The organism is Vreelandella salicampi (assembly GCF_013415105.1).
GTDB lineage: Bacteria > Pseudomonadota > Gammaproteobacteria > Pseudomonadales > Halomonadaceae > Vreelandella > Vreelandella salicampi.
Genome location: NZ_JACCDF010000016.1, coordinates 1 through 88,997, shown reverse-complemented (window position 1 = coordinate 88,997; position 88,997 = coordinate 1). Strand labels below are relative to the sequence as shown.

At 54.2% G+C, this 88,997-nt stretch carries 86 protein-coding genes and 2 pseudogenes; 57 read left to right on the top strand and 31 right to left on the bottom strand.

Annotation, left to right across the window (positions count from 1 at the left end):
- The first annotated feature begins 236 nt into the window (after positions 1 to 236).
- The 4 genes from HZS81_RS15895 to rho all read left to right on the top strand — a co-directional run bounded on the left by HZS81_RS15895 (position 237) and on the right by rho (position 4,996).
- A complete protein-coding gene (locus tag HZS81_RS15895; RefSeq protein WP_179931494.1) occupies positions 237 to 554 on the top strand; it encodes a hypothetical protein in 318 nt (105 codons plus the stop codon).
- Positions 555 to 641: 87 nt separating this feature from the next.
- Positions 642 to 1,676, top strand: a complete 1,035-nt coding sequence (locus HZS81_RS15890; RefSeq protein WP_179931493.1) for an RES family NAD+ phosphorylase — start codon at positions 642 to 644, stop codon at positions 1,674 to 1,676.
- A gap of 77 nt (positions 1,677 to 1,753) precedes the next feature.
- Positions 1,754 to 3,328, top strand: coding sequence for a transposase (locus HZS81_RS15885; RefSeq protein WP_179931492.1), 1,575 nt, complete (start codon positions 1,754 to 1,756; stop codon positions 3,326 to 3,328).
- 711 nt (positions 3,329 to 4,039) lie between these two features.
- Positions 4,040 to 4,996, top strand: a complete 957-nt coding sequence (rho, locus tag HZS81_RS15880) for a transcription termination factor Rho (RefSeq protein WP_179931500.1) — start codon at positions 4,040 to 4,042, stop codon at positions 4,994 to 4,996.
- A gap of 56 nt (positions 4,997 to 5,052) precedes the next feature.
- Here the strand turns inward: rho and HZS81_RS15875 are convergent, their stop codons facing one another.
- Positions 5,053 to 6,249: a DEAD/DEAH box helicase gene (locus tag HZS81_RS15875; protein ID WP_179931491.1), complete on the bottom strand. Its 1,197-nt coding sequence runs from the start codon at positions 6,247 to 6,249 to the stop codon at positions 5,053 to 5,055.
- A 220-nt stretch (positions 6,250 to 6,469) separates the two neighbouring features.
- Between HZS81_RS15875 and HZS81_RS15870 the strand changes: the two genes are divergently transcribed.
- Both HZS81_RS15870 and HZS81_RS15865 read left to right on the top strand, forming a co-directional pair.
- Positions 6,470 to 6,607: a hypothetical protein gene (locus HZS81_RS15870; protein ID WP_169331552.1), complete on the top strand. Its 138-nt coding sequence runs from the start codon at positions 6,470 to 6,472 to the stop codon at positions 6,605 to 6,607.
- A 107-nt stretch (positions 6,608 to 6,714) separates the two neighbouring features.
- Positions 6,715 to 7,122, top strand: a complete 408-nt coding sequence (locus tag HZS81_RS15865; protein ID WP_179931499.1) for a hypothetical protein — start codon at positions 6,715 to 6,717, stop codon at positions 7,120 to 7,122.
- Between the two features lie 23 nt (positions 7,123 to 7,145).
- Here HZS81_RS15865 and soxR read toward each other — a convergent pair whose 3' ends face one another.
- Entirely contained in the window at positions 7,146 to 7,628 is a 483-nt protein-coding gene (soxR, locus tag HZS81_RS15860) for a redox-sensitive transcriptional activator SoxR (protein WP_179931490.1), read from the bottom strand.
- Between the two features lie 104 nt (positions 7,629 to 7,732).
- On the opposite strand from soxR, the gene HZS81_RS15855 reads away from it, so the two are divergent.
- From HZS81_RS15855 to HZS81_RS15795, 13 genes and pseudogenes are all read left to right on the top strand, one after another.
- Positions 7,733 to 8,170 carry a VOC family protein gene (locus HZS81_RS15855; RefSeq protein ID WP_179931489.1) on the top strand — a complete coding sequence of 146 codons (438 nt, stop codon included), beginning with the start codon at positions 7,733 to 7,735 and terminating at the stop codon, positions 8,168 to 8,170.
- 61 nt (positions 8,171 to 8,231) lie between these two features.
- Positions 8,232 to 8,315 (top strand): annotated as a pseudogene (locus HZS81_RS15850) (cob(I)yrinic acid a,c-diamide adenosyltransferase); the annotation flags it as partial.
- A 256-nt stretch (positions 8,316 to 8,571) separates the two neighbouring features.
- The gene (locus HZS81_RS15845; RefSeq protein WP_179931488.1) at positions 8,572 to 8,694 is read left to right on the top strand and encodes a type II toxin-antitoxin system CcdA family antitoxin; all 123 of its coding nucleotides are present in this window, start codon (positions 8,572 to 8,574) and stop codon (positions 8,692 to 8,694) included.
- Positions 8,694 to 9,008 (top strand): CcdB family protein, encoded by a 315-nt coding sequence (locus HZS81_RS15840; protein WP_179931487.1) that lies wholly within the window; start codon positions 8,694 to 8,696, stop codon positions 9,006 to 9,008. Before HZS81_RS15845 ends, HZS81_RS15840 begins: the two co-directional genes overlap by 1 nt.
- 147 nt (positions 9,009 to 9,155) lie before the next feature.
- On the top strand, positions 9,156 to 10,187 hold the full coding sequence (locus HZS81_RS15835; protein WP_179931486.1) for an Acg family FMN-binding oxidoreductase: 1,032 nt from the start codon (positions 9,156 to 9,158) through the stop codon (positions 10,185 to 10,187).
- Positions 10,188 to 10,952: 765 nt separating this feature from the next.
- Positions 10,953 to 11,714: a DUF6470 family protein gene (locus tag HZS81_RS15830; protein ID WP_179931485.1), complete on the top strand. Its 762-nt coding sequence runs from the start codon at positions 10,953 to 10,955 to the stop codon at positions 11,712 to 11,714.
- 356 nt (positions 11,715 to 12,070) lie between these two features.
- Positions 12,071 to 12,673 (top strand): hypothetical protein, encoded by a 603-nt coding sequence (locus HZS81_RS15825; protein WP_179931484.1) that lies wholly within the window; start codon positions 12,071 to 12,073, stop codon positions 12,671 to 12,673.
- Entirely contained in the window at positions 12,670 to 13,098 is a 429-nt protein-coding gene (locus HZS81_RS15820) for a phage holin family protein (protein ID WP_179931483.1), read from the top strand. Before HZS81_RS15825 ends, HZS81_RS15820 begins: the two co-directional genes overlap by 4 nt.
- The gene (locus HZS81_RS15815; RefSeq protein ID WP_179931482.1) at positions 13,095 to 13,535 is read left to right on the top strand and encodes a DUF3618 domain-containing protein; all 441 of its coding nucleotides are present in this window, start codon (positions 13,095 to 13,097) and stop codon (positions 13,533 to 13,535) included. Before HZS81_RS15820 ends, HZS81_RS15815 begins: the two co-directional genes overlap by 4 nt.
- Positions 13,507 to 13,761 carry a hypothetical protein gene (locus HZS81_RS15810; RefSeq protein ID WP_179931481.1) on the top strand — a complete coding sequence of 85 codons (255 nt, stop codon included), beginning with the start codon at positions 13,507 to 13,509 and terminating at the stop codon, positions 13,759 to 13,761. The genes HZS81_RS15815 and HZS81_RS15810 overlap by 29 nt, the downstream gene beginning before the upstream one ends.
- Positions 13,762 to 14,224: 463 nt before the next feature.
- Complete coding sequence (locus HZS81_RS15805; RefSeq protein ID WP_179931480.1) at positions 14,225 to 14,668, top strand: tetratricopeptide repeat protein; 444 nt, start codon at positions 14,225 to 14,227, stop codon at positions 14,666 to 14,668.
- A complete protein-coding gene (locus tag HZS81_RS15800; RefSeq protein ID WP_179931479.1) occupies positions 14,658 to 15,143 on the top strand; it encodes a YehS family protein in 486 nt (161 codons plus the stop codon). Before HZS81_RS15805 ends, HZS81_RS15800 begins: the two co-directional genes overlap by 11 nt.
- 135 nt (positions 15,144 to 15,278) lie before the next feature.
- On the top strand, positions 15,279 to 15,704 hold the full coding sequence (locus HZS81_RS15795) for a lysozyme inhibitor LprI family protein (protein WP_179931478.1): 426 nt from the start codon (positions 15,279 to 15,281) through the stop codon (positions 15,702 to 15,704).
- 36 nt (positions 15,705 to 15,740) lie between these two features.
- Here HZS81_RS15795 and HZS81_RS15790 read toward each other — a convergent pair whose 3' ends face one another.
- Together HZS81_RS15790 and HZS81_RS15785 are read right to left on the bottom strand one after the other, a co-directional pair.
- Positions 15,741 to 16,343 (bottom strand): YqaA family protein, encoded by a 603-nt coding sequence (locus tag HZS81_RS15790; protein ID WP_179931477.1) that lies wholly within the window; start codon positions 16,341 to 16,343, stop codon positions 15,741 to 15,743.
- 12 nt (positions 16,344 to 16,355) lie between these two features.
- Positions 16,356 to 17,174 carry a DUF1206 domain-containing protein gene (locus tag HZS81_RS15785; protein ID WP_179931476.1) on the bottom strand — a complete coding sequence of 273 codons (819 nt, stop codon included), beginning with the start codon at positions 17,172 to 17,174 and terminating at the stop codon, positions 16,356 to 16,358.
- A 178-nt stretch (positions 17,175 to 17,352) separates the two neighbouring features.
- On the opposite strand from HZS81_RS15785, the gene HZS81_RS15780 reads away from it, so the two are divergent.
- On the top strand, positions 17,353 to 18,219 hold the full coding sequence (locus tag HZS81_RS15780) for an AraC family transcriptional regulator (RefSeq protein ID WP_179931475.1): 867 nt from the start codon (positions 17,353 to 17,355) through the stop codon (positions 18,217 to 18,219).
- Here the strand turns inward: HZS81_RS15780 and HZS81_RS15775 are convergent.
- Both HZS81_RS15775 and HZS81_RS15770 read right to left on the bottom strand, forming a co-directional pair.
- Positions 18,194 to 18,796, bottom strand: coding sequence for a LysE family translocator (locus tag HZS81_RS15775; protein ID WP_179931474.1), 603 nt, complete (start codon positions 18,794 to 18,796; stop codon positions 18,194 to 18,196). The genes HZS81_RS15780 and HZS81_RS15775 overlap by 26 nt on opposite strands.
- A 90-nt stretch (positions 18,797 to 18,886) precedes the next feature.
- Entirely contained in the window at positions 18,887 to 19,810 is a 924-nt protein-coding gene (locus tag HZS81_RS15770; protein ID WP_179931473.1) for a glutaminase, read from the bottom strand.
- Between the two features lie 189 nt (positions 19,811 to 19,999).
- Between HZS81_RS15770 and HZS81_RS15765 the strand changes: the two genes are divergently transcribed.
- Together HZS81_RS15765 and HZS81_RS15760 are read left to right on the top strand one after the other, a co-directional pair.
- Positions 20,000 to 20,857, top strand: a complete 858-nt coding sequence (locus HZS81_RS15765) for a bifunctional transcriptional activator/DNA repair enzyme AdaA (protein WP_179931472.1) — start codon at positions 20,000 to 20,002, stop codon at positions 20,855 to 20,857.
- 91 nt (positions 20,858 to 20,948) lie between these two features.
- Positions 20,949 to 22,397 carry a cobyric acid synthase gene (locus HZS81_RS15760; RefSeq protein ID WP_179931471.1) on the top strand — a complete coding sequence of 483 codons (1,449 nt, stop codon included), beginning with the start codon at positions 20,949 to 20,951 and terminating at the stop codon, positions 22,395 to 22,397.
- A gap of 34 nt (positions 22,398 to 22,431) precedes the next feature.
- On the opposite strand, the gene HZS81_RS15755 is transcribed toward HZS81_RS15760, so the two are convergent.
- On the bottom strand, positions 22,432 to 22,713 hold the full coding sequence (locus HZS81_RS15755; RefSeq protein ID WP_179931470.1) for a DUF503 domain-containing protein: 282 nt from the start codon (positions 22,711 to 22,713) through the stop codon (positions 22,432 to 22,434).
- 167 nt (positions 22,714 to 22,880) lie between these two features.
- On the opposite strand from HZS81_RS15755, the gene HZS81_RS15750 reads away from it, so the two are divergent.
- Positions 22,881 to 23,447: a hypothetical protein gene (locus HZS81_RS15750; protein WP_179931469.1), complete on the top strand. Its 567-nt coding sequence runs from the start codon at positions 22,881 to 22,883 to the stop codon at positions 23,445 to 23,447.
- Between the two features lie 117 nt (positions 23,448 to 23,564).
- Here HZS81_RS15750 and HZS81_RS15745 read toward each other — a convergent pair whose 3' ends face one another.
- On the bottom strand, positions 23,565 to 24,368 hold the full coding sequence (locus HZS81_RS15745; RefSeq protein ID WP_179931468.1) for a helix-turn-helix domain-containing protein: 804 nt from the start codon (positions 24,366 to 24,368) through the stop codon (positions 23,565 to 23,567).
- Positions 24,369 to 24,732: 364 nt separating this feature from the next.
- On the opposite strand from HZS81_RS15745, the gene HZS81_RS15740 reads away from it, so the two are divergent.
- Positions 24,733 to 26,196 carry an alanine/glycine:cation symporter family protein gene (locus tag HZS81_RS15740; protein WP_179931467.1) on the top strand — a complete coding sequence of 488 codons (1,464 nt, stop codon included), beginning with the start codon at positions 24,733 to 24,735 and terminating at the stop codon, positions 26,194 to 26,196.
- 39 nt (positions 26,197 to 26,235) lie between these two features.
- Entirely contained in the window at positions 26,236 to 27,270 is a 1,035-nt protein-coding gene (locus HZS81_RS15735; RefSeq protein WP_179931466.1) for a type I asparaginase, read from the top strand.
- A gap of 63 nt (positions 27,271 to 27,333) precedes the next feature.
- Here the strand turns inward: HZS81_RS15735 and HZS81_RS15730 are convergent, their stop codons facing one another.
- Genes HZS81_RS15730 through HZS81_RS15720 form a run of 3 tightly spaced genes read right to left on the bottom strand, consistent with a single transcriptional unit; the run spans position 27,334 to position 28,918 of the window.
- On the bottom strand, positions 27,334 to 27,669 hold the full coding sequence (locus HZS81_RS15730; protein WP_179931465.1) for an AzlD domain-containing protein: 336 nt from the start codon (positions 27,667 to 27,669) through the stop codon (positions 27,334 to 27,336).
- Positions 27,666 to 28,388, bottom strand: coding sequence for an AzlC family ABC transporter permease (locus HZS81_RS15725; RefSeq protein WP_179931464.1), 723 nt, complete (start codon positions 28,386 to 28,388; stop codon positions 27,666 to 27,668). The genes HZS81_RS15730 and HZS81_RS15725 overlap by 4 nt, the downstream gene beginning before the upstream one ends.
- The gene (locus HZS81_RS15720) at positions 28,385 to 28,918 is read right to left on the bottom strand and encodes a helix-turn-helix domain-containing protein (protein ID WP_179931463.1); all 534 of its coding nucleotides are present in this window, start codon (positions 28,916 to 28,918) and stop codon (positions 28,385 to 28,387) included. Before HZS81_RS15720 ends, HZS81_RS15725 begins: the two co-directional genes overlap by 4 nt.
- A 154-nt stretch (positions 28,919 to 29,072) precedes the next feature.
- Between HZS81_RS15720 and HZS81_RS15715 the strand changes: the two genes are divergently transcribed.
- Positions 29,073 to 30,377 (top strand): MFS transporter, encoded by a 1,305-nt coding sequence (locus tag HZS81_RS15715; protein WP_179931462.1) that lies wholly within the window; start codon positions 29,073 to 29,075, stop codon positions 30,375 to 30,377.
- Between the two features lie 74 nt (positions 30,378 to 30,451).
- Here the strand turns inward: HZS81_RS15715 and HZS81_RS15710 are convergent, their stop codons facing one another.
- From HZS81_RS15710 to HZS81_RS15700, 3 genes are all read right to left on the bottom strand, one after another.
- The gene (locus HZS81_RS15710) at positions 30,452 to 31,642 is read right to left on the bottom strand and encodes a vWA domain-containing protein (protein ID WP_179931461.1); all 1,191 of its coding nucleotides are present in this window, start codon (positions 31,640 to 31,642) and stop codon (positions 30,452 to 30,454) included.
- A 3-nt stretch (positions 31,643 to 31,645) separates the two neighbouring features.
- Positions 31,646 to 32,491, bottom strand: a complete 846-nt coding sequence (locus HZS81_RS15705; protein ID WP_179931460.1) for an AAA family ATPase — start codon at positions 32,489 to 32,491, stop codon at positions 31,646 to 31,648.
- A gap of 102 nt (positions 32,492 to 32,593) precedes the next feature.
- Positions 32,594 to 34,579 (bottom strand): sigma-54-dependent Fis family transcriptional regulator, encoded by a 1,986-nt coding sequence (locus HZS81_RS15700; protein ID WP_179931459.1) that lies wholly within the window; start codon positions 34,577 to 34,579, stop codon positions 32,594 to 32,596.
- 309 nt (positions 34,580 to 34,888) lie between these two features.
- On the opposite strand from HZS81_RS15700, the gene HZS81_RS15695 reads away from it, so the two are divergent.
- Together HZS81_RS15695 and HZS81_RS15690 are read left to right on the top strand one after the other, a co-directional pair.
- Positions 34,889 to 36,697, top strand: a complete 1,809-nt coding sequence (locus HZS81_RS15695) for an NAD(P)/FAD-dependent oxidoreductase (protein WP_179931458.1) — start codon at positions 34,889 to 34,891, stop codon at positions 36,695 to 36,697.
- A gap of 17 nt (positions 36,698 to 36,714) precedes the next feature.
- Positions 36,715 to 37,779: a 2,3-butanediol dehydrogenase gene (locus tag HZS81_RS15690; RefSeq protein ID WP_277815008.1), complete on the top strand. Its 1,065-nt coding sequence runs from the start codon at positions 36,715 to 36,717 to the stop codon at positions 37,777 to 37,779.
- 364 nt (positions 37,780 to 38,143) lie between these two features.
- Here HZS81_RS15690 and pepQ read toward each other — a convergent pair whose 3' ends face one another.
- The 8 genes from pepQ to HZS81_RS15650 form a co-directional block, all read right to left on the bottom strand.
- Positions 38,144 to 39,442, bottom strand: a complete 1,299-nt coding sequence (pepQ, locus tag HZS81_RS15685) for a Xaa-Pro dipeptidase (protein ID WP_179931457.1) — start codon at positions 39,440 to 39,442, stop codon at positions 38,144 to 38,146.
- Between the two features lie 33 nt (positions 39,443 to 39,475).
- Positions 39,476 to 40,387: a LysR family transcriptional regulator gene (locus HZS81_RS15680; RefSeq protein ID WP_179931456.1), complete on the bottom strand. Its 912-nt coding sequence runs from the start codon at positions 40,385 to 40,387 to the stop codon at positions 39,476 to 39,478.
- A 34-nt stretch (positions 40,388 to 40,421) separates the two neighbouring features.
- Positions 40,422 to 41,489, bottom strand: a complete 1,068-nt coding sequence (locus HZS81_RS15675) for an ABC transporter ATP-binding protein (RefSeq protein ID WP_241697531.1) — start codon at positions 41,487 to 41,489, stop codon at positions 40,422 to 40,424.
- A complete protein-coding gene (locus HZS81_RS15670) occupies positions 41,486 to 42,517 on the bottom strand; it encodes an ABC transporter ATP-binding protein (RefSeq protein ID WP_179931455.1) in 1,032 nt (343 codons plus the stop codon). Before HZS81_RS15670 ends, HZS81_RS15675 begins: the two co-directional genes overlap by 4 nt.
- Positions 42,518 to 42,524: 7 nt before the next feature.
- Positions 42,525 to 43,466 carry an ABC transporter permease gene (locus HZS81_RS15665; RefSeq protein WP_179931454.1) on the bottom strand — a complete coding sequence of 314 codons (942 nt, stop codon included), beginning with the start codon at positions 43,464 to 43,466 and terminating at the stop codon, positions 42,525 to 42,527.
- Entirely contained in the window at positions 43,463 to 44,509 is a 1,047-nt protein-coding gene (locus tag HZS81_RS15660; RefSeq protein ID WP_089706771.1) for an ABC transporter permease, read from the bottom strand. The genes HZS81_RS15665 and HZS81_RS15660 overlap by 4 nt, the downstream gene beginning before the upstream one ends.
- Before the next feature lie 98 nt (positions 44,510 to 44,607).
- Entirely contained in the window at positions 44,608 to 46,200 is a 1,593-nt protein-coding gene (locus HZS81_RS15655; protein ID WP_179931453.1) for an ABC transporter substrate-binding protein, read from the bottom strand.
- 208 nt (positions 46,201 to 46,408) lie between these two features.
- Complete coding sequence (locus HZS81_RS15650) at positions 46,409 to 46,801, bottom strand: glutaredoxin family protein (RefSeq protein WP_179931452.1); 393 nt, start codon at positions 46,799 to 46,801, stop codon at positions 46,409 to 46,411.
- A gap of 223 nt (positions 46,802 to 47,024) precedes the next feature.
- On the opposite strand from HZS81_RS15650, the gene mpl reads away from it, so the two are divergent.
- From mpl to HZS81_RS15635, 3 genes are read left to right on the top strand one after another with little or no spacing between them, the layout of a single operon-like run.
- Positions 47,025 to 48,404, top strand: coding sequence for a UDP-N-acetylmuramate:L-alanyl-gamma-D-glutamyl-meso-diaminopimelate ligase (gene mpl, locus HZS81_RS15645; protein WP_179931451.1), 1,380 nt, complete (start codon positions 47,025 to 47,027; stop codon positions 48,402 to 48,404).
- Positions 48,404 to 49,063 carry a flavin prenyltransferase UbiX gene (locus tag HZS81_RS15640; RefSeq protein WP_179931496.1) on the top strand — a complete coding sequence of 220 codons (660 nt, stop codon included), beginning with the start codon at positions 48,404 to 48,406 and terminating at the stop codon, positions 49,061 to 49,063. The genes mpl and HZS81_RS15640 overlap by 1 nt, the downstream gene beginning before the upstream one ends.
- A gap of 3 nt (positions 49,064 to 49,066) precedes the next feature.
- Positions 49,067 to 49,690 (top strand): LysE family translocator, encoded by a 624-nt coding sequence (locus tag HZS81_RS15635; protein WP_179931450.1) that lies wholly within the window; start codon positions 49,067 to 49,069, stop codon positions 49,688 to 49,690.
- 21 nt (positions 49,691 to 49,711) lie between these two features.
- On the opposite strand, the gene HZS81_RS15630 is transcribed toward HZS81_RS15635, so the two are convergent.
- The 3 genes from HZS81_RS15630 to HZS81_RS15620 are packed head-to-tail and all read right to left on the bottom strand — an operon-like array spanning position 49,712 to position 52,935.
- Complete coding sequence (locus HZS81_RS15630) at positions 49,712 to 51,109, bottom strand: bifunctional DedA family/phosphatase PAP2 family protein (protein WP_179931449.1); 1,398 nt, start codon at positions 51,107 to 51,109, stop codon at positions 49,712 to 49,714.
- A gap of 42 nt (positions 51,110 to 51,151) precedes the next feature.
- Positions 51,152 to 52,081, bottom strand: coding sequence for a GGDEF domain-containing protein (locus HZS81_RS15625; protein WP_179931448.1), 930 nt, complete (start codon positions 52,079 to 52,081; stop codon positions 51,152 to 51,154).
- Positions 52,078 to 52,935 carry a hypothetical protein gene (locus HZS81_RS15620; protein WP_179931447.1) on the bottom strand — a complete coding sequence of 286 codons (858 nt, stop codon included), beginning with the start codon at positions 52,933 to 52,935 and terminating at the stop codon, positions 52,078 to 52,080. Before HZS81_RS15620 ends, HZS81_RS15625 begins: the two co-directional genes overlap by 4 nt.
- 146 nt (positions 52,936 to 53,081) lie before the next feature.
- Between HZS81_RS15620 and HZS81_RS15615 the strand changes: the two genes are divergently transcribed.
- The 11 genes from HZS81_RS15615 to lipB all read left to right on the top strand — a co-directional run bounded on the left by HZS81_RS15615 (position 53,082) and on the right by lipB (position 63,470).
- Positions 53,082 to 54,383, top strand: a complete 1,302-nt coding sequence (locus tag HZS81_RS15615) for a glutamate-5-semialdehyde dehydrogenase (protein ID WP_179931446.1) — start codon at positions 53,082 to 53,084, stop codon at positions 54,381 to 54,383.
- Entirely contained in the window at positions 54,380 to 55,054 is a 675-nt protein-coding gene (gene nadD / locus HZS81_RS15610; protein WP_179931445.1) for a nicotinate-nucleotide adenylyltransferase, read from the top strand. Before HZS81_RS15615 ends, nadD begins: the two co-directional genes overlap by 4 nt.
- Before the next feature lie 100 nt (positions 55,055 to 55,154).
- The gene (gene rsfS, locus HZS81_RS15605) at positions 55,155 to 55,544 is read left to right on the top strand and encodes a ribosome silencing factor (protein WP_179931444.1); all 390 of its coding nucleotides are present in this window, start codon (positions 55,155 to 55,157) and stop codon (positions 55,542 to 55,544) included.
- Positions 55,541 to 56,008, top strand: a complete 468-nt coding sequence (rlmH, locus tag HZS81_RS15600; RefSeq protein ID WP_179931443.1) for a 23S rRNA (pseudouridine(1915)-N(3))-methyltransferase RlmH — start codon at positions 55,541 to 55,543, stop codon at positions 56,006 to 56,008. Before rsfS ends, rlmH begins: the two co-directional genes overlap by 4 nt.
- Before the next feature lie 59 nt (positions 56,009 to 56,067).
- Positions 56,068 to 57,975, top strand: coding sequence for a penicillin-binding protein 2 (gene mrdA / locus HZS81_RS15595; RefSeq protein WP_179931442.1), 1,908 nt, complete (start codon positions 56,068 to 56,070; stop codon positions 57,973 to 57,975).
- Between the two features lie 3 nt (positions 57,976 to 57,978).
- On the top strand, positions 57,979 to 59,139 hold the full coding sequence (gene rodA, locus HZS81_RS15590; RefSeq protein ID WP_179931441.1) for a rod shape-determining protein RodA: 1,161 nt from the start codon (positions 57,979 to 57,981) through the stop codon (positions 59,137 to 59,139).
- A gap of 13 nt (positions 59,140 to 59,152) precedes the next feature.
- A complete protein-coding gene (gene mltB / locus HZS81_RS15585) occupies positions 59,153 to 60,226 on the top strand; it encodes a lytic murein transglycosylase B (protein WP_179931440.1) in 1,074 nt (357 codons plus the stop codon).
- Complete coding sequence (locus tag HZS81_RS15580) at positions 60,223 to 61,161, top strand: septal ring lytic transglycosylase RlpA family protein (protein ID WP_179931439.1); 939 nt, start codon at positions 60,223 to 60,225, stop codon at positions 61,159 to 61,161. The genes mltB and HZS81_RS15580 overlap by 4 nt, the downstream gene beginning before the upstream one ends.
- Before the next feature lie 96 nt (positions 61,162 to 61,257).
- Positions 61,258 to 62,415, top strand: a complete 1,158-nt coding sequence (locus tag HZS81_RS15575) for a D-alanyl-D-alanine carboxypeptidase family protein (RefSeq protein ID WP_179931495.1) — start codon at positions 61,258 to 61,260, stop codon at positions 62,413 to 62,415.
- Between the two features lie 80 nt (positions 62,416 to 62,495).
- Positions 62,496 to 62,813: an HP0495 family protein gene (locus HZS81_RS15570; RefSeq protein WP_179931438.1), complete on the top strand. Its 318-nt coding sequence runs from the start codon at positions 62,496 to 62,498 to the stop codon at positions 62,811 to 62,813.
- A gap of 3 nt (positions 62,814 to 62,816) precedes the next feature.
- Entirely contained in the window at positions 62,817 to 63,470 is a 654-nt protein-coding gene (gene lipB, locus HZS81_RS15565; RefSeq protein WP_179931437.1) for a lipoyl(octanoyl) transferase LipB, read from the top strand.
- A gap of 8 nt (positions 63,471 to 63,478) precedes the next feature.
- On the opposite strand, the gene lipA is transcribed toward lipB, so the two are convergent.
- On the bottom strand, positions 63,479 to 64,534 hold the full coding sequence (lipA, locus tag HZS81_RS15560) for a lipoyl synthase (protein WP_179931436.1): 1,056 nt from the start codon (positions 64,532 to 64,534) through the stop codon (positions 63,479 to 63,481).
- A 233-nt stretch (positions 64,535 to 64,767) separates the two neighbouring features.
- Between lipA and HZS81_RS15555 the strand changes: the two genes are divergently transcribed.
- The 6 genes from HZS81_RS15555 (at position 64,768) to HZS81_RS15530 (ending at position 72,386) form a co-directional block, all read left to right on the top strand.
- Entirely contained in the window at positions 64,768 to 67,182 is a 2,415-nt protein-coding gene (locus HZS81_RS15555; RefSeq protein ID WP_179931435.1) for a DUF3141 domain-containing protein, read from the top strand.
- Positions 67,183 to 67,485: 303 nt separating this feature from the next.
- Positions 67,486 to 70,113 carry a type I DNA topoisomerase gene (gene topA / locus HZS81_RS15550; RefSeq protein ID WP_179931434.1) on the top strand — a complete coding sequence of 876 codons (2,628 nt, stop codon included), beginning with the start codon at positions 67,486 to 67,488 and terminating at the stop codon, positions 70,111 to 70,113.
- Entirely contained in the window at positions 70,110 to 70,571 is a 462-nt protein-coding gene (locus HZS81_RS15545) for a DUF6586 family protein (RefSeq protein ID WP_179931433.1), read from the top strand. The genes topA and HZS81_RS15545 overlap by 4 nt, the downstream gene beginning before the upstream one ends.
- A gap of 215 nt (positions 70,572 to 70,786) precedes the next feature.
- Positions 70,787 to 71,251, top strand: a complete 465-nt coding sequence (locus tag HZS81_RS15540; protein WP_179931432.1) for a 2-hydroxyacyl-CoA dehydratase — start codon at positions 70,787 to 70,789, stop codon at positions 71,249 to 71,251.
- Positions 71,252 to 71,275: 24 nt separating this feature from the next.
- Positions 71,276 to 71,914: a L,D-transpeptidase family protein gene (locus HZS81_RS15535; protein ID WP_179931431.1), complete on the top strand. Its 639-nt coding sequence runs from the start codon at positions 71,276 to 71,278 to the stop codon at positions 71,912 to 71,914.
- 208 nt (positions 71,915 to 72,122) lie between these two features.
- Entirely contained in the window at positions 72,123 to 72,386 is a 264-nt protein-coding gene (locus tag HZS81_RS15530) for an Lpp/OprI family alanine-zipper lipoprotein (protein ID WP_179931430.1), read from the top strand.
- A gap of 127 nt (positions 72,387 to 72,513) precedes the next feature.
- Here HZS81_RS15530 and HZS81_RS15525 read toward each other — a convergent pair whose 3' ends face one another.
- A complete protein-coding gene (locus HZS81_RS15525) occupies positions 72,514 to 73,653 on the bottom strand; it encodes a L,D-transpeptidase family protein (RefSeq protein WP_179931429.1) in 1,140 nt (379 codons plus the stop codon).
- The gene (mfd, locus tag HZS81_RS15520) at positions 73,650 to 77,099 is read right to left on the bottom strand and encodes a transcription-repair coupling factor (RefSeq protein ID WP_179931428.1); all 3,450 of its coding nucleotides are present in this window, start codon (positions 77,097 to 77,099) and stop codon (positions 73,650 to 73,652) included. Before mfd ends, HZS81_RS15525 begins: the two co-directional genes overlap by 4 nt.
- A 282-nt stretch (positions 77,100 to 77,381) precedes the next feature.
- On the opposite strand from mfd, the gene HZS81_RS15515 reads away from it, so the two are divergent.
- From HZS81_RS15515 to sthA, 9 genes are all read left to right on the top strand, one after another.
- Positions 77,382 to 78,845: a glyceraldehyde-3-phosphate dehydrogenase gene (locus tag HZS81_RS15515; RefSeq protein ID WP_179931427.1), complete on the top strand. Its 1,464-nt coding sequence runs from the start codon at positions 77,382 to 77,384 to the stop codon at positions 78,843 to 78,845.
- A gap of 263 nt (positions 78,846 to 79,108) precedes the next feature.
- A complete protein-coding gene (locus HZS81_RS15510) occupies positions 79,109 to 80,458 on the top strand; it encodes a Na(+)-translocating NADH-quinone reductase subunit A (RefSeq protein WP_179931426.1) in 1,350 nt (449 codons plus the stop codon).
- On the top strand, positions 80,458 to 81,684 hold the full coding sequence (locus HZS81_RS15505) for an NADH:ubiquinone reductase (Na(+)-transporting) subunit B (protein ID WP_179931425.1): 1,227 nt from the start codon (positions 80,458 to 80,460) through the stop codon (positions 81,682 to 81,684). The genes HZS81_RS15510 and HZS81_RS15505 overlap by 1 nt, the downstream gene beginning before the upstream one ends.
- Positions 81,684 to 82,502 carry a Na(+)-translocating NADH-quinone reductase subunit C gene (locus HZS81_RS15500; RefSeq protein WP_179931424.1) on the top strand — a complete coding sequence of 273 codons (819 nt, stop codon included), beginning with the start codon at positions 81,684 to 81,686 and terminating at the stop codon, positions 82,500 to 82,502. Before HZS81_RS15505 ends, HZS81_RS15500 begins: the two co-directional genes overlap by 1 nt.
- Before the next feature lie 2 nt (positions 82,503 to 82,504).
- Positions 82,505 to 83,173 (top strand): NADH:ubiquinone reductase (Na(+)-transporting) subunit D, encoded by a 669-nt coding sequence (locus tag HZS81_RS15495; RefSeq protein ID WP_179931423.1) that lies wholly within the window; start codon positions 82,505 to 82,507, stop codon positions 83,171 to 83,173.
- A gap of 1 nt (position 83,174) precedes the next feature.
- Positions 83,175 to 83,792, top strand: coding sequence for an NADH:ubiquinone reductase (Na(+)-transporting) subunit E (nqrE, locus tag HZS81_RS15490; RefSeq protein ID WP_179931422.1), 618 nt, complete (start codon positions 83,175 to 83,177; stop codon positions 83,790 to 83,792).
- Positions 83,793 to 83,861: 69 nt separating this feature from the next.
- Entirely contained in the window at positions 83,862 to 85,094 is a 1,233-nt protein-coding gene (gene nqrF, locus HZS81_RS15485) for an NADH:ubiquinone reductase (Na(+)-transporting) subunit F (protein ID WP_179931421.1), read from the top strand.
- A gap of 173 nt (positions 85,095 to 85,267) precedes the next feature.
- The gene (nqrM, locus tag HZS81_RS15480; protein WP_179931420.1) at positions 85,268 to 85,528 is read left to right on the top strand and encodes a (Na+)-NQR maturation NqrM; all 261 of its coding nucleotides are present in this window, start codon (positions 85,268 to 85,270) and stop codon (positions 85,526 to 85,528) included.
- A gap of 56 nt (positions 85,529 to 85,584) precedes the next feature.
- A complete protein-coding gene (gene sthA, locus HZS81_RS15475) occupies positions 85,585 to 86,985 on the top strand; it encodes a Si-specific NAD(P)(+) transhydrogenase (protein ID WP_179931419.1) in 1,401 nt (466 codons plus the stop codon).
- Here the strand turns inward: sthA and HZS81_RS15470 are convergent.
- From HZS81_RS15470 to HZS81_RS18110, 3 genes and pseudogenes are all read right to left on the bottom strand, one after another.
- Positions 86,974 to 88,113 (bottom strand): GGDEF domain-containing protein, encoded by a 1,140-nt coding sequence (locus HZS81_RS15470; protein WP_179931418.1) that lies wholly within the window; start codon positions 88,111 to 88,113, stop codon positions 86,974 to 86,976. The two genes, sthA and HZS81_RS15470, sit on opposite strands and share 12 nt — an antisense overlap.
- 59 nt (positions 88,114 to 88,172) lie before the next feature.
- Positions 88,173 to 88,760, bottom strand: a complete 588-nt coding sequence (locus tag HZS81_RS15465) for a hypothetical protein (protein WP_179931417.1) — start codon at positions 88,758 to 88,760, stop codon at positions 88,173 to 88,175.
- Between the two features lie 124 nt (positions 88,761 to 88,884).
- Positions 88,885 to 88,997, bottom strand: a pseudogene (locus HZS81_RS18110) (IS30 family transposase); the annotation flags it as partial.

The window sequence follows — 88,997 nt, the reverse complement described above, 5'->3', positions numbered from 1 at the left end:
CCAAGAGACCGATATACGGTGGGTAGCGACCCTGTCCGTCGAAAATGGCCGTCTAGGGGATCAAAAAATTCACAATAGCGGGGATAGGGAAAGTCTCGGCTTCAAGTTCACGGATTCAGGATTCTCTAAACAGTCGAGGTCATGAGATCGTATCATCGGAAACGCTATCGGATTTCAAGCGAACACTTGAGCTTCATGATTCATGTTTTGGGTTGGGTAAGTTTTGCGTTGTTATCTTGAAAGCATCGCAGTTTATCGAACGCTGCAAATCTGCAATAGAAAAGCTCAATTTCCACGGCAATCTTGGATTGGTTGACTATTTCAATGAACATGAGTTTCATGGAAACATGCCAGAGGGGGATAAGCTAGGCTACCAAAAACGGAGTTTGTTTTCTCATCAGCGCGAGTATAGGGTAAAGATTGATACCAATCGTCCTGAGCCAAGTCCGTATATCTTGGAAGTAGGTGACTTAAGCGATATCGCGGTAATAACCACGCCAAAAGAGTTCAACGCTCAGTTGGAATTGAAGCTACCGGATGGCAGCCATGCATAACAAAGCGCTGCTACGGAAAATTTACTCGCTGGCGCTCCTAAATTTCCGCAGAGTGCGGCGTTAGGTGCCCATAAGGCTGAGAGAATCATGCTAACTTCAGAAGAACGATCAGCTCTTGAAGAAGAAGACCTATATTGGTTTGAGGAGCTGTTCTATCGAGATCTAGAAAGTTGGTTTTCTAGCGACATCGCTTGCTGTGATAACTGTTATGATGAATTTCTAGAAAGTTGGCCGCACGCATACGCTGCGGATGATGCAGCTTTTCAACGAAGTGGAATTGATCTGAGCTGCTTTTATTCAGGCTCTAGGCTGCAGGAGGTATATACAGAGGAAGAGTTTTTCAGATTCCTTAGGCTTATCGAATGTCCACGTTGTGGAGAAGAGATAAAATACAACATCTGGCCCTACAACTTTCCTTTTGATGTGGTTGAGGGGTTTGAAGAATATCTCATTGAGATATCAAACTTATCCCAGAAAACACCATTTCTTATACTCAAGCATAGCTTTGCTAAAGAAATATACAGCACGCTAGAAAGCTTGTCTGAAAGTTCGGAGCCAATAGCTCTTTCAAATAGTTTGTATAGGGCTAGAGCATCTGCATCTATGAAATCATATGAGATATCAGAATTCGATTTTCCGCCAGACCAAGTGGTCTCAGAGGGTAGGTATAACCATGCTGGAATTCCAGTTTTATATTTAGGTAGTACTCCAGAAACTTGCTTTTATGAAATGCGAGAGGTTGCCTGTTATATTGCAGAGGTAAAAATTAACAAGGTCATAAAGGTTCTTGACTTGGTGGACTCGTATGATGCACACGAAGAGCATCACGATCTCTTGAATACATTGGTTTACTCAGCGCTAATGAGCGCTAAACAGGATGACACCGGGTGGTATAGACCAAAGTATGTTTTTTCTCGCTTCATTTCTGACTGTGCAAAATCTGTTGGATTCGATGCAATAAGATATCCATCTACTAGAGTAGGTAGTGAAAGTTATAATCTTGTGATACTTAGCCAAAGCTTTTCATTAAAGCATAGTTCGACTTTGGGAAAAATTTTTGAGTACGACTTGGGGACACCTAACAAGTCAGAGCATTCGGGCGTAGACGCCGCCGGTGTTTGAAGCGTTGAGGCTGTAGAAAAACCCTTTTCATGGCTCGGTTTGGTAGGATCGGGAAAAATAGACGAGGAGTGGTCAGCATGCCGCGCTTCAAGCCTTATAACCATGACCAGAACGCCATGGTGGTGATCAACTACCAAGATCAACTCCAACCCGGCACCTTCGAGCACACAGTGCATTATCTGATCGAGCATAAACTCGACTTGTCGGTTTTCCATCCTAAGTATCGCAACGACGCGACAGGTCGGTTGGCCTACGATCCGGCCATTCTGTTGAAGATCATCCTGTTTGCCTACTCTAAAGGCATCACCTCCAGTCGCGAGATGCAGTGGTGCTGCGAGACCAATATTATTTTCAAAGCCCTTTCCGGCGATACTGTGTCCTACTTCACCACGCTGGCGAGCTTCGTCAGCCGCCATGCCGATGAGATTGAAGCACTGTTTGAACAAGTGCTGCTGGTCTGCCACGAACAGGGCTTGCTGGGCAACGAACTCTTTGCCATTGACGGCTGTAAGATGTCCTCCGATGCCTCTAAGGAGTGGTCGGGTACGTTCAAAGAGTTGGGCGAGAAGCGGGAGAAACTGAGAGGCCTGATTCGGCATCACCTACTAGAGCACTACGCGCGTGATGAAGCCGAAATGGAAGCCGACTTGGATCGGGATATCCGCCGGGCCAAGACGATTCTCTTGTTAGATGCCGCCATGAACAAAGTGGATCGATTCCTAAAGACGCACAGCCCAAGGATGGGCCGGGGGAAGCGAATCAAGGAAGTGAAGAGTAACCTCACTGATAACGAAAGTGCCAAGATGACCACCAGTAAAGGCACGATTCAGGGCTATAACGGTGTGGCCAAGGTGGATAAGAAACATCAGATCATCATTGATGCTCAGGCCTTTGGCGAAGGCCAAGAACACCACACATTGCAGCCAGTATTGGAAACCGTTGAAGCGCGCTTTAAGAAGCTGGGGATGGCGGAGAACATCTACCAGAAAGGCACCGTCGTGACCGCGGATACCGGCTTCGCTAACGAAGCCAATATAAAATACCTGCACGAACGTCAGATCAATGGCTACATCCCCGATAACCAGTTCCGCAGTCGAGATCCGAAGTTCGCCGACCAGAAAGACAAATACGGCAAGCGCCACCAGAACCTACCGGACAAAGGCTGGCGAGAGACGACACCAGCCAGCGCGTTCCAGTTTGATCCTGTAAAGCTAACGTGTATCTACCCAACCGGCGAAAAATTGACCTATCGAGGGCAACGCGACACCGACAATGGCAAGATCCGGGTACACTTCGAAGGGCGTTTGCTGCAATGTCGGCATTGCCCAAAGAAATACCGATGCATGCAGAACCCGAGCTCTGCCGACCATCGCAACGGTGCTGGCCGCCAAGTGTCTTTTATTATTGAGAACAATCTCTTACCGAATTACACCGACTGGATGAAGCACCGCGTCGATAGTCCCAGGGGCAAAGAAATCTACAGTCATCGCATGTCAGTCGTGGAGCCCGTCTTCGGCAACATTGGCACAACGAAAAGGCTGAGCCGCTTCAGCCTGCGGTGCAAGAAGAAGGTGCAAGGTCAATGGAAGCTCTACTGTATGGTGCACAATATTGAGAAGTTAGCGAATTATGGTCATTTGGCCGCGTCATGAGGGTCTTGGAGCGGGGTATGTTGCTTTGTGAGCGCAAAACACCGTCTTCAACTAGCTTTATCTGGGCGCTCAAGTGGCTGAATGCCAATATTAGGATGACTCAGCAAGATGACTGGCTGAGCCAAAAATTAGGACGACAGGCGATAGACGCGGCTCGAAATCGGGTTTTTCTACAGCCTCGTTAGCACCTCAGTACCGAGGAAACTCAAATTGGTAAATCTAAGATTTGCCCAAAATGTAGTAATCCTATTCAGTTATATATAAGCTTCAAATTGGGAGCAATACTATTTATTCCGGCTGTAGTCAGCGCTCTTGTGCTTAATCCTCTTTTCTTAAATGCAGGATTGAGTGGTTCTTTAGCTATTGGATTAGTGTGCGGTTTAATGGTTCTTTTTTGCATGCGGCTTAAGGTGCCAAAGGTTAAAGAAAATGCATAACGAGTCAATGTTGCCGGATAGTTCCTCTGCCGCTTCGCAGCTCCAGAACTGCCGCAAATTTCAGAGTTAGCAGGGACTTACGATGCCATATGATCTGCCGAACTGCCAGAGCTGTCCTTACTTTGACCAGGTTTTTCTTCCGAGTGAAATTAGAACTCTCGTTCACAGCCACCAGTAGAGCTTGAAAGGCATCGTATCTGCAAGACCAGTATCTTTTTTAAAGCGCTCCAGCTATTCTATAAGTTCAGGTTATTCAAGGCGATCCAACAATATTATGACGAGAAAAACACTAGGCTTAAAGGTGAAAAGGCAGATAGATGCCAAGCCCGCCGACGAGGTTGAAGATCAATTCCCTAATGATCCAGAAAAACGTTTTTTAAATGGCGTCGCTATTCATCCTTCCCCACGCATTGTTTTAGAGCCTGGTTCTAAGCAGCGTACTGTGCGAGCGATGGATTTGATTACGCCCATTGGGATGGGGCAACGTGGGTTGATAGTGGCGCCGCCGGGCTCTGGCAAAACGACGATGTTAAAACATATCTGTCAGGCTGTGGCAGAAGCTCATCCTGACATAAAGCTGTATGCCTTGCTTATTGATGAGCGCCCTGAAGAAGTGACAGATTTTAAACGCAGTGTGTCGGCAGATGTACATGCATCGTCTTCAGACGAAACCTACACACACCATGTGCGTATGGCCGATAAGCTTCTTGAGACGGCGCGTAAGCAAGCAGGCGACGGTCATAATGTGATGATTGTGATCGATTCTCTTACCAGACTCTCGCGCGTTCATAATGCCGAGCAGCGAGGCAATGGTCGCACTATGTCGGGTGGGCTGGATTCTCGCGCGATGGAAATACCACGAAAACTGTTTGGCGCCGCGAGAAAGATCGAAAACGGCGGATCGCTCACTATTCTGGCCACCGTGCTGGTGGATACCGGAAGTCGAATGGATCAGGTGATTTTCGAGGAGTTCAAGGGCACGGGCAATATGGAGCTCGTGTTATCCCGGGAAGTGGCCAATCAACGGATTTTCCCGGCGATAGATATTGCCAAAAGCAGTACCCGGCGAGAAGAGCTGTTGATTGATGCAAAGGATATTGAAAAAGTAAGGACATTGCGCAGAGCCTTGACAACGCTTAAGCCAGTAGAAGGCGCGCAGAAGTTACTTGAGTTATTGGATAAATATCCCACTAATGCCGAGCTGTTAGATGCGTTTTTGCCAGATTCGTGAAATATCTACAATAAGGAAGCTCACCTTTTTCAAGAGGTGAGCTTCTTTGGTAAGTATTAACGATTACTTTGTTTTTTATAGTTTAAGTTTGATTCAGGTACTGCTTTTCGAACCGGAAAGCCTGCAACCTCTTTGCGCTCAATAATGCTTTTTAACCGTCTTTCAATGGCACAAAGATTTTTAAAGTCACTCATGTCGACTAAAGAGATGGCTTCCCCTGAGGCGCCCGCGCGGCCGGTTCGGCCAATGCGGTGGATGTACTCTTCTGGCTTAAAGGGTAAATCATAATTCACCACACGGCTCAGTTCGCCAATATCCAACCCCCGAGCGGCGACGCCGGTGGCCACCAGGTACTTCAGTTCGCCGGTTTTGAACTGAGCCAGAATCTTTTCGCGCATCGCTTGGCTTCTATCGCCATGAATGGAATCCGCTGTGATGCCGCGTTTTTCCAGTTGAGCAACAAGCTTGGCTGCATTGTGTTTTTTCTCGGTAAAAATAAGCGCCTGATCCCACTTTTGCTCGTTAATCAAGTGGCTCAACAAGGCGGATTTCGTGTCTTTATCGACGGTAATTAGCCATTGTTGGACATTAGCGGCGGCGCGGATGTTGGGAGAAATGGATATTTCAGCCGCAAGATCGGTCATCTTGCTATCTGAAAAATCGTAGGCGAGGGCGCGAACGTCGTCGGTCATGGTGGCCGAAAACAGTAGGTTCTGACGGTCTTCAGGTAGGCGCTCTATGATTTTATGGATATCGTCGACAAAACCCATGTCGACCATTCTGTCCGCTTCGTCCAATACCATGACTTTAAGTTCATCAAAGTGCAGTGCACGCTGATGTGCCAAATCAAGCAATCTGCCCGGCGTGGCGACCAGAATATCCACTCCTTTGATCAGGCGTTCTTTTTGAGCTTCGGTATCCACACCGCCATACATAGCCATAGAGGTTAAGTGTGTGTGTTTAGCGTATTGAGCCACATTGGCTTCGACCTGAACCGCTAGCTCACGGGTCGGCACGAGAATCAGCGCACGTATCCGCTTGCCACGTAACGTGCCCGCGTTACTGAATCGCTCTAGCAGAGGAAGAACAAAGGCAGCGGTTTTACCTGTGCCTGTTTGTGCGGTGGCGATTAAGTCGTTGCCCGAGAGAATGGCAGGAATCGCTTGTTCCTGGATGGGCGTTGGGGTGTTGTAACCTAGTTCGGTAATCGCTTGAACAAGATGAGTGGATAATCCTAGTTTTGCAAATGGCATAAGGCGCCCTGACAGATCGTCGTAAGGTGTGTCGAAAAATGAAAAATGATGCAGTATAGCGTAAAAGCAGCCGTTCGTTGCTCGAGTAGTGCAATTCGTTTCATAGTGCTGAATTGCGACTTCTGTGATGAAATTAAAGGCATTCATTAAATAAATGGTAAGTGATGCTTTATAGTACGCTGATCATGGTCAGATTTAGCTTTAAAATTGGAGAGATAACATGGGCGATATAGGATTCATTTTTGGAATTATGGGAATGTCGATGGGCATCTTGGGGTTTGTTTTTGGCATCATTTCATTTTCTAAAGTTGTTAAGCTAGAGAAGAAATTGGCGAAAGTGGAGTCTCAGGGTAATTGAAGTTAGGTCGTGAGTGAGCGAAATGAAAATGCAATTAAATTCACTCATTTAAGTCGCTGCACGCTTGTTCCTCGCACCGTTTATGGCAAACGTTAATCAATATGCAAATGAACCCCGTCATTCAAGAAGAAATATCCGGCTGTGGCATCGCATCATGCGCTGCTCTTGCGGGCATTACCTATGCGCAGGCGAAAGAGACAGCAAACGCCTTAGGTATCTATGCCGAAGACACAGCGCTTTGGTCAGACACCGAGTACGTCCGTAAACTCTTGCGTGCTCTGGGAATCACAGCTGCACCCACGGAGACACCATTCGATACCTGGGCGAGTCTTCCAGACAAGGCGCTGTTGGCGATCAAATGGCGCATGGAGCAGGGCAAACCTTTCTGGCATTGGGTGGTGTTTGTTAGAAGTGAGCAGGAGGCATTGGTGCTGGATTCCAAGAAAGCCTTGAAAACCAATGCCCGTCGCGACTTTGGGCGCATCAAGCCCAAGTGGTTCATTCGTGTAGATTAATGCTTGAGGGCTGCTAATAAGCGCTATGAGCTAGCGCTTGGTTCTTGCTGAGCTCTCGCTTTCTGCTCAGCCTGATCCAAAAGCACCGGCCCACTACCGATTTCTGCTAACTGGTCGTCCGGGTTATAGAGCGGGCAACTGGTCATGCTCAGGCAACCGCAGCCTATACAGCCAGCCAAGTTACTACGTAGCTTTTGCAGATAAGCAATCCTGCCATCCAGCATCTGCTGCCAGTTTTTTGAAAGCTGCTGCCAGTCTTCAACCGTCGGTGTGCGGTTATTGGGCAGTGATTCAAAAGCTTGTTTGATCTCCTCCAGGCTGACGCCGACTTTCTGCGCGGCTTTAATCACCGAAATCCGCCTTAGTACTTCCGGTTTATAGCGGCGCTGGTTGCCCGCATTGCGCCAGCTTTGGATCAGACCTTGTTGCTCGTAAAAGTGCAAAGTACTGACGTTAATGCCGCAGCGCTTTGCCACCTTGCCAACACTCCAAATTGCCTCTGCCATCTCACACTCCTGAATCTTTTTTGCCATTTTTCTCCAAAAACAGCTTTACCTCAAGTGAAGTTGAGGTTTTATTCTGCCATTTCACTTAACGCAAGGAGATACTTATGTACTTGGAACACGTGAATCTGGTCGTTGATGATATGGATGCCATGCTGGGCTTTTACCGTGCTGTATTCCCGCATTGGCGGGTACGCGATGAAGGCCATGGCGAGTGGTATGGCAAACCGCGTAAATGGGTGCACTTTGGTGACGACGAACATTACCTGGCGTTAAGCGATCACGGCGAAGGGCCGAACCGCGATTTGAAAGGCCACAGCGTTGGCTTGGCCCATTTTGCCTATGTGACCGATAACCTTGATGCCGTTGTTGCCAGGTTGAATAACGCGGGTTATGCCATTGCGAAACCAGGGGCTGTAGAGCCGTTTCGCAAAAATGTCTATTTTCTCGATCCGGCCGGGTTTGAAGTGGAGTTTGTCGAGTATCTGAGCGATATCCCGGCCGAGCGGAATTTAAACCGCGATGCGCAGGAGTCAGTAACGTAGAGAGGGGGGGCAATAAGGAGAACAGCCTGGCGTTGATGAGGTTCAAATAGAAATTATTTGCGCCGATATCGTCACCGAAATGAAAGCCGTCAAACACGCCTTCAAAGACCATGGCATCAAAGCCCAGAAGGGCATTGAGCTATAATGACAACTACCGATGCGTAGTTGAATGAGCGCAACGTAGTTGGGCTATCGCACCCATGGCCGTTGCTATGGCGCTTGTCGGAGCACAATTTGTTGCGCGATCAGCGGCTATCCTGCCACCGAAAATCATCGCCCACCAAATTCTGGTACCTTGCCCTATTTCGCCACGCTGACCAACTGCGTTAGCCGCCATACTGATGAGATTGAAGCGCCATTAGACAAGACCTAACGCTGCAGAGTTTTGATGTGCTGTAAATATGCACATATTATTGGTGCATAAACAGGAGAAGTTGCTTAAAGAAAATGCCAGAGCCCTGGCAAGCTCGAACGCATACGTTGAAGCTAACGGTTTGCCTCTCGCACGGCACCGTCAGTTCTGATGGCTCGTTTCGATATCTTCGAAAATGAGGGTGGGGCTGGCTATCTGTTGGATGTTCAGTCAGGCCTTCTCAGCGGCTTGAACACCCGAGTTGTCGTGCCACTGTTGCCCAAATCCTCTGCGCCGGCCCCTGCCCAGCGGCTGAATCCTGTATTTAGCATTGAGGGTCAGGAGCTAGTAATGGCCACTCAGTACATGGCAGCTGTACCCGAAGGTGAATTGCGTTCTGGCGTTGGTAGCCTTGCTGAGCAGCAAGATGAAATCTCTGCAGCGTTGGACATGCTGTTTTTGGGCTTTTGGTGTAAAAAATCATAATTCTCAGCGGCGTGCTACAGTTGCCAATGAGGCCAGTCTCAGCGACGCCTACTCCATTACGGTTTCGTCTCAATTCCAAAGCCGCGCGTGCTGGGCGGCTTCCGGCGACTAGAAAAGCTAATTGCGGTGGCTCGTAGAGGAGGCACAATGGCGTCGACTGATGATTACGATAAGGCAGCAAACGACATTCGTCGGCCTGGAACCTCGCAGGCAGACGGGGTGCTGGATACGCGAGAGCTGATTCGGCATGCCACACTCGCGGCCTCCAGTCATAACACCCAGCCTTGGAAATTTCGCATTCAGCAAGACTCGGTCACCATCCTGCCCGACTTCTCACGGCGTTGCCCGGTGGTCGACCCAGATGACAGCCACCTCTTCAAGAGCTTGGGCTGCGCCGCTGAAAATCTCGTTCATGCAGCGAAAGCGCAAAGCTTCTCGGCTGATGTCCGATTTGATCCCGACGAAGACGGGGTCGTTATTCTTCTGCACCGTGACGCCTCAGCTCATCCAACGGATCTTTATCGAGCCATTCCCCAACGCCAGTGCGTAAAGACGGCTTATGACGGCAAGTCACTTGAGGCGTGGGAGCTTGACGTGTTGGAGAAAGCGGGTGAACGGAAGGACGTCCGAGTAATTATGTTGTTGTCAGCGGCGCAGAAGGACGCGGTGATTGACTACGTTGCTCGAGGGAATATCGACCAACTGACTGACCGAGCTTTTCGAGATGAACTCGTTTCCTGGATTCGTTTTAATCCCAACGAAGCAATACGCACCGGCGATGGCCTGTCGGGGCGAGTCAGCGGTCAGCCAGCATTGCCGACCTGGTTGGCGAAATGGATCATCAAGCTGGTGCTCACCCCAAAAGGGCAAGCCGAGACCGATGCCACGAACATCAAAAGCTCAGCTGGCGTGGCGGTTTTCGTGTCACGGGAAGACGATAAGGCCGCGTGGGTTGAAGCCGGCCGCGCTTACGAGCGCTTCGCGTTGCAGGCGACCGCCCTTAATGTTCGAACCGCCTTTATCAATCAGCCTATCGAAGTGCGTTCGTTGCGATCAAACTTTGAACAGTGGCTGAACCTGAGCGGAGAAAATGCGCAGCTAATGGTGCGTTTTGGCCATGGCGGCACTGCGCCATTCAGCTTACGTCGCCCAATTGACGACGTTGTTCTGGAAGAATAACGCGCTACATTGGTGGGTACTGGCTATGCAAAGTGACGTCGAACACATCATTCCAGCGGAGGCACTGAGTGTGCGGAACACTCTAAACTGACCTTCCCAAGCATATTCAACCCAGCAACGGGCTTCGCAAAAATACCCAAGCCAGTGCGGCGATCTTCAGACCAATCGAAACCGCCAATGGCTTCTCACCCTACGACTGCTTGCAGCCTGTCTTCGAGACGCTACCCATGCTCAATGATGATGAGCTTAACCCGCTGCTGCTCTGGCAATGGAAAGAGACGTTACCGATCTAGTTGAAGCCTGCCTAGATAGGATTAGCGGATTGCTTACTCCTTCTTACACCATCGACGATTTTTGCCTCCCCCGAAACTAGTAATAACTTGGCGAGCGGGGCATAGCAGGTGCTGGTGTGCATTCCGTCATATCAGCTATTGCGAATTATTATTTATAAATAATTGAATTATAAGAAATCTTAAACGAATGTTCGATGAAACATGCCCCCATGTTCGCTAGTGCACAGAAAGCGTTTTACTCACTGACTAAGCTGAATAAGAGATCGGCAAGGGAAGTGCCAAAAGAACATTTTTTTGTGCTGCTTGGAGCACATCGTACGGCGTTCCGTTTTGGAGATGCATGATCGCCAGCCATAAACAGATATTTTCCTGAGGCTGCAAGTCGTCACTTTAACGCTATGTCAGCCCCGAACAGGAGCCCTCTAACATGAATATTGCAAACCAAAATAAACGAATTGAGAAGGAAAATCGAATGAAAAGGACAGCAATTGCCATCGCAGTTGGCGCTCTGAGCTTCGGCCTTACCCAGGGTCTTCATGCCCAGGACGAGGAGTCTCAGGCGAATGAACAGAAACAGACGAACCCGGAGGGCACCCAGGGAAACGAACAAGGCCAGGGAGCCAAGGTTCGCATCGAGGGGGAGCCCGCTGACGTTGATATCGAACAGGAGCCGGCTGAGATCCAAGTTGAGCAAAAGTCGCCGAATGTGACCGTCGAGCAACAGCCGCCGGAAGTGACCATTGAGCAGCCGGATCCCAACGTTACCGTCGAACAGGCAGAGCCTAACATCACGGTCGAAGAGCCGGGCGAGGTCGACGTTGAGATTGAGAGCGCTGAAAACGTCGATGCTGAAATGCGTGATACGGATGAACAGAATCAAGATGAGGCGTCACAAGACCAAGCCTCAAAGGGTAATGCCTTCATTGACAGGGAGGTCAGAGAGATCGAAGGCTATACCGTCTACAGTCAGGAAGACGATGAAGAGATTGGTGACATCGAGCGCGTTGTTCGAAACACCCAGAGCAATGATATCTACGTCGTGATTACTGAAGGTGGCTTCTTCGGATTCGGCGAAGACGAGATGGGTTACAAAGTGGATGATCTAGAGCTTCGCAACGATGATGAGCTTGTGGTTCGTTCGAGCGACGATGGAGAGTCCGGCGACTATGGCAGTGATCAGTTCGAAAATATAGATACTAACCAGACCCTTCGTGAGGCTATGCAGAGCAACTAAACATTGTCCCTATATGCGTGAGCCATGGCACGAATATCCATGGTATTTGCAGCGCGGCTTAGGCCGCGCTTTTTTTGCGCCAGGCATGGCGCACAGCGCCTGACAGGAAACTGCGCTCAAGGAGGTGGTGGGTCTGGTAGCGCACAGACTCCACTCCTGAAACTTGAAAAACTCAGGTTGCAAGCACGTTGATAGGAATTTGCGAGCCACGGATAACTCCATGAGCCATCGCGCGTTGCAACCTCTTACGAGTATCTCCGCGCTTGGCGTGCTTCTTGCGGCACCTTATGTACCGGTGCGAATCTGAAATGCATCAACAGCAAGCATTCGACTGACTGAATGCCGAGGAGTGTGTAATGACGCCATCCAACCTGGATCCCAATCGCCCCAACGCGGACAGTAAGCCTGACGACACCAGTAGCGGATCGCCGAAACAGCAAGCTGATGAAGCCGCTCGCGATGTGAAACGCGACGTGGGCGCCGAAGCGCGCGAGAAGGCAGAAGCTGGACAGCAACAGTTCGCGAATGAGGCAGATAATTTGTCAGAGGCCATCGATGCAGCCGCATCCAAGCTTGATGACAAAGACCGCGAAGGCCTAGCCCGCTATGCACGCGAGTTGAGCAGCAACCTCGCGACTGCCGCCCAACAGCTTGAAGACCGCAGCGTGGATGAGCTGGCCAGCGATGCCAAGCGTCTGGCCCGGGATAATCCTGCGCTGTACATGCTCGGCAGCATTGCCGTTGGCTTTGGCTTGTCGCGATTCTTCAAGGCAAGCACCGAGCATGACCATGAGGGAAACAACGCAAGCCCGACTGATACTGACCGGAAAGATGACAGTGTCCGAAATGACGATGTCTCTAGCGGCGAGCCTATCCAGCGCCGGGAACGGGTCGACATGACGAACACGTATACGAACTCGACTGCCCCGGGCAGCGATAACGTGGGAGAGACGCTATGAAACAGGAAAACGGAACTGCACCGTCGCCAGCGGCGAGCGATGAAAACGGTGCTGACTCGATTGCCGACCTGATTCGTAACCTCTCAACGGACTTATCAACGTTGTTCGGCAAAGAAATCGAGCTGGCGAAATCTGAAATCGGCGAATCTATCTCGGAGGCGAAAGCCGCCGTCGGTGCGATTGCGGCGGGCGCTGCTGTTGCCATGGCTGGGCTCGTTGTCCTGCTCATGAGCGCGGTGTACGGGCTCAGCAACGTATTAGCCCCATGGCTCTCAGCGCTGATCGTCGGCGTAGCAGCGCTGCTGGTCGGCTACCTGATGATCGGTTCGGCCAAGAAAAAAATGAGCGCGAACGCGATGGTGCCGGATCGCACGCTGGATTCCACGAAGAAAGACACAGAGACCGTCAAGAGGGCAGCACGATGAACAATACTACCGATACCCGCAGTGACGACGATCAAAATGACGAGACGAAAAGTCCGGAACAGCTGGAGCGCGAAGTCGACCAAGCACGCGCGCGCCTCGGCGAGAGCGCAAGCGAGCTGTCTGATCGGTTTTCGCCCGGCGAACTCATCGACCAGGCGCTTGGCATGGCCCGGGAGCATGGCGGAGAGTTTGGTCGCAACCTGGGCGCCCAAGTAAAAAACAACCCGATGCCGATGACTTACCAGCGTTGGCATCTCGTGGTTGATGATGTCGTCCGACAGCAATGGTGCGGCGCATGCTCAACAACCGCAGAATACCAGCACTGGCAAGGACGAGCACAAGCTCAAGGATGCCTTTGGCAATGCCACCGCGAAATCACAAGACAAGGCCGCCGCAGCGGGCGATCGCATGCACAGTGCAACCTCGCACGTGAATGAGTCGGCACAGAACGCTCGGGAAAGCCTGTCGCAGTTCTATCGAGACCAACCGCTGATTGCGGGGAGTCTCGGTATCGCCATCGGTGCCGCACTGGGTGCGCTGGTACCGCCGACTGAGATAGAGGACGACATGCTTGGCGAAAAGAGAGATCGCAGCGTCGAAGCTGCTAAGTCTAAAGCGGCAAGGAAATATAGCGAGCTTCGCGAGTCAGATGGGTCGGAATAAACCGCTCCCCGAATAGCGGCGTCGCTGCGAGCGCTGAACCTCATTCTAGGGTGAATGGCGTGCTTGCCAGAGTTCGCCGCTGTCCGAAGCTCTGTAGCGTATTTTTTGCTTGGCTCGCCGATGTGCAGCAGGATTACGCGTTTATACACCGTCGGCTTGAGCTGCTTGAAGGCTCTCTCTTCTTAAGGGCTCTCTCAACGAGAGCGTTTAGCATATTTCTCTGGCACTTCCTAAACGGATCCTTCCAAACACGTTGAGCCCAGCAAACCCACCCTGATAAGCAACACCAACACCTCGTTAACAAAAGCGTCAAAATGATCGCCCGTGGGGGTATGCCCAGAGGGTATAATAACGCGGCCATGGCGGTGCTACTGTGTTAAAAGCGGTTATTCTATGAGTGCTGCTTTTTAAACAGGTTTGTTTTTTTTGTTATTATTTTATGATAGGTGAAAGGTGGTTGTTCATGATTAACACCAAAATATATAAGGCGGTTTACGAATTAGCTGAAAAGCTAATGAAAGCCGCTGCGAAAGATGATAGAGAAACATTCGATGCGCTTTATGCCGAATTGAAGGCGATTTGCACGGATAATGAGAACACCGATAAAGATCACCCAGAACAGTGGGAAACCCTGGCGGACTTTACCGAAGAGTTAGATGAAGCGCTGGCTCTCTACGAAAAAGCTCTGGATAAAGCCATTGACATGGAATCGAAAGACCATATGGCATCTATTGGTTTTTCCATGGCGACGTTTCAAGTGGAACTGGGCCAAACGGACGATGCGATCAAAAGCCTTCAACAGGCAAAAGTTAGCGCCCAAGGCATTGAAGATAACGACCTGAAAGCAGAAATTGATGAGCTGCTCAAGAAACTAACTACCGGCCAGGAACCCCATTTTGACCAATAACGATATTTTTCGCCGTATCCGTTACACCTTTGATTTAAAAGATAACACCATCGTGGATATCTTCGCCCTGGCGGAGGTCAGCGTGACCCAGCCGCAGGTGACGGCCTGGCTGAAGAAGGATGACGATGACGCCTTTGTCACCATGAAGAACAAAGAACTGGCGGCGTTTTTGAACGGGTTTATCAGCTTCAAGCGTGGCAAGCGGGAAGGCCCCCAGCCGGCGCCGGAAACGCAGTTGAACAACAACATGGTGTTCCAGAAGCTGCGCATCGCGCTGAACATGAAAGCGGACGATATTTTGGACGTGTTTGAGCGGGTGGGGCTACCGTTGAGTCATCACGAACTCAGCGCCTTTTTCCGTAAGCCCAGCCATAAAAATTACCGAGAGTGTAAAGACCAAATATTGCGGAATTTTTTGCTCGGCCTTCAACGCCAATTACGACCTAGCCCCGATGATGTAGGTTCAGAATTCTGAATTCATAACATCGCACCACCATTTGGTCACGCCTCTTGTGGGCGCTCTTCCTGACGATGTCCAGCGCACCTGCTATGTTAAATAACATATTTTCTACAATATTATATTTCACGTCTATGCGCAGAGTTAGTGTTCATGAACTATGTTGCCGGTTTGTTTCTTGCCTTCAGCGCGCTGTCAGCGTATGCCTCGGATAGTGCACCCAACTGCGAAAATGCCATGACGACGGCGGATATCAATCAGTGTGCATTGATTGAGCTAGAAGCCGCCGAAGCGGAAATGCACCGCTATCTTGACGCGGCGCTAAACGATCATGAAACCGATGCGGCCCTGGTGGAGTCGATTCAGCAGGCGCAAGAAGCCTGGGAAGGCTACCGCCAAGCCCACTGTGATGCGGTGTATACGCAGTGGCGCGATGGCACCATACGGGGCGTTATGTCGTTGTCGTGTAAAACACAGCTTACCCAGGCGCGTACGCATACGATATGGGAAACCTTTTTAACCCCTATGGATGTAATGACTGGGGAACCCCCGTCGTTACTGCCAAAGCCAAATCGTTAAGTGTCATTTGTCTGTCCGCACGCTTTTCAGGCTTCCTTACATCACCCATCCAGCTAATGCCTGCATGCCCAAGGCGATTAGCAACACGACGACACCGCCTATCAGGCTGGTTAGCAGCGCGTGGCGCTTCCATAGCACAATGACGCGGTTGCCGAAGCGGTGTACCAGCCAAGCAAGACCGAAATAGCGAAGCCCTCGTGCCATGAGCGCCGCCAGGGCAAACATCAACACGGGATAGCCTGAAAGGCCAGCGGTGATCATCGCGATCTGGAAAGGAATCGGCAAAATTCCCAGCGTTAAAATGGCCACAAAACCGTACTGGTTAAAGAAGCGCTGAAAGGACGCGTAGGCATCCTGCATTCCCATCGAGTCGATAAACCAGGTGCCTATCGACTGGAAGAGCACCATCCCCACGCCGTAACCAATCAGTGAAGCCGCCAGGCAGCCAAGCGTAGTGGCGGCGGCCATGGCCCACAAACGCTGCCGATTAACTGCCATCAGTGGGATCAGTACCAGCTCAATGGGGATCGGCAGAATAATGGTTTCCAGAAAAGATAGACCGGCCAGCAGCCAAAGCATGTGCTGGGAGCCATTGATACGAACGAACCAAGCTTTGGTTTTCGCTGTCGAAAAAGCCATGAGGAGCGGCCGCTATGCGGACGGGTCGACGCGGCGATATACCGCTGCCAACAGGCTGTAAATGCCAAAGGCAAAAAGACCTATCGCGACAAATGCCAACAGCCACTTCCCGTAAATTTGGCTGCGAAGTGTGGTGAATACTTCATCAATGCCTCCCGCCTCGCTAGGGTCAAATTGGTAGGCCGCGATAATAAAAAAGCAGCCGACAATCACAAACACTAAACCCCGCACGGCTAAGCCAAAGCGACAAATCGGATAAGCCCATTGCTGGGTTTGCTTCGGCATTTCGAAGTGTTTGTCGAATTTGGCCTTGTAGCCTTTAAACGCGTGGGCAATACCGACACCAATCAATACTAAGCCCACCGCACCTACCAACCAACGCCCGAAAGGTTGCTGCATCAGCCAGCCTGCCACACCTTGCGAGCCGCCGCCTGAACCCCCTGAGGAGCCACCGAATTGGAAGATAAGGGTGGCAGCAAAAAAGGCCAGCAGCGTATGGGTCACGGCGCTCGCCAATAAGCCCGCGCGAATCGCTAATCCCCTGGCGCCGTGGCCGTGATGGTCGGCGTCTTTTATCGACTGAATGCAACGCCACATGGCGTAGCCCACCAACCCCACGGCCATGATCGCTAATAAAACTTTACCAAAAGGGGCGGTGAGCACGTGCTCTAAGGCACCACGGCTGCCCTCTGTTTGCCCCCCTTGGCCAAATGCTGCCAGCGCGGCCAACCCGCCAACTAATAAGTAAACCACGCCGCGTGCGGCGTAGCCCATGCGCGCAAATAGCGAGATGGCGTCTCGGTGGTTGGGGGTCTGGGATGATGTGGCCATGGTGTCCTCCTGACAAAAAATGGCGTTGCAAAATATCCGTATTCGGGCGGCTGCCTATATTGTGGAAGTGACGTGCTATTGTTTAGCGTAGGAGAAGTCAGCGGAGGTGCATAGTTATTGCCTGCTGGAACTGGCTTACTTTTATCTTCGTTTTCTATCTTATTGGCTCGAGTAACGCATGGCTGATTCCCGTTCACCTATCTTCTGGCGCGACACGCGTATGCCCCATGTGGAGCTGCGTAAGATTAGCGATGCACGGCAAGTCTGTTACGCGCCTCATAGCCACCCGCACTGGTCGCTTGGAGCCGTTACCGCAGGTAGAAGCACCTTTTGCTACCGCAATGCTACCTATCAGATTACCGCCGGGGATCTGGTCATGATGAACCCCCATTGGGTGCATGCATGCAACCCCATCGAGAACCAGCCCTGGGCGTACCTGATGCTCTACATCGATACCGCTTGGCTGAGCGACTTGCGCTATCAATTGGGCCTGCTAGATGATTCTTATTGGCAAGACATAGCCACCGCCGTCATTACCCAGCCAGCGCTTTATGCCGGGTACTGCGATATGGCCGCTTGTTTGCTGGATGAACAACGCGCTATTGGCGATAAGCAAACGGCATTAATCGCGTACCTGTCTAGCATGATGCAAACACTGGCCCAGGAATCCCCCGCGACATTGCCCCAAGCCCCCGGCGCGCTGGAACACGTCGCGGCCTATTTGCGTGCCAACTGTGCTGCCGATATATCGCTTGAGTGCTTATGCCAGCAGTCTGGCTATAGCGCTGGGCACCTGATTCGCGCCTTTAAACAGCACTTTGGGCTGACGCCCCATGCCTACCTGATTAACCAGCGTGTTCAGATGGGACAGAAAGCGCTTAAACAGGGGCAACCTATCGTTGAGGCGGCTCTAAACGCAGGCTTTAACGATCAACCTCACTTCCAACGCACCTTCAAGCGGCTGGTGGCGGCGACGCCAAATCAGTACCGCTATCCGCTTCTCAAACAACAACAGCCAGTCAAAACAGCAGAAACAGTGCGCTAGCGGCCAGACAAACAGCCAGAGTTCGGTTAATCGTTACCAAGATGATGGGACGTTGAACATAGCGTTTGAGAAAGGCGCCTGCGTATACCCAACTGGCCAGGGATAACCAACAAATAGGCAGGTAGAGAGCGGCGAATAGCCACAGTTGATAGGTCGCGTTGCCACTGGTGTAGGCGCCAATACCAGCGGCAGACGCCAGCCACGCTTTGGGGTTGAGCCACTGCATCATGGCGCCTGTCATAAACCCTGGCGCTTTGACGGCGCCTTGTGCCTGCAAGTGGCCGTCGTGCTGTAAAAGTTGATAGCTGAGATAGACTAAAAACATAATACCCGCCCAGCGTAAGAGTTCTTCCAGTATCGGCACTTGGCTCAGCAGTGAGTAAAGCCCTGCGCCAATGCCTAAAAACAGCGCCACAAACCCAAGCGTAGCCCCGGTGACAAAGGTAAGCCCTTTAGCGATGGGGTAGTGGGTGCCGCTATTCAGGCAAACCAGGTTGACCGGCCCCGGCGAAATAGACGCGGCCAGGGCAAAGGTGGACATGGGGAGCAGTAAAGGTAGCAGTGGTGACGCGCTCATGGTCATTCTCCTTGGTAGTACAAGGAGATTGCCGGAGCGCCTTCGGGTCGTATTGCATAAAATTGAGGTGGCTGCTTTAAACGCTCAGCCTTAATAATGCCCAAACACCGACCAGCCGGTGCGTTGGACAAACATTTCCAGCGCTTGGGTGCCTAGCAAACTGTTACCGTAGCTATCTAATCCCGGCGACCAAACCGCAATAGAGCCATAGCCCGGCGCGATAGCCAATATGCCGCCGCCCACGCCGCTTTTGCCAGGTAGTCCAACCCGAAAGGCGAACTCCCCGGAGGCGTCGTAGTGGCCGCACATCATCATTAGCGAGTTGATACGTCGTGCCCGCTGGGGCGCCACCACCCGGATACCGCTGGGTTTGTTGATGCCATCTGAGGCCAAGAAAAGCCCGGCATGAGCAAGCTGCTCGCAGCTCATCGCGATAGCGCATTGATGGAAGTAGGTGCCCAGCACTTTATCGACATCGTGGTCTAGACGACCGAAGGCCTTCATAAAATGCGCCAGTGAGGCGTTGCGATCAAGGTGAGCCATCTCTGACGCAGCCACGGCATGGTCGAAGTAAATGCTGTCATCATCGGCGATATAGCGCACAAAGCTGAGGATTTCGCCCAGCGTTTCTTTGGGTTCGTGCCCCATCATGATGGCATCGACCACCGCAATAGCTCCGGCATTGATAAACGGGTTACGCGGTTTGCCGCTTTCGTGCTCAAGCTGCACGATGGAGTTGAAGGGGTCGCCCGAGGGTTCACGGCCTACTTTTGACCAGAGTGAGTCGCCCATCTGCCCCAGCGCGATGGTCAGCGTAAATACTTTCGAGATACTCTGAATGGAGAAAGGCGTGGTCGCGCAGCCCGCCGAGTATACTTTGCCATCCACGGTGGCGAGCGAAATGGCAAACTGCTGTGGGTCAACATGGCCGAGCTCGGGGATGTAGTCGGCGACCTTACCCCGCCGTTCGGCGTTGGCCATGGTATCGGCGATGTCATTGATTAAGTCTTGCATGTGTTGATCGTTTACCATGGGTTAAGGCAATCCTCGCCCAAGCGGAAATGAGTGAAAATGTCGATGGAACGTAGAGTGTCTGATCGCCCGCCAGTGCGCAAGATTCGGGTCGGCACGCAGGCCTTGATCGCTTAGGCTGCCAGTATTAGCACATTGATAACCTGTAACCTGGCGGTGAGTGAGGCGAAAATGAACGATTATGCGCGTATCGAGAAAGCCATGGCCTATATGGTGGCCCATGCGGCGGAACAGCCCAATTTGGAAGCGGTGGCTGCTCACGTTCATTTAAGTGCCTTTCACTTCCAGCGGCTTTTTTGCCGTTATGCGGGGATTAGCCCCAAACGCTTTTTGCAAGCGCTCACGTTAGAGCGGGGCAAGCAATTAATGCAGTCATCCACCTCGCTGTTGGATATTGCCCACACGCTGGGGCTAAGCGGTGGCTCACGGCTTTACGATCACTTCGTGCAGTTAGAGGCGGTCACGCCCGGCGAGTATAAGCGCCAGGGTGAAGGAGTGGAGATCGCTTACGGTGTCCATGAGACACCTCTCGGGAGTCTGTTCGTCGCGATAACGCCCCGGGGTATATGCCGAATGGGGTTTGTCGATATGACAAATTCGCAAGCGTTATTGGCAAGGCTTGCTAAAGAGTGGCCGCGCAGCGCGTTTTACCATAGTCCTGATGCCACCCGTTATGCGGTGGAAAGGCTGTTTACTCAGCCCGAAGAGGGGGCTACCGCCGTGTCGCTGCACGTGACTGGCACTAACTTCCAGATTGCGGTTTGGCGAGCGCTGCTGACGATTCCAGAGGGCCAACTGGCTAGCTACAGCCATATCGCCCAAGCGTTGGGCACCCCTAAATCATCCCGTGCGGTAGGCAATGCGGTGGGCGCTAACCCGGTCGCGTTATGGATCCCCTGCCACCGGGTGATTCAACAGAGTGGTGCACTAGGCGGCTACCGCTGGGGCGTCGAGAAAAAACAGTTGGTGCAGGCATGGGAGCTGGCGCAAGTAGACCACTCTGTATTTGAGCTCGAGATAAACCCATAGCGCTATCCGTCAGTGACTTTCGCTGCTGTCTTGCACCCTTAAACACCTCCCGCTAAAGTCTCGCTCTTGTTCACCTGGGCGAGACCTCTTTATGGCCACATTGATGATTCAAGGCACCACCTCGGATGCGGGTAAGAGCACCGTGGTGGCTGCCCTTTGCCGCGTGCTGGCAAGGCGTGGAATATCGGTGGCGCCATTTAAACCCCAGAACATGGCGCTGAATAGCGCCGTGACCGAGGACGGCGGCGAAATTGGCCGCTCTACGGCGTTGCAAGCGCTGGCGTGCGGGCTTGAGCCTCACAGTGACATGAACCCGGTGCTGCTCAAGCCGGAAAGTGACCGGGGCGCCCAGGTGATTCTGCGCGGGAAAGTCCACGGCCATATGGGGGCGTTGGATTATCACGCCTACAAGGTCGAAGCCAAGAACTCTGTCATGGCCGCTTGGGAAGCGCTTTCGGCGCGTTTCGATGTGATCATCGCCGAAGGCGCGGGTAGTCCGGCGGAGATCAACCTGCGCGCCAATGACATCGCCAACATGGGCTTTGCCGAGGCTGCCGATTGCCCGGTATTGCTGGTGGGCGATATTGACCGCGGCGGCGTCTTCGCGCAGCTGGTAGGCACATTGGAATTGCTCTCGACATCCGAGCGCTCACGCACCCGGGGCTTTATTATCAATCGTTTCCGGGGCGATGTCGGCCTGCTGGAACCGGGGCTTGACTGGCTTACCCAGCGTACCGGCAAGCCTGTAGTGGGCACCTTGCCTTATCTGCAAGGCTTGCTGTTGGACGCCGAGGATAGCGTCGGTCTCAGCGGCTGCCAAAGTGAGGCGCCCAGGCTCAGGGTGGTGGTGCCGGCGTTACCGCGTATCAGCAACCACAACGATTTCGACCCCCTGCGGCTACATCCAGCGGTGGCGCTTACGTTCGTCGGGCCGAACCAAGCTATTCCCCCTGCAGATCTGATCATTCTGCCGGGCAGCAAAAGCACCCGAGATGATCTTGAATGGTTGCGTGCCCAGGGCTGGGATACCGCCATTCAGCGCCACTTGCGTTACGGTGGCAAACTACTGGGCATCTGCGGCGGGTTTCAAATGCTTGGGAGCGCCGTTCACGATCCGGATGGGCTGGAAGGCGATACTGGCTCGACCCCTGGTTTGGGGCTACTGGATTTCGATACCCGCATGGTCGCGGGTAAGCAGCTGCACAACGTTCATGGGCAGCTGGTGCCGGAAGGTATCCCCATCGACGGCTATGAAATTCACAACGGCATCAGTGAGGGGGCGGCGCTGGCGAATCCTTTGCTGAAGCTGGAAGGGCGCGCTGATGGCGCTATCAGCGCCGATGGCCAGATCATGGGCACCTACCTGCACGGCCTTTTCGACCAGGTTGATGCGTGTACGGCGTTGCTGAAACGTTGCGGCCTAGAAAATGATGGCAGCGCCGTGGATTACGTCACCCACCGATTGGCGGAACTGGATCGGTTGGCGGATGCGGTGGAGGCCCATCTGGATATGGCGTTTATCGAATCATTGCTGCGTTGATACCGGCTTTCTAGCCTGGGCTCTAACACTGCAGTTAGAGTATTTCCCGGGTTACATCGAGCATTCGACCTTCGACCGTTCGCTGGATCTTGTCTTCTATCTCGCTGCAAAGGGTTTCGACCTTTTGCGGTGACGTGGCGGCCACGATGAAGGTCCATTCGCTGGCGTCGAGCTTGTCATGGTCGGCGCTTTCGCAAACGGCAATGGCGGGGTTGCGCCCGAAACGTTCGTGCAGACCGCCGACCCGTTGTCGTTTTTCCTTGAGTGAGCGGCATCCCGGCAGCGAAATCTTCATGGTAAGGACGCTGATATGCATAGGCGTTGTGCCCCTTGTCGATGGTTGGCGTTGCTCAATTATCCAAGTCTAGGAAGGCAGTTTTTTCGTCCGAAAGCCGCTTAATGAATATGCTAGGCTTTGCCTTTTGGCAGAGCATACTCCTGTACCAGTGCGTATTGTCATGCCCGTTATGGAAGGATAGTGAAATGAAAGTGGTAACTGTCAAAGCCGTGGAGCAACGTGAGGCCTGTCTGGCGCGTTTGTGTGCCGAAGTCTATGGCCAGCAAGCGGGATTGACGCCATTGGTGATCTTCGCGGGCACAAGACGCGTACTGTTCGCCCAGGAGGCCGCACGCTTGCTGGCGATGGTGGATAATCAGGGCGCTCCCCAAGCGTTGGCGTTGCTGGTGCTGGATGAGGCGGGGGAGGGCATGACCGTGCGGCTTTCCTGTTCGTTGACCCATGATATCGAGCCGCGGCGGCGACTGATCGAGGAGCTTTCGCTCAAGGCACCGCTGCGAGTCGAGGTGGAAGACCCGGCCGATGAAGTTTTCTACCAATCCTGTGGCCTAACACGCTGGTTTGACGGCGCGGATAACCAACGAATTGGCCTCGGCGCGCGTCATCCCGCCAACGATATCAGTGAATTGACCGATACCTTGAGTATCGACGAATACGCCATCCTGCGCAGTTTCAAGCACGACCCCAAGCGTTTCGAGGAAGATAAACAACGTTTTGTCGAGGAATTGGCGGCGTTCCCTGAGACGCTTTAGGTGCCTACCTCGTTTATGTGAGTAAAACGTTGCCGCCCCATAAGCGTTATTTCCTGCTTTTAGGCTTGGTTTGCTCACCTTGTTCACGTTTAAACGCATTAGTGTTCGCAGCGCGTGCTAATGCCGAGCGCGGAAATGCTGTTCGCCGCCCGCCACGTCGTTTTGCACTGCGTCTAGCAAGGTCCTGTCGAGCGACGGATCGTCCAGCGCTATCAAACCACACTGCGCCAGCGCTTGGCGCAGGCTAACCTGCTCGTCCAGCCGCTGGTAAACCACTCGCACACAGCAGGGCATGCGCTCGCTGTTATCCGCTACGCCCATTTTTAGCCCGGTTAAGCGCGTGACTTGGCTTTGAAAGCTGGGAAATAGAATGGTCTGGGTAATTTCATGGCCATTGAGGGTTTCGTGATCGACCATAAACAGGCGATCCGCAAGCTTAACTGCGGTGCCGACGTAGCGGTTGTGGCACGTTCGTGTGTTGGCTGCGGTTTGCATACGCTCGGTGCGCTGGTACACCACACCGCCTTCTCTGGCTTCCAGGCACACTAAGGTGCGCATCAAGTATCCCGGGCGCGACATGGAGTGGTAAAGCTCGAAGTAGCGACCCAGGTAGCGCTCCATGCCTTCGCTGCCCCGTTGAATCAGTGCATTTGGCCAGGGGAGGGTGCTTGGTGACGTGTCGGTGTTGAGCTGACCGGTTTGCACCAGGGCGCGAAAATCGTGGTGAGGCAAAGCGATGTCTTCCGGCGTCACCCCAAAAAAGTGGCAAATGCGCTGAAGTGCAGCGTGACTAGGGTAGTAGCGCCCGCTTAAGTAGCGGTTGAACTGGGCGCGGTTGATTGACAGGCGCCGGCAAACTTCGGCAATGGACGGGTAGTAGCTGCACAGTAGGCGTAGGTTGGCCACAAATTCATCATGCATGGACGTGACTCAAAACTCTCAAACGGGTGGCGGTGGGCTAATGTGCCGCCTTGGGCCGGTTAGTGCAATGCTTACCAAGGCGAACTGGGGTGAAAAAGCCATATGTCGATCCGGAAAATTCACCGCGACAAGCAGGTTTTCAAAAACCAGGTAGAGCTGCCGGAAGGTACTTCAAGGGAAGTCCAGGTCTCTCACTAGGCGCATCATTTTTATAGGTGACGCAGTATGGTGCAGCAGATGGTGCAGCGAGTGCAACCAACTGCACCGCTGCGCCAAATTTATTCTTGTTTCAGGCTTGGTAAAACGTTCTCCGCAACACGCGAATTCAAACATAACGCTAATACAAAAACGCGGAGAGAATCACATGCTCGATATGCTCAATGACCTCCTCTGGGGCAAGGTCCTACTAGTGCTGTTGGTGGGGGTTGGTATCGGTTTTACCGTTGCGTCCCGCTTTGTGCAGTTTCGTTACTTCGGCCAAATGTTTCGTATCCTGGGTTCCGGCCAAGCCTTTAAGCGCAACAAACATGGTCATTTAAGCTCGTTTCAGGCGCTGGTGCTTTCAGTGGCCGGGCGCGTCGGTGGTGGCAACATCGCCGGCGTTGCCGTTGCGATTACGCTGGGTGGCCCAGGGGCGATTTTCTGGATGTGGCTAGTCGGTTTGATGGGCATGGCCACCAGCTTTTTGGAATGCACCCTGGCGCAGACGTATAAAGAGGCCGAAGGCGATGGCACTTATCGCGGAGGCCCTGCGTACTACATTGTTAAAGGGCTGGGTAAGCAGTGGCGCTGGCTGGCAGCGTTCTACTCGATACTGCTGCTGTTGACCTTCGGCTTTGCTTTTACCGCGCTGCAATCCTATGCAGTGGCAACCTCCTTCGGCGACGCTTTCGGCGTGCCGGTGCTGTATAGCGGTATTGCCCTGGCGATGCTTGTCGGGCTGATTATCTTCGGTGGTATTAAGCGCATCGCGCGTATCTCTGAGGTGTTGGTGCCCTTTATGGCGGTGAGCTATATCGCCATCGCGCTGCTGGTCATCGCCATGAATATTGGTGAGATCCCCTGGATTGTTGCCTTGATCGTGAAAAGTGCCTTCGGGCTTGAACCAGTCGTCGGTGGCGGTATTGGCGCGGCGATCATGATGGGCTTGAAGCGCGGCCTGTTCTCCAATGAAGCGGGCTTAGGCAGTGCGCCCAACGTGGCGGCGGTGGCCTATGTGCCGCACCCGGCCAACCAGGGCATCGTGCAGGCGTTTTCGGTATTCATCGATACGGTGATTATCTGTTCCGCTACCGCATTCGTCATTTTGCTTAGCGGTGCATACGATCCCTCCGTCGCTGGCGGCGTTGAAGGCATTGCGCTTACCCAGGCGGCGTTGGCCGATCACGTCGGCGAGTGGGGCCGCACTTTTGTTAGCCTGGCGCTGCTGCTGTTTGCCTTCAGCACCATTTTGTACAACTACTACTTGGGCGAGAACAGCTTGAACTTCTTTAGCCGCGATAACCAGAACCTGTTTAACGCCTTCCGTGTCGCCATTGTGCTGCTGGTTTGCTGGGGTGCGACGACTGATTTGGGCACCGTGTTCGGTTTTGCCGATGTCACCATGGGCCTTCTGGCAGTGGTCAACCTGATTGCGCTAATCATGCTGTTCAAATGCGGTCTACGCATTTTGAAAGACTTCGATGTGCAGCGTCGCCAGGGCATCAAACAGCCGATTTTTGATGCTAACCAGCATCCGGATCTCGACCTGGATCCTAAAGCCTGGGAACTCGACCCAGAAGAAGCGCAAGCGTTAAAAGAGCGCTTGCAAAACGCGCCTTCTAAGTAAATTTGCGCACGTATTATCGCATAAGAAAAAGGAACGCCCATGCCCCGCGTACTCATGCTCTACACAGGCGGCACCATCGGTATGCAGCCTTCGCCGCAAGGCTATGTACCCTGCGCGGGGCTGGACGAACGCTTAGCGGCGCATTTGGCACTGGGCGACCTTGAGCGGCTGCCAGCGTTTGATGTCATGGAAATGCAGCCGCTGATTGATAGCGCCGAGTTAATGCCCGAGGCCTGGAACCGCTTGGTGGCACAGCTAAAAAGCCACTGGCATCGCTACGATGCTTTTATCGTGCTCCACGGCACCGATACCATGGCGTATAGCGCTGCGGCGCTTTCGTTTATGCTCGGCGCGCTAGACAAGCCGGTGATCTTCACCGGCTCCCAAATTCCACTGGGTGAGCCCCGCAGCGACGCGCTGAGTAATGTGGTCAGCGCTCTGCAGTTGGCGGCGCATCCAGACACCCCTTGCGAAGTCAGCCTGGTATTTCATGACCGGCTGCTACGCGGCAACCGGGCGCGCAAAGTGCGTACCCAAGGTTTAGACGCGTTTGATTCTCCCAACTTCCCGTGGCTAGGGGAGCTTGGTATTGGCGTATCGCTTAACCAACAGGCAGCACTGCCAACCGGCACTCCCAGCTTTTCACCTATCGAGCTGGACCCTGATGCAGTGGCGGTTCTGCCGCTGCACCCCGGTATGTCGCTGCGACGTGCGAAGATGTTATTGGCCGATGAGACCCTAAAAGGGCTAGTGCTTTACAGTTACGGGGTGGGCAACCCGCCCAGCTTTGAAGGCGAGCTGCTAAGCGCTTTAACGGCGGCCAATGAACGCGGCGTTGCGCTTTTGAACGTGACACAGTGCGAACAAGGTGACGTTGTACAGGGAGCTTACGCCACCGGCGCGGCGCTAAATAAAGCAGGTGTCATCGCTGGAGGCGATATCTCCCCGGAAGCTGGCGTGGCGAAGTTGATCGTGCTGCTGGGCCAGGGCATTCAAGGCGTCGCGCTGCGACAAGCATTGACGAGCGCCTTGCGTGGTGAGTGTAGTGCGGGAGAGAGCGAGTTTAGTGCGTGAAAATACAGTCAGCACTCGCTAATAGTACGCAGGTCTTCTCCTTCAATCGCCTGCCGCAAAGCATTACCAAATGAGAGCCGCTACCTCCACCACCCCAAACACTGCGACCCCGGCCGCCACTGGCCAGCCCAGTGAGCGCACCCGCGACCACACCAGTAGCGTGACGGAAAGCCCAATGACGGTAGCGGTCCAGGAAACAGCGCTGGGGTTAACCGGCACAATCGACACCCCCAGCACGGCAGCAATCATCAGCGGGCCAAGAATGCTCAGCCATTGGGGCATATTGTTGAGTCCGGTATCGCTGTTTAAACGGCGCTGCATCCATAAAAACGGCACTACCCGCATCAGCAGCGTGCCCAAGGCAGACACGACAACGGCTAGCCAAAGTGCAGTGCTCATGATGTACGCCTCCTTGTTTCGAATTTGACTGTATAGAAGCACAGCGCGCCGCAGGCCGCCGCGAGGGGGATGGCTACGTTGCTCCAGCCGACCAGCGTTAAACACAGTGCTGCTAAAATGGTGCAGCCCATGGCGACTGCCCAGCGTTTGTTGGTAAAGCGCGGTGCCACCATGGTCATAAACAGCGCGGGTAGCGCGAAGGGCATAATCTCGCCCAATAGCGGCCAGCGGGCCGTTAACGTTTCCCCGGCGGTGGCGCCTACCGTGGTGCCAATTATCCAGGCGCCCCAGGCCAGCAGCGATGCACCCAAAAACCAACTAAACCGCTTTGCCTCGGGCAGTTGCGGCAGCCGGGTCAATGCCAGGGCAAATACCTGATCGGTGAGGCCGTGCATTAGCCAAGGCCAGTGGCGGCTGCGCGGCAATAACGCCGCCAGGTTAGGGCCATATACCACATGGCGCACGTTAATCAGCAATGTCATCGCCACCACCAGCCACAGCGGTGCACCGGTGGCGATCATGCCCACAAACAAAAACTGCGAAGCGCCAGCGTAAACTAACGCAGATATAGCCGTGGCTTCCCACGTGCTAAAACCAGCTTGGGTGGCCACTAAGCCAAACGACAGCGCCACCGGAATGTAGCCGCCCAATAGCGGGATGGCTTCACGCACGCCCTGTAGCGCGCTACGGCCCGGGGAGTGGCTAGTAAGTTCGCTCATGGTGTTTGGCCTTCTGCTCCGTAGGTGATGGTCATCATCAAAGTGGCATCTGCTGCATGGGTGCGGTAAAGATGCGCTTGGTCGGCGGCGAAGGTGATGGCCTCTCCCGGTGTCAGTACCGTGGTTGCCCCCTCTGGCCCCGCTTCCAGCCAGCCGCTAATCAGCGTTAGCGATTCACGCGTTCCCGGTGTATGGGCTTCGGCATGGCGAAGTGTATGAGGCGCGCAGCGCATCCAATAAGCATCTACCTGAGGGGTGTCTTTGCCTTGGTCGATCAAGCGCACCTGCACGCCATCTTCTTCGCCCAGCGGCACGCTGATCGGCTCGACTAGCGTGCCGAAAGGTACATTTAGCTGCACCGCCAACCGCCAGATGGTATCCAGGGTCGGGTTGCCGTTACCTTGTTCCAGGCGGCTTAAATTAGATTTAGCGATGCCAGCGGCATTAGCTAACTGCGACAACGACCAGCCCCGTTCAAGCCGAAGTGTTTGAAGGTGCTGGCCCAGCGTGTTGAGTGAGAGCTTATCCATGGGGCTTTCTGCCGTTCTCTATGCTGTTCTTTATATAGAACGTTCTATATAAAGAACGTTAGCCTGTCAATGATTGTCTTGAAAGCCGCCAATGGCACTCTTTATGCATCAACTTCTTGCATTCCCTTTGGGAAGACTGCTGCGAGGTAGCTCAATGCGTTCATTGGCGATGCTCAAACCGGTTAAATCGATCTTATGGAGCGTAGCACTGTTGCTGCTAGGCAATGGTTTGCTGAATACGCTGCTGACGTTGCGCGGCACGGGGGAGGGCTTCTCCAGCGCGGTGCTGGGGATGATTATGTCCGGCTACTTTGTCGGCTTTATCTGTGGTACCTGGGTGAGCGGGCGCCTAATTCGGCGTATGGGGCATATTCGTACCTTTGGCTTCTGCGCCTCTATTTGTGCCTCGGTGGCGCTGTTGCACCTGGTGTTTATCAACCCGTGGGTATGGCTGCCGTTGCGGGTGATCTACGGACTTTCGTTTATCACCTTGGTAACCGTGATAGAGAGCTGGCTGAATAGCCAAGCCGCCAGCCATGAGCGGGGGCGTATTTTTGCTGTCTATATGGTGGTCAATTTGGGCGCACTGGCCACGGCTCAGCAGCTACTGCGGCTATCCTCGCCGCAAGGCTTTTTACTCTTTGTGGTGATTGCCATTTTGATAAGCTGGGCGTTGTTACCCATCACCCTGACGCGGCGCGTTCAGCCAAAAATCCCCGAGCGGCCTAAAAGTAGCCTACGGGCGTTATTGGGCTTTGCGCCCCTGGCGGTGGCTTCCGCCGCGTTATCGGGGCTCGCGATGGGCGCGTTCTGGTCGATGACCCCGGTGTACGCCACGCAATTGGGGTTTGATATTGGCGGAGTTGGGCTGGTGATGAGCGTGGCGATTGTCGGTGGCGCGCTACTGCAGATACCCATCGGGCGCTTCTCCGATAAACACGACCGCCCCAGCGTGATGACTTGGGTGGTCTTTCTTGCGGCGTTGGTGGCAGCGGGCATGCCTTTTGCGCCCAGCCATGACGTGTTGTTGGGGCTGTATTTTATTTGGGGCGGTTTAGCGTTTTCGCTCTATCCGCTGGCGGTGGCGCAGTTGATCGACCAGCTGCACCCGGATGAAATTGTCTCCGGCTCGGCGGATATGCTGGTCATGCACGGCGCGGGTTGCGCCGTTGCGCCGATTGCGGCGGGGTCATTGATGACAGCGGTAGGTGGGCACGGTCTGCCGATTTATATTGCTTGCGTGTTTACCTTGCTGGGGGGTTATGCCATTTATCGTCGCCGCCGCGTAACGGCCTTGGTTACTCGTACCGCCCACTTTGAGCCGATGGTACAAAGTAGTGCAGAGGCATTGGAAATGATCTTCGATGATACCCAGCATGACCTATTCGATGACCCGAGCTTCTATGAAGAGGATGAGCGCCAGCGTTTGGCTGGACTTTTTAAACCCTCGAATAGTTAAAGCGGAAGCGCTGGGGAGTGGCCACTATGTGAACCCACTCCCCAAAGTGGGGGGGTGAAGACCTTCTCGATGATTTATTTTGCTAGCTCGCGCATGGCGGTTTCTAACCCCGCCAGGGTCATGGGATACATGCGGTCATCAATGATGTCGCGAATCAGCTGAGTCGAATAGGTGTACTCCCAGGCGCGCGGTGGCATGGGGTTAAGCCAGGCTAGGCGGGGGAATTTCTCAGTGACGCGCTTAAGCCATACGCCGCCCGGCTCGTCGTTAAAATGCTCGACGCTACCGCCTGGGTGAGTGATTTCATACGGTGACATAGCCGCATCACCCACGATCACTACCTGATAGTCATCGCCGTAAGTGTGAAGTATATCCATTGTTGGAATACGCTCTTCAAAGCGCCGGGCCTGGCTCTGAGCATTGCTGCGCCAAAGCCCTTCATAAATACAGTTATGGAAGTAGTAGGCTTCAAGGTGCTTGAACTCTGAGCGGGCCGCCGAAAAGAGCTCTTCACAGGTGCGGATGTGGTCGTCCATGGAGCCGCCAACATCGAGCAATAAAAGCACTTTCACTGCATTATGACGCTCTGGGCGCATCTGTACGTTTAGCAGGCCACCGTCGCGCGCCGTTTCGCGGATGGTGCTGTCGACATCGAACTCCTCTAACGCGCCCTGGCGGGCAAACTTACGTAGGCGACGCAGCGCCATTTTGATATTGCGCGTGCCGAGTTCTAGCGAGTCATCGTAGTCGCGAAAGCGCCGCTCGTCCCACACCTTGATGGCGCGGCGGTGGCGGGAGCCATCCTGGCCGATCCGAATACCTTCCGGGTTATAGCCGTAGGCGCCAAATGGGCTAGTGCCGCCGGTGCCGATCCACTTGTTGCCGCCCGCGTGGCGCTCTTTTTGCTCTTCCAGGCGTTTTTTGAACGTTTCGATGAGCTCTTCGAGCCCGCCCAGCGATTCGATCTTGGCTTTTTCCTCGTCTGTTAGCTGTTTCTCAAATTCTCGGCGCAGCCAGTCGTCGGGGATCAGCGCTTCAATGGCGGCGTCCATGTCTTCAAGCCCTTTAAACCAGGCGGCGAAGGCACGATCAAAACGGTCAAAGTAGCGTTCGTCTTTGACCATGACCGTGCGCGCCACTTGGTAGAACGCTTCCATATCGGCAAACACCACGCCGCGTTCAACTACCGCGTGAAGGTCCAATAACTCGCGCAACGATACGGGTACCCCCGCACGCTTAAGGGTGTCAAATAGGCCAATAAACATGGCTTAGCGGCCTTTCCTACGTAGCATAAACGCTAGGCGTTCCAGCAATTGAGTGTCCTGCTCGTTTTTGACCAGCGCACCGGCCATCGGTGGCAATGCCTTACCAGGGTCGCGGTCATAGAGTGCTTCTTCGGCCAGCTCATCGGCCATCAACAGTTTCAGCCAGTCGACCAGCTCAGAGGTGGAGGGCTTTTTCTTCAGGCCCGGCGCGGCGCGTAGGTCGAAAAAAACCTCCAACGCGTCGCTGACAAGCCTAGGGGCAATGTCTGGGAAATGTACGTCGACAATCGCCTGCATGGTCTCGCGGTCGGGAAATTCGATATAGTGGAAAAAGCAGCGGCGCAGAAACGCATCGGGCAGCTCTTTTTCATTGTTCGAGGTGATGACGATAATCGGGCGCTTCTCGGCGCGGACGGTTTCACCGGTCTCGTAGACGTGAAACTCCATGCGGTCGAGTTCTTGAAGTAGGTCATTGGGAAATTCGATATCCGCTTTGTCGATCTCGTCAATCAATAGCACAACGCGCTCATCGGCGCTAAAGGCCTCCCAGAGCTTTCCTGGTTTGATGTAGTTGGCGACGTTTTCCACGCCTTCAACACCCAGCTGGGAGTCGCGCAGGCGGCTGACGGCATCGTACTCGTATAAACCCTGAGCCGCCTTGGTGCTGGATTTGATATGCCATGTGATCAACTGGGTGCCGAGTGATTCGGCCATTTCCTCGGCCAAAAGGGTTTTACCGGTGCCGGGTTCGCCCTTGATCAGTAGCGGGCGCTCCAACGTGACAGCGGCATTGACGGCCTGCTTGAGCGCATCGGTTGCAATGTAGGAGGAGGTAGAGTCAAACGCCATTGGGTGCCTCGGCTTTTGGTAAAAATGATTTCAAACAAGTGTACGTGAGGGCTATCTCTAAGGCCAACCACTGGCTGCTACCTTTATCAACCGTCTCTTTTGTCACTCATGCCAATTTGGCGGAACAATGCCCTGGCGATGCATTTGCCGGTATACCGTTGGTCGTGAAACACCTAACTCGCGGGCGACGGCGCTTATATTCCAGTGATGTTGCTTTAGCAGGAGGATAAGTGAGCCTGAATGGGCCTCGCTCGTGTTGCCTTCAAGCTGAGCAGCCACGTTGTGGGTAATACGCTGGCTAAGGCATTGTTCTGGCAAGTCATGAACGGTTATTTCGTCGCTTTCCGAGGTGGCCATTGCAAAAGCCAGCGCATTTTTTAGCTGGCGGATATTGCCTGGCCAAGCATAGGCGAGCAGGGCGCTGATGGCATCGGCGCGCAGGCGGGGTGATAGGCTGGATGCTCGCTCCTGGATGATGTCGTCAAACACGCGGCGAATAACGTAAAGCTTATCGGCGCGTTCGCGTAGCGGGGGTAGGGGGAGCTGCGCGCCGTTTAGCCGGTAATAGAGATCTTCGCGGAATTCTCCTTGCTGGATCATCTCTTCGATATGGCGGTGTGTTGCCGTGATGACGCGAATATCAATCTTTACCGGCGTATTGGCACCTAGTGGCATCACTTCCCGTTCGGCCAGTACCCGCAGAAGCCGTGTTTGCAACGCCAATGGCATATCGCCGATTTCATCCAAAAATAGCGTACCACCGTCGGCTTGGGGAATAAGCCCGCGCATCCCTTTTGAGCGGCCGCCGGTAAATGCCCCAGGTTCGTAGCCAAACAATTCGCTTTCGATGAGTGACTCGGGAATGGCCGCACAGTTGACCGCGATAAACGGTTTGCTGGCGCGGTTACCGCTTTCATGCAGGGCACGGGCAACGACCTCTTTGCCCGTGCCGGTCTCACCGCTAATCAGCACGTTGACGTTCGCTTCATTACGCAACCGTTTGGCCAGTTTTTGCACTTTGCGCATGGCAGGGTCGTCGGCGCCAAGCCGGGCTAGGGGTTCAGGCAGTTCAGAACTAGGAGGCGATGCCTGTTGAGCCATGCGGGGGCGGCGGGGTTCCAGCAGGCTAATGAAGTGGATGGTATTGCTGGCGCGAGCGCGGAAGGCACGCAGTTGATCGTCAGTGCCGCTGTTGATGCTGAGTATATCGGCGATCTCACACTCGAATAGTTCACTCAGCATTGGAGCGTGATGAGCCGACCAGGGTGGCCAGCGGTGCTGGTGTTCGGCGATCAGCTCGCGGCCCACCGCATTGGCGGCAATCACTTGCCCGCTTTCTTCAATGGCGATGAGACCTCGCCCGTTGACATGCACAAATTCCCGCGAGGTATCGAGACGTACCATCAAGCAGTCGCGATAGCGCTGAAGAAAATAGGCATCTTCAATCATGCGCGCATAAAGCGTTACTAGCGATAGGCTAAAGTTTTGGCTTTCATGCTGGGTGGGCGACTGTAGTGCAGAGATGTCCAACACGGCCATGACATTACCTTCGGGGTCGGTAATGGGGGCGGCGGTACAGGTTAGCGAAATATGCGTGGCGTCGAAGTGTTCCTGGTGGTGGCAGATGATAGCTTGGCGATCATGTAGGCAGGTGCCCACGGCGCAAGTGCCTGCGAAGCGTTCGTCCCAGTCGGCGCCGAGATAGAGGCCCGCTTTGCGTAGTTGCTGGTCTTGGTTGGGGTCACCTCGAAACTCAACGGTAATGCCGCGGTGGTCGGTCACTAGTAGCACGTAGCCGAGTTGAGCAATCTGCCCATAGAGCTGGTCGACCCCGGCGCGCGCGACATGCAACAGCTCATCGACAGATTCTCGATGCTCGATAAGCGTTTGCTGGGGCACGACTCTCGCGGGGCGTGGCTTTGTGGGGTCTAACTGGTATTCGTTTAGGCAACGAAGCCAGGAACGACGAATGGGGGCTTGCGCTGGCAAACACGGGGCATCCAGCCCTTCGCCGAGCTGAAAAATATGCTCGATATGCCGACGCTGTTCGGATTGAAGCCGTGTAGTTAAGGGGGTTTGATGAAGCATAGCGTGACTCGCTGGGCGGTGTTGTTATTCTATAATCCAGGATTTTCCTTTCAGCCTATGCGCTTTCCCCTCAGAGTCAACGCGGCAAGCTTACGCCGTTAGTCGTGCGTTACACCTGTAACGCTTGAGTGTAAATAGCGTGACAGGTGTACGGTGCCTGCGTTGTCTTATTTCGCCTCCAACGCACCAATAATCCCCATACGTTTCAAATGCTTATTTCTTAATCTGATCCATTTGGCATGGCAGCTGCTTAGGCTTGAGAGCATCACAAGTCAATCCACAATAACAACCGCACATGGAGTTTCTGCTATGTCACAGACACAAACACCACAATCCGCTACAGCCACTGTTCAATCGTGGCTACATGACTTCGACACAGCACTGCAGGCACAAGATATTGAACGTGTGCTCACGTTGTTCGGTGACGAGTGCTACTGGCGCGACTTTCTTACCTTCACCTGGAATTTAAAAACCTGCGAAGGCAAAGATGAGATTCAGGCCATGCTGAATGCAACCCTGGCGAACACGTTGCCTTCAGGTTGGCAACTAGAAGGCGAAGCGACTCAGAACGGTGAAATTTGCGAGGCATGGCTTACTTTTCAAACAGCGGTGGCCAGCGGCAAAGGATATTTGCGCCTTAAAAAAGGTAAGTGCTGGACACTATTAACCACCATGCAAGAGTTGAACGACTACCCTGAGCAGTGTAATCACCATCGTCCTAAAGGGGCAGAGCACGGTGCCAACAAGCAGCGTGAAACATGGTTGGAATCTCGCGAGCACGAAGAAGCTGAGCTGGGTTACACCCGACAGCCTTACTGCGTGGTTATTGGTGGCGGCCAGGGCGGTATTGGCTTGGGCGCCCGGCTGAAGCAGATGGGGGTGCCGACGATTATTATCGAGCGCAACGAGCGCGCGGGGGATTCCTGGCGCAAGCGCTATAAGTCGCTCTGCTTGCACGATCCGGTTTGGTACGACCACCTGCCTTATATTCCCTTCCCGGAAAACTGGCCGGTGTTTACCCCAAAAGACAAACTGGGTGATTGGCTGGAGATGTACACAAAGGTGATGGAGCTCAATTATTGGAGTTCCACCGAGTGTCAGAATGCTAATTATGACGAGACCGCGGGTGAGTGGGTGGTTAACGTGAAGCGCAACGGTGAAGAGATCACGCTAAGGCCTAAGCAACTGGTGATGGCCACTGGGATGTCGGGTATGCCCAATATTCCAAGCTTCCCGGGGGCAGACAGCTTTGAAGGCGAGCAGCAGCACTCTAGCCAGCATCCTGGGCCAGATTCCTATAAAGGAAAAAAATGCGTCATTGTAGGGTCGAATAACTCGGCTCACGATATTGCCGCCGCGCTATGGGAGCACGACGCCGATGTGACCATGCTGCAGCGCTCGTCCACCCATATTGTGAAGTCTGATTCGCTCATGGAAGAGGTGCTTAGGCCGCTTTACTCGGAGGAGGCCTTAGAAAACGGTCTATCCCACGAAAAAGCTGACCTGATTTTTGCCTCGATCCCCTACAAGGTGCTGCCGGATTTTCAGCGCCCGGCCTTTGAGGCGATTAAGAAACGTGATGCGGAATTTTATCAGAAGCTTGAAGACGCGGGCTTTATGCTCGATTTCGGAGACGATGACTCCGGGCTGTTCTTGAAGTACCTGCGCCGGGGTTCGGGGTATTACATCGATGTGGGTGCCTGCGATTTAGTGGCCAATGGCGACATCAAGCTGCGCAGCGGTGTGGGGATTGAGCAGATTAATCCGAATTCCATCATGCTCACCGATGGCAGCGAGCTACCGGCGGATTTGATCGTCTATGCCACCGGCTATGGTTCGATGAACGGCTGGGCGGCGCGGCTTATCTCCCAAGAAGTGGCCGATAAAGTAGGCAAATGCTGGGGAATGGGCTCTGACACCACCAAAGACCCTGGCCCTTGGGAAGGCGAGCTGCGCAATATGTGGAAGCCCACCCAGCAAGAAGCATTGTGGTTCCACGGCGGCAACCTGCACCAGTCGCGCCACTACTCACGCTATTTAGCGCTGCAGTTAAAAGCACGCATGGAAGGGATCGATACCCCCGTGTATGGCCTGCAGCCGGTTCACCATACGTCTTAACAGGAAGGGCAACCAAAATGACTCAGTCAACAATGCAGGCAGCGGTGTGGTACGCGGCGAAAGATTTGCGTGTGGAGGAAGCCGCTGTGCCAGAAGTACGCGACTCTCACGAGGTCAAAGTGAAAGTCGTCGCGTGTGGTATTTGCGGCAGCGATTTGCACGAATACGCAGCTGGGCCGATTTTTATTCCGGTGGGGGCGCCGCACCCGATCAGCGGTGAACAGGCGCCCATCATTATGGGCCATGAGTTCGCCGGGGAAGTGGTGGATGTTGGCGATAAAGTAACGCGGGTTCAAGTCGGTGATCGTGTGGCAATCGAACCGATCTTATCGCCCAACAAAGATGGCGCCTACTTGATGGAGCGCTATAACCTTACCCCAGAACTTGGTTTTCACGGGCTATCCGGCGGTGGTGGGGGCTTTTCTGAGTTCACCGTGCTGGGTGAGCACATGGTGCACAAACTGCCGGATGCGCTTAGCTTCGAGCAGGGTGCGCTGGTTGAGCCTGCGGCGGTGGGTTTGCATGCGGTGCGCCAGAGCAGCTTAAAGGCCGGTGACAGCGCGGTGGTATTCGGTGCTGGCCCGATTGGTTTGATGACGATTGAAGCGCTAAAAGCGGCTGGCGCCGCGCAAATTTACGCCGTGGAAGTGTCGGACTCGCGTAAAGCTAAGGCCGAATCGTTAGGCGCTGTCGTTATTGATCCAAAGCAAGACGAGGCGGTTGAGAAGCTGCAGGCACTCAGCAGCGGCGGCGTCGACGTGGCGTTTGAAGTCACCGGCATCCCCGAGGTGCTTAATCAAGCGCTGCACAGCACCCATGCCGGCGGTGAAACGGTGGTGGTTAGCATCTGGGAAGGTGAAGCGAGCTTTCAGCCGAATGACCTGGTGATCAAAGAGCGCACCATGAAAGGCATCATCGCTTATCGCCATATCTATCCCGCCGTGATGGCGCTGATGGAGCAAGGTTATTTCCGCGTTGAAGACATGGTGACGCAGCGGATCCCACTGGCGGACATTGTTGACGATGGATTTGAAGCGCTACTCAACGATAAATCGCAAATCAAAATTATCGTAACCCCTTAACGCTTGCTTGCATCATCTTGCAACAAAGGGAAGTAAAATTGTTCGTTGTTGGTGCGTGTAAACCTATAAGAAAAAGGGATACAAAAAATATTCCACCATGTTTTCCTGTAACAATTTGATTTAATTGCATTTATTAAATTATGGCACGCTTGTCGCTAGGTATAGGGCAAAGGGCGATTGAAAAGAGCCATTCGCGACAGCAACTGACTCTCCCTTTATCGCCCACATCGCGACTTTTTGGTTAGCGATACACCGAGTGAGCTGGCGTGCTCCACCTGGGTCCCCTTCGGGGGACTTTTTTTATGTCTGATTGTTGATCAATTTCCATCTTAAGCGGCCGTTTGAGCGGTAAAATGGCTACCGTTTACGGCGTTAGGTTGTCGAAACCATCTAGCGTGATGGCGATATTGTCCTCAACGCGAATACCGCCGCAGGGCATGAGTTGATCGACCAGCGTCCAGTTAATGGGCAGGTCGGTGTTACGCAGCGGCGTGAGCAGCATCGGGATAAAATAGAGCCCCGGCTCAATGGTGACCACCATGCCCGGCGTTAGAGTGCGGGTTAACCGCAGCGCCGGGTGTTTTTCGGGTGCCGGGGCAGGCTCGCCGCTCGCCGTGCGCAACCCGGCTACATCGTGTACTTGTACCCCTAGTGAGTGACCTAGGCCATGGGGGCAAAACGCGCGGGTAACGCCTTCCGCGACGGCCGTTTCGCGTGAGCCGCGAAACAGACCGTGATCAATCAGTACCTCAGCCAGTTCGTGGTGCATTTTCTCATGCAGGGCGACAAAATCGACACCGGGCGCTAATTGCGCGATCAAGCGGTCTTTTACCGCATACATAGCGCTGATAAGCGTCTCGAACAGCGCAGGCGCATCCGGCCCTAAGTGGGTGCGGGTGATATCGGCGCTGTAACCGCGAAAACGCCGCCCCGCATCCACCAGTAGGCTGTAGCGCTTTGTGGGAGCACTGGTATCGTAGTGCTGGTAGTGCAAAACACCCGCGTGCTGGTTCATGCCGATGATATTGGCATAGGGTACGTGTGATTCGCGTTGACGGCTTGCGGCTAGGTAGGCGAGCTGAATATCCAGCTCGCAACAGGCGCCGGCAAAGGCAGCATGGGCGGCCTCATGGCCTGCCATCGCGAGGCGATTGGCTTCACGCAGGCAGGTGATTTCGTAGTCACTCTTGATCATGCGTAGCTCATCGAGCGCATGCGTGAGGGTTTCGGGGTTGGCTTGACCGTTGGGTAGCGCATCTTCGCATTCACGCAGCGTGGCCATATTACCGATGATCGCGGTGTTATCGTTCAGCGACGGCGTGAAGGCATCGGTACATAGTTGTATATCGAACTCGGCAACCCATGGCTCTTCGGGGAGCACGGTCGGCAAATGCCAGAAGTCGTTCGGGGCGTAGAGGTACAAAGTAGGGCGCTTATCGCGGTGGACGACGAGCCAGCTGTGCTCGGCTTCCACCAGCGGAACCCAATGCACAAAGTGACCAAATGCCTGAAAGTTAGGCATTTGGTCATCGCCGTAGTGGGGTGAGGCATGGCCGCTGTAGAGTGCAATACTGTCGTAATCGTACTGCGCCATGAGCGAGCGATAGGCGCTGAGCAAGTTGTCGATATGGGCTTTGTGCTGACGGTGGAGTGTTTCAGACATAATAAACCTTGAAAAAGAGTCGCTGACGAAATCTTAGCTGCGCGATGAGGGCAGCTCATTCCAGAATGTATCAAGCCCGGCATGGTGCTGGCTCGGGTGGCGATAGAGACGCAGTTCCAGCGGCACATCCCAGCGGCTATCACCGGCGCGCACCAGCGTACCGTTGGCGAGCTCGGCTTGCACCGTGCGTTCGGGCAGCCAGCTCATCCCGTAGCCCAGCGCAAGTAACTCTTTGATACTCACCGCATGAGAGATTTCACTCTGCACGGTCAGAAACGCGCTTTGCGACAAGCGCGCGAGATGCGTTTTTAACACCGTTCCTAACAGGCTGCGTTTAGGGTAAGCCAACCAGGGCAGCGGCGCTTGTCGTGAGCCCGGCAGTAGGGCGCTGGGCTCGCCGTTGGCGGTAAACGAGGTTACCGGTATGAGCCGCTCGTGGCCCACCACGCGGTAGAAACAGTTGCCGGTGTCGATATCCAGCTCGCAGCGCTCGCTCGGCCAATAGCACAGCGCGAGATCACACTCGGCCCTGGCTAGCGCCTGAAAATAGTCGCTCGCTACCCAGGTGGTCGCGCGCAAATAGGGCTGTAAGCGCGCTTGCCAGCCGCTTGTCGCTAGCCATTCAGGCAAAAAATGCGTCAAAAGGCTCTGCGGGGCGGCGAGCATGATGCGCCGCTGCTGCCCGGCATTGATCTCCCGCACGCGATCACGCGTTAAGCGCACCCGCTCGGTCACCTGCTCGCACAGTGTGAGAAACTCTTCCCCTGCGGGGGTGAGCGAGAGCGGCAGCGTTTGGCGGTTAATCAGCGTCACGCCCATTTCTTCTTCAAGCAGCTTAATGCGCCGCGAGAAAGTGGGTTGGGTAACGTGCTGTTCGTCAGCAGCGCGGGAGAAATGTCGGGTCCTGGCCAGGGCGATAAAGTCTTCTAGCCAGCGAATTTCCATGCCTTACCTCTCCATACAGGAAATAACAGCCGCCTCACAGGCGGCCTTCCTCGACAGCGTGGCACGCTACGCGTGTGCCGTCATCCTGGGTTTGCAGCACGGGAATTTCCTGTTTGCAGCGCGCGTTGGCGTAAGGGCAGCGGCCGTGGAAGACGCAGCCGCTGGGCAGGTTCACCGGTGTCGGGACTTCGCCTTCCAAACGGACGTGCTGCGGACGATCATCTTCCAAACGCGGAATCGCCGACATAAGCGCCTGCGTATAGGGGTGGCGCGGTTTGGAAAAGAGCGTAGCGGTGTTGGCGATCTCGCACACCGTGCCGAGATACATCACCGCGACCCGAGTACCGAAGTGCTCTACCACAGCCAGATCGTGGGTGATGAACAGGTAAGTGAGGTTCCGCTCCTGCTGCGCTTCCATCAAGAGGTTTAGCACCTGCGCCTGAATCGACACGTCCAGCGCCGAGATAGGTTCGTCGGCGACGATAAACTCAGGGTCAACCGCCAGCGCGCGGGCAATGGCGATGCGCTGGCGCTGGCCACCGGAGAATTCGTGGCCGAAGCGCTTGCCCCAGTCCGGGTCGATGCCTACTGAGTGCATCACTTCTTCAACCTTCGTGACGACTTTCTGGCGATCCCAATCGGGATGGTGTAAACGCAGCGGCTCTTCGAGTGTTTGCTGAATGGTCATGCGCGGGTTCAGCGACGCATACGGATTTTGAAAGATCATCTGCATGCGCTTGCGGTAGGCCAAAAGCGCACGCGAGTTAAGATTATCGATACGCTCGCCGTTGTAGCGGATTTCCCCTTCGGTGGGGGTGATTAGCCCCATGACGATGCGGGCGACGGTGGATTTGCCGCAGCCAGATTCGCCCACCACGCACAGCGCCTCGCCGCGATGGATGTCCAGATTCACCCCGTTGATCGCGTGGACGTACTCTTGGTGGCGCACCAACTTGCCGCCTTTGAAACGGAGCTGGTCAAGAAAATCCCCTGACAGCGAAAAACGCTTCTTCAAGCCGCGGATTTGCAAAAGCGACTCGGCGCTCTCTTCGTTTTGCGTCGGAGTGCGGTGATCCGTCATGGCCTCTGCCTGCACGTTCATGGGTTCGTCTCCTTCAGGCGGGCCTCATCATTGGCCTCTTTATCTAACAGTTCAGCCACCATGTGGCAGGCGACCTTGCAGTTGCCCGACGTGACAAACTCCGGCACTTGCTGAGTGCAGGCTGGGCGCTGGGTGCCATCGGCGCGTTTGATAAAGTCGCAGCGCGGATGAAAGGCGCAGCCGCTGGGCAGGTTAGACAGCGAAGGCATGCTGCCACGAATTTGGTTGAGTTTCTCACCCGGCGTGGCCATTTGTGGTAGCGCGTTGATCAGCCCTTGGGTATAGGGATGCTGGGGGTCGTTAATGATTTCACGCGTCGGTCCTTGTTCGATCACGCGCCCAGCGTACATCACCAGCATGCGCTGGGTGACCTGGCTCACGACGCCTAAATCGTGGGTGATTAAAATCAGCCCGACGTTGTACTTTTCGCAAAGCTCCAGCAATAACGCCATGATCTCGGCTTGAATGGTCACATCCAGCGCCGTGGTGGGCTCGTCGGCAATGATGATATCCGGGTCGAGCAGTAGCGCGATGGCGATAATGATGCGTTGACGCATGCCGCCAGAGAGTTCGTGTGGGTATTGATCCAAACGCGTTTCCGGCGAGGGGATCTGCACCTGACGCAGTTTATCCAGCGCGATGGCACGGGCCTCCTTGGAGGAGATGCGCCGGTGCGCTTTTAAACACTCAAGCATCTGCTCGCCGATGGAAAGCACCGGGTTCAGCGTCATCATCGGGTCTTGGAAAATCATCGAAATACGGTTGCCGCGTACTTTACGCAAGGCCCGTTCCGACATGCTGTTGAGTTGTTTGCCGTCAAAGCGAACCTCACCTCCGGCAATAAAGCCAGGCTTGGCAATCAGGTTCAGCAGTGAAAAGGCGGCAACGGACTTGCCCGCGCCGGATTCGCCGACGATGCCCAAGCGCTCGCCACGTTCAAGGGTAAAGTTCACGTCGCGCAGGGCATGCACTTCGCCCAGGCGCAGAGCAAAGCGGACATCGAGGTGGTTGACTTCTAGCAGTGCCATGGAATTTTCAGCCTTTGTAGAGTCGTGGGTTCATGACATCGCGCAGCCAATCGCCGAGTAGATTGATCGACAGCACCAGCACTATCAGCACCGCACCCGGGATCAGGGTGATCCACCAGGAGCCGGACTGGATGTAGTCAAACCCGGCTTTGATCAGCGAACCCAACGAAGGGTGAGTTTCCGGCATACCAAGGCCCAGAAACGACAGCGCCGCCTCGGAAATAATCGCATTGGCGATCTGAACGGTTGAGATCACGAAGATTGGCGATAGGGTGTTAGGCAATATGTGACGGAACATAATCCGCTTGCTGCGAAGCCCCATGACGCGGGCGGCATCGACGTATTCCTTGTTTTTCTCGGCGAGAACCGAGGCGCGCACGGTGCGGGCGTACTGCGGCCATTCAGCCAGGCCAATGATCAGTATCAAAAGCGGTACGGCATAGGCGCTGAACGTTTCACCACCAAAAATAGCCTTGACCAGTGCACCGACGATAATCGCGACCATCAGCGTCGAGAACGACAGCTGAATATCCGCGAGGCGCATCAGAAAAGCGTCAATACGCCCACCGAGATAGCCGGCAAGCAGGCCAAAACAAACACCGATCAGCGCCTGAAGTGCCACGGCGCCAAAGCCGATCATCAGCGATACGCGCGCACCGTACAAAATGGTCGAGAGCATATCGCGGCCCTGGGCGTCAGTGCCAAGCAAATACTCCGCATCGCTACCGTCGACCCAGAACGGCGGCAGCTCAGAGGACAAAATATCGATCTGCGCCAGGTCATAGGGGTTCATGGGCGACAGCCACGGCGCGAGAACCGCAACGGCTACCAACGCAATGAATACCATCAGGCTGATCTGAGCGACGATGTCGCGTTTGAAACTGTAAAGCAGATACGAATCACGAAAGCGTTCCCAGCGGCTGGGAAGCGCGGAAGAGGGTGCGTTCATGCGGGCTTTCCGGTTAGTTTGACGGTGGGATTAACCAGGCCATAAATCAGGTCGACAATCGTGTTGGTGATCACAAAGATCAGGCCCACGATCATGAGATAGGTCACGATTAGCGGAATATCAGAACGCTCGATGGCATCCAGGAACATAAGCCCCATGCCGGGCCACTGGAAAACGGTTTCGGTCAGGATGGTGTAAGCCACCAGCGTACCAATCTGCACCCCACCGACGGTAATGACCGGCAACATGGTGTTTTTCAAGGCGTGCAGAAAATAGATACGGCGCATGGAAATCCCTTTAGCGCGGGCAAACTTAACGTAGTCAGATTGCATCACCTCAAGCATTTCGGCGCGGATCAGGCGGATAAATAGCGGCAGCATGATCGAGGCCAGCGAAACGGCGGGGAGCACCAGGTAAGTCAATCCCTCTAGGCTTGCAAAGTTAGTCTCCCAGGTGCCAAACACCGGCACTGGGTTACCGCGGCCGTAGGCGGGCATGCCACCTTCGGTGGAGATCAGGTCGTTGAGCCAACTGCCCCAGGCGGTATCGACGGGAAAAGGTGTCCAACTGACGCCGATGGCGAACAGTTGAATCAGCATGATCGCGGTGAGAAACACCGGGATCGAGATGCCGACAATTGATATGCCCATAAAAAAGCGCGAAAGCCACGCGCGGGGCTTGATGGCGCTATAAACGCCAATCGGCACCGAGAGGGTGATAATCAAAAAGGTGGCTGCAGCCACAAGCTCTAGCGTTGCCGGTAAGTGACGCGCGATCACCTCGGTGGTGGGCTGGTTGAAAACGTACGAGTAGCCGAAATCAAACTGTGCCGCATTGATCGCAAAGCGCGCGTACTGCACCAGGAAGGGGTCGTTGAGCCCCAGCTCCTCACGCAGTTCGGCGCGTTCGCTCTCCGGGACCGACTGGCCGACCATCTGCTGAATCGGGTCGCCCAGGTTATCTTGTATAGCAAAGGCAATGATGCTGATGACAAACATCACCAGCAGCGCATGAAAGAGGCGCTTAACCAAAAAGGCGATCATTAGAACGGTTCCGTTATTAAAACAGGGAGCACTCGCCCCGAGGCGAGTCACCTCGGGGCGAGTCAGTCGAATGACACTGGGTTAACGCACTGGAGGCGTTATTTGGCGTCCATTACCAGGTCACCCAGGTAGGGAAAGTTCATCACGTTGACGACCGGCTCGATGTTGACGTGATTGGCCGACGCCCAGGCCAGATCTTGCCAGTGCAGCGGCAGAATCGCGGCTTCGTCATAAAGCGTCTGCTCGACTTCCTGTAGCATGGCGGCACGCTTGTCGCGATCAACCTCCACATTGGCCTCGGCTACGAGTTCATCAAGCGCTGGGTTGCAGTAGTTACCGGCGTTGTACTGCCCAGCGCCGGTATCCAGATCAACGCATGCGGTCAGGTACTCGTGGAAATTAGCGCTGTCTTCGGTATCGGCGTGCCAGCCAATCAGCATCATGTCCGCGGCACGGTCGTCGTACTCACCCCAGTACTGCGCTTTCGGCAGGGTGCTCAGATCCACGTCAACGTTGATACGAGCCAGCATCGCTGCAACGGCTTGAGCAATTTTGGCGTCGTTCACGTAGCGGTTGTTGGGCGCCATCATGGTGATGTCAAAGCCGTCGGCGTAGCCTGCTTCTGCCATCAGGGTCTGAGCGCGCTCTAGGTCGTGGCGAAGTTCAAGACTTTCGACATGGCCAGCGTAACCTTTCGGTGAAAACTGGGCTGCCGGCGTGGCGAAGCCTTTCATTAACCGGTCGGCAATCGCTTCCTGGTTAACGGCATAGGCAAACGCCTGACGCACACGCGGGTCTTTGAACGCTTCGACGCGATCCTGGTTCATGTGGAAGAAAATGATACGCGTACCCGACATCGTAACGAGCTTAGCGTCCTCGCTTTCGCGCACGCGTTCCAAATCATTGGGCGGTACCGGTGCGATAAAATCAACGTCGCCGGAAAGCAGCGCCGCCACGCGGGTAGCATTCTCGCTGATGGGCTTGAGGACGATGGTGTCGACGTTACCCGGCGATTCGGTGTCCCAATAGTTAGGGTTACGCTCGAACTCAGTACGCACGCCCTGCTGGCGATTAGCGACGGTATAAGGGCCAGTACCCGACACGTTGCGCGAGGCGAAGGAGTTGCCGTTTTTGACGATTTCATCTTTCGAATCACCGTCTTCGGCTTCACCCGAATAGTAAGCGCTATCCATAGGGAAAACGTAGGTGGCCAAATTCAGCAACAAGGGGTAGGGCTTTTTGGTTGTAATCTCTACCGTGTGATCGTCAACGGCGGTGACGTTTTCAATGGGGTCAAAAATGGCCTTGAAGTCAGGGCTGCGCTTGAGGCGCTCAATGGTCCAAACCACATCGTCGGCGGTGAAGGTGTTTCCGCTGTGAAACTTCACCCCTTCACGCAGCGACATACGCATGGTGGTGTCGTTGACTTGCTCCCAGTCAGAAGCTAGGCGCGGTTCGAACTCAAGAGCATCATTCCAGCGTACGAGCGGGTCGTGGGTCATGTGCGAAAGCTGCAGGATGCCGCCAGAGAGCTGCTCGTGAATATCCAACGAAACCGGGTCGGCGTCATACGCCATACGCAGGGTGTTTTCAGCCTGAGCGGCAGTTGACACGAAGGCTGTGCCGGCAAGCGTTGCCGCCATCGCTGAAGCGAGAAGGGTCTTTTTAAGCGTTAAAGTATGCTGAGCCATAGTCTTTCCTGTTGTGGTTTTGATGCGGCATCTTTCTTACACCTGTCATCAACAAGATAGGCTCCACCGCTGAAAGGCCACAATCGAAATAATGACAGGCTCTATCCATCTGCTCTATGAACCGGGTCAACGGGGGCTTTCAATCGGCGTAGGCTAGACCAAAGGCGAAAATAAGTGTGAGGCAAACGTCTGTTTTATGTCCGCTGTTTTAGGCTTGCCCAAAGCGGCGGTGAAGGTAGGCAATGATATCGTCAGATTCATACAGCCACTCGTCATGCCCGTCGTCGTGGGTGATTTTTAGGCAAGGGACTTTGACGCGGCCACCGCCTTCCTGCAATGCCTTTTTGTGCGCCGGGTCGAGTTGGGCATCACGCTTTTCAATCGTCAGCCCTAAGCGCGCCATTTCTTTGCGCACTTTGATGCAAAATGGGCAGGTGCGGAACTGATAAAGCGCTAACATTTCGCACGCTTTATCGACTTCGGCCTGGTCTTCGGAGGTGCGCTCAACGGATTGGGGGGTGGATAGCTTTTCGCTAACCAACATCACCGGCGCGAGAATCAGTCGAACACCGCGAAAAAAGTAGCGAATCAATATACGCATTGCGAGCTCCTAACGAGATAAAACGGGGGCGGGATTATTGAGATAGAGGCGAAGATAGTGAAAACGGTGTGGGCATCCTGCATTAACTGACCGGTTTTGTCACATCGGTAACGCGCCGGATGAGTCAAAGCCACCTCCGTGCTAGGCTTTGGCGCTGTTTTAATCCAATAGCACGGCCAGGTTTTGCCGTGTGTAATGAGACACTTAAAGAGGCGTGACGGCCATGCATCTGCATATTATCGGGATTTGCGGTACTTTTATGGGCAGCCTGGCACTTCTTGCCCGCGAGCTTGGCTATCGCGTCAGTGGCTCGGATGCCAACGTTTACCCGCCGATGAGCACGCAGCTAGAAGAGGCCGGCATTACCCTGCAAGAGGGCTATCGCGCCAAGAACCTAACGCCAGCGCCGGATGCGGTCGTGGTGGGCAATGCGCTTTCGCGCGGCAATGTGGAGGTTGAAGCACTTTTAAACAGCGGCTTGCCGTATACCTCCGGCGCGCAGTGGCTCGCCGAGCACGTGCTGCCGGGGCGCAAGGTTATCGCGGTGGCGGGTACCCACGGCAAAACCACCACCGCGAGCCTTTTAGCGTGGCTTTTGCAAAGCGCAGGGCTAAAACCCGGGTTTTTGATTGGCGGTGTGCCACGCAATTTTGGTGTTTCTGCCCGCCTTGGCGACAGCCATTCGCCCTTTGTGGTGGAAGCGGATGAATATGACACAGCGTTTTTCGATAAGCGCTCTAAGTTCGTGCATTACCGCCCGCAGATCGCGGTGTTAAATAATTTGGAGTTTGATCACGCCGATATTTTCCCAGATTTGGCGGCGATTGAGCGCCAGTTTCACCACCTTGTACGCACAGTGCCAAGCCAGGGGCAAGTATTAGTGGCAGACGATCAGCCCGCGCTTGAACGGGTGCTGAAACAAGGCGTGTGGACGCCGGTTGCGCATTTTGGTGGCGAGCCCAGTAGTGCATGGCAGCTGGTGTTGGAGCGTGAAGACGCGAGCCGTTTTCAAGTGATCAGGCGCAGCGATAGCGGCGAAGAAGATGCCGTGGTGGACTGGTCGCTTACCGGTGAGTATAACGCCCGCAATGCGTTGGGGGCGCTGGCCGCCGCTTCAGCCTGCGGGGCTGATCTTGCCCGCAGCTGCGCCGCGCTATCACGGTTTGAAAACCCCAAACGGCGCCAGGAGGTACGCGGGGAAATCAACGGCATTCAGGTGATCGATGACTTTGCCCATCATCCGACGGCGATTGCCGCGACGTTGCAGGGTCTTAGGGCCGCGACACCGAAAGGACGCTTGCTGGCCGTTATTGAGCCACGCTCCAATACCATGCGTCTGGGAACGATGCATGAACGCTTGACTGAAAGCGTGGCGCAGGCCGATGCGGTGTTTTGGTTCCAGCCGCCCTCGGTTGCGTGGTCGATGGAGGCGCTTGTGGCGGACCAGGCGCATTCGACCCTGTTTGATGACATTGACGCGCTGGTCAGCGCAGTGGTTATGCAAGCGTCACCCCAGGATCGTATCGTAGTGATGTCCAACGGAAGCTTTGAAGGGGTTCATGAGCGCTTGTTAAACGCATTAGCGGCCCAGGAGCAAGCATGATGGACAATGCTAAAACCTCATCGTTTAAGCCACCGGTTACCGTGGCGCTTACCGGTGCTTCGGGTGCTCAGTATGGTCTAAGGCTGATCGATGTGTTGGTGTCCGCAGGGCACGAAGTCTGGGTGATGATATCCAAAGCCGCCCACATGGTGATTGCTACCGAAACGGAGGTGACATTGCCTGCCCAGCCCGATCGACTGGCGGCGGCGCTGAGTGAGCGAAGCGGAGCAGCGGCGGGGCAGATACGCTGTTTTGGGCGTGAAGACTGGATGGCTCCCGTGGCCTCCGGGTCGGGGGCTGCTTCCGCCATGGTGATCTGCCCATGCTCAACGGGGACATTGTCTGCCGTGGCGACGGGCGCTAGCAACAACCTTATCGAGCGGGCTGCAGACGTGGCGATTAAGGAGCGGCGCACGCTCGTTATGGTTCCTCGGGAAAGTCCCTTTTCAGCGATCCACTTGGAACATATGTTGACGCTGAGCCGGCTTGGGACGGTGATCCTACCGGCAGCACCAGGCTTTTATCATCGCCCCCAAAGCATCGATGACTTAATTGACTTTGTGGTGGCGCGTATACTCAATCAACTTCGCATTGATCACCAGTTGATGCCTCGCTGGGGTGAAGATCAATCGCCTGCCTCCAAAACCAAGGATGGATAGCCAATGATGTCATGGGCAATGCTCTCGGTCTTTGTGCCGACTTTTTTACTAGTGTCGTTAACGCCGGGGATGTGCATGACGCTGGCGATGGTGCTGGGGATGACGCAGGGCGTCAAACGCACCCTATGGATGATGATCGGCGAGCTAATAGGCGTGGGGTTAGTGGCGGCAGCAGCCGGTGTGGGTGTCGCGGCGCTAATGCTCAAGCACCCTGAGGTTTTTGCGATTTTCAAATGGGTGGGTGGGGCATACCTCGCTTACTTGGGTGTGATGATGTGGCGCTCCCGCGGGCGTATGGCGATCCCCAGCGAGCTAGATACAGGCCCACCAGCGGGGCGTTGGCAACTGGCGATGCAAGGCTTCGTTACCGCGGTGGCTAACCCCAAAGGCTGGGCGTTTTTTATGGTGCTACTGCCGCCGTTTTTGGACAGCAACCGCCCCCTAGCCCATCAGTTGGCTCTGCTGATTGCCGTGATTCTAAGCATAGAGTTTGCCAGCATGTTGGTGTATGCCACCGGTGGCAAAACGCTGCGCAGTGTGCTGGGTAAAAGCGGCAACGTCAGGCTTATGAACCGCATCGCGGGAACGCTGATGATTGGGGTGGGGGGGTGGTTGGCGCTGGGATAGCGCGGGGCCTGCTATTTCTTTCTAAACCGGCGGCAGCAGGCCTACGCGGGCGCTGATTAGTATCAGCGATGCAACACTGAGCAACCGCCAAGGGCAGGGGCGCAGAGGTGGGCGGGCCTGCTGCTGCCAGTAAAGCCGGGTGAGCGCACAGACGACTAACCCCAGTAGCGCGCCTCCCACCAAGTCACTAAACCAGTGTACGCCAACCACCAGCCGCGATAACGCCATGGGTAACGCAAGCGCTAGGGCTACCCAGTACGCCCAAAATCGCTTCTGTCGAGGCATTTCGGCCGCAACAAAAGCCGCCGTCAGCCCAAATAGCACCACGGCTGTTGATGTGTGGGCGCTGGGATAAGAGTACGAACCCATCAGATAGTCCGGTGTGTCTGGACGGGCGCGCTCAAACAGCCCTTTGCCCACCACGTTAATCAGGGCGACGCCACCAAAGGCGCCACACCAGTGCAACAACGCATCCCACCTCTTACTCATCAGCATCCACGTCGCCCACGGCAACGTTAAGACAATAATGCCCAAGGTGTCGCCGATACGCGCAAAGATATTACCGACGGTGACAGAAACATCGCTTTGCAGCCGGGTTAGCAGTTGCTGAACAAATAGATCCATTTCCAGCGGCCCATCGTGGCCGATCACCAGCAGTGTCCAGCCGGACAAGCTGCCCACTGCGATCACCAACAGTAGGAGAGAGGCTAGCGGAACATCGCCGGATTGGCTCATGGCGAGCCAAGGTCGGCGTAGCAGTGGAAAACGACGAATGCCAACGACCATCGCCCGATAAAGCCTGCCGTGCCGTGAGGCTTGATGTCTCCCCCAGGAAAAAAACACGGCGAGAACGACGACAATCGTGCCGAGTATGATTAGCGCGGCCTCCAGACCGGGCGGAAGGTTTAAATGTTGCTGCCAAGTGCGGCCCAATAAGTAGCCGGGTAGCACATAAGCGGGCGCCCATAACACGGCAGAGGCGAGATTGGCCCAGATAAAGGTGCGCGGCGGCATCCGCATCATGCCGGCGACCAATGGAATAATTGGCCGCACCGGACCCACGAAACGGCCAATAAAGACCGACCACGCGCCATAGCGCTCAAAGAAGCGCGCCCCTCGGGCCAGCCATTCGGGATGCTGTGACAGAGGCCAGCGCTGCGTGACCTGCTCTCGATGCTTAAAACCAAGGGCATAACTGATGCCGTCGCCTAAAATAGCGCCTATAAAGGCAGCGCCGATTAACCACGCCAAGGCGATATTCTGGTGTCCCGCCAGGGAAGCCGCGGTAGTGATTAACACTACGCCCGGCACCAGTAAACCCACCAGGGCAAGCGATTCTACTAATGCAATCGCCAGCACCATGCAAAGTAACAGGGGAGGATTAAGCGTCAATGAGTGGAGCGTATCGACAAGCGGCAAAGACGTCTCCTGCGGCAGCTAGATATAATCGTAAACGGTAGGCTAAACGTTGGAGAGAGTAGCGCCGCGTGCTTCAAGACGCTGGACAAAGTGTTCAAACGCTTCCTGAGCGCGAGGTAAACAGGCGGCAATGCGAACTTCGACTTGGCCTGTTTCGACCAGTACGCAGCGTGAGATGGCGCGTTGTAGTCGCTCACGCACTAGGAGTGCGCCGCTTTCGCTGGTATCCGGCAAGACTAACCAGAATGAGGCGCTGTCGGCACGACCAAGAATGTCGTGGTCGCGACAATGGTGATTAACTTCATGGCATAGCGATTCTAATAACGCGAGCTGGGCACGATGACCAAACTGCTCGCCGGCCATATCAAGCTGCGGTAAATGGACCACTAATACAGCCAGGCGGCGATTTAGCACCCCCGCACGTTGATATTCACTATTCAAACGTACGTATAGGGTGTCCCTATGGAAGGCGTTACAATCATCATCATTCGGGTCGGTGGCGCGTAAAAGCGCTTGGCGACGGCCATGCTCCCAGCGCGGCAAGGCGAGCAAAAGCATCACGACGCAGAGTCCGATAAACCCGTTTGGGGCAGCGTGATGTAACGGGGCTAGCCACCACACCAGCGGGATCAGCGCCGCATTAAGAGCCAGCGCTGCCCAGAGGGGTAAAAGAATGAACGCCGCGGTCATTGGTAGTCCAAGCCATAATAAAGACGTTTCCGCGTTTTGCGATAGCGACTCAACGACCACAATATACGTGCTGGTGAGCAAGATCAGGCGGGGAACATAGGGCTTAAATCCTTTACCGATATGCATCAGAAGGGCGGTTGTGAACAACATCACGGTGAAGCTGGGGATGACCAAATCATGATAAGCGCCTACGGCATATAGCCACGTGGTATAGCTTGCCATGAGTACCAAGCTCGCGCTGTAGGCGAGCGTCATTAAGTGCCGTGGAATGTGCTCACTCATATGGCCTCCTGAGCGCTGTTGGTTGGCTCGGAACGCGTGAGATCGCCTAAGTTGAGTGAGTTAGTTTCGATATCAATCAGCTCAATCGAACGGTTATCCATGACGTCGGGGAGCTCAGCGAGTAAGCGTTCGCGGCGTCCTTTGGCCTCTTTTGGCGAGCGGGATAGCAGTAGTGTCGCGAGTGTCGTGCTATTGAGGCGGTAAACGTTCTCGAAGTAATACGTCTGTTCACACAGCTGGCGTGCGACGGGCCAGAGTTTTTGCCGCTTTATCCGCAGGATAAGCAGCTCGCCATGAATGCCTTCGCGTTCGCAGCGAGTCTGTTCTGTGGGAAGATCGCGTAGTAATTGCTCGCGTGCCCACAAGTTAAAACCCGGGATGAGCCGCAAACGCTGACGGATGGTGCCGTTCATGTCGGTCAATTGGCGCGCACGGGAAAGGGCTAATAGGCTTAATATCCCTAGCGAGAGCGTCATCAACCACGAGCTTGGTGGCGATAGCTGAGGCGCTATTAAGACCAAACTTAACGCCATACCGCTAACGTTAAACGCCGCTACCCAGTTCATTTGCGGCAGCATAAATAGGGCTGCCCACGCCCAAATTAACAGGCTGTGGCGTTCCGGGGCGGCGGCGATAAGCCCGACTAAGAGAACCCCGGGAAGCAGTTGCCAAGGCACCCCGCGTGCGCGACGATGGCTAAAATCCAGCAGCATGGCGGTCATTAGTAGCCACCCGACGGAAAGCCACAGTACCAGGGCAACCTTAGGCGGCGCTGCCGCTGTCCAGAGGGCTAACACCACCGCCACAGTAAGCAAGTTGCCGCGCAGAAGTTGGATTTTGTATTTACTTTGCATGGTGCCTTACTATTGACCTCTTGCGTTTATAAAGCGCAATGCCATGTGTAACCCGCATCATACTAACTTCCAGGCACGCTGCCTAATACCGAGCGGGCACTATCTATTAACATAAGACTTACTGAGTCAAAACGCACGGAGAGGGTATGAGCGTTCCTACATCGTTTCCTAACCCAGCTGTTGAGTTAACCGCCGATATTCCGGCGTATATGCGTGCCGTTGGGGAGGCCGCTCGTGATGCGGCGCGCGTATTACGCCGGGCCGACACCGGGTGCAAAAACCGCGCCTTGGCGGCAATGGCCGAGCGCCTAAACACTGCTCGTAAAGACGTGTTAGAGGCCAACGCGCTTGATATGCAGCGCGGCCGTGATAATGGCTTAGACCCCGCCCTGCTAGATCGTCTAGCTCTTAACGATGCGCGTATCGATGCCATGGTCGAAGGGCTTAACCAGGTAGCTGCTTTGCCTGACCCGGTGGGTGAAATTGATGGCCTGCGTGCACGCCCAAGCGGCATTCAAGTGGGAAAAATGCGCGTTCCGCTCGGTGTCATCGGCATTATTTACGAATCACGCCCCAACGTCACGATGGAGGCGGCAAGCCTGTGCTTAAAATCGGGCAATGCTTGTATTTTGCGCGGCGGCTCCGAGGCGGCGGCGTCGAATGCCGCACTGAGCGCGTGTATTCAAGCGGGGCTTGCCGATGCGGGCTTGCCAGCAGGCAGCGTGCAGGTAATCGCAACGACCGACCGCGCCGCAGTGGGCGAGCTGATCAGCATGCCTGAGTTTGTCGATGTGATTATTCCACGGGGGGGGAAGTCGCTGATCGCACGTATCTCCCGCGAGGCGCGAGTGCCGGTAATTAAGCACTTGGATGGCGTATGCCATGTTTATGTCGATGCGACGGCGGATCTGGACAAAGCGCGCGCGATTGCCCTTAACGCCAAAACGCACCGCTACGGTACCTGCAACACCATGGAAACGCTTCTAGTGGATACGAAGATCGCTGAAGCGTTGCTGCCGGAATTGGCGCGTGTCTATGCCGAGCACAGCGTCGAGCTGCGTGGCTGCGAGCGCACGCAAGCGCTTGTGCCCGATGCGCTACCGGCAAGTGCTGATGATTGGGGCGAAGAGTATTTGGCCCCCGTGCTGGCGATTAAAATCGTCGATGGCATTGATGAAGCCATCGCGCACATTGAACACTACGGCTCGCACCACACCGATGCCATCGTGACTGAAAGCTACACGTTGGCGCGTCAGTTTATGGCTGAAGTTGATTCAAGCTCTGTAGTAGTTAACGCCTCCACGCGCTTTGCCGACGGCTTTGAGTACGGCTTGGGGGCCGAGATCGGCATCTCTACCGACAAGTTACACGCGCGTGGCCCAGTGGGGCTGGAGGGGCTGACAACCCAAAAATACGTAGTGCTAGGTGATGGCCAGGTGCGGCAATGACAGCACCCGCGCGCCCACAGCGCATAGGAATGTTTGGCGGCACGTTTGACCCGGTGCACCTTGGCCACTTACGTAGCGGCGTAGAGCTCTGTGAATCCCTTGAGCTAGATCAATTACACATGATGCCAGCACCTCAGCCACCGCTGCGTGACCGCCCACAGGTCTCGGCTGAACAACGTCTAGCGCTGCTCAAGGCGGGGATTGGCGATACGCCACGTTTAGTAGCGGATGATCGCGAGCTTCGCCGCGAAGGCCCTTCTTATAGCCTGCTAACACTTGAAGCGTTACGCAGTGACTATGGCATTGAGGCGCGCTTAATCATGGCCCTGGGGCAGGATGCCTTTTTGAAACTGGCCGACTGGCATCAACCCGAGCGTCTATTTGAGTTAGCGCATATCGTGGTAATGGCCCGCCCGGGCTATTCTCCAAAGCGTTCGCAGGCGCTTTTGGAACTGCTCGCCGGACGTGAAGTCAATAGCGTGGGTGAGTTAATGGCAGCGCCGCACGGGGGCGTACTGCCGGTGACGCTGCCCTCGCCGATGGGGATCTCCGCGACGGGTATTCGACGCCGTTTAGCCAAAGGGGGGAGCGTGCGCTATTTGCTACCCGAAGCGGTGGAACGCGAAATCGAGCATCAATGCCTTTATCGGTTGCCTGAAAGCGGCAGATAAGCGTAAATACGCGCCCTTTAATAAGCGCTGGCAGTCACTAAATAAGTGGTTACAATGGCCAGCTTTACATCCCACCCCATGAGGTTGGTACTTAGGAGACATGCACATCGATACACTGAAAAAGCTAGCGATTGACGCGCTAGAAGAACTCAAAGCTCGCGATATTACGCAACTTGACGTGGCAAAACTCACTGATGTCACGGACCTTATGGTCATTGCCAGTGGCACCTCAACGCGCCATGTCTCGGCATTGGCGCAAAATCTCGTCGAAAAGGCGAAAGCCGAAGGTTTACAACCCCGCGGTGTTGAAGGCGGTAACAACGCTGACTGGGTGCTGGTCGACCTTGGCGACATCATCGTGCATATCATGCTTCCCGAGGCGCGTGCGCTTTATGATCTTGAGCGCCTGTGGGCGGATTTGCCTGCCGATAGCACCGTAGCCCATGAACTGGTGCGCGAACGGATGGAAGATCAGGTCTCAACTTCATGAAAATTCGCCTACTTGCGGTGGGCACTAAAATGCCCACCTGGGTAGAGGAGGGCGTTGACACCTACCGTAAGCGGCTGCCGCGCGATTTTAGCCTTGAGGTGGAGGAGATATCCTTGGGGCAGCGCGGTAAGAATGCGGACGTCGCCAAGGCGCGCGGGCAAGAAGCCGAACGTATTCGTCAAAAGCTCAAAGGCGATGAATACGTGGTGGCACTGGAAGTAAAGGGAAAAGCTTGGTCAACACAGGCGTTGGCCCAAGAGGCCGATCAGTGGCGGATGCTAGGAAAAGACATCGTACTTCTCGTCGGCGGGCCCGATGGATTAGACCCTTCGCTTTCCGCAAAGGCAGATAAAGCCTGGTCGTTATCGCCCTTAACGCTGCCGCACCCGCTGGTCCGTATCATGCTGGCTGAGCAACTATATCGCGCTTGGACCTTGCTTGTGGGTCACCCTTATCATCGCTAATGCCGTAGATAGCGCCCCATTGGCGGGCGTTTTGGATCGTTTTGAGACCTATCCGCCCTATGCCTCAGCGCTTTGACAAATTAAAAAACAGTGAGCACGAGCTGCGTATTTTTCGTGTTCGCGCGCTGCTTGCACTGCTAGTCGTGACTGCGATGACGGCGCTTCTGATGGGGCGGCTCGGCTATCTTCAAGTCGTGCAACACGACCTTTACAGCACGCGTTCAGAAAATAACCGCGTTCGGGTCGAGCCGTTACCGCCCACGCGCGGGCTGATTTATGATCGCAATGGCGTGCTGTTGGCAGAAAACCGCCCGACCTACAATTTGACGATTGTGCGCGAGCGGGTCGACAACTTGGATAAAACTCTCGCGCTTTTGATCGAGCTGCTCAATTTACCTGAAGAGGACGTGGAAGAATTTCATCTTCGCTCCCGCCAGCGCCAACGTCCTTTCCAACCAGCGTTGTTGATTAGCGACTTAAGCGAGGTGCAAATCGCTCGGTTGGCGGTTAATCGCCATCGTTTGCCGGGCGTGGAAGTGGAGGCGCAGCTTTTGCGCTACTACCCACACGCTGAGGTGATGGCGCACGCGTTGGGCTATGTCGGCCGCATCAATGAGGAAGAGCTCAAATCGTTGGATTCAGGTAGCTACGCCGGTACACACTTTATCGGGAAAACCGGCGTTGAGAAGTTCTATGAGCACGAGCTCCACGGCGAAGCCGGACTGCGCAAAGTAGAAACCAATGCCCGTGGTCGCGTGTTAAGCGAGCTAGGAAGAACCGACCCGACGCCGGGCAAAAACCTCACGCTAACGCTGGATAAAGAGCTGCAAATGCTGGCGTATGACTTGCTCGACGGTCGGCGTGGCTCGATTGTTGCGATTGAGCCGCAAAGTGGCGACATTCTCGCGATGGTTTCGGCGCCTGGTTTTGATAGCAATCAGTTCGTCACCGGTATCGACGTCGCCTCGTATCGAGGGCTTCAACAAGATCTTGATTTGCCTTTGTTTAACCGGGCGATACGAGGCCATTACCCACCGGGCTCGACGATTAAGCCATTTTTAGCCTTGGCAGCGTTGCGTGAAGGCACAGTGACACCGGAGACCACGATCAATGACCCGGGGTATTTTCAGTTACCCAATGACTCGCGCCGGTACCGCAATTGGTTGCGTTGGGGGCATGGCCGGGTAGACCTTGAACGCTCCATCGCCGTTTCCAATAATACGTTTTACTATTCGCTGGCCCATGATTTGGGTATCGATAGGCTGCACAAGCAGATGACGGCGTTCGGCTTTGGCCAGCGCGTTGCGCACGACGTCCAAGGTGAGAGTGACGCGCTTATGCCTTCGCGGGAGTGGAAGCGCGAGCGTTATAATCAGCCCTGGTACCCTGGGGAAACGCTGTCAGTGGGTATCGGCCAAGGCTATTGGCAGGTGACGCCGCTGCAACTGGCCACCGCCACGGCGACGCTGGCCAATCGCGGGGAATGGGTCACGCCGCGTTTGGCCAGTAAGCTGGGTGAAAAAACTATTCCGACAGCGTTGCCCGATACACCCCAAGATATCGAGCTGACCCAAGAGAGCTGGTGGGAAACCGTGTTCAGCGGTATGGAAAAAGTGTTAAGCGGGCATGAAGGTACCGCACGGCGTACCGGTGTGGGCTTGGAGTACCGGATGGGGGGGAAGTCGGGCACGGCGCAGGTATTTTCGCTCGGTCAAGATCAGCGTTACAACGCGGATGAGCTTAAAGAGCGCCTACGCGATCACGCGCTGTTTATAGCCTTTGCTCCGCTGGAAGACCCACAAATTGCTGTCTCTGTCATTGTGGAAAATGCCGGTGGTGGGAGTACTCATGCCGCCCACTTAGCCCGCGCGATGACGGATGCGTGGCTTCTGGAAGATGAAGCGCCTGACGTCGATGACGTTCACGAGACGCTGGAAAGCAGCAACGCCGATATAGAGGGGCAGTAACGTATGTCGTGGTTGACGTTGACACGTGGGTTACGTCGCTATCCGGTGCGACCGCCTGATAGCGGTATGGCGCGGCGCAAAAGCATCTGGGAACGGATACACCTTGACCCCTGGCTCATTGGCCTTTTGTTGTTGCTGATGGCGGTAGGTCTCGTGGTTTTATACAGTGCGTCCGGCCAGCGTATTGCAATCGTGTATGCGCAAAGTATTCGTTTTGGCGTTGGGCTGGTGGGCATGGTGATTATTGCCCAGTTTTCTCCCCGAACCTTTCTGCGTTGGGCGCCAGTGGCGTATGGGGTTGGGGTTTTAATGCTGCTGGCGGTAGAGTTTTTCGGCGATATGGGGATGGGGGCTCAACGCTGGCTGGTCATTCCCGGTGTGGTGCGTTTTCAGCCGTCAGAGTTGATGAAATTGGCGGTCCCGCTAATGGTGGCGGCCTACTTAAACCGCTGCGAGCTGCCGCCTAAACTGCGCGATATCCTGGTCTGTGCCGGGCTCATTGGCCTGCCGGTGATGCTGATTGCTACCCAGCCGGATTTGGGGACTTCACTTTTGGTCGCCAGTGCCGCCATTAATGTGGTGCTTTTGGCGGGATTATCCTGGCGGCTGATAGGCTTGGCGACTGTGTTGACGGCCTCTGCATTGCCACTTCTGTGGATGAACCTGCATAACTATCAGCGCCAGCGTGTGCTCACATTTTTAAATCCCGATAGTGACCCGCTTGGCGCTGGCTGGAACATTATTCAATCGACCACGGCGATTGGCAGCGGCGGTCTCTGGGGCAAGGGGTGGCTTGAGGGCACTCAGTCACAGCTTGAGTTTTTACCCGAGCGTCACACCGACTTTATCTCCGCTGTGCTGGGCGAAGAGTTCGGCTTAGTGGGGATGCTGGCGGTGCTTACCCTTTACTTTATGATTGTCTGCCGCGGGTTGTGGCTTTCAGGGGCATCCCAAGATACTTTCGGCCGTTTGGTGGCGGGCAGTATTATTCTCACCTTTTTTATCTATGTCTTTGTTAATGTCGGGATGGTCAGCGGCATTTTGCCCGTGGTGGGGGTGCCGCTGCCTTTGATTAGCTTCGGCGGCACATCCAGCGCGACGCTGTTAGCAGGGTTTGGCGTTTTGATGTCGATACATGCGCATCGCCGGCTTTTGTCGCGCTAATTGGGAGTCAATAATGAAAACGGCCAGTAAGCAGCGAGCAAAACGCTTTGCGTTACGCGCGGTGGTAGCAGGGTGGATGGGGTTGAGTATGGCTACCAGCCTGGCAGAGGCTCAGCGCTTTCACCCGCGTGATAATGCTGATACCGAGGCGTTGGTCGAGGAACTCGTTGAGCAAGGATTGCCTGCCGAGTGGTTAACCCACACGCTTGACCAGGCGACGTTTCGCCAAGAGGTGCTGGATGCTATGGCTGGTGCGGCCGAGCGGCGGCTGGAATGGCACGAGTATCGCGACATCTTTCTCACTGAGCAGCGTATCGATGAAGGTGCCGCGTTTTTGCGCCAGCACCATGAAACGCTAGAGCGTGCGGATGCTGAGTACGGCGTGCCGGCTGAGATCATCACTGCGATTATCGGGGTGGAAACCTATTACGGTCGTTATAAAGGCCGCCACCGGGTACTGGATTCCCTAGCGACATTAGCGTTTCATCACCCGCAGCGCGGCGCGTTTTTTCGCGGTGAACTCGCGGCTTTTTTGCGTATTGCCCATGAGCAGGGTGTCGACCCCGCTGAGTTAACCGGCTCTTACGCAGGCGCGATGGGGTTCCCGCAATTTATTCCCACCAGCTACCAAGCTTACGCGGTCGATTTCGACGGCGATGGTCAGCGTGACTTGTGGAACAACCCAGTGGATGCCATTGGCAGCGTGGCCAACTATTTTGCCAAGCATGGTTGGCAGGCGGGTGAGCCGATTTACCAGCGTGCCGAAATCTCGCCTGCTGGGAAAAAGAAACAAACGGCGATCACCTTTAATCAAACCTCGACCCCTACCTATACACTCGCGCAAGCCGAGAACATGGGGCTGTATACAGTGGGAGAGGGCGTGGACGTGTTTTTATCTCGTCAAGATAAGCACGTGGTGCCGTTACGATTGACATTGGAGGATGGCAGCCAGGCATATTATCTTGGGGGCTTTAATTTCTACGTGATAACGCGTTATAACCATAGCCATCTCTATGCAATGGCGGTAGCAACACTGGCTGATGCGATTGCAAACGCGTATAAGACGCAGCAAGAGGGTAAGCAATGAACAGGCAGCCTGAAGTGAGTGTTGAAGCACGTCGGATAAACAAGTTGGCGCCGTTGGCATTGTTAATCTTGGCTTTGTTCTTGAGCGGTTGTGCAAGCCGGGATGCCCAACGCACCGAGCACGCAGATGGTGCAGGATTACAACAAACTGAGCAGTCGACACCTGCGGGCAGCGACGGCCGCTATGCTTTGAGTGGCGATGCCTACCCGCTTGACCCACCCGATGTGTCTCGCGTGCCCGACGCCGAGCCTAGAGACGAACCGCAATCTCGGGCAGGTAATCGCTCAAGCTATCAGGTGTGGGGCAAAACGTACCGCGTGTTGCCAGACTCAACGGGGTATTCGCAAGAGGGGACCGCCTCTTGGTATGGTGAGAAATTTCACGGCTATGCCACCTCTAACGGCGAAATTTACGATATGTACAAAATGACCGCAGCGCATCGCTCGCTGCCGCTACCGACGTTTGCCCGGGTGACGAGCCTGGATAACGGTAACTCGGTTATTGTGCGTATCAATGATCGCGGCCCCTTCCACAGTGAGCGGGAAATTGATCTTTCCTATGCCGCAGCGTCACGGCTTGGTTTTATCGACGAAGGCACGGGGCATGTGAAGGTCGAGGCCATCGACCCTAAGCGCTGGCAGGCTGGCGCTTCTGATGCTAATCCGGCGCCAGAGCCCGCGGCACGTGAGTCAGTAACCGGATCAGCAGAAGAAACCGCCCCTTTTTATTTGCAAATTGCCGCCCTAGGTAGTGCAGAAAGCGCCAACCGGCTCAAAAATCAGCTGCAAAGCGAATTACGTCACGATGTGCGCGTTACTAACGAAGCCGATGTGTATCGCGTACAAGTCGGGCCGGTTAGGCGCCAACAAGATGAGCAGTCGCTGCGTGAATCGCTTCATCAGGCAGGCTTTCCCCAACCCTTTATCGTGAGATAATGCATCTTTACCCTAAGTGAGAAAATATCCGTGATGAACGTTTTTAAGTTACGTCGTTTTTGTTGTCGTTTTGGCTTTGGCTTACTCGCGCTGTTGATGGCCGCTGTGGTGCTGACTGCTGCTTTACCGGTTTCCGCGCAGGTGATTCCCCAGCCGCAAACGATTATTCCCGCCTCGCCACAGCTGGCAGCTAAATCGTGGATATTGATGGATGCCAACAGCGGCCATGTGCTTGCAGAACATAACGCCGATCAGCGATTGCCACCGGCGAGTCTAACCAAACTGATGACCGCGTTCTTGGTCGAGCGCGAGCTTAATCGTGGCACCATTGATTTTGACGATATGGTGAGTGTGAGTGAAAAAGCGTGGCGCACTGGCGGCTCCAAGATGTTTATCGAAGTGGGCACGCAGGTCTCCGTTAGAGACTTACTGCACGGCATTGTTATCGTTTCTGGTAACGATGCCAGCGTGGCAATGGCAGAACATCTCGCCGGTGGGCAGGGGCCTTTTGCCGATTTAATGAACCAGCACGCCGCGCGACTTGGTATGGATAATACCAATTTTGAAAATCCGACTGGCCTGCCGGGCGAAAATCACTACTCCAGCGCCCGCGATATGGCGCTTCTTGCGCAGCATATTATTAATGACTATCCCGAGCACTATGAGATCTACTCCGAGCGTACGTTCTCCTATGGCGGAATTGACCAGCCGAATCGCAACCGCCTTTTGTGGCGTGACCCGAGCGTGGATGGTCTGAAAACAGGCTGGACCTCTGAGGCGGGTTATGGGCTTGTGGCCTCGGCTGAGCGAGATGGAATGCGGTTGGTGTCAGTGGTCATGGGAACCAATTCTGAAGAGGCGCGTGCCCAAGAAACGCAGAAACTATTGAGTTATGGTTTTCGCTTTTATGAAACCATGAACCTTTACGAGCGCGGGGCCGTGTTAGCCACGCCGCGTATCTGGGGCGGAGAGCAAAATGAAGTGCGCATCGGCGTCGATGAAGAAGTGTATATGACGCTGCCGCGTAACCGTAACGACGAGCTACGCGCCCGGTTGAATATGAATAACGATCTCAATGCACCGATATCCATGGGCGATGACGTCGGCACGCTAGAAGTGGTGATGGGAGACAAGGTGGTCGGTGAGCGAGATCTCGTCGCGCTGGAAAGCGTCGAAGAAGGGGGGCTTTTTAAGCGCTTAATCGACCAAGTGCGTCGCTTTTTCAGTGGTCTTTTGAGCAACTTTCTGGATTAAACATCGTTTTGATGCGTAGCGACATTGATGAGAGTTCATGCATCGCGGTAGCGCCTATCAACTGAATAGCAGGTGAATGAATGACTCCGAAAGGCAAGCAAGGTTTCCGAGATATGCGCCCTTCGCCGACGACACAGAAAAAGCCGCCGAAAATCACTTTTCCTTGCGACTATCCGATCAAAGTGGTTGGCGATGCGGCGACGGATTTCCCCGCCACGGTGTGCCAAGTGTTAGTTCGCCACGCACCGGACTTTGACGAAACCTCGATGCAAGTGATCGATAGCCGCAACGGCCGCTTTCAGTCGGTGAGAGTGACCATTCGTGCCACTGGCGAGAAACAGCTTAATCAGCTGTTTCTCGACTTAAAAGCGACCGGCCGCGTCCATATGGTTGTTTGAAAAATGGCCGATGATTTGCCGCCCATTGAGCTTCATCGCCTAGGGAGACGCCCCTACCAGCCGGTGTGGGAAGCCATGCGCGAGTTGACCGATACCCGTGGTGTCGAAACACCGGATCAGTTTTGGCTGGTGGAGCACGAGCCGGTCTTTACTCAGGGGCAGGCAGGAAAGCCTGAGCACTTATTAATGCCGGGCGATATTCCCGTGGTACAGACCGACCGTGGTGGCCAAGTCACCTATCATGGCCCAGGCCAGGTAGTGCTATATCCGTTGCTGGATGTCAGACGCGCCAAGATGGGCGTGCGTGAACTCGTCACGGCGATTGAAAATGCCGTGATTGATGTGCTGGCAAGCTATCACGTTGTGGCGAAAGCGCGTCCGGATGCCCCTGGGGTATACGTTGAGGCGGCGGCAAGCGAGGCGAAAGTGGCGTCTTTGGGGCTTCGTATACGCCGAGGTGGAAGTTTTCACGGTGTGGCGCTCAACGTGGATGGCGATTTGTCGCCTTTCGCGCGTATCAACCCCTGTGGTTACGCCGGTATGGAAATGACACGGCTGGCGGATTTAACCGACCAGCCCGTCAATTGTGAAATGGTGGGCGAGCAGCTCGCGCAAGCGCTTGCGGCACGTATTGAGCGCCGCTTGAGTGCTTCCTAATCCAACCTTTAGCCCACGTGTTGCACAGGGATGCGATTCTCGTCTTTGCTTTGCTGGCCAGGGACTGCAGCCGGAGAGGCAAGGCCTAGGTTGTTTTTCTCGAAGACGCGATCAGCGCGGTAGCTAGAACGTACCAGCGGCCCGGAAGCAACTTCCATAAAGCCTTTTTCTAGCCCTAGTACGCGATAGCGATCGAACTCTTCGGGCGTTACGTAGCGCTCAACGGGTAGATGGTTTTTCGTTGGGCGCAAGTACTGCCCTAAAGTGACGATGTCGACGCCGATCTCACGCAACTCATCAAAGGTTTGCAGCACTTCGTCTTCTGTCTCGCCAAGCCCCAGCATTAAGCTCGTCTTGGTGAGTACATTGGGGCGGTGCTTTTTCGCGTGGGCGAGTACATCCAGGGTTTTACGGTAGCCTGCACGTGGGTCGCGCACGCGGCTGGTTAAGCGCTCAACGGTTTCAACGTTTTGTGCAAACACCTCAAGCCCTGAATCTACCACGCGCTCTATCGCGGTGGGCTCAGCATCGAAATCGGGCGTCAGTGCTTCAACGACGACTTCGGGCGTGTGCGTTTTAATAGCTCGAATGCAGTCAGCGTAGTGGGTGGCGCCACCGTCATCGAGGTCGTCGCGATCAACCGAGGTCAACACAATATAACGCAGCCCCATGAGCTTGACCGATTTGGCGGTGTTTTCCGGTTCTTCAGCGTCAAGCCAGCCCTTGGGGTTGCCAGTGTCGACTGCACAGAAGCGGCACGCCCGGGTGCATACCGAACCCATCAGCATGATCGTGGCGGTACCGTTGCTCCAACACTCGCCCATATTGGGGCAGTGGGACTCAGCACAGACAGTGCTCAAACGGTGGGTAGCCACGTTTTTCTTCACCGCCTCAAAGCGCTCGCCCCCGGGAATTTGGGCTCGCAGCCATTTGGGTTTACGTTCAAGTGATGGCGAATCGTCTTGGGTTTTGCCCTGCTTGATGCCATCCTTGATGACGGCCATGCCGTGTTCATTGCGGAATTTTGTGCCGCTAGACACGCGCTGCGAGGTGTTGTCGCTCATAAATGAGAGCCTCTACTGTGGATACGGGTCGGTTTCGACAGAGGTCTATAGCACGCAATGTAACATATTTGGGCAAAAACGGGACACAGCGCTTAAGAAGGCCGTAATGAAAGCAAGGTCAGCGATAAAATGCGATTCTTTATCGACGTTGTTGGTTGCGTGGCTTACACTATATTGCGTTGCAGCATAATAACTATCGGGTCCATTGTCTTTCGTGACCCAAGGGAGAATCTATGAACTTTCTCGCCAATCCTTCCGAGCTCGCCGAGAACTATCCCGGTGCATCTTTGCTTTCTACGGTATTTGACCCCTTTGGTTTTGGCCGTGCTGCTATAGATTACTGGCGTGATGGGTTTGAGCGCAGTGTGCTCTATTGGGATGTCATGCGTCAGCGTGGCAATCAGTATCTTGAACACATGGAGTGTACCAAACCCAGCGTATTAGGGTTTGAAACCGAAGTGTTGATGGACGGTCGGCAATTGCCACGCCCCACCAACTACGAATTGCTGCGCGTATTGCCCCCAGAGGGCGTAGAGATTGACGCACAAAAACGTCCCTTTGTGGTGGTTGATCCTCGTGCCGGTCATGGCCCTGGTATTGGGGGGTTCAAGCCCGATAGTGAGCTTGGGGTGGCGTTGCGTGCAGGACACCCCTGCTATTTTGTGGGCTTTCTGCCGTATCCCGTGCCGGGGCAGACGGTAGAGGACGTCGTTGAGTCAGAAATTGCCTTTTTGCGCTACATAGGCGAGTTACACGCCGACACCACAGAAAAGCCGATGGTAGTGGGGAACTGCCAAGCTGGCTGGCAAGTTATGATGGCAGCAGCGCTGGAGCCGGATCTTTTCGGCCCGATTCTGATTGCCGGTGCACCGCTTTCCTATTGGGCGGGCGAACGCGGTAAAGCGCCAATGCGCTACACCGGCGGCATGACCGGCGGCAGCTGGATCACCGAACTCACCAATGACATGGGTAACGGTCTTTTTGACGGTGCCTGGCTGGTGCAGAATTTCGAGCGCCTAAACCCCTCAAACACGTACTGGAAAAAACAATACAACCTGTTTGACAACATCGATACCGAAGCGCAGCGCTATCTTGAGTTTGAGCGCTGGTGGGGCGGCCATGTGCTGCTTGGCGGAGAAGAAATTCAGTATATCGTCAATAATCTTTTCATTGGCAACCGCCTCTCGACCGCGCAGCTGTTAACGAGTGATGGGCGTCGCATCGACCTGCGCAACGTGCGCTCACCGGTGGTTGTATTCTGCTCGCGTGGTGATGATATTACGCCACCGCCGCAGGCATTAGGCTGGATTCGTGATTTGTACGAAGGCGAAGAAGATATCATCGCCAACGAACAAACCATCGTTTACTGCCAACACGACACGACTGGCCACTTGGGTATCTTCGTTTCGGGTAGCGTTTCGCGCAAAGAGCACTCGGAATTCACGGCAAACATGGATTACATTGATGTGATGCCGCCAGGGTTATATGAAGCTAACATTACCAAGGCGGATGATCGCTCGGATGCCGAGTTTATTGAGCGCGATTACCTGCTGGAATTTGAGGCGCGCAACTTCGACGAGTTGGACCAAGAGGTTAAACACAGCTCAGAAGATGACCGTCGTTTTGCTACCGTGGCACGTTTATCTGAGATTAATTTAGGTTTCTACCGTTTGGCATTACAGCCGTGGCTGCAAGCGGTCACCTCGCCTGAGACCGCGCGTTGGGGGCGTCGCATGCACCCCATTCGTCTGCGCTATCGCCTGATGTCAGATCGTAACCCTCTCACCGTGCCGCTGCCGGTGATGGCGGAAATGGTTCGTGAAAATCGTCACCCAGTGGCGGAAGATAACCTCTTTAAAGCATTTGAAGGGATTGTTTCCGATCAGATTGTTTCGAGCCTAAACGCTGTGCGCGATTGGCGCGATAGCAGCATCGAGCGGATGTTCATGGACATTTACGGACAGCCCTTGCTTCAAGCTGCGGTGGGTCTGTTCGGTGATGCTAATATCCACCGCCGTCGCCCGGGGGCTTCTCCAGAGCATCGTCGCTTTATTGAGCAGCGCCAAGAAGAAATACGCGAGCGCGTTGCTGAGGGCGGTGAGCATGAGGCGGTAATGCGTGCCGTGATCTACGTGCTGGGCGGTGCGCCCGCCACCGATGAGCGTAACTTCAAGCGCTTACGGGCGACACGTGCCGAGCTAGAGCCAGGCAGAAATCTGTGTGACTTTAAGAAGCTGGTGCGTGAACAGTTCTTCACTCTTAAGCTTGACCGAGTGAAAGCGCTGGAGGCCTTGCCGCAGCTACTAAAAGGTCAAACCAACGAGCAAATTGATGGGCATATCGCACACTTGGAACATGTGTTTGCGGCTAGCGGAGATTTATCGGAGCGCGCAGCAGCACGCTTTGATCAAGTGAAGGCGCTGTTTGATCAGGCTCGCCCGGAAAAGCCGGTTGAGCCGACGCCGCAAGCGTCGCAACAAGAAGCGCCAAAGCAGGAAGCGTCGAAACCTGACGCACCTGCCCCGGCGGCCAAAACGTCAGCGGCTACGTCTCCGGCAAGTCAAGCGACAGCGACTCAGCCATCGACAGAGCAGAATAAGCCAGCTACTAACGCGCCGACGCGAAAGCGAACAACGCGCAAACGTTAAATGCTAATGCCCCACAACGCCCTGGCTTGAACGCCGGGGCGTTTTTGCATAGGGCTGGGTGTTTTGCAAAGGGGCAGAGGTTGCCGTTTAGTGTTGGGCAGTCTAGTGTCTAGCTTAGATTCTACCGTCAGCCGCTGATTTACCACATGAATCGGTAGGGCTGGCGCTTCGCCAAGGCGTGGGGTAGGGTAGGCGCATTTTTTCACGCACATGTTATCTGACTTATCATTGCGTGCCGATTATTGAAACGTTTTATTCAAAACGCCGCCTGAGTTAGCCGGCATATCATTTAAGTGGAGCACTATGGGCAAGTCACTGGTCATCGTCGAGTCGCCCGCCAAAGCGAAGACGATCAATAAATATCTCGGCAACGATTTCATCGTGAAGTCGAGCGTAGGTCACATTCGTGATCTGCCGACCAGCGGCTCGGGTAAGGCAGCCTCCGACCCTAAAGAGCGCGCTCGTCAAGCCGCCCTCACGCGCAAAATGTCAGCGGAAGAGAAAGCCGTCTACAAAAAGCGTAAAGCGCACGACCAGCTGATTCGGCGGATGGGTATCGACCCTACCAACGGCTGGGAGGCGAACTACGAGATTTTGCCCGGCAAAGAGAAAGTCGTTGCGGAGCTAAAAAAGCTGGCGGAAAAGGCCGACGCCGTCTATCTCGCGACGGATTTGGATCGCGAAGGGGAGGCGATTGCCTGGCACCTGCGCGAGACCATTGGCGGGGATAATGAGCGCTACAAGCGTGTCGTCTTTAATGAGATTACCCAAAACGCCATTCAAGACGCGTTCAAGGCGCCCGGGGCGCTTAATATCCCGCGTGTGGAGGCGCAGCAAGCGCGGCGCTTTCTCGACCGAGTGGTGGGTTTTATGCTTTCTCCACTGCTGTGGGCGAAAATCGCCCGGGGACTCTCCGCGGGGCGAGTGCAGTCAGTGGCGGTGCGTTTAATCGTCGAGCGCGAGCGCGAAATTCGCGCGTTTATCCCTGAAGAGTTTTGGGATGTCCATGCCGATCTTGCCACACCTGATGGCGAGCTTGTGCGCTTTGCCCTGGCGCGCCAAGACGGCAAAGCGTTCCGACCCACGTCGGAAAAAGAGACGCTGGAGCGCATTGCCGCGCTGAGAAAAGCCAACCTTGCGATCACCTCGCGCGAGGCTAAGCCAACCCGTTCAAAGCCTAATGCTCCCTTTATTACGTCAACGTTGCAGCAAGCGGCGAGTAGCCGTCTAGGGTTTTCCGTCAAGAAAACCATGACCATGGCGCAACGCTTATACGAAGCGGGTTACATCACCTATATGCGTACGGATTCCACCAACCTCTCTAAAGAGGCAGTGGAAAGCGCACGTGCGTTTATCGGTGAGGCGTATGGCGACCGCTACCTGCCTGAAGCACCCATTCGTTATAGCAGCAAAGAAAGCGCGCAAGAGGCGCACGAGGCGATTCGCCCTTCCAGCGTCGAGCGAAAAACCACTGAGCTAGTGAGTATGGAGCGCGATGCTGAGCGGCTTTACGAACTTATTTGGCGCCAGTTTGTTGCCTGCCAGATGACCCCGGCTGAGTATCTATCCACTACATTGAGTGTGGAAGTCGATGGCTATGAGCTGCGTGCTAAAGGCCGGGTGCTCAAGTTTGATGGTTTCACCCGCGTGATGAAACCGGCGGGGAAAAACGAAGACCAAAGCCTGCCCGATCTGCCGGAAGGGACGCCCATGGCGCTGGAAACCCTCGATCCGCAGCAGCACTTTACCAAGCCTCCGGCGCGTTATTCTGAGGCCGCGCTGGTTAAAGAGTTGGAAAAACAAGGCATTGGTCGCCCCTCGACGTATGCGTCGATCATTTCCACGATTCAGGATCGTGGTTACGTGAAGCTGGAAAATCGCCGTTTCTACGCTGAAAAACTGGGCGATATCGTTACCGAGCGTTTGAAAGAGTCCTTCCCCGATTTGATGGATTACTCGTTCACGGCGCGTATGGAAGATAGTTTAGATGAAGTCGCCGAAGGGGAGCGCAACTGGCAAGCGCTGCTGGATGCGTTCTACCAGGAGTTCCGTGAGGAGCTTGCTCAGGCCGAAAGTGAAGACGGTATGCGCCCTAATCAGCCGGTGCCAACGGATATCGACTGCCCAAGCTGTGGCCGTAAAATGCAGATTCGCACGGCATCCACCGGGGTCTTTTTAGGCTGCAGTGGTTATAACTTGCCGCCGAAAGAGCGCTGTAAAACCACGATTGACTTGATTCCCGGCGAAGAAGCGGTCGCATCCGACGCGGACGAAGAAGCCGAAACGGAAGCCTTACGCGCCAAACGCCGTTGCCCTAAATGCGGTACGGCGATGGATAATTATCTGATCGATGAAACGCGCAAGTTGCATATCTGCGGTAATAGCCCGGATTGTGACGGCTACGAAATTGAAACCGGTAAGTTCAAGATCAAAGGCTACGATGGCCCGGTCATCGAATGCGACAAGTGCGGCAGTGAAATGCAGCTTAAATCAGGCCGCTTTGGCAAGTACTTCGGTTGTACCAATAGCGAGTGTAAGAATACACGTAAGTTGCTGAAAAGCGGGGAAGTGGCGCCGCCGAAGATGGACCCGATCCCCATGCCTGAGCTTGAGTGCCAGAAAGTGGATGATCACTATGTGCTGCGTGATGGCGCCAGTGGCCTCTTCCTTGCGGCGAGTAAATTCCCTAAAAATCGTGAAACGCGTCCCCCGCTGGTGAAAGAGCTCAAGGCCCACGCTGATGAGCTACCGGAAAAGTATCATTTCATTCTTGATGCGCCCAGCGAGGATCCGGATGATCGTCCAGCGCAAATTCGTTTTTCGCGCAAAAATAAAGCGCAGTACGTCATGACCGACGAAAATGGTAAGGCCACCGGTTGGAAAGCGACGTATGAGAACGGTAAGTGGCATGTGGAGGACAAGCGAAAGTGACACCTCGCGCTCGGACGAACCAGCTGATTTATCAGGCTGAGCTTTTGATCACTACGCCGGTAGCGGACGATGAGGACGCTACTCCGCGCAAAATGGCACTTGAAGAGAGTGCACTTGCACTCATGGAGCTGGCGCTTGAGTCGCACCTCAAAGAGGTGACAGAACACGCCCGGCTTGCCGAGCATCGTTGGCCGCTTTTGCTGGCGGCCGATGGACCGGCCGTGGCTGAACTTCAGCGTCTTCGTGATCTTGCTGGCGACGGCGATTCCTGGCTCGGTTGGCTGGTCTTTCAGCTGGACCGTCTGCACAGTAACGAAGGCGCGGCGAAACGGCCGGTCCACAACCCTTCCATGATTGCGTTGGGCAGCCAGGTAGCCTTTGCCGATGAATTGCTTTTGTGTATCAAAAACGCTAAGGCTGAAATCGCCGCGCTGCGGGAAACCAGCGAAGAATGGTAATGAAAATAGTAGGGCTAACAATAGGGCTAAAGACATGCGCAGAAAGAAGACCGAAATGTGTCTTTATGCCTTACACCAATGGTTAGATAGCCAGGCAACGCGTTTTCCTCTACGCTGGCAGGCCAAAAATTTTACGTCGTGAAGCTTTTCCACGTCATTTGTAAAACTTATCGACTGCAAAAAACAAGACATCCTAGCTAACCAAGGAGAAGCGCATGCGCTACAACCAGGTAAAAGATCTGGTCGTTTGGGCCGCCGATTTTCACGCCCGTATGGCTCAGCAATTTAGTGACGCGGCAGAGGAAGCTAATTCTGAGCGGTTGAAGATGGCGCTGACTTATCTCTCTAGTCGAGAGTTGCGCATGAAAACGGGCTTGGAAGATATTTTCTCCGACGGTTCTGATCATCGCGATGTGTTGAACACGTGGTTTGATGATCCCACGGATTTTCCGCAACCGCCAAAGCTTGAAAAGTTGGTGGAAAGCGCCGACTACAACAGTGTTGATGTTGCCATGCAAACGGTGATTGAAGCCCATAAAACGCTTCAGGCGCTCTACGAGTACCGTTCTGATAAAGCGGCGATTGAGCCAGAAGAAGAGTTTTTCACTTCTTTAGCGCAAGGGCACGAAGCGGAAGTGCGGCTTATCGTGACAAGCCTTGAAGAGTTTACCGATCTTTAACGCTGACGCTTTGAGAGTAACAACATGCCGGTGAACCGACGCCAATTTCTCACTTACGCACTAGGGTTGCCAATATCGGCCTATATCTCTGGCGCTGTGGCGAATGTGTCAAACGACGGATCCGTTGAGCCTGACCTGATTGAAACGCTGATCTCGCGAGCGCATGTACCGCGACACAGCGATGAGGTTTGGGTCTTGATTGATGATAAAGAGGCATCCCTTAGCATTTATCGGGGTAATGCTCGGCTGGAGCGATTCGCCCCCGTGTCGCTTGGCCGGGCGGGAGCGAAAACCCAGCGTTTGCGTGGCAGCAATGTCACCCCGCTGGGGGAGTTTCGTATCAATCGGTTTAACTATGCGAGTAAGTGGCATATTTTTGTCGGTGTGGATTACCCCACCCCCGCGCATGCACGCATGGCGCTGGCAAACGGCGTGTATTCGCAACAGGATTACGATGATTACTTTGCCTATTACCGTCGTTACGGCGCTCCGCCACAAGATACAGTGTTAGGCGGGGCGATTGGTGTGCACGGTTTGGGAGATGCGGATCCCGATGTTCACGCTAAGTATCACTGGACGCAGGGATGCGTGGCGTTAACAAACACACAAATTGAGCGTATGGTGAAACTCGTCGATGTTGGCACAAGGGTAGTGATCCGCTAGGCTAATGTTGTTGAAGGATGTTCAGCTATTGAATAAGCAGCTATAGACAAACGTTGTGTTCTATAATAAAACAGCGTTTGACGCTTGTGCCTATCAGCACATGTGGCTGCAATGAACCTGCACCGCAGGTAGACAAGGTTAACGTTTCTCACTAAGCTTAACGTTGTCACCCTTAACGTAGTACCAAGGAAGACCCAAGGAGAACATTATGACTCTGAAGACGACTCTGAAGATGTCTGCCGCTGCCGCTTCACTGGCAATCTTGGCAGGTTGTGCTTCTACCAGCGCGCTGGAAGAAGTTCGCATGACGGCCGAATCTGCCCAGGCAGATGCTGCTGAAGCACGTAGCATGGCTTCTCAAGCACTGAACACTGCAAACCAAGCTCAGCGCGATGCGCGTGCTGCCATGCAGATGTCTGAGCAGAACCGTGAAGAAATGAACCGTATGTTTGAGCGTTCCATGCAGAAGTAATTCTGTTGGTTCACGCTTTAAGGCTTTGGCCTTATGCGGAGTCGCCTCGCTGATAAAGTGACAAGCGACGCAAAAAACCCTGCTTCGGCAGGGTTTTTTGTTTTCAGTAGGGAGTTATCGCGATGCGTCACGCATCGCTTTCCACCTTTGCGGTTGCCTCAAGCTTAAGGGCATCAAAGAGGTCGCCGTCCCATTCAAGAGGGGCGGGCTCTTTTTTCGGGGCTTGCGGGCCGAAAAGAGCAATCATATTTCCATCAGGTTGCTCGATGGCGTGTTTTATCTGGGCATAGTCCACCGTAATGTTGTCGCCTTCGGTTTTTTCCGATACTTGATTGAGCGCGTTAAGTAAGGGCTCAAAGCTATCCATGTTTTCTTCAAGCTGTGGAAACGACTGCACAAAGAGGGTGCCATCTTCCGCCCAGCCCGCTTTGAAGGGGGCGTCGATCAAGTTAACTTTTGTGCCGCTAGGTAGCCGCTCATAGAGCGATTCAATGTCTTCTGGGTACATGCGGATGCAGCCGCGACTGACTCGCATGCCGACGCCGTCAGGGCGGTTGGTGCCATGAATTAAGTAGCTGGGCATGTCCAACAAAATAGCGTGTTCACCCAGTGGGTTATCCGGCCCTGGTGGGACGATTTCGGGAGCCGGGTCGCCCCGTTCAGCGGCTTCTCGACGCATTGAGGCGGGCGGTGCCCAGGCGGGATCTTTGACCTTGATGGTGGTGCGGGTCACTCCGACCGGTGTGGCAAACTCTTCACGCCCCACGCTTACGGGGTAAGTTTCGACAATACCGGGGTTGTCAGCGGGGTAGTAGTAAAGACGCAGTTCCGAAAGGTTGATCACTACCCCCTCGCGCGGCACCGAGGGCAGAATATAGCGGCTGGGAATCACAACCTCGGTTCCTTTGCCAGGCACCCACAGGCTGACCTCTGGGTTGGCCATGCGGATTTCTTCAAAGCCAATGTTGTGGCGCCGGGCGATATCGATCAGCGTCTCTTCGTAATTTTCCACCGTGATGGTATAGCGCTCGCCAATCACATCTCCCGTTTCCGGCAGATGAAACTGTCCTCGGGGAAGTGAATTGGGGCGCTGAATAGTGGCTTCTCCCGCCACGATGTTGGCGCCTTCAAGGGCGGTGTCGGTAATCGTGCTGTGGCGTGTCTCTTCTCCATGCGAATCCGCGTAAAGGGGAGACGCTAACGTAGCCGTTAACAGGATAGAAAGTGCCGTGGGGAGCCGGCAGAGGAGGTTTGCGCTTATCGTCATGCGGCTTGTTCCTTTTGGTTAAGTTGGCTAAGGAGCGTTTCTAGCTGCTGAAAACGCTCTTCAGCGCTTGCCATGGGCAACTCGAAGCGCAGGGTATCGGCGCCTTCAAGGCGGTAGTGCTGTGGCGATTTCTGAATCAACGATACCAATGTCATCGGGTCTACCTGTGTCTGGGTGTCGAATAGGATTTTGCCGCGCGTTTCTCCGGCTTCTAGGCGGCTTATGCCTAATTGCTCCGCTCGCTGGCGCAGTTGCGTCTGGCGAATCAGGTTTTTCACCGGGGTAGGGAGTAGGCCAAAGCGATCGATTAACTCCACTTGCAGTTCCTTTAGCTCTGCACTGCTTTGCGTGTTGGCAATGCGCTTGTACATCACCAGGCGCTGCTGGACGTCATGAATGTAGTCGTCGGGAATGAGCGCAGGCAGGTTCAAGCTAATCTCTACGCCGGTATGAAACGGCGCGTCAATATTTGGCGTCTTGCCTGCACGAATGGCTTTAACGGCGCGGTCAAGCATTTCCATATAAAGTGTATAGCCAATGGTTTCCATTTGCCCGCTCTGTTCATCGCCTAAGAGCTCACCTGCACCACGGATCTCCATATCATGGCTGGCAAGGGTAAAGCCGGCGCCTAAATCATCAGAGGCGCTGATAGCTTCAAGACGCTTAACCGCATCGCGAGTCATTGCTTTGGGCGGTGGGGTAAGTAGGTAGGCGTATGCTTGGTGATGACTGCGGCCGACGCGGCCACGCAGTTGGTGCAGCTGGGCTAGGCCGAACCTGTCGGCACGCTCAATGATGACGGTGTTGGCACTGGGTACATCAATGCCGGTTTCGATGATGGTAGAACATACCAGGACATTGAAACGCCGGTGGTAAAAATCCGACATGACGCGTTCTAGGCTGCGCTCCGGTAACTGGCCATGGGCGACGGCGACACGCGCTTCGGGTACCAACTCGCGGACCTTCTCCGCTGCATTTTCGATGGTCTTCACTTCGTTATGTAAGAAGTAGACTTGGCCGCCGCGCAGAATTTCACGCAGTAACGCCTCTTTTATTACACCATCCGCGCGTTGTTGAACAAAGGTTTTTACCGATAAGCGCCTAGCGGGAGGGGTGGCAATGATGGATAGATCGCGAATACCACTCATTGCCATGTTGAGCGTGCGCGGAATAGGCGTGGCGGTGAGCGTGAGAATATCGATTTCAGCGCGCAAGGTCTTAAGCTTCTCTTTTTGAGAAACACCAAAGCGGTGCTCTTCGTCGATAATCAGCAGCCCCATCTTGGGGAGTTCGACGCTTTTCGAAAGAAGCTTATGGGTGCCAATGACAATATCCGTTTGACCACTTTTGATGTGGTCTAACGTTTCTTTCATGGCTTTGCCTTGAGTGAAGCGTGAAACGAGGCTGATATTGACGGCAGTATCGGCGAAGCGGTCGCGAAAGTTTTCAAAGTGTTGGCGTGCAAGCAAGGTGGTGGGGACCAGTACCACCACTTGGCGGCCCGATTGTACGGCTAAAAAAGCGGCGCGCATCGCGACTTCGGTTTTGCCAAAGCCAACGTCGCCACACACAACGCGATCCATAGGTTGTGGCGAGGTCATATCGTCAATAACCGCATCGATGGCGGCTTCTTGATCGGGGGTTTCCTCAAACGGGAAACTGGCCGCGAAACGGTCGTATTCTTCATCTGGAGACGTGTAAACCACACCTTCTTGGGCTTCACGGCGGGCGTAGATGTCCAGTAGCTCAGCGGCGGTGTCGCGAATTTTTTCTGCGGCTTTTTTGCGTGCCTTTTCCCACTGGTCGGAGCCGAGTTTATGCAGCGGGGCCAGCTCATCGTCTGCGCCGCTGTAGCGGGAGATAAGATGCAGGCTATCAACGGGAACATAGAGTTTGGCCCCGCCGGCGTATTCCAACGCAAGAAATTCGTTGGCCATGCCCCCCGCTTCCAGCGTTTCTAGCCCTAAGTAGCGGCCGACGCCGTGCGCCTGATGTACCACAGGCGCCCCTTTTTTAAGCTCCGAAAGGTGGCGTACGGCGAACTCGTTTTCGTCAGTGGCTTTCTCTCGCCGACGGCTTTGGCGCACGACATCGCCAAATAGCTCGGTTTCGGTAATCACCGCTAGGTTGGGCGTTTCGAGCCACAGCCCTTTATCGACTTGACCTTCCGCGATGGCAAACGGTAACTCGCTTTGGGTGAATTCGGAGAAACGATCGACATGGGGCAGTGAAAGAGAAAGCGGCGCGAGGATGTCTTCTAGCGCTTCACTGCGGCCACGTGATTCAGCAATGAACAGCACGCGGGTATCAGGGCTGTCTTGTAAAAAGGTTCTTAGCGCGGCCAAGGGTGCTTTGCTGCGCGCATTGATCGTGACATCGGGTAACGCTTTGGCGGCAAACTCATGCGCATGGCGCTGCTCGGGATTATCGGTCAGCTCAAGACGCGGGCGCTGCTTGATAGCGGCAAATATCTCATTAACCGGAAAAAATGCCCGGTGGGGCGGTAGCAACGGGCGAGTGGGGTCAACGCCTAAGTTAGCGTAGCGCGCTTCAATGGCTTCCCAGTGGTGCTCACCCGCCTCAAACACGCCGGGCAGCAATGCCACTTGAGTGGCGTCGGTAAGGTGCTCAAACAGTGAGGCGGTTTGTTCAAAGAAAAGCGGTAAATACTGTTCAAGGCCTGGAGACGGAATGCCTTTGATGGCGTCGTTATAGAGCGGGCATTGGCGAGGGTCAACGTCAAAAAGGGTCTCAAACTGCTCGCGAAAACAGGCAATGGCGCTACGGCTCAGTGAGTACTCGTGCGCGGGCAGAAGCTCAATGGCATCGACTTTGTCTGTGGAGCGTTGGGAGCCAGGGTCAAAGTAGCGCAGGGTGTCAATTTCGTCATCGAAAAGATCAATACGTATGGGAGCGTCCATGCCCATGGCGTATAGGTCGATTAACGCGCCGCGCATGGCGTACTCGCCAGGCTCGTATACGGTTTCTACCGCGCGGTAGCCGGCGCGCGAGAGCGATTCGCGCAGTGTTTCTCGATCAAGCGTGTCGCCGGTTTTGAGCGTCAAAACGCGTCCAGCGATGTAGTCAGTCGGTGGCAAGCGCTGCATCAATGTATTGATCGGCACAAGCACGATGCCGTGAACCCCATCTTGAAGCTCACGCAGCGTCCGCAGTCTGGCAGAAACGATGTCCTGATGCGGTGAAAAGCTATCGTAAGGCAGGGTCTCCCAGTCAGGAAAAGGGAGGACGGGAATGTCGCTATAAAATGCCAGCGCTTGCTCAAGCGCTTGGGCACTTGCCGTACTCGGCGTAATCACTAGCAAGGGCGTGGTGGTTGCCACTTGGGCGAGTGCGAGCGCATCGGCACTACCCGGTGGCGAAACCCAGTAGAGCGTATCGCGAGTGCCTTGCGGCTTGGGCGGTTCTAGTAGTGGAAAAGTCGGCATAATGTACGCATCGGTTGTGCAGAGGCAAAGCTTAATGATACACGATCAATCCCTCAGGCGATGGACCCATGGCGTTGATCAAGTGCTCATAGCTTCGCTTAATAGGCGGTATTACTCAGTGTGGCGCTGTTATGTAGTCAGTGACGTATTTATGTAATCTGCTTACAGCGGCTGCGACTATCCAGTGATTGCACGGTATGATGCCGAACGGGATAATGCGTTTACTTTCTTCACTCCTTTTCTTCATCCCTATTTCTTCTTCATTACCTAAAGAGGTCGCACGTGAGTCAGCAAACGCTCGAAAATGTTTTTCAAGAATGGCAAAGCAACGAAGCGCTGGCAGAGCAGATCATCCCGCTGGTAGGGCGTCTGTATCGCCAAAATAATGTCGTTGCGACCATGTTCGGACGTTCGCTGATCAGGCGGTCGGTCATTCGTATCCTCAAAGATCACCGCTTTGTGCGCAAAATTGAAGGCACAGAGCTCTCCGTGCAAGAGACTTTCTCTATCATTAAGGCCATGTGCGAGCTTAACCTTGGCCCCGCGCATGTTGATGTAGGGAAGCTTGCGGTCATGCTGAAAAAGCAGGGCGGGGGTGACGTTGAAGCTTTCTTGCGTAAAGAATTGCACGAAATTGTTGATGGTTATCAGCCGGGCGCTAGCACTGGTGAGCCGAAAGACGTGGTGCTTTATGGGTTTGGCCGCATCGGTCGCTTGCTAGCCCGCATTTTGGTCGAGAAAGCCGGTGGCGGTAGCCTTCTACGCCTACGCGCTATTGTTGTGCGCGGCCGAGGTGATGTGGCGAAAGATTTGGAAAAGCGGGCAAGCCTTCTACGCCGTGACTCGGTTCACGGGCCGTTTGAAGGTACGATTAGCGTGGATGTCGAGGCGCGTACGTTGATCGTTAACGGCAATGTGGTTCAGGTGATTTATGCGGATTCGCCCGCTGACGTGGATTACACTCAGTACAACATAGACAATGCCGTCGTGGTGGATAACACGGGTATGTGGCGCGACGAAGCGGGCCTGGGACAGCACTTGGAGTGCAAAGGGGCGTCTAAGGCGCTCTTAACCGCACCGGGTAAAGACAACATCAAAAACATTGTTTACGGCATTAATCACGACGATGTCACCGAGAACGATACAATTCTCTCGGCGGCTTCGTGCACCACCAACGCGATTGTGCCGGTGTTGAAAGTGCTCAATGACGAGTACGGCGTTGTAACAGGCCACGTTGAGACCGTTCACGCTTACACTAACGATCAGAACTTAATCGATAATTACCACAAAGGTGATCGTCGTGGTCGTAGCGCGGCGCTGAATATGGTGTTGACGGAAACAGGCGCAGCTAAAGCCGTGGCGAAAGCGCTGCCAGAGCTAGATGGCAAGCTGACCGGTAATGCGATCCGTGTGCCGACGCCGAACGTCTCCATGGCAATTCTCAATCTGACCTTGGATAAAGAGACGGACGCTGAAGCGCTTAACGAATACCTGCGCCGCATGTCGATCAATTCGGCTTATCAAAAGCAGATTGACTTTGTCGATTCACCGGAAGTGGTGTCGTCTGATTTTGTGGGCAATCGCCATGCCGGGATCGTTGACGCTAAAGCGACCATTGCCAATGGTAACCATGCCGTTGTTTACGTTTGGTACGACAACGAGTTCGGTTACAGCTGCCAAGTAGTGCGCATCCTGCAGCACATGTCTAATGTGAGCTTTTTAAAGCTACCTCGCGTCGAGAGCTAATTTGCCGATTTTTATTGTCTTTAACGCCACCTTCGGGTGGCGTTTGTCGTTGTGATAGCGCGATCTGGGTACGTCTATAGCACTTTTGGCGAGGGCTTGGGATGTGGTCTTTGGACGCGCTTATCTTTATAATGCGGTAGATTTTTGGGGTGGTTCGAGCATGTGCTTGAGCCCGACTGGTAATAATCTGAGCGAAAAATAAGAATTCGAATCCATTCGAACCCCTTATCTTCGTATATCCGATCCATCAACTGGGCGAGACTATGATCGAAGTCAACAAAGGCCTGGATCTCCCCATCACGGGAGCGCCCGAGCAGCGTATCGAAGATGCGCAGCCTGTGCGCCACGTGGCGATCCTGGGTACTGACTACGTTGGCATGAAGCCAACCATGGAAGTACAGGAAGGGGATAAGGTCAAACTAGGCCAACTGCTCTTCACCGACAAAAAAACCGAGGGTGTTCGCTTTACCGCCCCCGCTGCTGGTGAAGTGGTCGCTATTAACCGTGGCGAAAAGCGTCGTTTGCTGTCTGTGGTTATTAAGGTGGATGAGAGTGAAGAAGCCGTCTCTTTCACCACACATGATCGCTCTGCAATTGAGAGTTTAGAGCGCCAAACCGTGGTCGATCAGCTGGTAGAATCCGGCCTCTGGACGGCCCTTCGTACGCGTCCGTTTTCGCGCACACCTGCGATTGACAGCAAGCCGGCCGATATTTTCGTTACCGCTATCGATACGCATCCGTTAAGCCCGAATCCTGCCTTGATCATTAATGATAATGTGCAAGCGTTTGAAGATGGCTTAAAGGTATTGACGCGTCTTACCGAGGGTAAGGTGTATCTCTGTTCTGGCCCGGATAACAGCATTCCTGGCAGTAACATTAGCGGTGTTCAGGCGCAAACATTTTCAGGTCCACACCCCGCTGGCTTGGTGGGCACGCACATTCACTTCTTATCGCCCGTCGCGTTGCATAAAAAAGTGTGGCATATCGGCTATCAGGATGTGATTACCTTCGGCAAGCTCTTCACTGAAGGCAAGCTGGATGTCAATCGTGTGGTAGCGGTTGGTGGCCCGCGGGCACAAAATCCTCGCCTTCTGCGCACGCGTATCGGTGCCAGTACTGATGAACTTCTCCAAGGCGAGATTATCGAACCTGAAGACACTCGGGTCATTTCTGGATCCGTCTTCTCTGGGGCGGCTGCCGAAGGTAGTCTGACTTACCTAGGGCGTTTTCATAACCAATTCAGCCTACTTGAAGAAGGTAATAAGCGCTCTTTCATGGGTTGGTTATCACCGGGTGCGAATCGCCACTCTGTGCTCGGCATCTATATGTCTAAGTTCACGGGGCTGAACAACTATGCGCCGACGACATCTACCAATGGTTCTGAGCGCGCGATGGTGCCAGTAGGAGCTTATGAAAAGGTGATGCCGTTGGATATTATGCCGACACAGCTGCTGCGCACGCTTATCGTGGGTGACATTGAGGTTGGTATGCAACTTGGGTGTCTAGAACTCGACGAAGAGGATCTAGCACTATGTACTTACGTTTGCCCCGGCAAATATGAGTATGGCCCTATTCTGCGTGACAATCTCACCCTGATCGAGAAAGAGGCCTGATGATGGGTATTCGACAAACACTCGATAATCTCGAGCCGCACTTTCATAAAGGCGGCAAATACGAGAAGTTTTACGCGCTCTATGAAGCGGTAGATACGATTTTCTACTCTCCGCCTACTGTCGCGAAAACCACCGCCCACGTGCGTGACGGCATTGACCTTAAGCGCATTATGATCACCGTCTGGATGTGTACCTTCCCGGCGATGTTCTTCGGTATGTGGAATGCCGGTTGGCAGGCGAATACCGCGATTGAAGCGGGTTATGCGTCAATGGACGGCTGGCGTGAAGCGATCATGATGCTGCTCGCTTCTGGCCACGATGCCAGCAGCTTGTGGGCTAACTTCGTGCTCGGGGCTACCTACTTCCTGCCGATCTACTTAGTGACATTTATCGTCGGCGGCTTTTGGGAAGTGCTGTTTGCGATTAAGCGCGGCCACGAAGTCAACGAAGGTTTCTTTGTTACCTCTGTGTTATTCGCGCTGATTCTCCCGGCAACTATTCCGCTATGGCAGGTGGCGCTCGGGATCACCTTTGGTGTGGTAATCGGCAAAGAGATTTTTGGCGGCACAGGGAAAAACTTCCTCAACCCCGCGCTAACCGGCCGCGCGTTTTTGTACTTCGCGTACCCGGCGCAAATCTCTGGCGATGCCGTTTGGGTTGCAGCTGATGGCTACACTGGTGCAACTGCGCTTTCGATGGCTTTCCAAGACGGCATGAGCGCGCTTACTGAGGCGTACAGCTGGTGGGATGCCTTCTTAGGCTTTGTGCCTGGCTCTATTGGTGAAGTATCTACGCTGGCGATTTTAATCGGTGCGGTGGTGCTGATTTGGACGGGGATTGCTTCTTGGCGCATCATACTGGGTGTGTTCTTGGGTATGGTGGTGACCAGCACGCTGTTCAACTTGATCGGCTCCGACTCTAACCCGATGTTTGCTATGTCGTGGTATTGGCACTTGGTGGTTGGCGGCTTTGCGTTCGGTATGGTGTTTATGGCCACCGACCCGGTTTCTGCCTCAATGACGAACCAAGGGCGCTTAATTTTTGGCGCACTCATTGGCGTTATGACCGTCCTGATCCGCGTGGTAAACCCGGCCTTCCCAGAAGGCATCATGCTGGCAATTCTATTCGCCAACTTGTTTGCACCGCTGATCGACCATTTCTTTGTCCAGGCCAATATTAAACGTCGCCAAAAGCGTGTTGGCGTGCCGGCCGAGGAGACTGCCTAATGGCTCAAGGTAATAATTCGATCAAAAAGATCCTGATCGTGGCATTTGCACTCTGTATCGTGTGTTCTGTCATCGTGTCTACTGCAGCGGTGGCATTACGCCCCTTGCAGCAGATCAATCAGGAACTGGATCGCAAATCCAATATCCTTAACGTGGCTCAGTTGTATGAGCCGGGCATGGATGTTGAAGAGACATTCCAAGACGAAATTACCGCGCGCGTTGTCGATATGCGCACGGGTGAGTACACCGATGAGTTTGATCCGGATACCTTCAATCATTTTGAAGCGGCGCGTGATCCAGCTACCGGCCGTACTCTCTCAGGCGATAGAGATATCGCGGGACTCTCTCGTGTAGAAAACTATGCCACGGTGTATCTCGTAGGTAATCCCGATGACCCGGATCAAATTGTCTTGCCAATTCGTGGCCAAGGCCTTTGGGGGTTGATGCGTGGGTTCCTGTCAGTAGAAGGTGACGGTAATACGCTAATCAGTATCACCTATTACGAGCACAGCGAAACCCCGGGCCTAGGTGCTGAGGTTAACAACCCCCGCTGGCAAGCTCAGTGGGAAGGCAAAAAGATCTACGACCAAGAGGGCGATTTGACACCGGAGATTCATTTGACCAAGGGTGGTGCTGATAGTGAGCACGAAGTTGACGCCCTTTCCGGTGCCACCTTGACCAGTAACGGCGTGACAAACATGCTTCAGTTCTGGTTGAGCCCGGAAGGCTTCGGTGAGTACTTGGCGAAATTCCGCAGCGGAACTAGCCAAGAAGAAGCTCAAGAAGCCGACGTCGAACTCGAATCCGAAGGAGCCTAACCATGGCAGACGTCACTCCTAAAAGTGTCTTAACGGCACCAATCTTTCAAAACAACCCCATTGCGTTGCAGATTTTGGGGATTTGTTCTGCTCTCGCGGTTACGACCAGTTTGAGCGTGTCGATGGTAATGGCTTTGGCCGTTATCTTCGTTACGGCGTTCTCTAACCTGTTCGTCTCCCTGATTCGGAACCATATTCCATCGTCGATTCGTATCATCGTGCAAATGACGATCATCGCATCCTTGGTTATCGTGGTTGACCAGATTCTGAAGGCGTATGCTTATGAAATGTCCAAGCAGCTTTCAGTATTCGTTGGCCTGATCATTACCAACTGTATCGTGATGGGGCGTGCGGAAGGCTTCGCGATGTCCAACACGCCGGGTCTATCCTTCCTCGACGGTATTGGTAACGGCCTAGGCTACGGCTTTGTGCTGATGGTCGTTGGCTTTGTTCGCGAGCTATTGGGCTCGGGCAGTATCTTCGGCTTTACTGTGCTCCAAACCGTTCAAGAGGGTGGCTGGTACGTAACAAACGGCTTGTTGCTGTTGCCACCCTCTGCGTTCTTCATTATCGGCCTTATGATTTGGGTGATGCGCTCTATTGACACCGATCAGGTCGAAGAGAACGAGTTCAGGATGAAGGAAAATACCAAGCCGAAGGAGGCCGTGTAACATGGAACACTATCTAAGCCTTTTCGTTGCTTCGGTTTTCGTTGAGAACCTAGCGCTTGCCTTCTTCCTAGGCATGTGTACTTTTTTGGCGGTATCCAAAAAGGTCTCTTCTGCCTTTGGTCTGGGTATCGCGGTTATCGTAGTGCTAACGATCTCTGTGCCGGTAAACAACTTGGTTTACGGGTTACTGCTGGCAGAAGGCGCCCTTACGTGGACCGGCATCAATGGTGCTGAGAACATTGATCTATCGTTCCTAGGTCTTCTCAGCTATATCGGTGTTATTGCCGCGTTGGTGCAAATCTTGGAAATGTTCCTCGATAAGTATGTGCCTGCGCTTTATAACGCCTTGGGCGTATTCCTACCGCTGATTACCGTGAACTGCGCCATCTTGGGTGGTGTGCTCTTCATGGTTGAGCGTAACTATAATTTCGGCGAGTCCGTCGTCTATGGTTTCGGCTCTGGCGTTGGTTGGGCGCTAGCTATTACCGCCCTCGCAGGTATTCGTGAAAAGCTGAAGTATAGCGATGTGCCGGCAGGCCTTCAGGGCCTTGGCATCACTTTCATTACCGTAGGCTTGATGTCTTTGGGCTTCATGTCTTTCTCGGGCATTCAGCTTTAACGGAACGGTTTTCCCGGCGGCATTTAGCGCCGTCGGGGTAAAGAAAACCTTCAGCAATAGGAAACCGACATGGTTGATACATCTGTCATCTTGCTCGGTGTTGTCATGTTCACGATCATCGTTATTAGCTTAACGGCGATTATCCTGGCAGCGCGTAGCAAGCTAGTGAGTAGCGGGGACGTTACCATTGAAGTCAATGGTGACCCGGAACATACCTTGAGCACTCAAGCCGGCGGCAAGCTTCTGAATACGTTGGCAGCAAACGGGATTTTCTTGTCGTCTGCCTGCGGCGGCGGCGGTTCATGCGCTCAGTGCAAATGCCGCGTAGAAGAGGGTGGTGGGTCTATCCTGCCCACGGAAGAGTCGCATTTCACCATGCGCGAAAAAAAGCAGGGCTGGCGCCTTTCTTGCCAAGTGCCGGTGAAGCAAGACATGAAAATCGAAGTCCCGGAAGAGGTCTTCGGGGTGAAGAAGTGGGAGTGTGAGGTTATTGATAACCCCAACGTTGCCACCTTCATCAAAGAACTGAACCTTAAACTACCAGAAGGTGAGGAAGTCGACTTCCGTGCCGGTGGTTATGTTCAGCTTGTCGCACCGCCTTACGATATTAAGTTCTCCGACTTTGATATTGAAGAAGAATACCGTGGTGACTGGGAGAAGTTCGGCCTATTTGATGTCTCCCACAAGAATGACGAAGAAGTCATTCGGGCTTATTCGATGGCGAACTACCCGGAAGAGAGGGGTATTCTAAAGTTCAATATCCGTATTGCCACGCCGCCTCCCGGTACGAGTCATCCGCCGGGCTTAATGTCGACCTATGTCTTTAATCTGAAACCGGGCGACAAAGTGACGGTAATGGGGCCGTTCGGCGAGTTCTTCGCGAGAGACACTGATGCGGAAATGATCTTCATTGGTGGTGGTGCCGGTATGGCGCCGATGCGTAGCCATATCTTTGACCAGCTCAAGCGTCTGGAAACAGATCGTAAAATCTCGTTTTGGTACGGTGCGCGCTCTTGGCGTGAAACCTTCTACAACGAAGAATACGACAAGCTGGCCGAAGAGTTCCCTAACTTTGAATGGCATTTGGCGCTGTCTGATCCGCAACCCGAAGATAACTGGGAAGGTCCGACAGGCTTCATTCACAACGTACTGTACGAAAAATACCTGAAGGACCACCCGGCCCCTGAGGATTGTGAGTACTACATGTGTGGACCGCCCATGATGAACGCCTCAACGATTAAGTTGCTGCTTGATCTTGGGGTTGAGCCGGAAAACATCCTCTTGGATGACTTCGGTGGGTAAGCCTATTCGGTAGGTGATGACGGGGCTAGCCATTCGGCTAGCCCCGTTTTTTATTTACCCCGTCACCCCGCTTAACGATAATGGCACTTAACGTCCCTATGACTGTCATGTGTGTAGGTGACGAATGTTTTGAATCCAACGCGTGATACAGCGATTTTAGTGAGGTATTCATCATGACGATGTGGCTACTGGTTCTGGGGTTTATGCTTTTGGTGATGGCCGCGATGGCCGTGGGCGTTATCATGGGGCGTAAGCCTATTGCGGGCTCCTGCGGGGGATTGAATCAAATTGGTATGAAGGATGGTTGCGACATTTGCGGTGGCAAGGACGAAGTGTGCGAAGAAGAAAATCGCAAGCGCCGTGGGGTGAGCACACGTCGGCGTAGCGATGAGAGCCGTGGGGCTGATTTAGGTTACGATGCCACGCGTCGCTAATTTGGCAGGCAGCAGCGCTTCATCGCCGTAACACACAATAGGAGATGCAAAAACGTATGGCGGTTCACAACTATGATGTCGTGGTAATTGGTACTGGTCCTGCCGGTGAAAGTGCCGCGATTAATGCGGCTAAACACGGCATGCGTGTTGCCGTTGTAGAGAAGCAAGCCCAAGTAGGAGGTAACTGCACTCACTGGGGAACCATTCCTTCAAAAGCGCTGCGGCATCAAGTCAAGCAGATCATGGCGTTCAATACCAACCGCATGTTTCGCGACATTGGTGAGCCACGCTGGTTCTCATTTCCTAAGGTGATGGAGCGCTCTCGTAGCACCATTGATCAGCAAGTAGAGATGCGCACAACGTTCTACGCGCGTAACCGCATCGACCTTTTTCATGGAATGGCGCGGTTTAAAGATGAACACACGGTAGTGGTCAGGGATCGCCAAGAAGGCGTGGAAGAGTTAATCGCAAAAAAAATCGTGATCGCGACGGGGTCTCGCCCATATCGCCCAGCCGATATTAACTTCCGCCATCCGCGCATCTACTGTTCGGATACGATTTTAAGCCTGTCCCATACGCCCCGCACGTTAATAATCTTTGGCGCGGGTGTCATTGGCTGCGAATACGCATCGATTTTTTCCGGCTTAGGCGTCAAGGTTGATTTAATTAACAATCGCGATAGTTTGCTGTCTTTTTTGGATGACGAAATAAGCGACGCGCTCTCGTACCACTTACGTAAACACGGTGTGTTAATTCGTCAAAATGAAGAATACGAGAGCGTGGAAGGGAGCGAGTCGGGTGTGGTCGTCCATCTGAAATCAGGCAAGAAGATGCGAGCTGATGCCTTTTTATGGGCGAACGGGCGTACCGGTAATACCGATAGCCTGGGGTTAGAAAATATTGGCCTTGAGGTTAATGGACGCGGGCAGCTCAGCGTTGATGAGCATTATCGGACAACACTGCCGCATATTTATGCTGCAGGCGATGTGATCGGTTGGCCGAGCCTTGCCAGTGCTGCCTATGATCAGGGGCTGAACTCGTGTAATGAGCTTCTTGATAAACCTTATCGCTTTGTATCCGACGTGCCGACGGGTATCTATACGATTCCCGAAATCAGCTCGTTTGGCCCTAATGAGCGAGAGTTAACGGAAGCCAAAGTGCCTTATGAAGTGGCGCAGGCATTTTTCAAAGACACCGCGAGGGCGCAAATAACGGGGGATACGGTGGGCATGTTGAAAATTCTGTTCCACCAAGACACGTTGGAGATCCTGGGTATTCACTGTTTTGGCGACCAAGCCTCTGAAATTGTGCATATCGGCCAAGCGATTATGCAGCAAAAGGGTAGTGCTAATACGCTAGAGTATTTCGTCAATACCACGTTTAACTACCCCACCATGGCAGAAGCGTATCGCGTTGCGGCACAAAACGGGCTTAACCGCGTTTTTTTAACCGGTTAGCGTATTAAATGACTGTTGGTGAGTATCGTTCGGTTGGCTTGCTGGAAATGGATAGGATGGATGGATGCTCTCAACCCTATCCCTGCCTAAGGCTTTGGCTTGGTATAACGCTTGGTCGGCCAGTGAGTAGAGCTGCTCAAAACTATGCATACCGTCGATGGATGTGGTGACTCCAATGCTCACTGTTTGTTGAAAAGGTGTATTCAAATGGGAAAGTGGTTCGAGCGCAATGGCATGACGAATACGCTCGGCGACGCTTTCAGCGTCATTTACCGTCGTATTGGGCATTAACAAACAAAATTCTTCTCCGCCAATACGCGCCACGATATCCGTCGCTCGGCTGATTCTGCGTAGTTGTTGGCTTACCTTGCGCAGTACATCATCACCACATGGGTGGCCGTAAGTGTCGTTAACGTGCTTGAAGTAGTCTAAATCAAGAAGTAATAGGCTAAGCGGCTGCTGGTGGCGTTTAGCGTCGTTTAATTCTCTTGAGGCAGCGTCAACTAAATGGCGACGGTTGTAAAGCCCGGTTAGCTCGTCGGTTAACATAAGCATTTTTAATGTGTTGCGTTGACTTTGCAGGCGCAAGACGGCGGCCAGTAGCGCTAGCGCAATTAGCATTACCGTAACGACAAGTCCGGTAACAGCCCATGATAAACGCTGCATTATCAAACGTTGCCGACCTGCAGCACTATGTACGGCCGTATTAAGCTCGCTATATGCCCATGCCATAGTGGCCTCAATATCCATGGATAATCGCTGAAGTTCAGGCAGTAGGGAGCGGTCTACTAACGCTGCCTTGGCTCGCTCCTCAAGCTCTAATAGCTGCTTACTAAGAAGCGCGAAATCTTCTTCAAGGTAAGCGGTATCACGGTGTAACTGGGGGTGCTGATTTAATCCATGACGGACATGATCTAAATATTTCTCAGAAAGCCACAGTGTGTGATGAATCTGACCTAAGTGTAGGAGAATAGGCTCGTCAATAAAGCTTTCCAGGGCGTGATCAAGCTGCGGTGTCGTTTGTTGTGCTCGCACAATATCGCCAACAAGAGCGGTGTAATCTGTACCTAGCTGCTGGCGCGCAGTGTATACGTAATAGCCCACCAGTAGTGACGTGCCTATGGCCATAACGGCAACAAGAGTCGCAACTCTCCACATCCTAGGAGTAAGCGTTTTTGTTAGGATGTTCATTGGTAGCGCATCTCCCGGATTGACCAAATCCAGCGTGTGTGAGGAGAAGTGCCTCTGAGCACACTTTCGGCGTCAGCAGGAACGATGAGAAAAAGAGGGCCAAGGTGTTGACGCTTAAGAGGCTTCCCATTAAAGCGTGTCACCATAAAATAGCGCCGTTTTTCGCGCTCAGCGGGGCTCAGGAAAATGGTGTAATCGTCATGGGCAATAAAACGGATGCGTGTGTCTATTGGGATGCCTTGCTGGGTAAGGAGGGCATCGAGCCATACCCCAGTAAAGCGTCCCTCAAGCCCTTCGGGATGTTCGAGTGCTACATCATAGAGGGGGAGTGTTTCGATATCGGCCAGTGAAAGCCAGCGGTGATCTTGGTAGTGGGTAATTTGCAGGGTTAATGAATGATCGTCGCTGGGTGTCTCTTGACTAGGAACGGGAGTTGCCGCGTAGGCGATGGTTGCAAGGCTTCCCAACAGGGCTATGAGCAAAGCTTGCGACCACCGCCAAGTGTGATGGCGGTGGACGGTGTTTCGCTTTGCTTGCCCGCGTTTAGCTATCGCTACCGCGTGGGTCGGAAACCATGCCTGCATAACGTGCCCCGCGTGTGCCACGCTGATTGTTTGTCATAACAAGATATTCTAACTAAAGCAAAAATATACTTAACTTTCCATCATAAAATTTAGTTATTTTCTCGCCGGTGTTAATCTCCTGAATTCAACTAATAAGTGCAGCACCCGCGGTTTCTAGTGCTCCTGAATATTCTCCTAAGAACACCTGGGCTGGGGTTCGGTATCCCAGCCGCTTTCTGGGTCTATCGTTCAGCTTGT

Bases quoted from the DNA above. Each gene is read 5' to 3' on its own strand.
- topA (WP_179931434.1), top strand. From the start codon at position 67,486: ATGGGCAAGTCACTGGTCATCGTCGAGTCGCCCGCCAAAGCGAAGACG.
- rodA (WP_179931441.1), top strand. From the start codon at position 57,979: ATGTCGTGGTTGACGTTGACACGTGGGTTACGTCGCTATCCGGTGCGA.
- HZS81_RS15875 (WP_179931491.1), bottom strand. From the start codon at position 6,249: ATGCCATTTGCAAAACTAGGATTATCCACTCATCTTGTTCAAGCGATT.
- rsfS (WP_179931444.1), top strand. From the start codon at position 55,155: ATGCACATCGATACACTGAAAAAGCTAGCGATTGACGCGCTAGAAGAA.
- mrdA (WP_179931442.1), top strand. From the start codon at position 56,068: ATGCCTCAGCGCTTTGACAAATTAAAAAACAGTGAGCACGAGCTGCGT.
- HZS81_RS15570 (WP_179931438.1), top strand. From the start codon at position 62,496: ATGACTCCGAAAGGCAAGCAAGGTTTCCGAGATATGCGCCCTTCGCCG.
- HZS81_RS15465 (WP_179931417.1), bottom strand. From the start codon at position 88,760: ATGCAGGCATGGTTTCCGACCCACGCGGTAGCGATAGCTAAACGCGGG.
- HZS81_RS15815 (WP_179931482.1), top strand. From the start codon at position 13,095: ATGAACAATACTACCGATACCCGCAGTGACGACGATCAAAATGACGAG.
- HZS81_RS15540 (WP_179931432.1), top strand. From the start codon at position 70,787: ATGCGCTACAACCAGGTAAAAGATCTGGTCGTTTGGGCCGCCGATTTT.
- nqrE (WP_179931422.1), top strand. From the start codon at position 83,175: ATGGAACACTATCTAAGCCTTTTCGTTGCTTCGGTTTTCGTTGAGAAC.
- HZS81_RS15785 (WP_179931476.1), bottom strand. From the start codon at position 17,174: ATGGCCACATCATCCCAGACCCCCAACCACCGAGACGCCATCTCGCTA.
- HZS81_RS15525 (WP_179931429.1), bottom strand. From the start codon at position 73,653: ATGACGATAAGCGCAAACCTCCTCTGCCGGCTCCCCACGGCACTTTCT.
- HZS81_RS15790 (WP_179931477.1), bottom strand. From the start codon at position 16,343: ATGGCTTTTTCGACAGCGAAAACCAAAGCTTGGTTCGTTCGTATCAAT.
- HZS81_RS15775 (WP_179931474.1), bottom strand. From the start codon at position 18,796: ATGAGCGCGTCACCACTGCTACCTTTACTGCTCCCCATGTCCACCTTT.
- nqrM (WP_179931420.1), top strand. From the start codon at position 85,268: ATGACGATGTGGCTACTGGTTCTGGGGTTTATGCTTTTGGTGATGGCC.
- sthA (WP_179931419.1), top strand. From the start codon at position 85,585: ATGGCGGTTCACAACTATGATGTCGTGGTAATTGGTACTGGTCCTGCC.
- HZS81_RS15835 (WP_179931486.1), top strand. From the start codon at position 9,156: ATGGCGTCGACTGATGATTACGATAAGGCAGCAAACGACATTCGTCGG.
- HZS81_RS15555 (WP_179931435.1), top strand. From the start codon at position 64,768: ATGAACTTTCTCGCCAATCCTTCCGAGCTCGCCGAGAACTATCCCGGT.
- HZS81_RS15750 (WP_179931469.1), top strand. From the start codon at position 22,881: ATGAAAGTGGTAACTGTCAAAGCCGTGGAGCAACGTGAGGCCTGTCTG.
- HZS81_RS15765 (WP_179931472.1), top strand. From the start codon at position 20,000: ATGAACGATTATGCGCGTATCGAGAAAGCCATGGCCTATATGGTGGCC.
- rho (WP_179931500.1), top strand. From the start codon at position 4,040: ATGACGAGAAAAACACTAGGCTTAAAGGTGAAAAGGCAGATAGATGCC.
- HZS81_RS15730 (WP_179931465.1), bottom strand. From the start codon at position 27,669: ATGAGCACTGCACTTTGGCTAGCCGTTGTCGTGTCTGCCTTGGGCACG.
- HZS81_RS15505 (WP_179931425.1), top strand. From the start codon at position 80,458: ATGATGGGTATTCGACAAACACTCGATAATCTCGAGCCGCACTTTCAT.
- HZS81_RS15665 (WP_179931454.1), bottom strand. From the start codon at position 43,466: ATGAACGCACCCTCTTCCGCGCTTCCCAGCCGCTGGGAACGCTTTCGT.
- HZS81_RS15510 (WP_179931426.1), top strand. From the start codon at position 79,109: ATGATCGAAGTCAACAAAGGCCTGGATCTCCCCATCACGGGAGCGCCC.
- HZS81_RS15810 (WP_179931481.1), top strand. From the start codon at position 13,507: ATGCACAGTGCAACCTCGCACGTGAATGAGTCGGCACAGAACGCTCGG.
- HZS81_RS15725 (WP_179931464.1), bottom strand. From the start codon at position 28,388: ATGAGCGAACTTACTAGCCACTCCCCGGGCCGTAGCGCGCTACAGGGC.
- HZS81_RS15500 (WP_179931424.1), top strand. From the start codon at position 81,684: ATGGCTCAAGGTAATAATTCGATCAAAAAGATCCTGATCGTGGCATTT.
- HZS81_RS15760 (WP_179931471.1), top strand. From the start codon at position 20,949: ATGGCCACATTGATGATTCAAGGCACCACCTCGGATGCGGGTAAGAGC.
- HZS81_RS15740 (WP_179931467.1), top strand. From the start codon at position 24,733: ATGCTCGATATGCTCAATGACCTCCTCTGGGGCAAGGTCCTACTAGTG.
- lipA (WP_179931436.1), bottom strand. From the start codon at position 64,534: ATGAGCGACAACACCTCGCAGCGCGTGTCTAGCGGCACAAAATTCCGC.
- HZS81_RS15470 (WP_179931418.1), bottom strand. From the start codon at position 88,113: ATGGCCATAGGCACGTCACTACTGGTGGGCTATTACGTATACACTGCG.
- HZS81_RS15700 (WP_179931459.1), bottom strand. From the start codon at position 34,579: ATGCTTCATCAAACCCCCTTAACTACACGGCTTCAATCCGAACAGCGT.
- HZS81_RS15655 (WP_179931453.1), bottom strand. From the start codon at position 46,200: ATGGCTCAGCATACTTTAACGCTTAAAAAGACCCTTCTCGCTTCAGCG.
- HZS81_RS15710 (WP_179931461.1), bottom strand. From the start codon at position 31,642: ATGTTTATTGGCCTATTTGACACCCTTAAGCGTGCGGGGGTACCCGTA.
- HZS81_RS15855 (WP_179931489.1), top strand. From the start codon at position 7,733: ATGTACTTGGAACACGTGAATCTGGTCGTTGATGATATGGATGCCATG.
- HZS81_RS15615 (WP_179931446.1), top strand. From the start codon at position 53,082: ATGAGCGTTCCTACATCGTTTCCTAACCCAGCTGTTGAGTTAACCGCC.
- HZS81_RS15580 (WP_179931439.1), top strand. From the start codon at position 60,223: ATGAACAGGCAGCCTGAAGTGAGTGTTGAAGCACGTCGGATAAACAAG.
- nqrF (WP_179931421.1), top strand. From the start codon at position 83,862: ATGGTTGATACATCTGTCATCTTGCTCGGTGTTGTCATGTTCACGATC.
- HZS81_RS15890 (WP_179931493.1), top strand. From the start codon at position 642: ATGCTAACTTCAGAAGAACGATCAGCTCTTGAAGAAGAAGACCTATAT.
- HZS81_RS15720 (WP_179931463.1), bottom strand. From the start codon at position 28,918: ATGGATAAGCTCTCACTCAACACGCTGGGCCAGCACCTTCAAACACTT.
- HZS81_RS15745 (WP_179931468.1), bottom strand. From the start codon at position 24,368: ATGCATGATGAATTTGTGGCCAACCTACGCCTACTGTGCAGCTACTAC.
- HZS81_RS15620 (WP_179931447.1), bottom strand. From the start codon at position 52,935: ATGCAAAGTAAATACAAAATCCAACTTCTGCGCGGCAACTTGCTTACT.
- HZS81_RS15670 (WP_179931455.1), bottom strand. From the start codon at position 42,517: ATGGCACTGCTAGAAGTCAACCACCTCGATGTCCGCTTTGCTCTGCGC.
- HZS81_RS15755 (WP_179931470.1), bottom strand. From the start codon at position 22,713: ATGCATATCAGCGTCCTTACCATGAAGATTTCGCTGCCGGGATGCCGC.
- HZS81_RS15495 (WP_179931423.1), top strand. From the start codon at position 82,505: ATGGCAGACGTCACTCCTAAAAGTGTCTTAACGGCACCAATCTTTCAA.
- HZS81_RS15885 (WP_179931492.1), top strand. From the start codon at position 1,754: ATGCCGCGCTTCAAGCCTTATAACCATGACCAGAACGCCATGGTGGTG.
- HZS81_RS15845 (WP_179931488.1), top strand. From the start codon at position 8,572: ATGCACATATTATTGGTGCATAAACAGGAGAAGTTGCTTAAAGAAAAT.
- mpl (WP_179931451.1), top strand. From the start codon at position 47,025: ATGCATCTGCATATTATCGGGATTTGCGGTACTTTTATGGGCAGCCTG.
- HZS81_RS15705 (WP_179931460.1), bottom strand. From the start codon at position 32,491: ATGGCGTTTGACTCTACCTCCTCCTACATTGCAACCGATGCGCTCAAG.
- HZS81_RS15695 (WP_179931458.1), top strand. From the start codon at position 34,889: ATGTCACAGACACAAACACCACAATCCGCTACAGCCACTGTTCAATCG.
- rlmH (WP_179931443.1), top strand. From the start codon at position 55,541: ATGAAAATTCGCCTACTTGCGGTGGGCACTAAAATGCCCACCTGGGTA.
- HZS81_RS15640 (WP_179931496.1), top strand. From the start codon at position 48,404: ATGGACAATGCTAAAACCTCATCGTTTAAGCCACCGGTTACCGTGGCG.
- HZS81_RS15795 (WP_179931478.1), top strand. From the start codon at position 15,279: ATGAACTATGTTGCCGGTTTGTTTCTTGCCTTCAGCGCGCTGTCAGCG.
- soxR (WP_179931490.1), bottom strand. From the start codon at position 7,628: ATGGCAGAGGCAATTTGGAGTGTTGGCAAGGTGGCAAAGCGCTGCGGC.
- HZS81_RS15825 (WP_179931484.1), top strand. From the start codon at position 12,071: ATGACGCCATCCAACCTGGATCCCAATCGCCCCAACGCGGACAGTAAG.
- HZS81_RS15535 (WP_179931431.1), top strand. From the start codon at position 71,276: ATGCCGGTGAACCGACGCCAATTTCTCACTTACGCACTAGGGTTGCCA.
- HZS81_RS15690 (WP_277815008.1), top strand. From the start codon at position 36,715: ATGACTCAGTCAACAATGCAGGCAGCGGTGTGGTACGCGGCGAAAGAT.
- HZS81_RS15780 (WP_179931475.1), top strand. From the start codon at position 17,353: ATGGCTGATTCCCGTTCACCTATCTTCTGGCGCGACACGCGTATGCCC.
- HZS81_RS15530 (WP_179931430.1), top strand. From the start codon at position 72,123: ATGACTCTGAAGACGACTCTGAAGATGTCTGCCGCTGCCGCTTCACTG.
- lipB (WP_179931437.1), top strand. From the start codon at position 62,817: ATGGCCGATGATTTGCCGCCCATTGAGCTTCATCGCCTAGGGAGACGC.
- HZS81_RS15575 (WP_179931495.1), top strand. From the start codon at position 61,258: ATGGCCGCTGTGGTGCTGACTGCTGCTTTACCGGTTTCCGCGCAGGTG.
- HZS81_RS15820 (WP_179931483.1), top strand. From the start codon at position 12,670: ATGAAACAGGAAAACGGAACTGCACCGTCGCCAGCGGCGAGCGATGAA.
- HZS81_RS15870 (WP_169331552.1), top strand. From the start codon at position 6,470: ATGGGCGATATAGGATTCATTTTTGGAATTATGGGAATGTCGATGGGC.
- HZS81_RS15865 (WP_179931499.1), top strand. From the start codon at position 6,715: ATGAACCCCGTCATTCAAGAAGAAATATCCGGCTGTGGCATCGCATCA.
- HZS81_RS15625 (WP_179931448.1), bottom strand. From the start codon at position 52,081: ATGAGTGAGCACATTCCACGGCACTTAATGACGCTCGCCTACAGCGCG.
- HZS81_RS15805 (WP_179931480.1), top strand. From the start codon at position 14,225: ATGATTAACACCAAAATATATAAGGCGGTTTACGAATTAGCTGAAAAG.
- pepQ (WP_179931457.1), bottom strand. From the start codon at position 39,442: ATGTCTGAAACACTCCACCGTCAGCACAAAGCCCATATCGACAACTTG.
- mltB (WP_179931440.1), top strand. From the start codon at position 59,153: ATGAAAACGGCCAGTAAGCAGCGAGCAAAACGCTTTGCGTTACGCGCG.
- HZS81_RS15635 (WP_179931450.1), top strand. From the start codon at position 49,067: ATGATGTCATGGGCAATGCTCTCGGTCTTTGTGCCGACTTTTTTACTA.
- nadD (WP_179931445.1), top strand. From the start codon at position 54,380: ATGACAGCACCCGCGCGCCCACAGCGCATAGGAATGTTTGGCGGCACG.
- HZS81_RS15715 (WP_179931462.1), top strand. From the start codon at position 29,073: ATGCGTTCATTGGCGATGCTCAAACCGGTTAAATCGATCTTATGGAGC.
- HZS81_RS15680 (WP_179931456.1), bottom strand. From the start codon at position 40,387: ATGGAAATTCGCTGGCTAGAAGACTTTATCGCCCTGGCCAGGACCCGA.
- HZS81_RS15830 (WP_179931485.1), top strand. From the start codon at position 10,953: ATGAAAAGGACAGCAATTGCCATCGCAGTTGGCGCTCTGAGCTTCGGC.
- HZS81_RS15650 (WP_179931452.1), bottom strand. From the start codon at position 46,801: ATGCGTATATTGATTCGCTACTTTTTTCGCGGTGTTCGACTGATTCTC.
- HZS81_RS15660 (WP_089706771.1), bottom strand. From the start codon at position 44,509: ATGATCGCCTTTTTGGTTAAGCGCCTCTTTCATGCGCTGCTGGTGATG.
- HZS81_RS15840 (WP_179931487.1), top strand. From the start codon at position 8,694: ATGGCTCGTTTCGATATCTTCGAAAATGAGGGTGGGGCTGGCTATCTG.
- HZS81_RS15735 (WP_179931466.1), top strand. From the start codon at position 26,236: ATGCCCCGCGTACTCATGCTCTACACAGGCGGCACCATCGGTATGCAG.
- HZS81_RS15675 (WP_241697531.1), bottom strand. From the start codon at position 41,489: ATGAACGTGCAGGCAGAGGCCATGACGGATCACCGCACTCCGACGCAA.
- HZS81_RS15770 (WP_179931473.1), bottom strand. From the start codon at position 19,810: ATGCAAGACTTAATCAATGACATCGCCGATACCATGGCCAACGCCGAA.
- mfd (WP_179931428.1), bottom strand. From the start codon at position 77,099: ATGCCGACTTTTCCACTACTAGAACCGCCCAAGCCGCAAGGCACTCGC.